This window comes from Saccharopolyspora flava, from assembly GCF_900116135.1.
Classification (GTDB): Bacteria; Actinomycetota; Actinomycetes; order Mycobacteriales; family Pseudonocardiaceae; genus Saccharopolyspora; species Saccharopolyspora flava.
The window spans coordinates 171,846-287,188 of record NZ_FOZX01000008.1 but is presented as its reverse complement, the minus strand read 5'-3'; the positions used below and the strand labels follow the sequence as shown (position 1 = coordinate 287,188).

General features: G+C 70.5%; 99 protein-coding genes, 2 tRNA genes and 1 riboswitch (2 of these 102 cut by a window edge). Of the genes, 57 read left to right on the top strand and 44 right to left on the bottom strand.

The features are described 5' to 3' along the window. The 4 genes from BM424_RS22095 to BM424_RS22080 all read left to right on the top strand — a co-directional run. Window positions 1-1,991, top strand: partial view of an ATP-binding protein gene (locus BM424_RS22095; protein WP_139274132.1) — the 3' portion only. The gene continues 631 nt to the left of window position 1, outside the view; only the last 1,991 of its 2,622 coding nucleotides appear in the window; its start codon lies off the left edge, out of view; it ends in the stop codon at window positions 1,989-1,991. A gap of 141 nt (window positions 1,992-2,132) precedes the next feature. Then, complete coding sequence (locus BM424_RS22090; protein ID WP_093421257.1) at window positions 2,133-7,070, top strand: NAD-glutamate dehydrogenase; 4,938 nt, start codon at window positions 2,133-2,135, stop codon at window positions 7,068-7,070. 62 nt (window positions 7,071-7,132) lie between these two features. After that, window positions 7,133-7,555 (top strand): acyl-CoA thioesterase, encoded by a 423-nt coding sequence (locus tag BM424_RS22085; RefSeq protein WP_425442048.1) that lies wholly within the window; start codon window positions 7,133-7,135, stop codon window positions 7,553-7,555. Continuing rightward, window positions 7,548-8,189 (top strand): DUF8185 domain-containing protein, encoded by a 642-nt coding sequence (locus BM424_RS22080; protein WP_093421255.1) that lies wholly within the window; start codon window positions 7,548-7,550, stop codon window positions 8,187-8,189. The genes BM424_RS22085 and BM424_RS22080 overlap by 8 nt, the downstream gene beginning before the upstream one ends. 261 nt (window positions 8,190-8,450) lie before the next feature. Here the strand turns inward: BM424_RS22080 and BM424_RS29765 are convergent, their stop codons facing one another. From BM424_RS29765 to BM424_RS22055, 5 genes are all read right to left on the bottom strand, one after another. Beyond that, window positions 8,451-9,749: a heparan-alpha-glucosaminide N-acetyltransferase domain-containing protein gene (locus BM424_RS29765; protein WP_093421252.1), complete on the bottom strand. Its 1,299-nt coding sequence runs from the start codon at window positions 9,747-9,749 to the stop codon at window positions 8,451-8,453. Window positions 9,750-9,838: 89 nt separating this feature from the next. After that, window positions 9,839-10,900, bottom strand: coding sequence for an alpha-amylase family glycosyl hydrolase (locus tag BM424_RS22070; RefSeq protein WP_093421402.1), 1,062 nt, complete (start codon window positions 10,898-10,900; stop codon window positions 9,839-9,841). A gap of 35 nt (window positions 10,901-10,935) precedes the next feature. Further along, window positions 10,936-11,328: a globin gene (locus BM424_RS22065; protein ID WP_175548209.1), complete on the bottom strand. Its 393-nt coding sequence runs from the start codon at window positions 11,326-11,328 to the stop codon at window positions 10,936-10,938. Between the two features lie 346 nt (window positions 11,329-11,674). Further along, the gene (locus BM424_RS22060; RefSeq protein ID WP_093421250.1) at window positions 11,675-12,658 is read right to left on the bottom strand and encodes a mechanosensitive ion channel family protein; all 984 of its coding nucleotides are present in this window, start codon (window positions 12,656-12,658) and stop codon (window positions 11,675-11,677) included. Window positions 12,659-12,792: 134 nt separating this feature from the next. Further along, window positions 12,793-14,901: a prolyl oligopeptidase family serine peptidase gene (locus BM424_RS22055; protein WP_093421248.1), complete on the bottom strand. Its 2,109-nt coding sequence runs from the start codon at window positions 14,899-14,901 to the stop codon at window positions 12,793-12,795. A gap of 278 nt (window positions 14,902-15,179) precedes the next feature. Between BM424_RS22055 and BM424_RS22050 the strand changes: the two genes are divergently transcribed. After that, window positions 15,180-15,821: an HNH endonuclease gene (locus tag BM424_RS22050; RefSeq protein WP_245776036.1), complete on the top strand. Its 642-nt coding sequence runs from the start codon at window positions 15,180-15,182 to the stop codon at window positions 15,819-15,821. A 33-nt stretch (window positions 15,822-15,854) separates the two neighbouring features. On the opposite strand, the gene BM424_RS22045 is transcribed toward BM424_RS22050, so the two are convergent. Next, the gene (locus BM424_RS22045) at window positions 15,855-16,193 is read right to left on the bottom strand and encodes a hypothetical protein (RefSeq protein WP_175548208.1); all 339 of its coding nucleotides are present in this window, start codon (window positions 16,191-16,193) and stop codon (window positions 15,855-15,857) included. Between the two features lie 410 nt (window positions 16,194-16,603). On the opposite strand from BM424_RS22045, the gene ctaJ reads away from it, so the two are divergent. Further along, the gene (gene ctaJ, locus BM424_RS22040) at window positions 16,604-16,861 is read left to right on the top strand and encodes an aa3-type cytochrome oxidase subunit CtaJ (RefSeq protein WP_093421247.1); all 258 of its coding nucleotides are present in this window, start codon (window positions 16,604-16,606) and stop codon (window positions 16,859-16,861) included. Beyond that, window positions 16,848-17,336: a DUF5130 family protein gene (locus BM424_RS22035; RefSeq protein ID WP_093421245.1), complete on the top strand. Its 489-nt coding sequence runs from the start codon at window positions 16,848-16,850 to the stop codon at window positions 17,334-17,336. The genes ctaJ and BM424_RS22035 overlap by 14 nt, the downstream gene beginning before the upstream one ends. A gap of 256 nt (window positions 17,337-17,592) precedes the next feature. On the opposite strand, the gene pepN is transcribed toward BM424_RS22035, so the two are convergent. Further along, window positions 17,593-20,166, bottom strand: a complete 2,574-nt coding sequence (gene pepN, locus BM424_RS22030; protein WP_093421243.1) for an aminopeptidase N — start codon at window positions 20,164-20,166, stop codon at window positions 17,593-17,595. A 232-nt stretch (window positions 20,167-20,398) separates the two neighbouring features. On the opposite strand from pepN, the gene BM424_RS22025 reads away from it, so the two are divergent. Further along, window positions 20,399-21,016: a mycothiol-dependent nitroreductase Rv2466c family protein gene (locus BM424_RS22025; RefSeq protein ID WP_093421240.1), complete on the top strand. Its 618-nt coding sequence runs from the start codon at window positions 20,399-20,401 to the stop codon at window positions 21,014-21,016. Between the two features lie 296 nt (window positions 21,017-21,312). Here the strand turns inward: BM424_RS22025 and BM424_RS22020 are convergent, their stop codons facing one another. Genes BM424_RS22020 through BM424_RS22000 form a run of 5 tightly spaced genes read right to left on the bottom strand, consistent with a single transcriptional unit; the run spans window position 21,313 to window position 26,402 of the window. After that, entirely contained in the window at window positions 21,313-22,716 is a 1,404-nt protein-coding gene (locus BM424_RS22020) for an MmgE/PrpD family protein (protein ID WP_093421238.1), read from the bottom strand. Further along, entirely contained in the window at window positions 22,713-23,540 is an 828-nt protein-coding gene (locus BM424_RS22015; protein WP_245776035.1) for a cyclase family protein, read from the bottom strand. The genes BM424_RS22020 and BM424_RS22015 overlap by 4 nt, the downstream gene beginning before the upstream one ends. Further along, the gene (locus BM424_RS22010; RefSeq protein WP_245776034.1) at window positions 23,537-24,415 is read right to left on the bottom strand and encodes an HpcH/HpaI aldolase/citrate lyase family protein; all 879 of its coding nucleotides are present in this window, start codon (window positions 24,413-24,415) and stop codon (window positions 23,537-23,539) included. Before BM424_RS22010 ends, BM424_RS22015 begins: the two co-directional genes overlap by 4 nt. Beyond that, the gene (locus tag BM424_RS22005) at window positions 24,412-25,608 is read right to left on the bottom strand and encodes a CaiB/BaiF CoA transferase family protein (RefSeq protein ID WP_093421235.1); all 1,197 of its coding nucleotides are present in this window, start codon (window positions 25,606-25,608) and stop codon (window positions 24,412-24,414) included. The genes BM424_RS22010 and BM424_RS22005 overlap by 4 nt, the downstream gene beginning before the upstream one ends. Then, complete coding sequence (locus tag BM424_RS22000; RefSeq protein ID WP_093421233.1) at window positions 25,605-26,402, bottom strand: IclR family transcriptional regulator; 798 nt, start codon at window positions 26,400-26,402, stop codon at window positions 25,605-25,607. The genes BM424_RS22005 and BM424_RS22000 overlap by 4 nt, the downstream gene beginning before the upstream one ends. A gap of 193 nt (window positions 26,403-26,595) precedes the next feature. On the opposite strand from BM424_RS22000, the gene BM424_RS21995 reads away from it, so the two are divergent. The 6 genes from BM424_RS21995 to BM424_RS21970 all read left to right on the top strand — a co-directional run bounded on the left by BM424_RS21995 (window position 26,596) and on the right by BM424_RS21970 (window position 34,184). Beyond that, a complete protein-coding gene (locus BM424_RS21995) occupies window positions 26,596-27,978 on the top strand; it encodes an FAD-dependent oxidoreductase (RefSeq protein ID WP_175548207.1) in 1,383 nt (460 codons plus the stop codon). Further along, complete coding sequence (locus tag BM424_RS21990; protein WP_093421230.1) at window positions 27,975-29,444, top strand: dihydroorotase; 1,470 nt, start codon at window positions 27,975-27,977, stop codon at window positions 29,442-29,444. Before BM424_RS21995 ends, BM424_RS21990 begins: the two co-directional genes overlap by 4 nt. A 44-nt stretch (window positions 29,445-29,488) precedes the next feature. Continuing rightward, entirely contained in the window at window positions 29,489-30,769 is a 1,281-nt protein-coding gene (locus BM424_RS21985; RefSeq protein ID WP_217649793.1) for an MFS transporter, read from the top strand. Further along, complete coding sequence (locus BM424_RS21980; protein WP_245776033.1) at window positions 30,766-32,118, top strand: MmgE/PrpD family protein; 1,353 nt, start codon at window positions 30,766-30,768, stop codon at window positions 32,116-32,118. The genes BM424_RS21985 and BM424_RS21980 overlap by 4 nt, the downstream gene beginning before the upstream one ends. A gap of 8 nt (window positions 32,119-32,126) precedes the next feature. Continuing rightward, the gene (locus BM424_RS21975) at window positions 32,127-32,762 is read left to right on the top strand and encodes an aspartate/glutamate racemase family protein (RefSeq protein WP_093421225.1); all 636 of its coding nucleotides are present in this window, start codon (window positions 32,127-32,129) and stop codon (window positions 32,760-32,762) included. Between the two features lie 759 nt (window positions 32,763-33,521). After that, window positions 33,522-34,184, top strand: a complete 663-nt coding sequence (locus BM424_RS21970) for an endonuclease V (RefSeq protein ID WP_425442050.1) — start codon at window positions 33,522-33,524, stop codon at window positions 34,182-34,184. Window positions 34,185-34,390: 206 nt separating this feature from the next. Here BM424_RS21970 and BM424_RS28970 read toward each other — a convergent pair whose 3' ends face one another. From BM424_RS28970 to BM424_RS21910, 11 genes are all read right to left on the bottom strand, one after another. Further along, the gene (locus tag BM424_RS28970) at window positions 34,391-34,915 is read right to left on the bottom strand and encodes a hypothetical protein (protein WP_175548206.1); all 525 of its coding nucleotides are present in this window, start codon (window positions 34,913-34,915) and stop codon (window positions 34,391-34,393) included. A gap of 54 nt (window positions 34,916-34,969) precedes the next feature. Next, window positions 34,970-35,224 (bottom strand): toxin-antitoxin system YwqK family antitoxin, encoded by a 255-nt coding sequence (locus tag BM424_RS21960; protein WP_093421217.1) that lies wholly within the window; start codon window positions 35,222-35,224, stop codon window positions 34,970-34,972. A gap of 28 nt (window positions 35,225-35,252) precedes the next feature. After that, window positions 35,253-36,113: an immunity 49 family protein gene (locus BM424_RS21955; RefSeq protein ID WP_093421215.1), complete on the bottom strand. Its 861-nt coding sequence runs from the start codon at window positions 36,111-36,113 to the stop codon at window positions 35,253-35,255. A gap of 92 nt (window positions 36,114-36,205) precedes the next feature. Continuing rightward, a complete protein-coding gene (locus tag BM424_RS21950) occupies window positions 36,206-37,054 on the bottom strand; it encodes an immunity 49 family protein (RefSeq protein WP_093421212.1) in 849 nt (282 codons plus the stop codon). 70 nt (window positions 37,055-37,124) lie between these two features. After that, window positions 37,125-37,985 (bottom strand): immunity 49 family protein, encoded by an 861-nt coding sequence (locus BM424_RS21945; RefSeq protein ID WP_093421210.1) that lies wholly within the window; start codon window positions 37,983-37,985, stop codon window positions 37,125-37,127. A gap of 261 nt (window positions 37,986-38,246) precedes the next feature. After that, window positions 38,247-38,585: a toxin-antitoxin system YwqK family antitoxin gene (locus BM424_RS21935; protein ID WP_093421205.1), complete on the bottom strand. Its 339-nt coding sequence runs from the start codon at window positions 38,583-38,585 to the stop codon at window positions 38,247-38,249. A 309-nt stretch (window positions 38,586-38,894) separates the two neighbouring features. After that, window positions 38,895-39,233 (bottom strand): toxin-antitoxin system YwqK family antitoxin, encoded by a 339-nt coding sequence (locus tag BM424_RS21930; protein WP_245776032.1) that lies wholly within the window; start codon window positions 39,231-39,233, stop codon window positions 38,895-38,897. Window positions 39,234-39,238: 5 nt separating this feature from the next. Then, entirely contained in the window at window positions 39,239-43,399 is a 4,161-nt protein-coding gene (locus tag BM424_RS21925) for a WXG100 family type VII secretion target (protein ID WP_093421199.1), read from the bottom strand. A 14-nt stretch (window positions 43,400-43,413) separates the two neighbouring features. Further along, window positions 43,414-43,743 carry a WXG100 family type VII secretion target gene (locus tag BM424_RS21920; RefSeq protein ID WP_245776031.1) on the bottom strand — a complete coding sequence of 110 codons (330 nt, stop codon included), beginning with the start codon at window positions 43,741-43,743 and terminating at the stop codon, window positions 43,414-43,416. Beyond that, window positions 43,740-44,300, bottom strand: coding sequence for a YbaB/EbfC family nucleoid-associated protein (locus tag BM424_RS21915; protein WP_093421197.1), 561 nt, complete (start codon window positions 44,298-44,300; stop codon window positions 43,740-43,742). Before BM424_RS21915 ends, BM424_RS21920 begins: the two co-directional genes overlap by 4 nt. A gap of 120 nt (window positions 44,301-44,420) precedes the next feature. Then, window positions 44,421-45,197: an MBL fold metallo-hydrolase gene (locus tag BM424_RS21910; protein ID WP_093421194.1), complete on the bottom strand. Its 777-nt coding sequence runs from the start codon at window positions 45,195-45,197 to the stop codon at window positions 44,421-44,423. A 48-nt stretch (window positions 45,198-45,245) separates the two neighbouring features. Here BM424_RS21910 and BM424_RS21905 point away from each other — a divergent pair, with 48 nt between their 5' ends. Then, window positions 45,246-45,551: a hypothetical protein gene (locus tag BM424_RS21905; protein ID WP_093421192.1), complete on the top strand. Its 306-nt coding sequence runs from the start codon at window positions 45,246-45,248 to the stop codon at window positions 45,549-45,551. Between the two features lie 77 nt (window positions 45,552-45,628). Next, window positions 45,629-46,438 carry an Fpg/Nei family DNA glycosylase gene (locus tag BM424_RS21900; protein WP_093421189.1) on the top strand — a complete coding sequence of 270 codons (810 nt, stop codon included), beginning with the start codon at window positions 45,629-45,631 and terminating at the stop codon, window positions 46,436-46,438. A gap of 384 nt (window positions 46,439-46,822) precedes the next feature. Here the strand turns inward: BM424_RS21900 and BM424_RS21895 are convergent, their stop codons facing one another. From BM424_RS21895 to BM424_RS21875, 5 genes are all read right to left on the bottom strand, one after another. Then, the gene (locus tag BM424_RS21895) at window positions 46,823-47,605 is read right to left on the bottom strand and encodes a hypothetical protein (protein WP_093421187.1); all 783 of its coding nucleotides are present in this window, start codon (window positions 47,603-47,605) and stop codon (window positions 46,823-46,825) included. A gap of 43 nt (window positions 47,606-47,648) precedes the next feature. Then, window positions 47,649-48,845 carry a GNAT family N-acetyltransferase gene (locus BM424_RS21890; RefSeq protein WP_093421185.1) on the bottom strand — a complete coding sequence of 399 codons (1,197 nt, stop codon included), beginning with the start codon at window positions 48,843-48,845 and terminating at the stop codon, window positions 47,649-47,651. Window positions 48,846-48,887: 42 nt separating this feature from the next. Beyond that, the gene (locus tag BM424_RS21885) at window positions 48,888-49,508 is read right to left on the bottom strand and encodes a 2'-5' RNA ligase family protein (RefSeq protein WP_093421382.1); all 621 of its coding nucleotides are present in this window, start codon (window positions 49,506-49,508) and stop codon (window positions 48,888-48,890) included. A 60-nt stretch (window positions 49,509-49,568) separates the two neighbouring features. Next, complete coding sequence (locus BM424_RS21880; RefSeq protein WP_093421183.1) at window positions 49,569-51,032, bottom strand: MDR family MFS transporter; 1,464 nt, start codon at window positions 51,030-51,032, stop codon at window positions 49,569-49,571. Between the two features lie 188 nt (window positions 51,033-51,220). After that, a tRNA-Gly gene (locus BM424_RS21875) sits at window positions 51,221-51,291 on the bottom strand. A 127-nt stretch (window positions 51,292-51,418) separates the two neighbouring features. Between BM424_RS21875 and BM424_RS21870 the strand changes: the two genes are divergently transcribed. The 7 genes from BM424_RS21870 to BM424_RS21840 all read left to right on the top strand — a co-directional run bounded on the left by BM424_RS21870 (window position 51,419) and on the right by BM424_RS21840 (window position 57,292). Further along, window positions 51,419-51,492: transfer RNA gene (locus BM424_RS21870), tRNA-Pro, on the top strand. 122 nt (window positions 51,493-51,614) lie between these two features. Further along, window positions 51,615-51,815 carry a hypothetical protein gene (locus tag BM424_RS21865; RefSeq protein ID WP_139274130.1) on the top strand — a complete coding sequence of 67 codons (201 nt, stop codon included), beginning with the start codon at window positions 51,615-51,617 and terminating at the stop codon, window positions 51,813-51,815. A gap of 161 nt (window positions 51,816-51,976) precedes the next feature. Next, window positions 51,977-53,383: a trigger factor gene (tig, locus tag BM424_RS21860; protein ID WP_093421178.1), complete on the top strand. Its 1,407-nt coding sequence runs from the start codon at window positions 51,977-51,979 to the stop codon at window positions 53,381-53,383. A gap of 253 nt (window positions 53,384-53,636) precedes the next feature. Further along, window positions 53,637-54,263: a ClpP family protease gene (locus tag BM424_RS21855; protein WP_093421175.1), complete on the top strand. Its 627-nt coding sequence runs from the start codon at window positions 53,637-53,639 to the stop codon at window positions 54,261-54,263. Window positions 54,264-54,307: 44 nt separating this feature from the next. Continuing rightward, the gene (locus BM424_RS21850; RefSeq protein WP_093421173.1) at window positions 54,308-54,940 is read left to right on the top strand and encodes an ATP-dependent Clp protease proteolytic subunit; all 633 of its coding nucleotides are present in this window, start codon (window positions 54,308-54,310) and stop codon (window positions 54,938-54,940) included. Between the two features lie 260 nt (window positions 54,941-55,200). After that, window positions 55,201-56,481 carry an ATP-dependent Clp protease ATP-binding subunit ClpX gene (gene clpX, locus BM424_RS21845; protein ID WP_093421170.1) on the top strand — a complete coding sequence of 427 codons (1,281 nt, stop codon included), beginning with the start codon at window positions 55,201-55,203 and terminating at the stop codon, window positions 56,479-56,481. Between the two features lie 172 nt (window positions 56,482-56,653). Then, a complete protein-coding gene (locus BM424_RS21840; RefSeq protein WP_093421167.1) occupies window positions 56,654-57,292 on the top strand; it encodes an RBBP9/YdeN family alpha/beta hydrolase in 639 nt (212 codons plus the stop codon). Window positions 57,293-57,414: 122 nt separating this feature from the next. On the opposite strand, the gene BM424_RS21835 is transcribed toward BM424_RS21840, so the two are convergent. Together BM424_RS21835 and fdhD are read right to left on the bottom strand one after the other, a co-directional pair. Further along, the gene (locus tag BM424_RS21835) at window positions 57,415-58,266 is read right to left on the bottom strand and encodes an alpha/beta hydrolase (RefSeq protein WP_217649792.1); all 852 of its coding nucleotides are present in this window, start codon (window positions 58,264-58,266) and stop codon (window positions 57,415-57,417) included. A gap of 55 nt (window positions 58,267-58,321) precedes the next feature. Beyond that, complete coding sequence (gene fdhD / locus BM424_RS21830) at window positions 58,322-59,158, bottom strand: formate dehydrogenase accessory sulfurtransferase FdhD (protein WP_093421165.1); 837 nt, start codon at window positions 59,156-59,158, stop codon at window positions 58,322-58,324. 108 nt (window positions 59,159-59,266) lie between these two features. Between fdhD and BM424_RS21825 the strand changes: the two genes are divergently transcribed. The 5 genes from BM424_RS21825 (at window position 59,267) to BM424_RS21810 (ending at window position 65,609) form a co-directional block, all read left to right on the top strand. Further along, on the top strand, window positions 59,267-60,604 hold the full coding sequence (locus tag BM424_RS21825) for an OFA family MFS transporter (RefSeq protein ID WP_093421162.1): 1,338 nt from the start codon (window positions 59,267-59,269) through the stop codon (window positions 60,602-60,604). After that, entirely contained in the window at window positions 60,601-60,717 is a 117-nt protein-coding gene (locus BM424_RS29900; RefSeq protein ID WP_425442045.1) for an MFS transporter small subunit, read from the top strand. Before BM424_RS21825 ends, BM424_RS29900 begins: the two co-directional genes overlap by 4 nt. Window positions 60,718-60,849: 132 nt before the next feature. After that, window positions 60,850-63,501: a valine--tRNA ligase gene (locus BM424_RS21820; protein WP_093421160.1), complete on the top strand. Its 2,652-nt coding sequence runs from the start codon at window positions 60,850-60,852 to the stop codon at window positions 63,499-63,501. 288 nt (window positions 63,502-63,789) lie between these two features. Beyond that, window positions 63,790-65,148 (top strand): bifunctional tetrahydrofolate synthase/dihydrofolate synthase, encoded by a 1,359-nt coding sequence (folC, locus tag BM424_RS21815; protein ID WP_093421377.1) that lies wholly within the window; start codon window positions 63,790-63,792, stop codon window positions 65,146-65,148. Then, the gene (locus BM424_RS21810) at window positions 65,145-65,609 is read left to right on the top strand and encodes a DUF4233 domain-containing protein (protein ID WP_245776030.1); all 465 of its coding nucleotides are present in this window, start codon (window positions 65,145-65,147) and stop codon (window positions 65,607-65,609) included. Before folC ends, BM424_RS21810 begins: the two co-directional genes overlap by 4 nt. Before the next feature lie 9 nt (window positions 65,610-65,618). Here the strand turns inward: BM424_RS21810 and BM424_RS21805 are convergent, their stop codons facing one another. Beyond that, a complete protein-coding gene (locus tag BM424_RS21805; protein ID WP_093421157.1) occupies window positions 65,619-66,719 on the bottom strand; it encodes a zinc-binding dehydrogenase in 1,101 nt (366 codons plus the stop codon). 165 nt (window positions 66,720-66,884) lie between these two features. On the opposite strand from BM424_RS21805, the gene BM424_RS21800 reads away from it, so the two are divergent. The 6 genes from BM424_RS21800 (at window position 66,885) to BM424_RS21775 (ending at window position 76,147) form a co-directional block, all read left to right on the top strand. Next, window positions 66,885-68,417: an alkaline phosphatase D family protein gene (locus BM424_RS21800; protein ID WP_093421154.1), complete on the top strand. Its 1,533-nt coding sequence runs from the start codon at window positions 66,885-66,887 to the stop codon at window positions 68,415-68,417. Window positions 68,418-68,557: 140 nt separating this feature from the next. Beyond that, complete coding sequence (ndk, locus tag BM424_RS21795) at window positions 68,558-68,974, top strand: nucleoside-diphosphate kinase (protein WP_093421152.1); 417 nt, start codon at window positions 68,558-68,560, stop codon at window positions 68,972-68,974. Window positions 68,975-69,063: 89 nt separating this feature from the next. After that, complete coding sequence (locus BM424_RS21790; RefSeq protein WP_093421149.1) at window positions 69,064-71,028, top strand: TIGR03960 family B12-binding radical SAM protein; 1,965 nt, start codon at window positions 69,064-69,066, stop codon at window positions 71,026-71,028. A gap of 220 nt (window positions 71,029-71,248) precedes the next feature. Beyond that, window positions 71,249-72,043, top strand: coding sequence for a TIGR03936 family radical SAM-associated protein (locus BM424_RS21785; protein WP_093421148.1), 795 nt, complete (start codon window positions 71,249-71,251; stop codon window positions 72,041-72,043). A 167-nt stretch (window positions 72,044-72,210) separates the two neighbouring features. Beyond that, a complete protein-coding gene (locus BM424_RS21780; protein ID WP_093421145.1) occupies window positions 72,211-75,177 on the top strand; it encodes a translation initiation factor IF-2 N-terminal domain-containing protein in 2,967 nt (988 codons plus the stop codon). A 64-nt stretch (window positions 75,178-75,241) separates the two neighbouring features. After that, window positions 75,242-76,147, top strand: a complete 906-nt coding sequence (locus BM424_RS21775) for a hypothetical protein (RefSeq protein WP_093421142.1) — start codon at window positions 75,242-75,244, stop codon at window positions 76,145-76,147. Here BM424_RS21775 and BM424_RS21770 read toward each other — a convergent pair. From BM424_RS21770 to BM424_RS21755, 4 genes are all read right to left on the bottom strand, one after another. Further along, complete coding sequence (locus tag BM424_RS21770) at window positions 76,132-76,824, bottom strand: helix-turn-helix domain-containing protein (protein WP_093421140.1); 693 nt, start codon at window positions 76,822-76,824, stop codon at window positions 76,132-76,134. The genes BM424_RS21775 and BM424_RS21770 overlap by 16 nt on opposite strands. 224 nt (window positions 76,825-77,048) lie before the next feature. Next, window positions 77,049-80,099, bottom strand: coding sequence for an arabinosyltransferase domain-containing protein (locus BM424_RS21765; RefSeq protein ID WP_425442044.1), 3,051 nt, complete (start codon window positions 80,097-80,099; stop codon window positions 77,049-77,051). Window positions 80,100-80,393: 294 nt separating this feature from the next. Next, complete coding sequence (locus BM424_RS21760; protein ID WP_093421137.1) at window positions 80,394-81,356, bottom strand: glycosyltransferase family 2 protein; 963 nt, start codon at window positions 81,354-81,356, stop codon at window positions 80,394-80,396. Beyond that, window positions 81,353-83,053 carry a hypothetical protein gene (locus tag BM424_RS21755; protein WP_093421135.1) on the bottom strand — a complete coding sequence of 567 codons (1,701 nt, stop codon included), beginning with the start codon at window positions 83,051-83,053 and terminating at the stop codon, window positions 81,353-81,355. The genes BM424_RS21760 and BM424_RS21755 overlap by 4 nt, the downstream gene beginning before the upstream one ends. Before the next feature lie 443 nt (window positions 83,054-83,496). Between BM424_RS21755 and rplU the strand changes: the two genes are divergently transcribed. The 4 genes from rplU (at window position 83,497) to proB (ending at window position 86,887) form a co-directional block, all read left to right on the top strand. Continuing rightward, entirely contained in the window at window positions 83,497-83,805 is a 309-nt protein-coding gene (gene rplU / locus BM424_RS21750; protein ID WP_093421132.1) for a 50S ribosomal protein L21, read from the top strand. Between the two features lie 14 nt (window positions 83,806-83,819). After that, window positions 83,820-84,077 carry a 50S ribosomal protein L27 gene (rpmA, locus tag BM424_RS21745; RefSeq protein ID WP_093421130.1) on the top strand — a complete coding sequence of 86 codons (258 nt, stop codon included), beginning with the start codon at window positions 83,820-83,822 and terminating at the stop codon, window positions 84,075-84,077. 198 nt (window positions 84,078-84,275) lie between these two features. After that, complete coding sequence (gene obgE / locus BM424_RS21740; protein WP_093421369.1) at window positions 84,276-85,775, top strand: GTPase ObgE; 1,500 nt, start codon at window positions 84,276-84,278, stop codon at window positions 85,773-85,775. Next, the gene (gene proB / locus BM424_RS21735; protein ID WP_093421127.1) at window positions 85,772-86,887 is read left to right on the top strand and encodes a glutamate 5-kinase; all 1,116 of its coding nucleotides are present in this window, start codon (window positions 85,772-85,774) and stop codon (window positions 86,885-86,887) included. The genes obgE and proB overlap by 4 nt, the downstream gene beginning before the upstream one ends. 36 nt (window positions 86,888-86,923) lie before the next feature. Here proB and BM424_RS21730 read toward each other — a convergent pair whose 3' ends face one another. Beyond that, entirely contained in the window at window positions 86,924-88,195 is a 1,272-nt protein-coding gene (locus BM424_RS21730) for an MFS transporter (protein WP_093421125.1), read from the bottom strand. A 137-nt stretch (window positions 88,196-88,332) separates the two neighbouring features. Between BM424_RS21730 and BM424_RS21725 the strand changes: the two genes are divergently transcribed. Continuing rightward, window positions 88,333-89,922 carry a DUF885 domain-containing protein gene (locus BM424_RS21725; protein ID WP_093421122.1) on the top strand — a complete coding sequence of 530 codons (1,590 nt, stop codon included), beginning with the start codon at window positions 88,333-88,335 and terminating at the stop codon, window positions 89,920-89,922. Here the strand turns inward: BM424_RS21725 and BM424_RS21720 are convergent. Further along, window positions 89,900-92,020, bottom strand: coding sequence for a RecQ family ATP-dependent DNA helicase (locus BM424_RS21720; protein ID WP_093421120.1), 2,121 nt, complete (start codon window positions 92,018-92,020; stop codon window positions 89,900-89,902). The two genes, BM424_RS21725 and BM424_RS21720, sit on opposite strands and share 23 nt — an antisense overlap. A gap of 200 nt (window positions 92,021-92,220) precedes the next feature. Between BM424_RS21720 and BM424_RS21715 the strand changes: the two genes are divergently transcribed. The 7 genes from BM424_RS21715 (at window position 92,221) to BM424_RS21685 (ending at window position 98,200) form a co-directional block, all read left to right on the top strand. After that, on the top strand, window positions 92,221-93,549 hold the full coding sequence (locus BM424_RS21715; RefSeq protein ID WP_093421117.1) for a glutamate-5-semialdehyde dehydrogenase: 1,329 nt from the start codon (window positions 92,221-92,223) through the stop codon (window positions 93,547-93,549). 2 nt (window positions 93,550-93,551) lie between these two features. Then, the gene (locus tag BM424_RS21710) at window positions 93,552-94,133 is read left to right on the top strand and encodes a TetR/AcrR family transcriptional regulator (protein WP_093421115.1); all 582 of its coding nucleotides are present in this window, start codon (window positions 93,552-93,554) and stop codon (window positions 94,131-94,133) included. A gap of 83 nt (window positions 94,134-94,216) precedes the next feature. Continuing rightward, a complete protein-coding gene (locus BM424_RS21705; RefSeq protein WP_093421112.1) occupies window positions 94,217-95,425 on the top strand; it encodes a cytochrome P450 in 1,209 nt (402 codons plus the stop codon). 28 nt (window positions 95,426-95,453) lie between these two features. Further along, window positions 95,454-95,675, top strand: coding sequence for a ferredoxin (locus BM424_RS21700; protein WP_093421110.1), 222 nt, complete (start codon window positions 95,454-95,456; stop codon window positions 95,673-95,675). 305 nt (window positions 95,676-95,980) lie between these two features. Beyond that, the gene (nadD, locus tag BM424_RS21695; protein ID WP_093421107.1) at window positions 95,981-96,589 is read left to right on the top strand and encodes a nicotinate-nucleotide adenylyltransferase; all 609 of its coding nucleotides are present in this window, start codon (window positions 95,981-95,983) and stop codon (window positions 96,587-96,589) included. Window positions 96,590-96,725: 136 nt separating this feature from the next. Next, window positions 96,726-97,268, top strand: a complete 543-nt coding sequence (locus BM424_RS21690) for a type IV toxin-antitoxin system AbiEi family antitoxin domain-containing protein (RefSeq protein WP_093421105.1) — start codon at window positions 96,726-96,728, stop codon at window positions 97,266-97,268. After that, the gene (locus tag BM424_RS21685; RefSeq protein WP_217649790.1) at window positions 97,265-98,200 is read left to right on the top strand and encodes a nucleotidyl transferase AbiEii/AbiGii toxin family protein; all 936 of its coding nucleotides are present in this window, start codon (window positions 97,265-97,267) and stop codon (window positions 98,198-98,200) included. The genes BM424_RS21690 and BM424_RS21685 overlap by 4 nt, the downstream gene beginning before the upstream one ends. Window positions 98,201-98,575: 375 nt before the next feature. Here the strand turns inward: BM424_RS21685 and BM424_RS21680 are convergent, their stop codons facing one another. The 3 genes from BM424_RS21680 to BM424_RS21670 form a co-directional block, all read right to left on the bottom strand. Continuing rightward, entirely contained in the window at window positions 98,576-98,986 is a 411-nt protein-coding gene (locus tag BM424_RS21680; protein WP_093421102.1) for a hypothetical protein, read from the bottom strand. A gap of 347 nt (window positions 98,987-99,333) precedes the next feature. Next, the gene (locus BM424_RS21675) at window positions 99,334-100,053 is read right to left on the bottom strand and encodes a DUF1990 family protein (protein WP_093421100.1); all 720 of its coding nucleotides are present in this window, start codon (window positions 100,051-100,053) and stop codon (window positions 99,334-99,336) included. Beyond that, window positions 100,050-100,259 (bottom strand): hypothetical protein, encoded by a 210-nt coding sequence (locus BM424_RS21670; RefSeq protein ID WP_139274129.1) that lies wholly within the window; start codon window positions 100,257-100,259, stop codon window positions 100,050-100,052. Before BM424_RS21670 ends, BM424_RS21675 begins: the two co-directional genes overlap by 4 nt. Window positions 100,260-100,349: 90 nt before the next feature. Between BM424_RS21670 and BM424_RS21665 the strand changes: the two genes are divergently transcribed. The 6 genes from BM424_RS21665 (at window position 100,350) to BM424_RS21640 (ending at window position 106,616) form a co-directional block, all read left to right on the top strand. Continuing rightward, window positions 100,350-101,042, top strand: coding sequence for a DUF1990 family protein (locus BM424_RS21665; protein WP_093421095.1), 693 nt, complete (start codon window positions 100,350-100,352; stop codon window positions 101,040-101,042). A 393-nt stretch (window positions 101,043-101,435) separates the two neighbouring features. Then, the gene (gene rsfS, locus BM424_RS21660; protein WP_093421092.1) at window positions 101,436-101,819 is read left to right on the top strand and encodes a ribosome silencing factor; all 384 of its coding nucleotides are present in this window, start codon (window positions 101,436-101,438) and stop codon (window positions 101,817-101,819) included. Beyond that, on the top strand, window positions 101,816-102,436 hold the full coding sequence (locus BM424_RS21655) for a histidine phosphatase family protein (protein WP_093421090.1): 621 nt from the start codon (window positions 101,816-101,818) through the stop codon (window positions 102,434-102,436). The genes rsfS and BM424_RS21655 overlap by 4 nt, the downstream gene beginning before the upstream one ends. Window positions 102,437-102,471: 35 nt before the next feature. Continuing rightward, a complete protein-coding gene (locus tag BM424_RS21650; protein ID WP_093421087.1) occupies window positions 102,472-103,332 on the top strand; it encodes a DegV family protein in 861 nt (286 codons plus the stop codon). 123 nt (window positions 103,333-103,455) lie between these two features. Next, the gene (locus BM424_RS21645; protein ID WP_175548205.1) at window positions 103,456-104,268 is read left to right on the top strand and encodes a ComEA family DNA-binding protein; all 813 of its coding nucleotides are present in this window, start codon (window positions 103,456-103,458) and stop codon (window positions 104,266-104,268) included. Continuing rightward, window positions 104,265-106,616 (top strand): DNA internalization-related competence protein ComEC/Rec2, encoded by a 2,352-nt coding sequence (locus BM424_RS21640; RefSeq protein WP_093421085.1) that lies wholly within the window; start codon window positions 104,265-104,267, stop codon window positions 106,614-106,616. The genes BM424_RS21645 and BM424_RS21640 overlap by 4 nt, the downstream gene beginning before the upstream one ends. A gap of 117 nt (window positions 106,617-106,733) precedes the next feature. Here BM424_RS21640 and thrC read toward each other — a convergent pair whose 3' ends face one another. After that, window positions 106,734-108,002 (bottom strand): threonine synthase, encoded by a 1,269-nt coding sequence (gene thrC / locus BM424_RS21635; protein ID WP_093421082.1) that lies wholly within the window; start codon window positions 108,000-108,002, stop codon window positions 106,734-106,736. A 14-nt stretch (window positions 108,003-108,016) separates the two neighbouring features. Then, a riboswitch (SAM riboswitch) is annotated at window positions 108,017-108,154 on the bottom strand. A 97-nt stretch (window positions 108,155-108,251) separates the two neighbouring features. Here thrC and holA point away from each other — a divergent pair. Then, window positions 108,252-109,238: a DNA polymerase III subunit delta gene (gene holA, locus BM424_RS21630; RefSeq protein ID WP_093421079.1), complete on the top strand. Its 987-nt coding sequence runs from the start codon at window positions 108,252-108,254 to the stop codon at window positions 109,236-109,238. On the opposite strand, the gene BM424_RS21625 is transcribed toward holA, so the two are convergent. Both BM424_RS21625 and BM424_RS21620 read right to left on the bottom strand, forming a co-directional pair. Further along, the gene (locus BM424_RS21625) at window positions 109,239-110,129 is read right to left on the bottom strand and encodes an EamA family transporter (RefSeq protein WP_093421077.1); all 891 of its coding nucleotides are present in this window, start codon (window positions 110,127-110,129) and stop codon (window positions 109,239-109,241) included. It lies immediately after the preceding gene. A gap of 23 nt (window positions 110,130-110,152) precedes the next feature. After that, window positions 110,153-110,959, bottom strand: coding sequence for a TSUP family transporter (locus BM424_RS21620; RefSeq protein ID WP_093421074.1), 807 nt, complete (start codon window positions 110,957-110,959; stop codon window positions 110,153-110,155). Window positions 110,960-111,168: 209 nt separating this feature from the next. Between BM424_RS21620 and rpsT the strand changes: the two genes are divergently transcribed. The 3 genes from rpsT to lepA all read left to right on the top strand — a co-directional run bounded on the left by rpsT (window position 111,169) and on the right by lepA (window position 114,055). Continuing rightward, complete coding sequence (rpsT, locus tag BM424_RS21615; protein WP_093421072.1) at window positions 111,169-111,429, top strand: 30S ribosomal protein S20; 261 nt, start codon at window positions 111,169-111,171, stop codon at window positions 111,427-111,429. Between the two features lie 187 nt (window positions 111,430-111,616). Then, window positions 111,617-111,997 (top strand): VOC family protein, encoded by a 381-nt coding sequence (locus tag BM424_RS21610; RefSeq protein ID WP_093421069.1) that lies wholly within the window; start codon window positions 111,617-111,619, stop codon window positions 111,995-111,997. Window positions 111,998-112,201: 204 nt separating this feature from the next. Continuing rightward, window positions 112,202-114,055 carry a translation elongation factor 4 gene (gene lepA / locus BM424_RS21605; protein ID WP_093421067.1) on the top strand — a complete coding sequence of 618 codons (1,854 nt, stop codon included), beginning with the start codon at window positions 112,202-112,204 and terminating at the stop codon, window positions 114,053-114,055. A 29-nt stretch (window positions 114,056-114,084) separates the two neighbouring features. Here the strand turns inward: lepA and BM424_RS21600 are convergent, their stop codons facing one another. Beyond that, window positions 114,085-114,819 carry an SDR family NAD(P)-dependent oxidoreductase gene (locus BM424_RS21600; RefSeq protein WP_093421065.1) on the bottom strand — a complete coding sequence of 245 codons (735 nt, stop codon included), beginning with the start codon at window positions 114,817-114,819 and terminating at the stop codon, window positions 114,085-114,087. Between the two features lie 121 nt (window positions 114,820-114,940). Between BM424_RS21600 and BM424_RS21595 the strand changes: the two genes are divergently transcribed. Beyond that, window positions 114,941-115,343, top strand: partial view of a MerR family transcriptional regulator gene (locus tag BM424_RS21595; RefSeq protein WP_093421062.1) — the 5' portion only. It continues 26 nt past the right edge of the window; the window shows 403 of its 429 coding nt (coding positions 1-403); the start codon lies at window positions 114,941-114,943; the stop codon falls past the right edge of the window.

Here is a 115,343-nt window from a genome sequence, read left to right as displayed (position 1 = left end):
AGATCCAGACCCGCCTGCTGCTGGAGCGCGTGCACGCCCTGCTCGACCAGGGGCAACGCGTCGAAGCCGTGGAGACCAGCCAGGCCGTGCTCGCCGAACCCGTCCGCGCCGCGGCCGCCGGGCCGACCGGGTGGCTCGGGCTGGCGCTGGCCACCCGCGTGCACCTGCCCGCCGGGGACCACGAGTCCGCGCTGCGGGTGCTGGCCGAGACGGCCGCGATCTCCGAGCGGCACGGCCTCGACGGCCTGCTCGCCGAGGCCCTCAACGCGCTCTCCCGCGCGCACGAGCAGGTCGATGAGTTCGCCGAGGCATTGCAGGCCTTGCGCAGCGCCTACTCGGCCGACCGCCGCTGGCGCTCCGTCGTGCACCACGCCCGCCTCAGCCTCCTCAAGGCCTACCCGCCGGAGACCGGGACGTCGCACACCGAGGAACGCCGCGGGCGCCGGGCGGCTCCCGTGGCCGTGGTGTCGGAACCCGAAGTTTTCATGAAAACTTCCCCCACCCACCAACCGGACCCCACCCCGGAACCCGTTCAGACCGAGGCCGCCGGAGTCGACGAGACCTCTGTGACCAGGCACGACGAGGTCGCTGCGGTGGGTCGGGGGGACGCGTCGGCGTCCGAGGTGGACGAGGGTTCCTCTCGGGAGACTTCCGAGGGGGTGGGGGAAGTTTTCATGAAAACTTCCCCGTCTCGGGAGACGGAACCCGAGTCGAAGAGGGGTGGTTACGCGGAGGCGCACGACGCCGCGCGGCTGCTGATGGAGGCCTTGACGAGCCGGGCCGCCAAGGAGTCCGAGGAGCGCGAGGCCGCCGAGGCGCCCGCTCCCGCCGAGAGTCCTGACCCGGTTGAGACGCCTGGTTCCGCTGAGACTCTTGGTTCCGCTGAGGCTTCCGGTTCTGCTGAGATCTCCGGTGCTGCTGAGGCGGGTGGGTTGCCCGAGCCTCGGGTGGCTTTCGACTCGGCTTCGCCGAGCGAGGTGTTCGGTGCCGAGGAGGAGTCGCGGGCCGGGACGAGCCTGCCGGAGTCGCGTCCGGCGGCGAGCTGGTGGCCCGCCGACGAGCCCGAACGCGACGAGCCTGACCACTCCCAGTCCGAGCACGCCCAGTCCGACTACTCCCAGCCCGCGCACGCTCAGCCCGACTACGCCCAGCCGGAGGCGTACGAGGAGTCCGGTGGTCTTGAGGACGGGTACGGCGACGACGATCCCGCGCAGCGGTGGAGCGGCGACCCGCTGGCCGCCGCGGCCGACAGCCTGCGGCGGATCACCCAGGCCCACGACCGCCGCGAGCACCACGCCCCCGATCCCGACCCCGATCCCGAGCCCGTCACGCCGCCGCGCGGATTCCCGCTGCCCGAGCCGGACGAGCCGGTCGCCCGGACCCCGGAACAGTCCGAGGAGCAGCCCCGGGAGGACGAGCAGGAGCAGGGCGGACGCCGGTCGCGGGGCAAGTCGCTGGCCGAGATCCGGGCCGAGCTGCAGCTCCCGGCCGACCACCAGCCCTCCCGCCGCCGGGGGCGGCGGCACGCCGACCCGGACCCGCTCGCGGCGTTCCAGCCCGACCCGCCCGCCGAGCCCGAACCACCGGCCGAGCCGGTGTCCCCGGCCGGTTCCGCCGAGGACACCGACCCGAACCTGCACCGGGTCGAGCCGGAACCGGCTCCTCCGGAGCCCAGCGCGGACGCGAGCCTGGCCGATCTGCTCGCCGACGCGCTCATGGCCTACAACGCCGGCCGCACCGACGACGCCAAGCAGCAGGTGAGCGAGGGAATCGCGGCTCTCGGCTATGGCGGTCGCCACAAATCCGGTTACGGTGAGCGCGGATACGGCGACACCCACAGTGACGGCGACGGGAACCGCACCGATCACGACACCGTCGGCGAAACCGGAAGCAACAGACACGAGTCCACAGAGGATGATCGGCACGACGCCTTCGGCGCCCGGCACCGCGCACCCGGAATCGGTGGCGCGGCAGCGGATCCGTTGCTCTGAGAAACCTCCCGGACATCGATCATTGCGTCTGATTTCACCACCACACCTCGATCAGATCCCGAGCCCGTGAGCGGGAACTGGCAGTCTTAGAGTGGAACCTGTTGGCACAACGAGGTGCCGTTATGCGTGGAGCTGCCTGACATGACCTCGAATCCCGGACAGCTGCAGACCGGAACCACCGGCGAGCAGTCCGAGAACCCCGAACTGGCCAAGCGTCGGTTGTTGGAACGAGCCGTCGAGTTCGCACCCGAGCTCGGCGAACTGCTTCGCACCTACTACCGCCACGTGCCGGCCGAAGAGCTCGTCGACGACGATCCGAACGATCTGGTCGGCGCGCTCAGAACGCACCACCGGCTGGCCGCGTCCCGCGCCGCCGGACGTCCGCTCGTGCAGATCATCAACCCGACGCGCGACGAGCACGGCTGGCAGAGCCAGGCGACCGTGGTGCAGACCGTCACCGACGACATGCCGTACCTGGTGGACTCGCTGATCGCCGAGCTCGGTCGCGACAACGCCGACGTGCTGCGCGTCATCCACCCCATCGTCGTCGTGCGCCGCGACCTCGCCGGTGAGCTGCTGGAGGTCCTGCCCGAGGCGGACCCGGCCGACCCGCCCGCCGGGGCGATCGCCGAGAGCTGGATGTTCATCGAGGTCGGCCAGGTCGTCGACCCCGAGCGCCTCGCCGCGCTCAAGCAGGACCTGACCGACGTCCTCAACGACGTGCGCGAGGTCGTCGAGGACACCGAGCGGATGCACTCCTGCGCCCGCTCGCTGGCCGACGAGCTGGAGAAGGCCCCGCCGCCGCTGCCGGGCGAGCAGGTCACCGACGGCGCCGGGCTGCTGCGCTGGCTCGCCGACGGTCACTTCACCTTCCTCGGCTACCGGCACTACGAGCTGGTCGAGGGCGACGGCGAGCAGCTGCAGGCCGTGCTGGCCTCCGGGCTGGGCGTGCTGCGCAGCGACAGCGTCGCCGCTCGCAGCCTGACCACCGGCCCGGACACCAAGGCGCACGCGCTGTCCCGGGACCTGCTGGTGCTCACCCAGGCCAGCGCACCGTCCACAGTGCACCGTCCGGTTCACCCGTTCTACGTGGGCGTCAAGACCTTCGACGACTCCGGGCGGGTCACCGGCGAGCACCGGTTCCTCGGCCTGTTCACCACCACGGCGCTGCACGAGGACGTCCTGGACATCCCGTTCGTCGAGCGCCGGGTGCGGGAGGTCATCCACCGCGCCGGGTTCCCGCTGGAGTCCTACTCCGGGCAGCGGATGCTGGAGGAGATCCAGAGCTACCCGCGCACCGAGCTGTTCTCGACCGACTTCGAGACGCTGCAGGAGACCATCACCGGCGTGCTGGCGCTGGCCGAGCGCCGCAAGCTCAAGCCGTTCCTGCGCCGGGACGCCTACGGCCGGTTCTTCTCCTGCCTGGTCTACCTGCCGCGCGACCGGTACACGACCAGCTCGCGGCTGGCGATGCAGGAGGTGCTGCTCGACGAGCTCGGCGGCACGAGCCTGGAGTACAGCACGCGCGTCGGCGAATCGACGCTGGCGCGGGTGCACTTCGTCGTCCACACCGACCCGGAGGCGCAGGTCGAACCGGACCTGCAGCGCATCCAGCGGCGGCTCGACGAGGCCATCCACACCTGGGACGACCAGATGGTCGCCGAGGTCGACGCCGAGCGCTCCGGCCGCGCCGAGGGCGGCCCGGCGCGTGCCCTGTCGGAGGCCATCAGCCAGGTCGGGCAGGACTACGCGGCGGTGTTCCCGGAGGCCTACAAGGAGGACTTCAGCGCCGCCGAGGGCCTGCGCGACCTGCGGCGGCTGGAGTCGCTGAGCGGTCCCGACGACCTGCGCATGTCGTTCTACGTGCCGCGCGACGCCAGCGCCGGTCAGCGCCGCTTCAAGCTCTACGTCGGCGGCCGGGTCACGCTGTCCCGGGTGCTGCCGGTGCTGCAGAGCATGGGCGTGGAGGTCGTCGACGAGCGGCCCTACGACGTCACCCTGGAGAGCTCGGGGTCGCAGTACTACATCTACGACTTCGGCCTGCGGCTCGACCCGGGCCTGCTCGACAGCACCGACGCGCAGCTGCTGGACTCGCTGCGGCAGCGGTTCGAGGACGCCTTCCGCGCGGTGTGGCTGGGCGACGCCGAGGTCGACCGGTTCAACGCGCTGGTGCTGCGCGCCGGCCTGAACTGGCGGCAGGCCGCGGTGCTGCGCGCCTACGCCAAGTACCTGCGCCAGGTCGGCATCGCCTACACCCAGGACTACATCGAGGACACGGTCCTGCAGCACCGCACCACCACGACCGCGCTGGTGCGGCTGTTCGAGGCCCGCTTCGACCCGGAGCTCGACGAGACCGAGCGCAAGGCCCGCGAAGCCGAGCTCACCGAGTCGGTCACCACCCTGATCGACGAGGTCACCAGCCTCGACGCGGACCGCATCCTGCGCAACTACCTGAGCCTGATCCGGGCGACGCTGCGCACCAACTACTACGTCGACGCCGCCGAGCGGGAGCGCCCGTTCCTGGCGTTCAAGCTCGAACCCCGCGAGATCCCCGGCCTGCCCGAACCCCGGCCGCAGTTCGAGATCTTCGTGTACTCGCCGTTCGTGGAGGGCGTGCACCTGCGGTTCGGGTCCGTCGCCCGAGGCGGTCTGCGCTGGTCGGACCGGCCGCAGGACTTCCGCACCGAGATCCTGGGCCTGGTCAAGGCGCAGGCGGTGAAGAACGCGGTGATCGTGCCGGTCGGCGCCAAGGGCGGGTTCGTCGTCAAGCGCCCGCCGATCGCCACCGGCGACCCGGCGGTGGACCGCAAGGCCGCGCAGGACGAGGGCGTGGCCTGCTACCGGATGTTCATCTCCGGCCTGCTCGACCTCACCGACAACCTGGTGGGCGGCGAGGTCGCCCCGCCGCCGAACGTGGTGCGCCACGACGGTGATGACACCTACCTGGTCGTCGCCGCCGACAAGGGCACCGCGACGTTCTCCGACATCGCCAACGACGTCGCGAAGTCCTACGGCTTCTGGCTCGGCGACGCCTTCGCCTCCGGCGGCTCGGTCGGCTACGACCACAAGGCCATGGGCATCACCGCCAAGGGCGCGTGGGAGAGCGTCAAGCGGCACTTCCGCGAGCTCGACGTGGACACCCAGAGCGAGGAGTTCACCGTCGTCGGCGTCGGCGACATGGCCGGTGACGTGTTCGGCAACGGGATGCTGCTCTCCGAGCACATCCGGCTGGTGGCCGCGTTCAACCACATGCACATCTTCATCGACCCGGACCCGGACGCGGCGAGTTCCTTCGCCGAGCGGCGCAGGCTGTTCGACCTGCCGCGTTCCACCTGGGACGACTACGACCGCACCAAGATCAGCGAGGGCGGCGGCGTGTGGTCGCGCTCGCTGAAGTCGATCCCGCTGAACCCGCAGATCCGCCGGGCCCTGGGCATCGACGAGTCGGTGCGCGGCCTGGCCCCGGCCGAGCTGATCAAGCGGATCCTGCTGGCCCCGGCCGACCTGCTGTGGAACGGCGGCATCGGCACCTACGTCAAGTCGGCGGGGGAGAGCCACGCCGAGGTCGGCGACAAGGCCAACGACGCGGTCCGGGTCAACGGCGCCGACCTGCGGGTCAAGGTCGTCGGCGAGGGCGGCAACCTGGGTCTCACCTCGCTGGGCCGGATCGAGTTCTCCCGCGCGGGCGGCAAGGTCAACACCGACGCGCTGGACAACTCCGCCGGCGTCGACTGCTCCGACCACGAGGTCAACATCAAGATCCTGCTGGACCACCTGGTGGGCGAGGGCAGGCTCAGCGGGCAGCAGCGCAACGAGCTGCTGGCCGAGATGACCGACGAGGTCGGCGAGCTGGTGCTGGCCGACAACCACCGGCAGAACGCGGTGCTGGGCATCTCCCGCGCCCACTCCGGCCCGATGCTGCCGGTGCACGCCCGGCAGGTCGCGGCGCTGGAGCAGACCGCGGGCCTGGACCGCGAGCTGGAGGCGCTGCCGACCAAGAAGGCCTTCCGGGACCTGGAGAAGAACGGCGACGGGCTGAGCTCACCGGAGCTGGCGACGCTGATGGCGCACGTCAAGCTCCAGCTCAAGCGCGACGTCCTCGACAGCGGGCTGCCGGACACCGAGGCCTTCGCCGAGCGGCTGCCGGAGTACTTCCCGAAGCCGCTGCGGGAGCGCTACGGCGACGCCATCGCCGCGCACCCGCTGCGCCGCGAGATCATCACGACGCTGCTGGTCAACGAGATGGTCGACGGCGCGGGCATCTCCTACGCCTACCGGCTGGCCGAGGAGCTCAGCGCCTCGACCACCGACGCGGTGCGGGCCTTCGCGGTCGTCACCAACGTCTACGACCTGCGGCGCCTGTGGGCCGACATCGACGCCCTGGGCGGGACGGTGCCCAGCGCGGTCGCCGACGAGATGGTGCTGGAGAGCCGGCGCCTGCTCGACCGGGCGGCCCGCTGGATGCTGACCAACCGGCCGCAGCCGCTGGCCATCGGCGCCGAGATCACCCGGTTCCGGCCGGTCGTCGACGAGCTCACCCCGACCGTGCGCGGACTGCTGCGCGGCCGGGCCGCCGAGGGCGTCGCCGCGCAGATCGAGCGCTGGGTCGCCGCCGGGGTGCCGGAGGAGCTGGCCGAGCGGGTCGCGGTGCTGCTCGACGCCTACGCGCTGCTCGACATCCGGGAGGTCGCCGAGCTCGCCGAGCGCGACGCGGGCATCACCGCCGAGCGCAGCCCGCGGGAGAGCGCCGAGCTGTACTACGCGCTCTGGGCCCACCTGGACGTGGAGCGGATGCTCATCGCGGTCAACGAGCTGGAGCGCGGCAACCGGTGGCACGCACTGGCTAGGCTGGCGCTGCGGGACGACTTCTACGCATCGCTGCGGGCGATCACGGTCGACGTCCTGCGCACCTCCGAACCCGAGGACGCCTCGGAGGACAAGATCGCGCGCTGGGAGTCGGCGAACGCCTCCCGACTGGCGCGGGCCAACTCGTCGCTGGAGCAGATCGTGAGCTCCGGGCGGCTGGACCTGGCCACGCTGTCTGTCGCGGCCCGCCAGCTCCGCAGCATGGTCCGGTGAACCCGGGGTGGGGGGCGTCCTCGCGAGGACGCCCCCCACCCCCGACAGCGGAAAGGAAACCCGTGCCCTTCATCTCAGAGGTGGCCCTGCGCTGGTCCGACATGGATGCGTTCGGCCACGTCAACCACGCCAGGACGATCACGTTGCTGGAGGAGGCACGGGCCGACCTGCTGTTCACCGAGGCCGAGAAGCGGGGCGTCGCGGGCATGGCCGAGGGCATGGTGGTGGCGCGCGTCGTCATCGACTACCACTCGCCGCTGATGTACGAGTCCCGCTCGTTGCAGGTCCAGATGTCGGTGCGCGACCTCAAGGCCGCCTCGTTCGTCATCGACTACACCGCGTTCGCCCGGGAAGCCGTGTGCACCGCGGAAACCCTGATGGTGCCCTACGACCTGAGCGCCGGGCGGCCCCGCAGGCTCACCACCGAGGAGCGCGACTTCCTGTCCGAGTGGCGGGCCGAGCACCTGGAGTCGCACCGTGCCTGAGCTCCGCATGCCCGACCGGGTCGAGCGCGACGACCTGGGCGCCTTCGTGGCCCGCGCGGTCCGGCTCGACTCGCAGACGATGGTCCGGATGCGCAACCGGCCCGGCACCGACCGGATGGACGTCTGGGCCGCCACCCCGTTCGACGCGCTGTCCACCCGCGCGGTGGAGGGCTCCGTCGAGCCGTCCGACCTGACGATCTCCGGCAACGAGCTGCTGGCCACGCTCACCGTCGCCGGCGGCGACGTGATGGACCCGGGCGCGCCGAAGGACCTCCTGTGGCGCTCGGAACTGCCCCCGGCGACCGGCTGGAAGCGCGTCGACGACCTCCCGGCCTCGCTGGTCGGGGAGGTCGCCGAGCGCGGCATCGACGTCGCCAAGGAGAACGTCGGTCCCAAGGGCACGCCCCCGGCGTCGCTGCTGGACCAGGAGGTCTTCACCGTCCAGGGCTCCGGCTACGACGTGAAGGTGCCGCTGCGCTGCCTGTTCGTGCTCTCCGGCATGGGCTTCCTGGTGAAGTCCCCGGCCGACGAGGAGATCGTCCGGGTCAGCGCCACCGACTCCTGGCTCCGCCTCGACTCCCGCTACGGCGCAGTGGTCCGCCGCCGCCACGCCCTCCTACCCCTCCTCCTCTGACCCCACCCCCAAACCCCCGGATTCCGGCGGTTTTCGGTGTACGGATTACGGCGGTATTCCGTGTGGTAGACGGATTCCGGCGGTATTCGGGGACCCGATTACGGCAGTAATCCGTGTGGTAGACGGATTCCGGCGGTATTCGGGAACCCGATTACGGCGGTAATCCGTGTCGTGGACGGATTCCGGCGGTAATCGGGGTCCGGATTACTGCGGTAATCCGTGTTGTGGATGGGTTGGGCCGTGAACGGGGGAGGGGTCCGGTTAGGGGGTGGGTTTTGGGTGTCGGTTGGTGACCGTTCGGACGATGTCGCTGACCAGGGCCTCCAGTGGGCCGCGGCGGAAGAAGCGGCGCCAGGTGTAGGTGAACGCGAAGGTGAAGATCAGGAACACCTCCGGCATGAAGGTGTTCACGAACGCCGTCAGCCCCGTCGGCTCGTGACCGTCGCGCGGGAACCACGGCAGGTTCGGGTCGTCCGGCAGCGCCGGGCCCAAGCTCGCCAGGTGCGCCAGGTCCTCCGGCACCCCGCTCAGCGGCCAGCCGCCCGTGACGATCTGCCAGGTCAGCGCCAGCGCGTGCGCCGCGTACAGCGTCAGCGCCATCGACCCCGCCTTGGCCAGCGGGGTCAGCGCGCGGCCCGTCCGGTCCGCCAGCTCCAAGCACAGCGCCAGGATGACCAGCGCGATCCCGCCGGAGCCCAGCAGCTCGAACGACGTCCCGCTGTGCGCGTTGGCCGCCAGCAGCCACTCCGGGTGCCCGACCGGGATCGTGCCCTCCACCGGCGCAGGCGGGCCGACCGGCACCAGCAGGAACGACACCTGGTAGCCCACCATCGACAGCGCCAGCCCCACCAGGCCCAGCCGCAACCGCAGCCGCCGCGACGTCAGATCCATCCGGCCCACGGCCAGGCCCGCCAGCACCAGCGGCAGGTAGGACGCGGCCGGGTAGAACCCGAGCAGCAGCAGGTCGAACAGGCCCTCGTCGGCCAGCAGGTGCCCCGGGTCGACGCTGTTGACCAGCGACACCAGACCCGCCATCGGGGTGTCCGCCGCGATCCAGCCGCGCAGCACGAACGACAGCTGCGGGCCCACCGCCGCGCTCACCACCGCCGCGACGACCAGCCCCCGCGCCCGCAACCGCAGGAACGGCACCGCCAGCAGGAAGTACAGGCCGTAGAACGGGATGATCACCGTCAGCAGGAACCCGGTCGCCTCGGTGGCCTTCGCCAGCGCCAGACCGAGCACCAGCAGCGCCAGCGCCCGCACCGCCACCCGCAGTCGCGCGTCCCGCAGCGCCCGGCCCGACGGCGGCGTCGCGCGCCCCGTCATCAGCGCCAGCGACACCCCGGCCAGCAGCGTGAACAGCGCCGTCGAACGACCGCTGAAGAACTGCGCCGTCAACGCCTCCGGCAACCCGGTGGTGAACGGCACCCCGAAGTGGATGCAGAACATGCCGAACACGGCCACGAAGCGGGCCACGTCCACGCCCACCAGCCGCGACGCCTTCCCGGAGGTAGGTGCGTGCGCCCGGCGTGAACTCCGTTCGGGCGCAACCGCAGTCATGACATCCAGGTGATCTCGGGGACTCCGACCGGAAATCTACCGACCGCTTGCCGACGCCCCCGCACCTGCCCGGGCCCGCGAGGCCCCGCTCACACCAGCCACGCGGCGTTGCCCGGCGGCAACTCGCCCTCCACCAGCGGCCGCGAGCTCAGCAGCACCTCGCCCGGAGGCAGCGGCACCGGCTCCGCCGAGGTGTTCAACGCGCAGATCAGGCTGCTGCCGACCCGGCGGAACGCGAAGCAGTCCTCCGGCGCCCCGAACCACTCCACCTCGTCACCGGTGAACGCCGGATGCGACGCGCGCATCTCCAGCGCGTGCCGGTACAGCGACAGCGTCGACTCCTCGTCCTCCAGCTGCGCCTCGACCGTGAAGTGCACCCAGTCGTGCGGGATGGACGACCAGTCCGCCCGCGCCGTCGAGAACCCGAAGGGCCGCATCAGGCCCTCCCACGGCATCCGGATCCGCTCCGTGCCCGGCAGCCCCAGCTCCTCGCCGTGCCGCAGGCACACCGCCCCCGGCAGCGCCAGCTGCACCAGCGCCATCGCCCGCACCGGCGTCAACGCCGCGTGATCGCGGATGCGCGTGCTGTCCCGGCTCGCCATCGCCCACGCCGGGCGCGGCCCGGCCGAGTCCAGCACCGTCGTGATCGCCTTGCGCACCGGTTCCGCCGAGAACCCCGCCACCGCCAGGTCCAGGCCGAACAGCAGCTGCCAGCTGCCCGTCCCGCTGCCGATCACGATCCGATCCGGGTACTCCGCCACCACCGAGGCCACCGCGTCCGCCGGATCGTTGCGCGGAGCCAGGTGGAACCCGTCCACGCCCTGATCCAGCCACGGCCGCAGCACCGGACCCGGATCGGCGCGCGCCGGATCCACGTCCATCGCCATCAGCACCCGCAGCCCGTTGTCGTGCGCCTCCGTCAGCAGTCTCGCCAACGACGGAGAAGCCGGATCGGAACCGGCGATGCCGGCCAGCACGATCACGTCGACGCCCAGCAGCTCCAGATAACCGAGCCTGCTGCAAATCCCGTCGAGGTCGCCGACCCCGTCACCGTCGGCGTCGGCGAACGCGCCGACGTCGATCTGGTAGCACACCGCGTCGAACCACCACGGCCTCTCACCGGGGTAGTCCTGAGTGCCCACCTGCCGCATCACCAGGTCCTTCGCTCCTAGATCGGGTCCGCCGGTCAGAACCACGAGTTCATCATGCTGTTGGCGGCCATCTCCAAGTACTGCCAGAGCTGGTCGCGGTGCTGAGGCTTCAAGCCGGCCTCGTCGACGGCCAGCCGCATGCAGCGCAGCCAGGCGTCCCGCTCGGCCGGGCCGACCTTGAACGGCGCGTGCCGCATCCGAAGCCGAGGATGCCCGCGCTGGTCGGAGTAGGTGTGCGGGCCGCCCCAGTACTGCATCAGGAACAGCCGCAGCCGCTCCTCGGCAGGCCCCAGGTCTTCCTCGGGGTAGAGCGGGCGCAGCAGCTCGTCCTTGGCCACCTCTTCGTAGAAGCGGGACACGATGCGGTGGAAGGTGGGTTCGCCGCCGACCTGCTCGTAGAAACTCTCCACGGAAGTCACGTGTTCCATCCTCTCAGGTTCGGTCGGGGCGGCGGTTTCAGTGGTCGGTCAGGTGCTGTGCGTGCCTGCTCGCTTCTACTGACACGACTCCGTGGTCACCCTGCTTGGCGGTGCGGGTAGCGGAACCTCAGACGCCTTCTGGCTCCGGGATCCGAGGCTTATGTATGCCAATACACGACACGTCGGCTGTCCTCCCCAGAAGACGTCTGAGAACCCGCGGCGGTGCCGGTTGCTCAGGTGGTGAAAGAGGAACCGGCTTCGCCGGTTGCCTGACGTGCTGCTGTTGGTGCTCGTGCTGTCGCTACTAATACGGGATCCCCCGGCCTGGTGGTTCGGCTCGGGGGATCCCTGCTGGTCAGCTGGTCGTGGAGACCGTGCTCGGGGGGAGTGGTCGGCCGTGCGGGTACGGGGGTTCGATCGCCGAGTCGTCGTAGGCTCGCTTGATCTCGACCCGCAGCCTGCGCTGCACCGCCCACTGGCGGCCCGGGCGGACCTTGACGGTGAGGCGGAGCGTGACCGTGTCGGCGGTGATCTGGTCGACGCCCAGCATCTGCGGGGGCTCCAGCACGTCCTTGGACAGCGGCTCGCGCTCGGTGGCGTCCGTGGCGACCTTGCCCGCGACCTCGATGGCCTTCTCCACGTCGGAGGAGTGCGAGATCGGGAAGTCCACGACCGCGACCGCGAAGCCCTGCGAGGAGTTGCCGACCCGCAGGATCTCGCCGTTGCGGACGTACCAGACGGTGCCGTTGATGTCGCGCAGCGTGGTGACCCGCAGGCCCACCGCCTCGACGCTGCCCACGGCCTCGCCGAGGTCGACGGAGTCACCGACGCCGTACTGGTCCTCGACCATCATGAACATGCCGGACAGGAAGTCCCGCACCAGGTTCTGGGCGCCGAAGGCGACCGCGACGCCCAGCACACCGGCCGAGGCCAGCACCGGGGCGATCTGCACGCCCAGCACCTGCAGGACGTAGATCGCGGCCAGGCCGTAGATCACGAACGAGACGAGCGACTTCAGCACCGAGCCGATCGTCTTGGCCCGCTGCCTGCGGCGCTCGGTCAGCAGCTCGCTGGTGAGGCTGTCACCGCGCCGCTCGCGCAGCGGGGCCAGCAGCTTCGGGGGCTTGCCGTTGCCCTGCGTCAGGCGGTTGATCATCCGGTGCAGCAGCCACCGCACCACGAAGGCGATCACCAGCACCAGCAGGATCTGCAACGGCTTGGCGATGAGCAGGTCGGCGTAGCCGGCCAGCCACGCGTTCTGTGTCCAGTCGTAAACCGCCTGGCACCAGAGCTCGGATTCACCGCACGTCGGCGGCTGGGATAAAAGCGGCAGGTTCATGGGTTCGGGGGATCTCCACGTGCTGTCGTGCTACGGGTGCGCGGCAACGCGCGACCACCGGCCTGCCCGAACTTCGTGCGCGCCCCGCAGCGCACGACGATCGAAAACCGGTCGGCCGGAACCGAGTTCGGGGCTCAGTCCCAAGCGAGGCCGGTCGCTTCCGCGAGGAAGACGAGCTGGTCGGTCGTCAACCCCACGGTACGGGACACCGAGCGCGCCGCGTGCCCCACCTCGGTCTCGCGGCGGATCAGAATAGGCCGTTTGTCCGGATCGGATCCAGTGGCGTGCTGCAGCGCGGCGCACATCTTGCGCGCGTGATTCGGGTCCACCCGCGAATCCGACTCGAAGACCGTGAACAGCACCGACGGGTAGTCCGTGTTCTCCGTCACGTTGTGGTACGGCGAGTAGGACAGCAGCCAGCCGAGCTCCTCCGGATCGTCGGCCGTGCCGTACTCGTCGTTCCACGTCCGGCCCAGCAGGAACCGCTCGTAGCGCACCATGTCCAGCAGCGGAGCCGAGCACACCACCGCCCGGTACAGCCCCGGCCGCTGCGTCAGCGCCGCGCCCACCAGCAGACCGCCGTTGGAGCCGCCCGAGATCGCCAGCTGTTCCGAGGTCGTCCAGCCCACCTCGATCAAGTGCTCGGCGGCGGCGTGGAAGTCGTCGAAGGTGTGCTGCTTCTGCTCGCGCATCCCGGCGACGTGCCACTCCTCGCCCTCCTCGCCGCCGCCGCGCAGCGACGGCAGCGCCCACACGCCGCCCGCCGCCACCCAGGCCAGCGCCGACGGCATGTAGCCGGGCTCGCGGGACAGCGAGAAGCCGCCGTAGCCGGTGAGGAACACCGGGCGCGGGCGGTCCGGCTCGGCGACCGGCGCCAGCACGAACATCCGCACCTCGGTGCCGTCGGCCGAGCGGTAGGTGACCTGCCGGGTGTGCACCGGCGGCAGCTCGGCGGTGCCCGGCGCGGCCGACTCCAGCGCCACCTCGCCGGTGCCGCGGTCGTAGACGTGCACGCACGGCGGGGTCGCGAAGTCGGTCCAGCCGATCCACAGCTGGTCGCGGTGCCCCTCGGTGGCCGAGTCGACCGTGGTCAGCGCGGTGATCTGGCCCGTTCCGGGCAGCGGGATCTCTGCGACGCGCTCGCCGGTGGCCGGGTCGTGCAGCGCCAGCTCCGACACCGCGTGCCGGGTGCGCAGCACCACCAGCCGCGGGTCGTCGCCGTCGAAGTAGCGGACCGCCTCCAGCACCGAATCCGGTTCCTCGGCGATCAGCTCCGTCCAGTTCTCCGGTTCCGGGTGGGCCGGGTCGGCCACGCACAGCCGCCAGCGCGGCGCGGTGTCGGTGGTCATCACGTACATCCGGCCGTCGCGCTCCACCCACGCGGCCACCCGGTAGCCGTCGGTGGTGTCCACGATCTGCCGCAGCGCCGGTTCCTCGGCGCCGTCGGAGAGGTCGGCGATCCACACCGAGTCGCGGCGGGCGGTGCCCATGCTGCCCTCGATGATCAGCCAGCGGCCGTCCCGCGACACGTGCGTGCCGTAGTAGAAGGTGTGGTCCAGGCCCTCGCCGTGCACCAGCACGTCCTGCTCGGGATCGGTGCCCACCCGGTGGCGCCACACGCGGCGGTGGAACTGCTCCTCGCCGTCGGGCACCAGATCGGGGTGCAGGCGGCGGACGTAGAAGAACTCCCGCCCGCCCGGCAGCCAGGAGATCGTCGAGTAGCGGCAGCGGTCGATCGGGCCCTCGACCAGCTCACCGGTGGCCACGTCGATGACGTGCAGCAGCGACTCCTCGTCGCCGCCCACCGAGATCTGGTAGGCGAGCAGGTCGCCCTCCAGGCTCGGCACCCAGCTGTCGAGCGTGGTCAGCCCGGACGGGTCGAGCTCGGTGACGTCGAGCAGCACCCGCTCGGTGCCGTCGGCCTCCCGGACGTGCAGCACGCTGAACTCCTGGCCGGGTTCGCGGCGGGTGAAGAACGCCCGCCCGCTGCGCCACAGCGGCGCGCCCACCGATCCGGTCGCCAGCAGCGAGCGCAGCCGCTCGGCCACCGCCTCGCGGCCCGGCAGCGCGTCCAGCCAGGTGCGGGCCAGCTCGTCCTGAGCCGCCGACCACGCCTCGGTCGCCGGCGCGGAGGCGTCCTCCAGCCACCGGTACGGATCGGCCACCTCGCGGCCGTGGAGGGTCTCCACGATGTCCTCGCGGGCGGTGGTCGGATAGCTCAGGTGCGCTTGAACGTCGGTCACGAGCGCGACGATACGTGCCGGGACGGGGCGCGGGAGGGGCCCGGCGGACCTCGGAGGGTGATTCACCCGAGCTGATCAACGCGGTTCCGGCTTCGGTGATCGACAATCGGGAACGTGGCGCCGACGAGGCGGACGACGGCGGACGTGATCGCGGGGAAGGCCTCTCACCTGCGAGAACGGCAGGTGGAGTCCTCTCGGCGGCGTGGCGTGGCGAATCACACGTGCGTTCGGACCTGGTTCTGTGCTGAACTTTGGCCGACACCGGTGGAGGTGGTCGCGTGCCAGACCGACAACCGATCCGACAACCGGCGCTGAAGGCCTCCGGCCTCGCGTCGCGAGCCCCGCTGTGCCCGACGAGCCGAGGCTCCGGGCCACCGGATCGGCCTCCCGGCCACGCCACGTCGTGGCGCAAACGCCGGGTGCTGCTGCTCAACACGACCTTCGAACCGCTCACCGCGCTCCCGCTGCGACGCGCCATCGTGATGGTCGTCTGCGGCAAGGCCGAGGTGGTCCACGGCGACTCGGCCGGGATGACCCTGCACTCCGCGAGCGCCGAGGTCGAGATCCCGTCCGTGATCAGGCTGAGCACCTTCGTGCGCGTGCCGTACCGCGGCCGGGTCCCGCTGACCCGGGCCGCGTTGATGCTCCGGGACAACCACCGGTGCGTCTACTGCGGCGCACGAGCGGAAACGATAGATCATGTTCTGCCGCGCAGTCGCGGGGGGCCGCACACGTGGGAGAACTGCGTCGCCTGCTGCACCAAGTGCAACCACCGCAAGGCCGACAAGACCCTCGCTGAGCTGGGCTGGAGGTTGCCGACGGCCCCGCAGGCCCCGCGCGGCAGGCACTGGCGGTTGCTGGCGGGCCTGTCCGAGACCGACCCGCTGTGGTTGCCGTACCTGGGGGAGTCGGCGGCGTGATCTCGCCGGTGGGCGCGTCCGGGACGTGCCGGGTCAGCTGATCCGCACGCCGTCCCGGGCGCGCCCGCTGATGCGCACCCCGTCCCGGCGGCCGCTGATGCGGACCCCGTCGCGCTTGCCGCTGATCCGCACGCCGTCGTCGTGACCGCTGATGCGCACGCCGTCGTGCCGTCCGCTGATCCGGACGCCGTCCCGCCGTCCGCTGATGCGGACCCCGTCGCGCTTGCCGCTGATCCGCACGCCGTCGTCGAGGCCGCTGATGCGGACTCCGTCGCGGCGGCTGCTGATGCGCACTCCGTGATCAACGAGCGGTTGGTCGATCATCGAAAGGGTGAGTTCACTGCGCTGAGTGGCGGTCTCGATGAGCGACATGGGGGCCTCCCGAATACATAGGGTGCTCTGAACGCATGTGATCAAATATGCAAGACCCATACAGGTGAAAAACTATGATCGGGAACCGGCAGGAACAAGCCGCCAACCTGCCGCGAACTGCCCCCGTCCGGCTCGACTCCATTCGGCCGCAGGCGCTGCTCCGAACGAGTTAATGACCATGATTCGCATCACTTGATCGACGCGGCGAAGGGCGGTCGGGGACGTTCCGGCTCGTCCGGAATCGGATGATCATGACCGTCACGCTCGGTGGCGAGATCCGGACGATCGCGGCGACAGCTCGGAGCTTCGGGTGAATTGCCGGATGGGCGCATCGCCCGTCGCAGCAACGAGATCGAGCCACTCACGAGGACGCGCACACGAAAGCGCGTCGATCGGCTACCGTACTGGGCGTGACTGCTCTGGAGAGTGTGCTGGTCCTGGCGGTGATCCCAGCGGCCATCTACGGCGTGATCGTGCTCATCGCGATGTGGCCCAAGCTGTCCCGCGTGCGCTACCGCGCGGGGGAGGACTGGGACTTCGCTCCGGTGTTCTGGTCTGCCCACCCGCAGGGCGTGAACGCCGCGGTGCCGGCGGACGGCGAAGGTGAGGACGTGCCGGACGACGCACGGCCCGTCACGGCTCGGGGAGGCGCAAGTGGCAAGTGGTGAGATGACCGCGGAGACCGGTGAGCTCGGCACCGGCGAAGCGCGGATGGCGACCGGCCGCCTCTCCGTGGCGCGCCGCGTCGAGCCGGAGCGGCCGCGACTGCCGTTCAGCGCGAGCGAGCTCGCCCGCCTCGACGAGGCGATGGCGGTGGCCAGCCGCAGCACCGGCCTGGAGTTCGCCGTCTACCTCGGTGACCTCGGCGAGGACTCCCGCAAGCAGGCCGAGGAGCTGCACGCCAACCTCGGCGACCAGGCGGCCGACGGCGTGCTGATCGCGGTCTCGCCCGGTCAGCGCAAGTTCGAGATCGTCACCGGCGAGGAGGCGCACCGGCGCATCCAGGACCGCAGCTGCCAGCTGGCCGCCATGAGCATGGTCGCCTCCTTCAAGGAGGACGAGATCATCGACGGTCTGGTCAGCGCCGTCCGGATGCTCGCCGACGCGGCGGGCACCTCGTTCAAGTCCCCGGCGCACCACTGATCGCAGACACGAACAAGCCGCCCCGGTTACGACCGAGGCGGCTTTTCAGTGCCCGGAGGTCGGGAAAGTTTTCATGAGAACTTCCCCCACCCCGAGAACGGGAGGTTTTCATGAAAACTTCCCCACCTCCCGAGTCCTCCGAGGTCGGAGGGTTCTCGAGGTGACCTCACCTCTCGTGGGGGAGGGAGGTTTTCATGAAAACTTCGTCGTGGTGGGGGTGGGGAGGTTTTCATGAAAACCTCCCCACCCCGCGGGGTCAGGAGCGGTCGAACTCGCGGGCGGCGAGGGCGCGGACGATGCCCGCGCGGCCCTCGGAGACCAGGCGGCGCAGGGCCGCCGGGCGGTCGCCCGCCAGCCACGCGTCGGCCGCCGCGACGGTCTCGTCGGTGACCGCCCAGGACGGGAACAACCCGATCACCGTCGGCTGAGCCCGCTCGCTGGAACGCCGCGACCAGACCTCGTCGATCGACTCGAAGTACCGCTGCACGTACGGCGCCAGCAGCTCGCGCTGGGCCGGGTGCTGGAACCCGGCGATGATCGCGTCGCTGACCGCGTTCGGCAGCTGGTCGTCGTGCACCGCGCGCTGCCAGGCCTTCTCCTTCGACTCCGCGGTCGGGATGAGGGCGCGGGCCCGCTCGGCGCGACGGCGGCCGGTCGCGGTCTGGTCGGCCTCCAGCTCGGCGTCGATCTCCGCCTCACCGGCCGCGCCGTGCGCGACCAGCGCCTGCAGCAGACCCCAGCGCAGATCGGTGTCGACCGTCAGGCCCGGCAGCGGGGCCGAGCCGTCCAGCCAGCCGCGCAGCTCGGCGACCTGCTCGTCGGCGAGCACCGACCCGGTCAGCGAGTTCACGAACGCCAGCTGGTGGTCCGAACCCGGCTCGGCGGCGCGGGCCAGCTCGAACAGCCGCGAGCTGAACCGGCGCCAGCCCTCGGCCTGCCAGGACGGGTCCGCGTACGAGTTCAGCGCGGTCTGGGTCTGCAGCAGCACCCGCTGCACGACGCCGATCTGGCTCTCCGCGCCGATGCCGGCCTCGGCCGAGGCGCCCAGCACCAGGTTCACGAAGTCGCGGGCCTTGAGCTCGGCCTCGCGGGTCATCTCCCACGCCGTCGACCAGCACAGCGCGCGCGGCAGCGACTCGTCGATGTCGCCGATCCGGTCCACCAGGGTGGCCAGCGACTCGGGGTCGAAGCGCAGCGAGCAGTAGGTCAGGTCGTCGTCGTTGACCAGCACCAGCTTGCCGCGGTGCACGCCGACCAGGTCCGGGACCTCGGTGACCTCGCCGGACACGTCGAGCTCGACGCGGTGCCTGCGCACCAGCTTGCCGTTCTCGTCGTCGTAGATGCCGATCGCCAGGCGGTGCGTGCGCAGCTCACCGGCACCCGGCCGGGCGCCGTTCTGCACCACCGAGAACTGGGTGAACCGGCCCTCGTCATCGGTGCTGAAGCGCGGACGCAGCATGTTCAGACCGGTGGTCTCCAGCCACTGCGCGCTCCACCAGGACAGGTCGCGGCCGGAAGCCTCCTCGAGCGCCTTGAGCAGGTCGTCGAGGGTGGCGTTGCTCCACGCGTGCCGGTCGAAGTAGACCCGCAGCCCGGCCAGGAAGTTCTCCAGACCCACGTAGGCCACCAGCTGCTTGAGCACCGAGGCGCCCTTGGCGTAGGTGATGCCGTCGAAGTTGACCTCCACGGCCTGCAGGTCCGGGATGTCGGCGGCGACCGGGTGCGTCGAGGGCAGCTGGTCCTGGCGGTAGGCCCAGGACTTCTCGACGCTGGCGAAGGTCGTCCACGCCGCGTCGTACTCGGTGGCGCCGACCTGCGCGAGGACGCTGGCCCAGGTCGCGAACGACTCGTTGAGCCACAGGTCGTTCCACCAGCGCATGGTGACCAGGTCGCCGAACCACATGTGCGCCATCTCGTGCAGCACGGTCTCGGCGCGGCGCTCGTAGAGGTAGCCGGTGACCTTCGACCGGAAGACGTAGTCCTCCAGGAACGTCACGCACCCGGCGTTCTCCATGGCGCCCGCGTTGAACTCCGGCACGAAGCACTGGTCGTACTTGCCGAACGGGTAGGGGACGCCGAAGGCCTTGTGGTAGAAGCCGAATCCCTGCTTGGTCTCGGTGAACAGCCGCTCGGCGTCGAGGTGCTCGGCCAGCGAGGCGCGGCAGTAGATGCCCAGCGGGATCGGGTCCTGGCCGTCCTCGCCGGGGAACTCGTCGCGCCACTCGGCGTAGGGACCGGCGACGAGCGCGACCAGGTAGGTCGACATCGGCTTGGTGGTGTCGAAGACGTGGCGCTTGCCCGAGGCCGTCTCGGTGATCTCACCGGCGGCGTTGGAGATGACCTTCCAGTCGGCCGGGGCGTCGACCGTGATCTGGTAGGTGGCCTTCAGGTCGGGCTGGTCGAAGCAGGTGAACATCCGCTTCGCGTCGGCGGTCTCGAACTGGCTGTACAGGTAGACCGCTCCGTCGACGGGGTCGATGAAGCGGTGCAGTCCTTCGCCGGTGTTGGTGTAGGCGCAGTCGGCGTGCACCACGAGTTCGTTCTCGGCGGCCAGGCCGGGCAGGCGGATGCCGGTGGACTCGTCGTAGTCGGAGACGTCGAGCTCGACACCGTTGAGCACCGCGCTGCGCACCTCGTCGGCCACCAGGTCGATCCAGGTGTCGGCGCCGGGCTGGTTGCTGCGGAAGCGAACCGTGGTGGTGGACCCGAAGGTCTCCACTTCCACACCGCCCGCGCCGGCGGAGAGGTCCAGTTCGATCACATAGGACTGGACCTCCAGCAACGCGGCGCGCTGCTCGGCCTGTTCGCGGGTGAGGTTCGGCGGTGCCACGGATCACCTCGTAGTTCGTAGGGACGTTCCTGGCCGGTGTGGATGCCCGGCGCAGGCATCAAATCACGTCCGGCCGGAGTCGCGCTCCCGGGCACGCACCTCCGCGATCATCGGCGTGTCGGCGGGGTCGGGAAGACAATCGGCCGCGGCGGGGTTACTACTCCGGGGCCACTGCCCCGCGACGTGGTGCCGCGCCCAGGCACCTGCCCGACTTCGACTGATGGAGGCACGGATGACCACCGCTGCCCGCCCCAAGGTGGACTTCTACTTCGACCCGCTGTGCCCGTTCGCCTGGGTCTCCTCGCGCTGGATCCTGGAGGTCGAGAAGGTCCGCGACATGGACCTGAGCTTCCGGGTGATGAGCCTGTCGGTCCTCAACGAGGGCCGCGACCTGCCCGAGCAGTACCTGGACCTGATGGAGCGCGGCTGGGGACCGGTGCGGGTGTGCATCGCCGCGGCCAAGCACCACGGCGACGAGGTCCTGTCCCCGCTGTACACGGCGCTGGGCCAGCGCATCCACGACCAGGGGATCAAGGACTTCGACGAGGCGATCGAGGGCGCGCTGGCCGAGGTCGGCCTGCCCGCCGAGCTCGCGCAGGCCGCGCACAGCACCGAGTACGACGAGGAGCTGCGGACCAGCCACCACCAGGGCATGGACCCGGTCGGCGACGAGGTCGGCACGCCGACGCTGCACGTCGACGGCGTCGCCTTCTTCGGCCCGGTGATCACCCGTGTCCCGAAGGGCGAGGAGGCCGGCAAGATCTTCGACGGCGCGGTCGCCATGGCCAGCTACCCGTACTTCTTCGAGCTCAAGCGCAGCCGCACCGAAGCCCCCCAGTTCGACTACTGATCGGCCACCCCGGTCAAATACCGCAGGTTTTGTCGGGTCGAATACCGCAGGTTTTGACCGGTCGAATACCGCAGGATTTGACCCGGTGAACACGGCGGGATCCGGCTCGGGTGGGAAAGTTCCGGTGTTTACCGGATTTTTCCCAGAGGGTGGGGTTGAGCTGCGAGAACGGGTGCGGGCGGGTTTTTCCCGGTCATCACGGTTCTCGGGTGTCCGCGGAGTCCGGCCCCGGTCGGGGGACGGGGCCGGACTCTGGGAACGCGGTCAGCGGGGGTGCGCTGTCCGGGTGGGCGCTGTCAGCGGGTGTGCACTTCGGACATCACTTCGGTGACGGGACGATTCTGGCGGAGGTCCCAGAGCGCGTTGACGATCTCGGCGGCTCGGTCCGGTTCCACCGCGCGTTCGGCGTTGCCGGTGAACTTGGCGGCGAGCTCGTCGGCCGACAGGGGCCGCTGCGGGCCGCCCCGGTTCTCGCGGATCCGCTCGGTCACCGTCGTGCCGTCGGCGAGCTCGGCGGTGAGCACCGCCGGGAACTGGCGCGGGAACCCGGCCGTGGCCTCCTCATCGGCCACGACCCGCACCCGGCCCGCCAGGTCCAGCCGCGCCGGGTCGGCCGCGGCGGCGTCGGTGAAGTCCTCGTGGAACACGCCCAGCCCGCCGCCGCCGATCAGCGCCGCCGCCACGGTGTAGGGCCCGGAGAAGGCCGCGTGGTAGCCGGAGCGGGGCCGTCGCTTCTCCTCGGCGGGCTCGGCGATGGTCCGCAGCACCGGGGCCGGAACCCCGAGCGTCAGCTCCCGGACCCGCTCGGCGGTGATGCCGCGCTCGCGCAGCCGCAGCGCCGCGTCCACGCCCGCGTGCGTGAAGTGGTTGCACGGGTAGGGCTTGAAGAACACGCCGGTGGTCTCCCACCGCTCGCCGAGGTCCTCGGTGACGCGCTCCGGGTGGGTCCGCTCGCCGCAGAAGGCGCGCAGGAACCCGAACCGTCCCTCGACGACCGTGGGCGGCCCGGTCAGGCCGTGCCGGGCGAGGTCGGCGGCGGCCACGCCCGCGTGCGCGGCCCAGCCGCAGTGCACCCGCTTGATCGTGCCGCCGGTGCGGTTGGCCTCGATGACCCCGGCGCCCATGCTCGCGGCGATGCCGATGACCGAGGTCAGCTGCTCGGCGTCGAGGCCCTGCAGCATCCCGGAGGCCACGGCCGCGCCGACCGCGCCGCAGATCGCCGTCGCGTGCTGGCCGTGCTCGAAGAACACCGAGTTGCCGAGGTCCTCGTCGTAGCCGGCCATCCCGAGGCGGCAGGTCACCTCGATGCCCATCGCGGCGGCGGCCAGCAGCGCCCGGCCGCCAGCGCCGGTGCGCTCGGCGGTGGCGAGCGCGGCGGGGACGACGGCGGCCGAGGGGTGCAGCACCGACGGCAGGTGCGTGTCGTCGAAATCCAGGCTGTGCGCGAGGGTTCCGTTGACCAGCGCCGCCGACGGGGCCGGAAGTCGTTGCGCCAGGCCGATCGCGGTGGCCTGCGGGGCGCCGCCCCACTCGGTGGCCACGGCACCGGCGATGCGGGCGGGTTCCTCGCGGGTGGCGGCCAGCGAGTTGCCGACGACGTCGATGATGCGCCGGACCAGGTCGTCGGCCAGGACGTCGTCGACGCCCTCGGTGGCCAGCCGGGCGCCGACCTCGCCGATGCGCTGCGCGGGGGTGGTCATGCCGGGACCACCGCCAGCGGGCGGACCGGGGCGCCGGTGGCGCCGACGATGCGCAGCGGGGCGAACACGGCCAGGAACTCGCCGATCCCGGCCTCGGCCGCGTCCTCGCAGGCCATGTGCTCGACGATGTGGATGCCGTGCTCGACCAGCAGCACCCGGTGCACCGGGAGCACGCGGTGCCCGGCACCGGCCGGGATCTGCTCGTAGGCGGTGGTGTCGGTGCCGGTGGCGACGATCTTGCGCTCGGCCAGCCAGTGCGCGGCGTCGACGGTCATGCCGGGAACCCCGGTCTCCTTGCCGACGTAGGCCTGCGCGTCGCCGAACAGCCGTCCCCAGCCGGTGCGCACCACCGCGACGTCGCCCTCGCCGGGTTCGGCCCCGGCGCGCCCGGCGGCGCGGGCGAGGTCGTCGGCGGTGACGCCGTAGCCGGGTTCGAGCACGTCGACGCCGTGCACCGCGGCGACGTCGAGGAACACGCCCCGGGTCACCATCGGCGGGATGGTCTCGGCGCCGTGCACGGTGTGCTTGCCGCCGCGCTGGGACTCGGCGGCGTCGACCCCGCCGTGCAGCAGCCCGTCGTGGCTGACGTGGGCGAGCGCGTCGACGTGGGTGCCGGTGTGCCCGCCGGTGACGATGACCTCGTTGGAGGCCGAGCCGCCGTCGGGGCGGATCGCGTCGCCGTGGCGGCGCTCCAGCGTCATCCGGAAACCGGGGTGGTTCGGGGATCCGGCCATGCCGGTGTAGAGCGGGTGGCCGAGCTCGATGACCCGGGTCCCGGCCCGGACGGCGCCGAGCAGGTCGGGTCCTGCGGAAGTGGTGGTCACGAGGTGCTCCTTCCCGGCCGGGCACCGGCCGGTTCGTCGTGATCGTGCGGGAAGCCGCCGAGCGCGTCGGCGAGCTCGGTCACCCAGCGGGCGCCGGCGACGACGGCCGGGTCGACGAAGCGCCCCCGGTCGTCGACCCACGCCGCGGAGTCGCCCGCGACGTCGAGCGCGTCGAGCAGCGCGCGGGCTCGCTCGACCTCGTCGCGGTCCGGGGTGAAGGCCTGGTGCACGGGGTCGATCTGCCCCGGGTGGATCACCGAGCGGCCGAAGAACCCGGCGTCGCGCAGCGCGGCGCTGTCCTCGGCGAGCCCGTCCGGGTCGGACAGGTCGGTCCAGACGCTGGCGACGGGGCTGGGCAGCCCGGCGGCGCGGTTGGCGGTCACGATCCGGGCGCGGGCCCAGGCGAGCTCGCGCCGGTCGCGGATCCGCAGGTCGGCGGCCAGGTCGGTCTCGCCGGGGGAGGCGCAGGCGACCAGCGGGTGGCACTCGGCGAGTTCGAACGCCGCGCGCAGCCCGGCGGCGCTCTCGATCAGCAGGTGCAGCGGCAGCCCGGTCCGCTCCGCGAGATCCGCGACAGCGGACGGGGATTCGGCCTTGGGGACTCGAATTCCCGCCGCACCGCTGCCGATCAGCGCCGTCGCGTCCGCCTCCGACCAGGGGGTGCCCGACCCGTTGACGCGGACCCACACCCGGTCCGGCCGGGACCGGCAGGTCCGCACGGCGACGTCGCGGGCCTGGTCCTTGTGCGCGGGCGGCACCGCGTCCTCCAGGTCGAGCACGACCGCGTCGGCCGGGCCGTCGAGGGCCTTGGCGACGAGGTCGGCGCGGTGCGCGGGGACGTAGAGCCAGCTGCGGGCCAGGCCGATGGTGGTCACAGAACCCCCTGCGCGCGAAGGCTTTCCAGCTCCTCGGCGTCGACCCCGAGCTCGCCGAGGACCTCGGCGGTGTGCGCGCCCAGCCGCGGCCCGGTGGTGCGCACCTCGCTGGGCGTGTCCGACAGCCGGAACGGGGTGTTCTGGAACCGGACCGGCCCCAGCTCCTCGTCGTCGAGGGTCAGGATGCTGCCGAGGGCGTTGAAGTGCGGGTCGGCGAGCACGTCGGCGGCGGTGTAGATCGGAGCGACGGCGGCTTCGGCCTTCTCGAAGGCCGCGACGACCTCGTCGCGGTTGCGGGCGGCGATCCAGGAACCGACGGCGGCGTCGAGCTCCTCGACGTGCTCGGCCCGGCTCGCGCCGCTGGCGAACCAGGGCTCGTCGATCAGCTCGGGCGCCCCGACCAGCCGCATCACGCGCTCGGCGATGGAGTGGGCGCTGGTGGACACGGCCACCCACTGGCCGTCGGCGCACTGGTAGGTGTTGCGCGGCGCGTTGTTGGTGGAGCGGTTGCCGGTGCGCGGCTGCAGCACGCCGAGCTGGTCGTAGGCGATGAGGCCGGGGCCGAGCAGGTGCAGCAGCGGTTCGATGATCGCGGTGTCCACGACCTGCCCGCGGCCGGTGGTCTCGCGGGCGCGCAGCGCGGTCATGATGGCGAACGCGGTGGTCAGCGCGGCCACGCCGTCGGCGAGTCCGAACGGCGGCAGGGTGGGCGGGCCGTCGGGTTCGCCGGTCATGGCGGCGAACCCGCTCATCGCCTCGGCCAGCGTCCCGAACCCGGGGCGGCTGGAGTACGGCCCGGTCTGGCCGAAGCCGGTGACCCGCGCCAGCACCAGGCGGGGGTTGCGGGCCGACAGCTCCTCCCAGCCGAGTCCCCAGCGCTCCAGGGTTCCGGGCCGGAAGTTCTCGATGACCACGTCGGCGTCGGCGGCGAGGTCGAGGAACAGCTCCCGTCCGCGCGGGGTGGACAGCACCAGGGTGATGGCGCGCTTGTTGCGGGCCAGCATCTTCCACCAGAGGCCGACGCCGTCCTTCTGGGCGCCGTGGGTGCGGGCGGGGTCGCCGCGCGGGTGCTCGATCTTGATGACGTCGGCGCCGTGGTCGCCGAGCAGCGTGGCGGCCAGCGGGCCGGCGAACAGGGTGGAGGCGTCGAGGACCTTCAGGCCCCCCAGCGCGGCCGGGTGGTCGTGGCTCATGTCGTCCTTCCGGTGGTGGCGGCCCGCGCGGGTGCGGTGCCGCCGAGTCGAGCGGTGATCCGGTCGGCGGTCTCGATCAGCTGCGGGGCGGTGGCGGCGACGAACTCCTCGGTCACGCGGAAGCGCGGGCCGCACACCGACACCGCGCCGACGACGCCGACCGGGCCGAACACGGCCACCGCGACCGAGCCGGCGTCGCCCTGGCGCTCACCGGCGGAGGCCGCGTAGCCGCGCTCGCGGATGCGGGCGAGCTCGGCGCGCAGCTCGTCCGGGTCGGTCGGGGTGTTGGGGGTGAGCGCGAGGAGGTCGCCGGAGAGCAGCCGGTCGATCTCGTCGGGGTCGCAGTGGGCGAGCACGCACTTGCCGGAGGAGCCCGCGTGCAGCGGGAACCGCTTGCCGAGCTCGACCGACATGGTGATCTCGTGGGTGCCGACGACCTGGTCGAGGTAGACGCGGCCGCCGTGCACCTTGGCGCTGATGGTGACGGTCTCGTGCAGCTTGTCGCGCAGCTCGGCCAGGAACGGCAGGGCCGCCGCGCGCAGGTCGGAGTCGCGCAGCGCCCGGCTGCCCAGCGCCGCGGCGGCGGGCCCGAGCCGGTACTCGCGGGTCTCCGGGTCGTAGGCGATGAGGTTCCTGCTGGTCAGCGACTGCAGGATGCGGTGCACGACGGCCTTGGACAGGTCCAGTTCGCGGGCCACCTGGCTGACGCCGAGAGTGGGTGGTCCGTCGGTGAACAACAGCAGGACGTCGGCCACCCGTTCGGTGGCTCCGGTGCCGCCGCTCGACTCCGCCACGCGATTCTCCTCGTCGTCAGATACGTACCGCTGGACGGAACAAGAATGTTGGGGATCGTCGTTCGTGTCAAGGAATTTACATCGCGACTCTTGCACTTATCCAGGCTGCCTGGTGTTATCGACCTCACCGAACGGCCGGGACGCCTGTTTCTCTCAGCGGAACGGCATCCGTCGGTCGGGATGAGGAGGAACGATGACGTTCGACGTGGACCTGGTGGTCGCGGGCGCCGGTGGCGGCCTGACCGCCGCGATCCGCGCAGCCGAGCTGGGGCTCGACGTGCTCGTGGTGGACTCCGATCCGAACTTCCGGCGCGGCAACAACACCTCGATGTCGACCGCGATGATTCCCGGGCCCGGATCGCGTTTTCAGGCTCAGGCGGGGATCGAGGACTCCCCGGAGCGGTTCATCGCCGACATCGCGCGCAAGACCGGCGGCACCGCCGACCCGCGGATCGCCGCCGCGCTGGCCCACGCCGGGGCCGAACTCGTGGAATGGCTCGCCGACCACGTCGGGATGCCGATCGAGCTGCCCACCGACTTCGGCTACCCCGGGCACTCCGCGCCCCGGGTGCACAGCGTGCCCGGCAGGCACGGCTCCTCGCTGCTGCGCCACCTGCTGGAGGCGGTGGAGCGCAGCGAGCGCATCGACCTGATGGTTCCCGCGCGGCTGACCGGCGTGGACGCGCGCGACGGCGGCCGGATCGCCGTGGTCGAGACCCCCGACGGCGGGCGCGAGGAGATCAGCGCCCGCGCGGTCCTGCTGGCCACCAACGGTTACGGCGCCGACCGCGAGCTGGTCGCGCAGCACCTGCCCGAGATCGCGGGCGCGCACTACCACGGCGGCGAGCACTCCCGGGGTGACGCGCTGCGCATCGGTGCCGACCTCGGCGCGGCCACCGGGTTCCTCGACGCCTACCAGGGCCACGCCGCCCTGTCGGCGTCCGCGCAGACCCTGGTGACCTGGACGGCGGTGATGCACGGCGGCGCCGTCGTCGACTCCGGTGGCGAGCGCTTCGGCGACGAGACCACCGGCTACTCCGAGTACGCCGCCACCCTCGCGGCCCGGCCGGGCGGACGCGGCTGGCTGGTGTTCGACGAGCGCATCGACGGCCTGTGCCGCGCCTTCGGCGACTACCAGGACGTCCTCGCCGCGGGCGCGGTGCGCAGCGCGGACTCGCTGCCCGAACTCGCGGCGGCCATCGGCGTGCCCGCCGCGCCGCTGGAAGCCGAGATCGCCGCGTTGGCGCAGGTGGAAGCGGGGGAGGCCGACCGGTTCGGCCGCACGACCGCGACACCGCTGCGCGCGCCGTTCCGCGCCGTGGAGATCATCCCGGCGCTGTTCCACACCCAGGGCGGGCTGCTGGTCGACGAGCACGCCCGCGTCCTCGACACCACCGGCGACCCGATCCCCGGCCTCTACGCCGCCGGTGGCGCCGCCGCCGGCATCTCCGGCCACGGCGCGGCCGGCTACCTGGCAGGCAACGGCCTGCTCCCCGCGCTGGGCCTCTCCTACCTCGCCGCCGGGCACCTCGCCCGGTCGCTGTCCGCCACCCCAACTCCGGAAGGTGCCCGATGAGCAAGCCCGATCTGATCATCCGCGACGTCCGCGTCGTCCGCCCCGGCGGTGCGGAGCCCGTCGCCGCCGACATCGCCGTCACCGGCGGCGTCATCACCGAAGTCGGTGCGGGGCTGGACGTTCCGGAGGGCACGACCGTCCACGAGGGACGCGGCAGGCTCGCCTTCCCCGGCGTCGTCGACGCCCACCAGCACTGGGGCATCTACAACCCGCTGTCCGACGACACCGAGACCGAGAGCCGGGCGTGCGCGCAGGGCGGCGTGACGACCTCGCTGACCTACATGCGCACCGGCCAGTACTACCTCAACCGCGGCGGCCCCTACTCCGAGGTGTTCCCGGAGGTGCTCGGCGCGGCCGAGGGACGGTCCTACGTGGACTACGCCTTCCACCTCGCGCCCATGCAGGCCTCGCACATCGACGAGATCCCCTCGCTGGTGCGCGACCACGGCGTGACCTCGTTCAAGATCTTCATGTTCTACGGCAGCCACGGGCTGCACGGCCGCTCCACCGACCAGAGCGACTTCCTGATGATCCCCGAGGGCGAGCGCTACGACATCGCCCACTTCGAGTTCGTCATGCGCGGCATCCAGGCCGCCCGCGAGGCCAACCCGGACATCGCCGACCAGATCTCGCTGTCGCTGCACTGCGAGACCGCCGAGATCATGACCGCCTACACGCGGCTGGTCGAGGAGGAGGGCGAGCTGTCCGGCCTGGAGGCCTACAGCGCCTCGCGCCCGCCGCACTCCGAGGGCCTGGCGGTCACCATCGCCTCCTACCTCGCGCACGAGACCGGCCTGCCGACCATCAACCTGCTGCACCTGTCGTCGGGCAAGGCGATGGAGGCGGCGATGCTGATGGCCAAGACCTTCCCGCACGTCGACTTCCGGCGCGAGGTCACCATCGGCCACCTGCTCGCCGACGTCACCACCGCCGACGGCGTCGGCGGCAAGGTCAACCCGCCGCTGCGCCCCAGGGCCGACGTCGAGAAGCTGTGGGAGCACCTGCTCGCCGGGGACGTCAGCTGGGTCGTCTCCGACCACGCCTGCTGCCGCGAGGAGCGCAAGTTCGGCGAGGACCACGACGACGTGTTCGCCGCCAAGTCCGGGTTCGGCGGCACTGAGTACCTGCTGCCGGGCCTGGTCGGCGAGGGCCGCAAGCGCGGCCTGTCGATGTCGGCCGTCGCCGAGCTCACCTCCACCAACCCCGCCCGGCGCCTCGGCCTGCCCACCAAGGGCGACATCGCGCCCGGGTTCGACGCCGACATCGCCCTGGTCGACCCGGACCGCTCGTTCGTGGTCGACCCGGCCGACTCCGAATCCACCCAGGAGTACACGCCGTTCCGCGGCATGGAGATCGGCGCGACCGTGGAGACCACGTTCCTGCGCGGGCAGCGGATCTTCGACCAGGGCCAGGTCCTGGGCGAGCCGCGCGGCAGCTACCTGCACCGGCCGACGGGCCGCCGATGAGCGACCTCACCCGTGAAACCAGTCCGGACGCGAGGAAACCCACCATGAGAACACGGTTCCGCTTCGTGACCCTGGGGCTGATCGTCAGCCTCATCGTCATCAACTACATCGACCGCAGCGCGGTGTCCTACGCGGTCGAACCGCTGGAGCAGGCGTTCGGCATCACCACCGCCCAGTACGGGATCATCAGCTCGGTCTTCTCCGTCGGCTACATGGTCGCGGCGTTCCTGTCCGGGCCGCTGGTGGACCGCTTCGGCTGCCAGCGGGTGCTGCTGACCGCCGTCGCGCTGTTCTCGATCACCACGGCGCTGATCCCGGTCGCGGGCTCGTTCGCGGGCCTGCTGGTGATCCGGCTGCTGCTCGGCGTCGGCGAGTCGCCGGCGTTCCCGGCCGCGACCCGGACGGTGAGCCGCTGGCTGCCGATCCGCGAACGCGGGGTGGCGCTGGCGCTGTGCGGCGGCGTCGCGGTCTCGGGCAGCCTGCTGATCTCCGGCCCGCTGCTGACCCGCCTGATGGACCTCGTCGGCTGGCAGGGCATGTTCTGGACGCTGGCGATCCTCGGCGTGGTGTGGGCGGTCCTGGCGATGTGGCTGCTGCGCGACCTGCCGGACGAGTCGCCGCGGCTCGACGACGCCGAGCGCGCGCTCATCGCCGCCGACCAGGAGACCGAGGCCACCGGCGGCCGGGCGAAGGTGCGGTGGCGTCCGCTGCTGACCAACCGGAACCTGTGGGTCGTCGCGGGCGGCTACTTCGCGTGGGGCTTCATGTTCTGGGGCTTCATGTACTGGCTGCCGTCGTTCCTGTCCGGTGCCTACGGGCTCAGCGTGAAGCAGGCGGGCGCGTTCTCGATCGCCCCGTGGGCGTGCGGCATCGTCGGTGCGCTGGTCGGCGGCGTGGTCGTGGACCGCGTCTACCGGCGCAGCCCGAAGATCCGCAGCCGGTTCGCGGTGATGGGCGTGGCGCTGCTGCTGGCGGGCTGTTCGCTGGTGCCGCTGGCGATCGCCCCGACCCTGACGGTCGCGCTGATCTCGATCTCGGCGGGTGTGGGCTTCGGCTTCATCACCGGCGGGATCTGGTGGGTGGCCTCGATCGACGCGGCCCCGGACCAGCCGGGCAGCGCGGCCGGGTTCGCCGACGCGGCCTTCGCCGCCGCCGGGATCGTGGCGCCGTCGGTCATGGGCTTCATCGTGTCCAGCACGGGCAGCTTCACCAGCGGTTTCGTCGTCATGGCCGGTCTGGCCGTGGTCGGTGCGCTGCTGATGCTGCTGGTGCCGCGCGAGCGCACCGCGACCTCCAGCACCGCGCCCGCCGCGGTGGAGGCGTGACGGTGGAGCAGCAGGAGGCGGTCCGGGGCGCGGTCGGCGAGCTGGGCGAGTGGGTGGCCCGGCTGCGCTGGTCCGACGCCCCGGCCGAGGTCCGGGAGCGGCTGCTGACGGTCCTGGTCGACGCGCTGGCGGTGACCGCGCTCGGCTCGCGCGAACCCGCGCAGCGCGCGCTCGCCGAGGCGTGGGACGCGCCGGACGGCCCGGCGCCGCTGTTCGGCACCGGCCGCACCGCGGCGGTGGACGCGGCGGCGTGGCTCAACGCCACCGCAGCGGTCCGGCTGGAGCTCGACGACGGGCACCGGCTGGCCGGGGGACACCCGGCGGCGCACGGGTTCCCGGCCGTGCTGGCCCTGGCCTCGCGCGGGACGCCGGGTGCGGAGCTGTGCGCCGCGCTGCTCGCGGCCTACGAGGTCGCCGCCCGCTTCGGCCGCGCCACCAGCCTGCGCCCGGGCACCCATCCGCACGGCAACTGGGGCGTCGCGGGCGCCGGGGCGGGCTGCGCCCGGGTCCTGGGCCTCGACGCGCCGGGCGCGACGGCCGCGATCGACGCGGCGAGCGGGATGCCGATCGCCGGGCCGTTCTCGGCCGCCCTGGACGGAAACCCGGTGCGCGACACCTGGATCGGCGCCGCCAACCAATCCGGTCTGGTCGCCGCCCGGCTCGCCGCGACCGGCACCGGGCACCCGACGGGCATCGCCGCGCACGCCCTCGGCGACCTGCTCGGCACCCTCGACCCGGCGGCGCTCGTCGACGGGGTGGGGGAGCGCTGGGAAGTGCTCGGCGGCTACTTCAAGCAGCACTCCTCGTGCTCGTTCACCCACGCCGCCATCGACGCGGCCCTGTCCCTGCGCGACCAGGTCGACGAGGCAACGGCGCAGGTCCTGGTGGAGATCCACTCGCTGGGCGCGCAGCTCGACCGCGCGAGCTGGCCGACACCGCTGGCCGCGATGTTCTCGCTGCCGTTCGTGGTGGCCACCGCCCTGCGCCGGGGCCACGTCGTCCCGGCCGACCTGTCCGCCGACGCCCTGGCCGACCCGGCCACGGCGGATCTCGCGCACCGCGTCGTGATCCGCCCGGCGGCCGACCTCGACGCCCGGCTGCCGGACGAACGCCCGGTCCGCGTCACGGTCACCTCGAACCGGGGCAGGCACGTCGCCGAACGCCCGAACCCGGTGGGAGACGCCGCGTTCCAGCCCTTCACCGCCGACGACCGCATCCGGGTCCTGGGCGATCTGCTGGGCGACCCGGCGGCCGTCGCGGCCATCCGCGACCACGTCGCGGAGCTGCCGGACGCCCCGGACGCGGGGAAGACCCTGCGCGCCCTCGGTTCCGCGCTGGGCGCTCGATGAGGAGGAACATGCTGGTCCACGCCGTCACCCCGATCACCGTCGGTCCGGCCGAAGTGGCCCGCCGCCAGGCCCGCTACGACTCGCTGTCCCCGGCGGGCGTCGAGATCGTCCTGACCGACCTGCCCGACGGGCCCCGCGCGCTCAACACCGCCGACGACGTCCGCCGCTCCGAGAAGCTGGTCGCCGCAGCGCTTTCCGCGGCACCGGAGTGCGACGCGGTCCTCCCGGACTGCGTCCTGGACCCCGCGGTCCCCGCCGACGGCGGCGCGCTCGGCGGGAAACCGGCCCTCGGCCTGCTGCGCCTGACCGTGGGCGCCGCCGTCGCCGCCGGGCACCGGGTCGGCGCGATCACCCGCAACGCGGCGATCGCGGCCGAACTCCGCGACCGCATCACCGCCTACGGCTGGGACTCGGCGTTCCACGAGGTCCACGTCCTGGACCTGGAGGTGGAGGACATCACCGACCCGGACCGCTGGGCCACCGCGATGCGCCCAGCCCTGCTCACCGCCCGCGACGCCGGCGTGACAGCGGTGGTCAACGGCTGCTCAGCAGTAGACACGACCACCCAAGACCCGAACCTCCCCCTAGTTCTCGACCCCATCCGCACCGCCCTCGCCGTCCTCGCGGCGTTGCAACCCCGCTGACCACGACCCGCCGGGGGACAGTTCCAGAACGCGTTCCGAAAGGAACGCGACCAAGACGACCCAAGCCTTGGTAGACGCGACCCACTACGGATACGTTTCGAAAGGAACGCGACCAAGACGACCCAAGCTTTGGTAGAAGCGACCCACTACGGATACGTTTCGCAAGGCAGTGGCAATTTCTTCTGAAATTGGCAGACCGCACCACGCAAGAAAACCACGAAACGCAGCCAATTTCAGGAGAAATTGTCACTCCGCACGCAAGCAACCCGACCCCGCGAAGCGCTCCCGAAGAACCCCGTGGGGGTGGTGACAGTTTTCATGAAAACTGTCCGACCCCTCGGGGTCTCTCTGTGGAGGGGGCTCCAGGGTCTCGACGTGGTTGAGCTGGGATTTTGGGGTTCCGTCGTGTGGGTGGAGTGACAGTTTTCATGAAAATTGTCCCGACCCCCACGGGGTCGTCTTGGGAGCGCTCCGCGGGGTACTCTGCGTGGGTGCGGAGGGGCAATTTCGTCCGAAATTGGCTACGTTTCGTAGCCCCCTCACGTTGTGCGGTCCGCCAATTTCAAACGAAATTTCCCCTGCCTTTCGAAACGTACCCGTAGTGGGTCGCCTTTACCAAAGCTTGGGTCGTCTTGGTCGCGTCCGTTGCGAAACGTACCCGTAGTGGGTCGCGTCTACTGAAGTTTTGGTTGCGTTCCTTTTGAGGCGTATCCCTAGTTGAAACTGCGCAAATCGTCGTCCGGATAGAATCGTCGAGTGATCACCGTCCGCGACCCGCACCCGTGGCCCGCCACGGAGACCGAGGCCGAAGCCCTCCAGCGCCGGCTCCGGCCTCGCGTGCGCTTCGACGGCGTCCCGGAGGAGGTCCGCTACGCGGCGGGCCTCGACGTCGACTACCGCGAGGACTCCGATGAGCTGGTCGCCGCGGTCACGGTCCTCGACCTGGCGGACCTGTCGGTGGTGGACAGCGCCGTCGTCCGGGATCGGCCTCGTTTCCCCTACGTCCCAGGCCTGTTCGCCTTCCGCGAGGCCCCACCGCTGCTCGACGCCCTGCAACGCCTCACGATCGACCCCGACGTGCTGGTCTGCGACGGCCAGGGCCTGGCCCACCCGCGACGCTTCGGCCTCGCCTGCCACCTCGGCGTCCTCACCGACCTCCCGTCCATCGGAGTCGGCAAAACCCCGATGGGCCACTACGACCCACCGGGCCAAAACCGAGGTGACTGGACCCCTCTCCACATGGACGACGACGAGGTGGGCAGAGCCCTCCGCACCCGAACCGGCGTGAAACCCGTCTTCGTCTCAGTGGGCCACCGCTACACCCTCCAAGCCGCCTGCGACCTCGTCCTCACCCTGACCCCCACCTACCGCCTCCCGGAAACCACCAGAACAGCAGACCACCTGGGCCGCCAAGCCGAGTGATCGAGTTCTGCCCAAGCTCGACCAGTAGGTTGGCCGCATGCCCAGGACAGTGACGGTGCAGGAAGCGAAGTGACGGAGCGCGAACTGGGATTCGTCCGCTACGACGTTCCAGATTCGTTCCTCGACCCGCTTCCAGAGGATGAGCTGGCGCAGAGCGCGATGCGATGGGATCGCGAAGCGCCGGTTTGTTCGTCTCTGCTGCTTCGTCAACTTTCCTTGTCGAGTTCATCCAGCACGGTGTCGTCGATCAAGACGGCGGGAACTGGCTCGAGGCGGTCGCGCCAGGTTCGGACTGGCATGGAAAGCCCATCGAAGTCGATGAAACCCTTGCCGGAAGTGAAGCCACCGCCGCGTTCGTACATCACGATCAGTGGTTCGAACGGGTCGTCGAGGGCGGGAAGAACTGCGTGACCTGAGTCCTTCAAGGCGGACCAGTGCAACATCGACTCACAAGTCTCGAACACCACGGTGCCCGTTGTCTTCGACTCGAGGTTCGACTTGAGCGCATCCAGTGCTTGCGGATTCGCCCTGATGCTCGTGTCAACGTGCGCGGCAAGGTCGAAGAACGGCCACTCCCTGGTCGCGTCCAGCTCCTGCGCCCAGACAGCAGAACGACGAAGGTACTCCTGCATCAGCTTCGCTCGCGAGCGAGTGCGATCAAGTGAGGCCGGAGGGTTCCAGTCGATCGCAAGAAGGCGGCGCAAGGTGCTTCCTTGATTACTGCTCACCATGGCCGCGCCCTCCCCGATCGGTCTCGGTCTGGTTCATCCTTGCCAGGGATTGTTTCAGCGCCCGGGTGGCGTGCTGGTCTGATCTTCCGTGAGATTGCCGGCCGGGTCCCAGCGCCGGCGCTTGAGCAAGTCGCCGAACTCGTTGAGCGCGTCGTAGCGCGCGAGTTGACCGTTGGGGTTCCATTCGCGCCACTCGCCGACCGCCTTGCCGTGGTCGCACCGCCCTTGGAGCTGCTGGGTTCCGTCGGGGAACCACTCGTACTGGGGCCCGTGCTCGATCCCGTTCTCAAACCCCGTCAGCTCGATCATGGTGCCATCGTCGGCGAAATCGACCAGGTCAGAACTGGAACTCTGTGATCCAACTTCCTCTGATGAGGTTGGTCGGCATGTAGTCGGACTCGACCGAGATCGTCAGTCCGAGGTCGCGCGCTACGCAGGTGAAGGCCAGCGGTGCCAGTGCGAGATAGCCGACCGGATTCGTTCTGGCCTTCGCGTCGGCAGTCCAGAACGTGCGGTGAGCTTCTAGTGCTTCTTGCAGCTGACCGTTAAACTTCGTCTCGTCGTTGCCGACCAGTTGCAAGAAGAGCAGGAGCTGGGGGCGAACGATGTTGTCGAGCAGCGCGGGGTGCGTTCGCGTCGCAGAGTTCGGCGAGAGCCGGCGAGTGGTCTCCTGGAGCAAATCGGATACCTCGCCGAGCTCTCCGCGGAAGTACGCTTGCAGGCTCGCGATCCAGGTGTAGACGTAGTCGTCGAAGGTGTCCGATCCGGTGCGAAGCGTGGACTCTTCCACGTCGCACAAGGCCCTGATCCTCTCGTGATCGCGGCCGATGACGGACAACCACAGCGCGGTCTGCCATCGGGCGGGATCACTCGCCGTTCCAGGTCCCGTGGCAGGGATCGAGATGAACCGTTGGTCGATCAAACATTCAACCTGATCGCTTCCCGCTGTCGCTGCAGCGAAGATGGCGGACGCGACCTGGGTCGCGTGCGTGAAGTTGACCCAGGTGTCGAGCTTGTCCGCCGACGGATCGACAGCGCACTGGTTCCCCAGGCGCATCTGCGCGATGTCGAGCAGGCTCGTGAGCCGCGAAGCGTTCCGCTCCACCTTGGGCAGGTTCCGTTCAAAACTCGCTGCGAGGGCAGGTGCGTTCGTCGCGGCGAACCCCGTGTCGATCTGGTGTCGCTCAACGCCTGTCATGACCCGTTCCTACCTCGGCCGCAGATCGAAGTTGCGCGCACGAGCTACGTGCCTCTGACCTCGCGAGTCGTGTCCCCCTTCGCCGCGTTATGCTATCGCGAGAGCCAGGTCGGTTCGATGAAGTTTCGGGGCAAGTAGTCCGAGTGGACCTCGACCGGGAATCCGCGATCGTGTGCCAACGCTGCGAGCGCGGTTGGAGCCAAGGCGAAGAAACCGGCCGGGTCGGATGCCCGTTCGGGCGTGGCTGTCCAGAACTGGTGGTGCAGGTCCACTGCCTCTTGCAGATCGGAATTGAATTGATCCGGGCGGTTTCCCGCGATGTTGAAAAGCAGCTTCATCGTGGGGTAATGCCGTTGAAGAGCTACCTCGGGCGTGGCGTTCCGCAGCGCATCGGGATGGGTGAGTTCGATGCTTCTGTTGATGTGCTCGACCACATCATCGTCGCGGTAGAAGAAGGCGCGCAGAGTATCTGCCCAGGCGTACATGTATTCATCGAAACCCGCACCACCGGCGCGGATCGTCTCGTTGGGCACGTGTATGAGGTCGCTGACCAGTGTCTGCCCACGGCAGATCACTGAAGCCCACAAGGAATCCAGCCAGTCGGCGATCTTGACCCCAGCCGCTTGAGGATCGAACTTCGCCATGCTGATCGGCGTGCCCACCGTGACGTCGATCGTTTCGGCGTCGGTGTCGGCTGCTTTGAAGTAGGCCGCTCCGGCCTGCGCGGCGATGAGAACGTTGCGGAACGTGGATTCCTGCTCAGCTGCTGGGTCGATGAGCAACAGGTGCCCAGTGCGGGAGAGTGATTCCCTGGTGATGTCGATGGCGAGGGTGGAGAGTTGCCCGACGTTCGACCGGTACTCGTCGATCATCGTGCCGAACGTGTCGGCCATCAACTGCGTCTGCGCGTCCGCAGTGGCATGCCTACCTGTCGAGCTCATGACTGATCCGCCCTCAAATCCGCGTCGTCGGTTCAGAAGTCATCGTCGGTGGCGAAATCCGCCTGCTGTGTCACTGCTGGTCGGTCTCGGTCTGGTTCACCCAGTAGCCGGTCACGAAGTTGCGGGGGAGGTACTCCGACTCGATGTCCGCGGTGATTCCGCGGTCGTGCGCGACCGCCGCCAGTGCGGTCGGTGCCAAGGCGAGGAAGCCGTCCGGGTGAGCGGCTCGGTTCGTGTTGGCGGTCCAGAAACGTCGGTGCAACTCGATCGCTTCGCGGAGATCTTCGTTGAACTGACCTGCTTCGCCGCTCGCGAGGCTGAAGAGGAGCTTCATCGAAGGGAAGTATCGCAACAACGCGATCTCTGCTGCGTCGTTTCCCAGTTGTGCCGGATCGGTCAGCTCGATGCTTCGATTAATCTTGGCGTGCAGGTCGTCGCCGCTGGTGAAGAAGGTCTTGAGCGCGTCGATCCACGCGTAGACGTATTCGTCGTACTGCCCTGCAGCGCGGAGGGTTTCCTCTGGCGTTTGGCAGAGATCGTCAACGAGGTTGCGTGCGCGGCAGATCGTGGCTGACCACAGAGCGTCCAACCACGCTGCAGGACTGTGCTTGTGAGTCGGGCCGGTCGCGTTGAGGGAAACCCGGTCCCGGATGATGCAGTCGAAGTGCTCGTCGCTGGTGTTCGCGCTCTTGAAGAGCGCTGCGCCGGATCGAGCGGCCACGAGCAGGCTCGAGTAGGTGTCGAACCGATCCGCCGCCGGATCCAACAGCAGTTGACGCTGCGTGACTTGCAGCGAGTACTGCGCAACGTTGAGAGCGAGAGCCGGGGCTTCGCCGAGGTTGTCGTAGAAGCGATCGATGTTCTTCGACAGGGCAGCGATCCTCTTCTCGGTGCCCTCGATGCTCTGCGAGTGCCTGTTGATGACCGTCATGACCCGTCCCTACCTCGGCCGCAGATCGAAGTTGCGCGCACGAGCCACGTACCTCTGACCTCGCGAGTCGTGTCCCCCTTCGCCGCGTGATGCTATCGCGAGAGCCAGGTCGGTTCGTCGAGGTTTCGGGGCAAGTAGTCCGAGCGGACCTCGACCGTGAATCCGCGATCGTGTGCCAATGCTGCGAGCGCGGTTGGAGTCCGCATCGTGACGTCGTCCTCATGACCGAGCTCGCGAAGAACCGCTGCAGGCAACTGGATCTCAGTCGGGGGTGCCGTCTTCGGTCCAGGAGTTCTTCCTGATCAAAGACCCGTGGTCGTCGAACTCCGTCTCGGTCGCAAGCTGGCCGTGCGGGTGCCATTCGCGGAGAATTCCGACAGGGCGACCGTCGCGCATGGTTCCTTCCTCGCGCGGTTGGTCGTTGCTTCGCCATTCCTTGAACGGGCCGTCCGGGTATCCGGCGAAGTACGAGTAGGTCGAAACGACGCTCCCATCGCGTGCTTTTTCCACGGTGACGCCGGTGAACGGTTCGTCTTGGTAGAAGACTCGTCCTGTCTCGTCCATCTCGGTGTCGTCTTCGTCGACTCGGATCTCGTTCACTCTGGGATCGGCTCCTTGGAATTGACGTGACCAGCCGGATACGCGAGCCTACCGATGCTCAGGTTTTCTAACGGCTCGTTCATCTTGTGCGAGCCGGTCTAGGCTGCGCCTAGGGGCTAACTCGAGCACTACTGAGATTCGGTGTTCGTGTGCGACACCTACCGGCAAGCGCTCGGTACCCTGACCACGACGGCCATGTCCTGAAGAATCCGCTGATCTCATGAGCGGGTGACGACACCATAAGGCTCCCGGACCGCTGCTCGTTCGGAGCCGTTGTTTAGTCCGACGAAGAGCTGAGCGTTCGATGCATCATCCGGCGTCTTCCCAGGTCACGTTTCCAGTTGCATCGAATCCTCGGCGGCGGATGATGCGCCCGCCTTCGCTGAACTCGATCTCGCGGATGAGATTGCCTTCGGGAGCCCAGGTGCGATGGGTGCCAACCGGCAGACCTTCGTGGAATTCACCTTCAGAACGGGGGGTTCCGTCGTTGTACCACTCTCGGTCGGGGCCGTCCTGGAGTCCGTTGGTGTAGGTGGTCAAAGAGACCATCGTTCCGTCAGGCAGCAGATCGACTGCTTCGCCGGTGAACCGTTCCCCGTCGTAGAGCACGGGGCCGTACGGCTCGCTGTCGAGCTCGTCCTCGTTCACGCGGATCAACTGGACCCCTCCGCTTCCCGGCTCCGGCGCGCTTCTTCCTTCGCCGCTCGTATTTCTTGCTGCTCGGTGAACTTCTGATTGTAGTCCGAGTTGTAGATCGACTCGTGACGCCGGTTCGTGTTCTCGGAGTCGGGGTCGAGGTTGTTCTTGTCAGTGTGGACTCCGGCCGTGTATCCACCTGTGTTCATCTGTGCGCCATGTGAGAGATCGGCTGCGTCACGCACGTTCTTCGGCAGGGAATCCGGTCCGGCGACAATGCGTGCGCAGTTCGCGCAGCACGCCGCGACATCGTCGGGATCCTTTTTGAAGGTGAAGCGCGCGTCGACGCTCAGCTCGTTGACGACGCCTTGAAGCTCCTCGGGCTTGATTCGAATGATCTCAACTTCCCGTCCGCCCCGTGTGACCTTCTCGATCTGGTCGACGCCTTCGCCGGACCTGCGTGCCTCCGCGGCGGCGATCTCCTCACGCTGTTTGAGGATCCCGTCCAGGGCTTTGACCTCGCCGTGACGATGCGGCAGATCGCGGTGCGGGAACTCGCCTTGCTCGATCTGATTGACGGGTCGGCCCGGGTTCTCGGCCATGTTGGATATGTGGTCGCGCAGGGCAGGATGCAGCAGATCCTCGTCGGTGAGGTTGAACTTGTTGCCGTGAGCGTCCATTCCGGTCGCCGGTGTGCCATCAGTGGTAGTCGTGGTGGTCGGAACCGTATTGCCTTGAACTCCGTTGATGCCCTCGTAGACCAAGCCGTTGCTTCGGTCGATGACGATCGCGTTCACCGCGCCAGGCTTTCCACCGAGCGACTTGTAACTGTAGGGCATGCGTCCTTCGCCGACTTCTGCGAACGGTGCCTTCTTCGGGTTCTTGATTTTGCGGTTCTCGTCGATCGCGTTCTGAATGCTCTGTTGTCGCTGCTCGATGGACTGGCGTGTGTACTGGTGGATCGGTTTGCCATCCACGGTGTCGATGAGCCCGTCCGAGCCGCGGGTGACTCGGTCTTCTGCGATGTCCTCGACTTTGAAGCCGTGCTGTGGATCCTTGGGGATGTAAGGCTCGTCGTAGGGCGAGCGTGCACCGATCTGCTCGGCTTCACTGACGTCCCAGCCAGAGGGCTTGGTGTTCTCGCCGCCACGGGACTCGGCATTATCTGGTCGCTGGCCGGGGTCTTCGCTGTTCTTAGTCGGGTGGAAGCCGTCGTTGCTGGCTGGGGTGGTGGTGCCGTCGGGGTGGTGGGTGTTCCAGGTGCCGTTCGGGGGCCAGCCGGGCTTGCCGTCGGGGCCCATGTCGGTGGCGAAGACTCGGCCGTTGCCGTCGGTCCAGGCGAGGCCGGTGGGGGCGGTGACGGGGACTCCGAGCTCGTTCGAGAGGTCTCGGGCCAGGCCGCTGGTTCCTGCGTCGCAGGAGAGGAGGCGGACCGGTTTCGAGCCGTCGAAGTTCGGGTCTCGGCGGAGCATGTCGGCGAATTCCTTCGCCGAGAACGTGTGGTCGCCGATGCGGACCCGGCCGTCCGGTAAGGCGTGGGCGTCGACCGTGTGGTGGACGCCGTCGTCCGGAACCCGATCGGCCAGGTCGCGCATCCTCGGGTCGTCGTGGAACGACGAGCCGGCCTGGGTCTCCTGGCGGGTGGACTCGGCCTGGTCGATCTGCTCCTGGCGCTCCGGGGTGCCCGGTTCGGCGTCGTGGGGCTGGTCGGTGTCGTGGTCCGGGCCGTCGTGCTCGTCCTCGCCCGGGCGGGTGCCGTCCGGGTCCTCGTGCTGCTGGGGGCCCTCGTGGTGCTGGGGATCGGAGTCGCTCGCGTCCGGGCGCTGGTCCGGCGAATCCGCGCCGTCCGGGCGTTGGGTGGGCGAGTCGGCGCCGTCCGGGTGCTGACCAGGGGTTTCCGCGCTGGAACCGCCGGGGTGTTGTCCGGGGCCGTCGGGGCGGGTGGTCGTGGGGGAGTCCGGGCGCGAGGTGCGCTGCTGGGGGACGCCGGTGTCGGGACGCGACGGGGTGTCCGCGCCTCGGGACGGGGTGCGGGGCGAGTCCGGGCGCGGGCCCAGGTCGCCGCCCATCGGGCGGGCCGCTGCGCCGGGGGAACCCGCGGTGCCCGTCCAGCCGCCACCGCCGCCGGTGCGGGAACCTCCTGCGGACGGCGTCGCGCCGGCTCCACCGGGCGCGCTCGGGGCGCCACCGGCCATGCCGCCGCCGATCGGGCCGCCCGCTGCGGGCTGGTCGGCGCGCGGAGCCGCCGGAGCCGGACCGGCCGGGCCGGGAGCGGGAGTCGTCGGGGCTGCGGGGGCGTCCACGTTCGCCGCCGCCGTGCTCGCCGGGGAGCTCGGCGCGCGGTCTCCGTCGACCGGCAGCGTGCCGCTGAACGAACCGCTGCCGGAACCACCGGAGTGCGAGCTCGACGAACCTCCGCCGCCCGCGTGCGGCATCCCGGCGCCACCGGAAGAGCCTCCGCTGCTGGAGGAATCGTTCGACGAGGCGCCCGAGGACTCCGAAGAGGACGGTGCGTCCGAGCGGCCCGGATCGGGCACGCTGCTCCCCGACGAGGACGACGAGCCGGTGTCCGCGGAGCGCGTGTCGGGGGAGGAACCGCCGTCGGAGCTCGACCCGGCGTCCGAACCTGAGGAGGTGTCGGCGCTGGACGGGGCGTCCGAAGCGTGCGAGCCCGAGGAGCTGCTGGAGGAATCCGAGGTGCTCGCGGTCGAGACGCCGGAATCCGACGACGACCCGCCGGAATCCGCGGCGCGGCTCGAACCCGAGTCGGAGGATGATCCGGAATCCGCCGAGGAACGGGTCTCGGGCGCGGAGTCGGACGAGGAATCCGAGGACGACTGGGAACCGGAATCCGAGGTCGACGGGCTCGACGAGTCCGAAGCGGACGATCCCGAATCGGCCGTCGAAGACCCGCTGTCCGAAGTCCCGCTGTCCGGGGACGAGGAACGGCTTTCGGCTGACCCCGAATCGGAGGACGAGCTCTCGGACGACCCCGAGTCGCTGGACGAACTCTCGGACGACCCGGAGCCGGATGACGAGTCCGAGGACCCACCGTCAGACGACGACCCCGAGTCCGAGGACCCTCCGTCGGACGACCCCGAATCCGAGGACCCGCCATCGGACGACGAACCGGAATCCGACGACGAGCCGTCCGAGGACGACCCACCCGAGTCCGACGAGGAACCCCCGGAGTCGCCCGACGAGCCGCCGTCGGCGTCGGGCACGTCCACGTCGCCGCCGAAGTGCTCCTTCGCGCCGCCGATACCGCCCATGAGCGAGCCGGTCGCGCCGCCGGACATGGCGCCGGTGCCGATCTCGCTCCAGTCGAGCTTGCCCTCGGTGATGAGCTGCTCGGCCGCGCTGCCCACCGCGCCTTCGGCGGCGCCGAGCGCGCCTTCCTTCACGGCTTCCTTGCCGATGGACTTCACCGCGCTCTCGGCGGCTTCGCCGGTCACGTCACCCGCCGCGTTCCCGGCCGCGCCGCCGAGGGCGCTGCCCGCGCCCTTGCCGAACGCCTTGCCCGCGCCCTCGAAGACGCCGCCCACGGCGCCGCCGATGGCACCGCTGATCGCGGCCTCCTTGAACTTGCCGCCGTCGAGGCCGTCGCGGGTGCCCATCGCGACCTGAGTTCCCTGCACCGCGAACTCGATCGCCACCGACGACGCGACCTCGATGGCCACGTTCTTGAGGATGCTGAACACGAGCTGCTTGAAGATCTGCAGCACCACGGCCCGGGTGATGCCCTGAGCTGCGGCGATACCAGCGGTGGAGGCGCCGAAGGTGGCGGGCGCGGCGGCGATCATCGCGGCGATCTGGATGGCCAGCGCGATCAGCGACGCGATGATGGTCAGCTTGGTGTGCTCGACGTCGAGGGCCGCGTCGTCGCAGGACTTCGCGAGCTTCTCGCACGCCTCCTTGAGCTTCGGCAGCGCCGAGTCGCCACCGTCGCCGATGTCCTTCCACAGCTTGCTGAACGCATCCGCGGTCTGGCCCTCCATCGCGGACTTGACCTGCTGCGCTCCGGCGTTGGCGGAGTGCTGGACGGCGTCGATGCCGTCGGCGGCCGTCCGCCAGGCGTCGGCCATCCGGCGCATGGCGTCCTCGTCACCCTCCGGCCAGGACTGCCCGACGACGATCGGCAGCAGCCACTTGACCTCGTCCGGCATCTCGATGCTCACGTGACGTCAACTCCCTACCGAGGCATGTCCGAGCCGGCCCGGCCGATCCCGCCGGCGCCGCGCTCGTCGCCGGACTCGGTGTCGTCGGCGGTGGCTTTGAGGTTGTCGTTGATGTCGCCGAGCGCCGTGACGACCTTCTTCAGGCTCTCCAGGACGCTGTCGCGGCCCTTGGTGTAGTCGCCGCCGAACTGCTGCCCGGCCTCGTCGTCGCCCCAGCACTCGCCCTCGCCGTCCAAAGAGGACTTGAGGGTGCTCAGGACCCGGTCGAGGTCGTCGCCCGCGTTGCCGATCTTCTTGCCGCCCGAGCGGATCTCCTCGGGCTGCATCCGCATCTTGCCGCTCATCGACGGCCCCCGCGGCGGTTGCTCTCCCAGTCGTCGTCCCAGTCGTCGGGCCCGGCCTGCACCTGCGGCGCGGACGCGGACCGCCCGGACTGCGACTCCTCGTTGCGGCGCTGCGCGCGCTCGGCGTCGGGATCGGGAGGGGTGATGAAGGGGCCGCTGTTGAGCAGGCCCTGCAGCGACGGCATCCCGGGAACCTCGGGGACGGTGGAGGTGTCGGCCATCGGCGCGAACTCGGACTGCAGCTGTCGCTGCGCGGTCCCGGACGCCTCGCGGATCACGCTGGTGATCGATCGCGCCAGCTTCTCCGGGGTGGTGCGCTCGAAGGCCTTGTCCGACAGCCGGACCTCCTGCACGGTGCCGGTCGCGTCGACCCGCACGTTGACCACGCCGTCGTCGGAGGTGACCTCGAAGGTCTGCTGCGCGGCGGATTCCCGCTTCTCCTGGATGTCGGCGGTGCGCTTGCGCAGGTCGTCGAGCATGCCGTCGATCTGGTTGCGCAGCGCGGCGTTCCGCGCCGCCTTCTCCTCGCTCGACGCGTCGAAGTCCTGTCCAGACATGTCCAGCCTTCCCCCGGCTCAAACAGCACGTGCAGTGCGGCTTCGTGGCTTCGATCAGTGTGACGCGTGCTCGGTCCGGTCGGTGCCATCGACCAGCACAATGCGGCCGAACGGTCTCATTCACTGAGCTGAACGGGCTAGCGCTGACCGGGTGGTTTCCGGCGGGAAGGGCGATTCGCGGGGAGATGTCCGCCCTCGGCAGACGTCGGCGAGGCGTGCCAGGTCCGCCGATTGGCCGCGCGCGAACTCCGCCGTGACGGGGAGTCCGTGGCCGGGGACGACGGTGGTGGGGTTCAGGGCCAGGAGCGAGTCCACTGTGGAGGGCCAGTGCAGCGGGTGGGCGTCCTCGAAGTCCGGGGGAGCGCCCTGCTCGACGAGGTCCCCGGCGAACACCACGGCGGCGTCGGGGACGTGCGCGACGAGGTCGTGGTCGGTGTGGCCGGGGCCGAAGTGGTGCAGGTGCACCTCCCGGCCGCCGAGGTCGAGCGCGGCGGTGTCGGTGACCAGGTGGTCGGGCGGGGCCGGGGTGCTGGCGGCGAGCGCGTCGGCGGTGTCGGCGTCGCCCTGCTCGCGGTAGTGGGAGACCCAGCGTTCCCGCTGGTCATCAGCGGTGTCGGCGAGGAATTCCGGGAGCCGGGCGTGGGCCCACACCGGGGCCGGGAGGAACGCCGAGGTGCCGAAGCAGTGGTCGAAGTGGCCGTGGGTGAGGGCGATCCGCAGCGGCAGCCGGGTGATCGCGCGGACCGCCTCGGCCAGCTCGGCGCCCTGGCGGTGGTCGCCCCGGGTGTCGATCACCAACGCGGCCTCGTCGCCGACGACCAGGCCGGTGGTCAGGTCCAGCTCGGCGTGGCGCCGGGCGAACACGCCCGACGCGAGCTCGATCCACGCGTTGTCCACGGCAGGAGCCTAGTGCGACCCCCAGGAGATCTCTGCCAGACTTCTCGGATGCGTCTCCACGTCGCCCTCACCGCGCTGATCGCGACCGCCGTCGGCGTCGGCGTGCTGTTCTTCGCCAACAGCGCTCTGTCCCCGGTGCTGCTCGGCGGACCCGGTTCGACCTGCAGCGAGCCCGACTGCGCGCTGGGCGCCGGGTTGTGGCTGATCGCTGGTGCCGTGGCGGTGGTGCTGGTCGCGTTCCTCGCCGGGTTCCTGCGGTCCGTCGAGCGACCGGTCCGGCGGGGGTTGTGGATCGCGCTGTGGTGCACGGTGCTCTACCTCGTCGAATCCGCTGTGGTCTGGATCCTCATCTGAGCCTCCCCGAGCGGGTGGTTCCGGGTCCGTGTGCTTGACTTTTCTCCCGCGCGCACAACGACTTCGGGAGGGCGGTTTTGCCGGAGGGCCACACGCTGCACCGGCTCGCCGGGGTGCACCAGGAGCTGTTCGCGGGCACCCGGGTGCGGGTCAGCAGCCCGCAGGGGCGCTTCGCCTCCAGCGCCGCGGAGCTGGACGGGGCCGTGTTCGAGCGGGCCGAAGCGCACGGCAAGCACCTGTTCCACCGCTACGGCGCCGACCGCGTCGTGCACGTCCACCTCGGCCTCTACGGCACGTTCACCGAGAACGAGCTGCCGGTCACCGAACCGCGCGGCCAGGTCCGGATGCGCGTCGTGGGCCCCACGCACTTCACCGACCTGCGCGGCCCCACCCGGTGCGAGCTGATCACGCCGGAGGAGGTGGCGGCCGTGCGCGACCGGCTCGGCCCGGACCCGCTGCGCGCCGACGCCGACCCGGAGCGCGCGTGGGCGCGGATCTCGAAGTCGCGCACCAGCATCGCCGCGCTGCTGATGGATCAGAAGGTCCTCGCCGGCGTCGGCAACGTCTACCGCGCCGAAGTGCTGTTCCGGCACGGCATCCCGCCCATGACGCCCGGCCGCGACCTGGGGCGCGAGCGCTGGGAGCTCATCTGGGCCGACCTGGTCGAGCTCATGGCCGACGGCGTCAAGGTCGGCCGCATCGACACGGTCCGCCCCGAACACCTCCCCGAGGTCACCGGCCGGGCACCGCGCCAGGACCGCCACGGCGGCGAGGTCTACACCTACCGCCGAGCCGGAATGCCCTGCCTGATCTGCGGAGACGAGATCGCCACCTCCTCCCTCGCAGCCCGCAACCTCTACTGGTGCCCCACCTGCCAGGCCTCGTGAGTCCCGGTGTCGGGTGCTCGGCAGGGGACAGTTTTAGTGAAAACTGTCCAGACAAAACGGACATTGATCATGGGTGATTCTGGCAAAAACTGTCCCCTGGTGACGCACGAACCCCTCCGCACAGCCCCGCTAACCTGGGATCACACGCCCGCTGCGGGCTCCGGCAGGAGGTGGCTCATCCGTGACGGCGGAGTCGTTCGGTCGCGTCCTGCGACGGCACCGCGCGGCGTCGGGACTCACCCAACCGCAGCTCGTCGAGCGCGCTGAGAGCTGAGGTGCGGGCGTCGTTGGGTTCGGCAGTGGGACAGTTTTAGCCATAATTGTCCGGGCATTTCGGACATTGATCATGGGTGATTATGGCTAAAACTGTCCGCTGCCGAGCGCTCAGAAGCCGAAGCCTCCGAGGTCGAAGCCGTCGAGGCCTCCGTCGTTGAAGGTGTCCGGGTTCATGCCGTCCGCTCCCGGGTCCATCCCGTCGGGATCCATCCCGTCTGGGCCCGAGCCGTCGGCACCCATGCCGTCCGCGTAGCCGTCGGCGTAGGCGGCTTCCGCGGGGACCGTGGCCATGCCGACGAACATGGCTGACATCAGGGCGTAGGAGCCGGCGGTCCACATGCCTGCGGCCAGGGCGGGCTTCCACCACGGGTCGCTGTACCAGCCCTGGGGGACCGGCTTCCCGGCCACCGTGCCGCCCGGGTAGTAGTGCGGGGTGCGTTCGCTCGGGTGCGGCGAGGCGACCTGCGTGCGGCCGTCGATCTCGACCTCGCGGTCCTCGTCGACGTGGCCCGCGTGGCGCTGACCGGTCAGCGCGGGCAGCTCCGGGCCGGGGTCCAGGTCCATCGCCAGCCGCGCGGCGCGCACGTAGTACAGGCCCTCCATCGCCGTCTCCGAGGTCAGCCGGGCCTGCTTGGCGGTGGTGGCCGCCTCCAGCTGGGTGAGCGCGGCGGCGTGCCGCTCGGAGGCGTCGGCCAAGGCCTGCTTGGCGGCCTCGTTGGTGCCGACGAGGTTGAGGACCTGCCCGCCGAGCCGCTCCACCCAGCGGCGGGCCTCGGCCTTGTCGTCCTCCAGCTGCTCGCGCTGGTGCGCGAGGACCTTCTGCCGGGACCACCACACGGCGGCGCCCAGCACTGCGAGCGCGATCAGCAGAACCACGAGCGCACTGGTCATCCCTGCCTCCCCGGGGACGCCGCTGCCCTCGACGGTACGCGCGTCAGAAGGCGTCGGGACAGCTCGGAGCGCGATCGCCCGCCAGGGCGCGCGAGGCCGCGGTCAGCGCACCGGGCTCCAGCTCGCGCACCCGCCCGGCCGCGGCGAGCTCGTGCAGCGTGCTCCCGCCCAGGTAGGCCGCGGCCAGGTCGGCCGCGTCCAGCGCCAGCTGCGCCGGATCGGAGGTGCGCTCGGCCGTGCCGTCGCGGGTGCGCAGCCGCCAGCGCCCGTCGTTCCACGGGCAGAACGCGTCGCGCACCTCCAGCACCACGTCCGCGTGCGCGAGGTACTCGCGGGCGGCCAGCGCGGCCGGGACGTCGACCAGCCGCAGCCACAGGCCGTCGACGACGCGCTGCGCGGCCGCGCGCGGATCGGCCAGCATCCGCACCACCGGCTCGTCGATCGCCGCCTTGCGCCAGGTGACCTCGCTGACCAGGTCGAAGTCCAGCAGGTGGCGGCACAGCGCCGCGTAGCAGGCGGGGTCGTCGGCGACCAGCGAGACGACCTCCATCCGGTAGTCCGGGCCGCGCTCGGTCCAGTCCGGCGTCACCCGGTAGATCGCGTGACCGCCGTCGTGCACCGCGCAGCGGTAGGGCGGGCGGCCCGTCCGGGCCTGCCGCATCCGCTCCCGCGCGCGCCACGCGCTGTCGCGCCCGATCCAGCCCGGCCGGCTCGCCGCCGCCCGCGCGTGCTGCGCGAAGATCGCGGGCAGCGCCTCGTCCAGGTCGACCTCGCGCACCGGCCGCTCGTCGACCTCCACGTCGCCGCGGAACGCGACGCGCCCGGGCAGCGAGAGGTGGTTTTCGAAGCTCGCCATCCCGTAGCCGAACCGGCCGTAGATGGCGCCCTCGGACGCGTACAGCGCGGCCAGCGGGACGTCGGATTCGCGCAGGTCGTCGAGCTGCGCGCGCATCAGGCTCGTCAGCACGCCGCGGCGGCGGTGACCCGGCTTGACTCCGACGAGCGTGACTCCCGCGACCGGGCAGCTCCGCCGGCCCGGCACGCTCATGTAGGTCGGGTAGTGCCCGCCGCAGCCCACCATCTCGGCACCGTCGAACACCCCGAGCGCCACCACGTGGGACACGATCGGCCGCAGCCGCGCCAGGTCGGCCTCGGAGTCCTCCAGGAACGCCGCCGCGAACACCGACGTGAACTCGTCGTGCTCGGAGTCGTCGAGCCGCCTCGCCTCAAGATTCCCCATCCGGCATTGGTACCGCTCCGGGGAGCGCGAAGCGACCGCTTTTCAGCCGCCCAGCGGCACCTCGGCGATCGTCTCCCACTCCGTGCTGGAGTGGTCGCGGCTCATCTTGACCAGCGACAGCGACGAGACCTTCGCGGTGGCCGATTCGACGATGGTGGCCTGCAGGGTGGCGATGGCGAAGATCGCCGGACCGTCGGTGGTGGAGTGGGCGAGGCTGACGTGCTTGTCGATGTCCTCGGGCTCCGACGGGACCGAGTCCAGCACCTCGGAGGTGGCCTCGCGCACGGCCGCGCGCAGGTCGAGCACGCTCGACTGCGGCTCGGCGGGCAGCGCCAGCGACTCGGGCAGCACGACCGCGTGGTGGAACGCCAGCGTCAGCGGCATGACCTCGGCCAGCTTCGGCCGGGCCGCCTCCAGCAGCGGCTCGATGCGGGACTCGTCCACCTCGTCGGTGAACCCGATCTCCTGCACCAGGATGTGCATCCATTCCAGCGGGACCAGGTCGAAACCGGGCAGATCGCGCAGCGCGTACTGGTAGTCGTTGACCAGTTTGCGCAGCCCGGGCTGGTCGGCCAGCGGCAGCACCCAGGCGTAGCCGGTGCGGCCGCGGTGCCAGTCGGTGCGCCAGCGGGTGTGGTTGCGAACCTGATCGGCATGTGGCATGTCGGTCACCCCTCACATAGTGCCCGGACGAGTCCGGAAGTGGGGCGCGCTTGACCTATCTCACGGCTTCGACGGCTCGGGTTCACCCTGCCGTGCTGCGGCTTTCGGGCGGTCGAGAGTGGCCGCGGCATCGGCGTCGCGCACCCGCAATGCCAGCACAATACCCAGCACCGCGAAGGCCACCGAGACCAGGAACGCGCCGTGGAACGCGGCCAGCTGAGCCTCGGCCGCCGCCGCAGGCATGGACGGGTCCACAGTGGATTGGTTGTGCTGCATGAGGACCGTGAGCACCGTCGCCACCACCGCCGTGCCCAGCGCGGTGGCGACCTGGCGGGTGACGTTGAACATCGAGCTGGCCATGCCCATCGCCGGACCGGAGATCTGCGCGAACGTCGCGGTCTGCACCGGCGTCATCAGCAGACCCATCGCCAGGCCCTGGGTGGCCAGCATCAGGCCCAGCGCCCACAGCGGCGTCGACAGGTTCTGCAGCTGCAGCATCCCGCCGATGATCAGCTGGACGACGAACCCGGCGATCACCAGGCGCTTCGGGCCGATCCGCCCGTAGACGCGGCTGACGACCTGGGTGGTGGCCAGCATCGCCAGCGCCTGCGGCATCAGCGTCAGCCCCGCGAACATCGGCGAGACACCCCGCAGCGTCTGCAGGTACAGCGGGATGAGGAACAGCACGCCGAACATCGCCCCGGTCATGCACAGCAGCAGCAGGTTGCCGGTGCCGAACAGCCGGTTGCCCAGCAGGCGCAGGTCCAGCATCGGCGCGCGCACCGCCAGCTCCCGCCACACCAGGCCGCCGATGAGCAGCGCGGCCGCGATCAGGCTCAGCCACACCGCGGGCCGGGCCCAGCCGAGCTGCGCGCCCTGGTCCAGGCCGACCAGCAGCGTCGCCAGGCCCGCCCCGGCGAGCACGAAGCCCGGCAGGTCGAAGCGGCCCGGGTCGCGGGTGCTCTCCTCCTTGAGGAACAGGAACGTGAACAGCAGCGCGAGCGCGCCGACCGGCAGGTTGATGAAGAAGATCCACCGCCAGCTCGCGTACTCGACCAGCACGCCGCCGAGCAGCGGTCCCAGCATCGGCGCGACGGTGATCGGGATGGACAGCACCGCCCCGGCCTTGGCGCGCTCGTGGGCGGGGAAGGCGCGGAACATCATCGCCTGGCCGACCGGCACGAGCATGCCGCCGCCCACGCCCTGCAGGATGCGCGAGCCGACCAGCATCTCCATCGACACGGCCATCCCGCACAGCATCGAGGCCAGCGTGAAGATGACGACCGCGGCCTGGAAGGTCTTCTTGCTGCCGAAGCGGTCGGCGATCCAGCCGGACGACGGGATGAACACCGCCAGGCTGATCATGTAGCCGGTCAGCACCCACTGCAGCTGAGCGGGCTCGGCCCGGAACTCACGACCCAGCGTGGCCAGGGCCACGTTGAGGATCGTGACGTCCAGGATCTGCATGATCAGCGCCAGCACGAACGTGATGCCGACCAGCCACTTGTACTCGAGCCGCCGCACGAAATCCCCCCGCCGACACATCTGGAAACACCTTCAGCATCCCGCACTCGGCCGACATTCCCCAAGGCGATGTTGTCGCCGGTCACAGGCGTCTCGCTGGTCGAAATCCGTCTCGCGCGAGTCGGGTGCGGGCATGAAGAAGGGCGGAGATCCCGGCCTCATCACCGGGGTCTCCGCCCTGCTGTCGGAGCGGGCGACGGGAATCGAACCCGCGTAGCCAGTTTGGAAGACTGGGGCTCTACCATTGAGCTACGCCCGCGTGCCGGTTTCACCTGGTCGCCGCGGGGTTGCCGCGGTCCGTTGGTGACCTTGCGTGCCCCAGCTTAACCGGTCGCGATAAGCTCTTCGCAACGCACCCGGTGATTCCGGGTGCGCCGCACGTCGGACGGGGTGTGGCGCAGGTTGGTAGCGCACTCGCTTTGGGTGCGAGGGGTCGTGGGTTCAAATCCCGCCACCCCGACGTGTCGGCCGGCCGCTCGCAGTGCTCGCGAGTGGCCGGTTCCGCTTCTTCCCGGGTGATCCCCACCGCACCGGCCGGTGGTCGCCGGTAACGACTCGGTGAACCACTCCGATTTCCCCGGCGTGCGTGATGCGATTCCGGCCGGAACCGGCGTTCAGCGGTCCGCCGCCGTGGTGTGCGCGGTCCTGTGCGCCGCCGTGGTGGCGCTGATCGCCGTGTCGCTGTGGGTGCCCGGTCCGCAGGTCGTCCCCACGACGGTCCCGGCGGCGGGCATCGTCACCGCTGTGACGCCGACCGAGCTGGGGGTTCCGCCCGCTCGCTGAGCCGCTGCGGGGGCCGGTACGAGGCCCTTGTCCGAACCCCGGACCCCGTGCCCGGTCGGGAAGCAATAGACTCGGTGGTCAGCCCGGCATTGGACGTGGTGTTTGGCCGCGCCCTCAAAGCCAGCGCCGGGGAATCAAGCACGTTCGCACTAGGAGACCACGTGAAGAGCACCGTCGAGCACCTGAGCCCGACGCGCGTCCGGATCAACGTCGAGGTGCCGTTCGACGAGCTCAAGCCGAACTTCGACCGCGCGTACAAGGCACTCGCCCAGCAGGTCCGCATCCCCGGCTTCCGGCCGGGCAAGGTCCCGGCGCGGGTGCTGGAGAGCCGCATCGGTCGTGGGCCCGTGCTCGACGAGGTCGTCAACGAGGCGGTTCCGGCCAAGTACCTGGAGGCTGTCAACAGCGACGAGCTGCGCACCCTCGGTCGCCCGGACATCGAGGTGACCAAGATCGAGGACGGCGCGGAGATCGCGTTCAGCGCCGAGGTCGACGTCCGCCCGGAGATCACCGTGCCCGCCTTCGGCGAGCTGTCGGTGAGCGTCGACGACGTCGAGGTCGCGGAAGAGGACGTCAACGAGCAGCTCGACTCGCTGCGCGCTCGTTTCGGCACCCTGACCGGCGTCGACCGCCCCGCGCAGGAGGGCGACTTCCTCAGCATCGACCTGTCGGCCACGGTCGACGGCGAAGAAGTCGAGGACGCCAAGACCTCGGGCCTGTCCTACGAGATCGGCTCGGGCCAGCTCGTCGAGGGCATCGACGACGCGGTGATCGGCGCGACCGAGGGCGAGACCAAGACCTTCACCACCAAGCTGGTGGCCGGTGAGTACGCCGGCAAGGACGCCGAGGTCGCGGTCACGGTGAACTCCGTCAAGGAGCGCCAGCTGCCGGAGGCCGACGACGAGTTCGCCCAGATGGCCAGCGAGTTCGACACCGCTGAGGAGCTCATCGCCGACCTGCGCGAGCGCCTGGGCCGGGTCAAGAAGATGGAGCAGGGCATGCAGGCCCGGGACAAGGTCCTGGACGCGCTGCTGGAGACCGTCGAGGTCCCGCTCCCGGAGAAGGTCGTCGAGCAGGAGATCGAGGTGCGCCAGCACGACGCGGTGCACCCGTTCGACCACGACGAGAAGGCCTTCGAGGCTTGGCTGGAGACCCAGGACAAGACTCGCGAGCAGTTCGACGCCGAGACCCGCGAAGAGGCCGAGAAGGCCGTTCGCACCCAGCTGGTGCTGGACACCATCGCCGATGAAGAGGGCGTGTCGGTCTCGGACGAGGAGCTGACGCAGCGGATCATCTACCAGGCGCAGCGCTTCGGCATGAGCCCCGACCAGTTCGTGCAGCAGGCCCAGGAGTCGGGCCAGATCGGCGCGCTGTTCGCCGACGTCCGCCGCAGCAAGGCGCTGTTCTCGGTGGTCCGCCAGGCCACCGTGACCGACGCGTCGGGCAACGAGCTGGACATGGACGAGCTGTTCGGGCCGCAGGAGGACGAGCAGGCGCCGGAGACCGTCGAGGGCGAGACCGCCGAGGTCGAGGCCGACGACGAGAAGGCCGAGTCCGCCAAGCAGTGACCCGGCTCTCGCCGGACAACTTGATACGCAAGCTCTAAGCGAACGTGGGCGGTACTGGGAAGCTGGTGCCGTCCACGTTCGTTAGGGTCGGTTGTAGCGGATCACCCGAGTAGGGAAGCAGGACATCACCTGCGGTCGCCGAGGACTCCCGGTGGTTCGTCCGGTCCATTTTGGAAGGACCGCCGACGAGCTCCGGGACGACCCGACCGACCAGGGTGGACAAGGGCCCAATGTGGGAGAAGGCAGGGGAGACGTGACGCAGCACCTGACTGTTCCGGCGTCCGACGCGCAGGCGCCGTCCATGCGGACGGGCACGAACGGACTCTCGCTCAACGACTCGGTGTACGAGCGACTGCTGCGCGAGCGGATCATCGTCCTCGGCTCCCAGGTCGAGGAGAACATCTCGAACCAGATCTGCTCGCAGCTGCTGCTGCTGGCGGCCGAGGACCCGGACCGCGACATTTCGCTGTACATCAACTCGCCGGGCGGTTCGGTCACGGCGGGCATGGCGATCTACGACACCATGGAGCTGATCAAGCCGGACGTGGCCACGGTCGCGATGGGCATGGCGGCCTCGATGGGGCAGTTCCTGCTCTCCGCGGGTGCCAAGGGCAAGCGCTTCGCGCTGCCGCACGCGCGGATCATGATGCACCAGCCCTCGGCCGGACTGGGCGGTACCGCGGCCGACATCGCGATCCAGGCCAAGATGTTCTCCAAGCACAAGGAGGAGATGGCCACCCTGATCGCGGGGCAGACGGGCAAGTCCGTCGAGACGATCATGACCGACTTCGACCGGGACCGGTGGTTCACCGCCGAGGAAGCCCGCGACTACGGGCTCGTGGACTACGTGGCGAGCGCGGCGAACCTGCCGACCAGCTGATCACCCCTCCCGCACCCGGACCTAGTTACGAGGAGTCACCCGTCGTGAACCCTTACCAGTCGTTGCAGTCCCGGTACGTGCTGCCGTCGTTCGTCGAGCGCACCGCGTACGGGGTCAAGGAGTCCAACCCGTACAACAAGCTGTTCGAGGAGCGCATCGTGTTCCTCGGCGTCCAGGTCGACGACGCCTCGGCCAACGACGTCATGGCGCAGCTGCTGTTCCTGGAGTCCGACGACCCGGACCGCGAGATCCAGATGTACATCAACTCCCCCGGTGGTTCCTTCACCGCGATGATGGCCATCTACGACACCATCCAGTACGTGCGTCCCGACGTGCGCACCATCTGCCTGGGCCAGGCGGCCTCGGCGGCGGCGGTGCTGCTGGCCGCGGGCACCGAGGGCAAGCGCCAGGCGCTGCCGAACTCCCGCGTGCTGATCCACCAGCCGTCCGTGGAGGGCATCTACGGTCAGGTCTCCGACCTGGAGATCCAGGCCGACGAGGTGCAGCGGATGCGCGACCTGATGGAGTCCTCCCTGGCCAAGCACACCAAGCGCTCCCAGGAGCAGGTGCACGAGGACGTCGACCGCGACAAGATCCTCACTGCCGAGCAGGCCAAGGAGTACGGCATCATCGACGAGGTCGTGCCGTACCGCAAGCTCTCGTCGCAGCAGTCCTGACGTGGCGTTTCCCGGGGGCTCGCGGGTCCCCGGGAAACGTTCCGGCAGCGTGAGTTCCGGTCGCGGGCACGCGGCTCGACGGGCGCCACGCCCGGCCGCCGGGGCCGCGACACGCCGAGCGCGACGCTGGTCACAGCACGCTCGGCGATGGCGGACACTGTGAGTCTCCCCGAACGCGGGGAACGACAGGTACCGTCGGAGGCACATACGGTCAGGCACGCCGTTCGGAGGGCGTGCCGGAGGGGACGGGGTCAGCGGTCATGGCACGTATCGGTGACGGCGGCGACCTGCTGAAGTGCTCCTTCTGCGGGAAGAGCCAGAAGCAGGTGAAGAAACTCATCGCCGGCCCCGGCGTGTACATCTGCGATGAGTGCATCGATCTCTGCAACGAGATCATCGAGGAGGAGCTGGCCGAGGCCGGCGAGGTCAAGCTCGACGAGCTGCCCAAGCCCGCGGAGATCCACGAGTTCCTCGACCAGTACGTCATCGGGCAGGACCCGGCCAAGCGCAACCTCTCGGTCGCGGTCTACAACCACTACAAGCGCATCCAGGCCGGTGAGCGGCGCGAGGCGCGGGGTGAAGAGGCCGTCGAGCTGGCCAAGTCCAACATCCTGATGCTCGGCCCGACCGGCTGCGGCAAGACCTACCTGGCGCAGACGCTGGCCAAGATGCTCAACGTGCCCTTCGCGATCGCCGACGCCACGGCGCTGACCGAGGCCGGCTACGTCGGCGAGGACGTCGAGAACATCCTGCTCAAGCTGATCCAGGCCGCCGACTACGACGTCAAGCGCGCCGAGACCGGCATCATCTACATCGACGAGGTCGACAAGATCGCCCGCAAGAGCGAGAACCCGTCGATCACCCGCGACGTCTCCGGCGAGGGCGTGCAGCAGGCGCTGCTGAAGATCCTGGAGGGCACCACCGCGAGCGTGCCGCCGCAGGGCGGGCGCAAGCACCCGCACCAGGAGTTCATCCAGATCGACACCACCAACGTGCTGTTCGTGGTGGCCGGCGCGTTCGCCGGGCTGGAGAAGATCGTCGAGGAGCGGGTCGGCAAGCACAGCGTCGGCTTCGGCGCGGAGCTGCGGTCCAAGACCGAGGTCGACACCGCCGACTACTTCTCCGACGTGATGCCCGAGGACCTGATCAAGTACGGCTTGATCCCCGAGTTCATCGGTCGTCTTCCCACGATGGCCAGCGTCACCAACCTCGACAAGCCGTCGCTGGTGCGCATCCTCACCGAGCCGCGCAACGCGCTGGTGAAGCAGTACAAGCGGTTGTTCGAGATGGACAACGTGGAGCTGGAGTTCACCAAGACGGCGCTGGAGGCCATCGCCGACCAGGCGATCCTGCGGGGCACCGGGGCGCGCGGTCTGCGCGCGATCCTGGAGGAGGTGCTGCTGCCGGTCATGTACGACATCCCGAGCCGCTCGGACGTGGCGAAGGTCGTGATCACCGAGCAGACCGTCCGGGAGAACGTCAACCCGACGATCGTGGCCCGCCAGGCGTCCCGCCGGGAGCGGCGCGAGAAGTCCGCCTGAGCTGTCACTTCGCGAGCGCCCCGTGCCGGATCCGGTGCGGGGCGCTTCGCTGTTCGGTCACTCGACACGGTCATTTCGGTCACCGCCGGGACACCCGGTGCCACGTCCTGCGCGGCCGCCGGGAATAGTTGATATTGGATGGGTGGCGACGACGAGTCCGGGAGTGCCTGCCATGAGCGAGATGCGTGTTGTGCTGGTGCACGGGATGACCGGTGCGGGCCCCTGGCACTGGCAGCAGTGGCTGGCGACGCGGCTCCGGGACCAGGGCGTCCACGTCGACGCCCCCGTGCTCCCCGATCCCGACCGTCCTGACCTGCGGCGGTGGCTGCCGGTGCTGCGCGAGCACCTGGCCGCGGTGCCGCCGGAAGCGGAGCTGGTGGTCGCCGCGCACTCCTGCGGCGTCGCCCTGTGGCTGCACCACGCGGCCACCGTCGGGCCCGAGGACCGCCGCGCGGACCGGGTCCTGCTGGTCGCCCCGCCGGACAGCGAGTGGGACCACCCGGACGCCCGCGACATCACCCCGTACCCGGTCGACGCCACCTCGCTGCGCCGCGCCGCGGGCGTGACCCGCCTGGTCGTGGGCACCGGCGACGCCTACCTCCCGATGCACCGCGCCCACGCCCTGGCCGAGGACCTGCAGGTCGAGATGGACGTCATCCTCGACGGCGGTCACCTCAACACCGACGCCGGCTACGGCCCCTGGCCGTCGGTCCTGCGCTGGGCCCTCTACGGCACGGCCCCGCTCCACGACCGCTTCGACACCGACGCCTACACCGCAGGCCGTTCCCAAGAACAACTCCGCCTCGTCTGACCTCCCCGAACAACCCCACGTCAAAAACCGCAACATTCATCGCGTCGAAAACCCCTGCATTCGTCGCGCGAAAACCGGGGTTTTTGACGCGACGAATGCTGGGGTTTTCGATCGGGGGACCGTCAGGGGTGGATGTGGCCGCCGATGAAGTCGACGAGTTCGGGGAGGGCTTTGCGGAAGTAGGTCTTGTTGTGGCGGCCCGGGCTGGTCGAGGCGTAGGTGGGGTGGGTGAGGCGGATGAAGCGGCGGGTGCCTTCGATGAAGCGGTCGGCGTTGCCGCACCAGACGCCGACCGGCAGGTCGCCGAGGGCGTGCAGGTGCTGCAGCGGATCGATGGAGCGCCACTCCGCCTCGTTGGTGAACGCGCGTCGCTTGCGCATCTCCCGCCAGCTGGTGTGCAGCGCGGGCGCGATGACGCCCGCGGTCCGCAACGGGTCGCCGAGCTCGCGTCGTCGCCTGGCGTAGACCAGGGCGCCGAAGCCGCCCATCGAGATGCCCGCCGCCGCGACGGGTTTGCCGAGCTCGCGCTCGGACAGCCACTGCGGGACCTCGTCGAGCAGCATGCTCATCGCGTCGTCACCGGGACGGCGATGCCAGTAGTTGTTCGGACCACCGTCCACCGACAGCAGCGTGAACGGCGGAATCCGCCCGGCCGCAACGGAGTTCGACAACCACATCGGCAGGCCGGCGACCGAGTCCAGCGCGTCGCCGAAGCGCCCGTGCAGCATCAGGCACACCGGCAGCCCGCGCGGGTCGATGCCCTTGGGGTGGATGACCACCATGTCCACGGCCTGCTTGCGGGCCTCCGAGTAGATCCGCTCCACGGAGACGTTCTTGGCCAGCGAGACGCGCTGCTCGACCGGAGCGCTGGTGCTGTCGGTGGTGAGGCCGAGTCCGGCCGCCGTGAGCCCGGCGGCCCCGGCCAGCAGCGCGCGGCGCGACAGGGCCCCGCCGATCGATCTCCGGTTCGGCAATCCAGTCCTCTCGTCGAACACCTAGCGCAATCATCCCAACTCGGGAACGCGCGCGTCACGCGGATTCGGCGATCGTCACCCGCTCCGCTCCGGTGTAGACGTTCATCGAGGACCCGCGCAGGAAACCGATCAGCGTCATGCCCTGCTCCTCGGCCAGCTCCACCGCCAGCGACGAGGGCGCCGAGACCGCCGCGAGCACCGGCGCACCGGCCATCGCGGCCTTCTGGACCAGCTCGAACGAGGCGCGACCGGACACCACGAGCACGCAGCCGGCCAGCGGCACCCGGCGCTGCATGAGCGCCCAGCCCATCACCTTGTCCACCGCGTTGTGCCTGCCGACGTCCTCGCGCACCACGAGCGGCCGTCCGTCCGAGGTGAACAGCCCGGCCGCGTGCAGCCCGCCGGTGGAGTCGAACACGCGCTGGGCCGAGCGCAGGGCGTCCGGCAGTCCGATCAGGGTGGTCGAGTCGACGCGCGCCGGGTCGGTGGCGGGGGAGTGGCGGGTGCGCAGCTTCACCGAGTCCAGCGCGGCCTTGCCGCACACGCCGCAGGACGAGGTGGTGTAGAAGTTGCGCTCCACCGAGGCGTCCGGCATCGCAACGCCCGGGGCGAGCGCGACGTCGAGGACGTTGTAGGTGTTGCGCCCGTCGGGGCCGGGGCTGTCGCAGTAGCGGGCGGTGGCCAGCTCCCCGGCGTCGCCGATGACGCTCTCGGTGAGCAGGAAGCCGTGCGCCAGCTCGACGTCGTGGCCGGGTGTGCGCATCGTCACCGACAGCGGCTTCCCGTTGACCCGGATCTCCAGCGGTTCTTCGGCGGCGAGGGCGTCCGGCCTGCTGCGATGTCCGTTCGAGGCGATCCGCAGAACCGGGCGTCGCACCGTGACACGTCCCATCACGCCTCCTCGGAACTTTGTTTCAAATCGAATGAGATGCCTCGTTCCGGGCCGTCCTCATCAGTATGCTCGGCGAGCTTTATCAACGTCGCGAAGCCGGGAGGCCCCATGGTTTCAGGCCTGCTTTCACCCAGTCGAATCGTCGCTCCACCCGACTGGAGCAGGTGGCTGATCCCGCCGGCAGCGCTCGCGGTGCACCTCGCGATCGGGCAGGTCTACGCGTGGAGCGTGTTCAAGCCGCCGCTGGAGGAGTCCCTGGGCCTGTCCGGCACGTTGAGCGCGCTGCCGTTCCAGCTGGGCATCGTGATGCTCGGCCTGTCGGCCGCGGTCGGCGGCACGACGGTCGAGCGACGCGGCCCGCGCTGGGCCATGGCGGTGTCGGCGACCTGCTTCTCGCTGGGCTTCCTGATCTCCGCGCTGGGCGTGGCGCTGGGCCAGTACTGGCTGGTCGTGCTGGGCTACGGCTTCGTCGGCGGCATCGGCCTGGGCATCGGCTACATCTCGCCGGTGTCGACGCTGATGAAGTGGTTCCCGGACCGCCCGGGCATGGCCACCGGCATCGCGATCATGGGCTTCGGCGGCGGCGCGCTGATCGCCTCGCCGTGGTCGACGTCGATGCTGTCGGCCTTCGGCGAGGACCGCTCCGGCATCGCGCAGACGTTCCTGGTGCACGGCGTGGTCTACGCGGTGTTCATGTCGCTGGGCGCGCTGCTGGTCCGCACCCCGGCCCCGGGCTGGAAGCCGAAGTCGATGCCCGAGCAGGTCGCCAAGCCGATGATCACCACGGCGAACGTGACCGCGAAGAACGCCCTGCGCACCCCGCAGTTCTGGCTGCTGTGGATCATCCTGTGCTGCAACGTGACCGCGGGCATCGGCATCCTGGAGAAGGCCTCGCCGATGATCGTGGGCTTCTTCGCCCACAGCGCGACCCCGGTGGCCACCGGCGCGGCGGCCGGTTTCGTGGCGCTGCTGTCGCTGACCAACATGGCCGGGCGGTTCGTGTGGTCGTCCACTTCGGACATCGTGGGGCGGAAGAACATCTACCGCCTCTACCTCGGCGGCGGAATGCTGCTGTACCTGGGCATCCTGCTGTTCGGTGCGACCGGCGTCCCGGTGTTCGTGCTGTGCGCGATCCTGATCCTGTCGTTCTACGGCGGCGGTTTCGCCACCGCTCCGGCGTACCTGAAGGACCTGTTCGGCAGCCTGCAGGTCGGCGCGATCCACGGCCGGCTGCTCACCGCCTGGTCGGCGGCGGGCGTGCTCGGGCCGCTGATCGTCAACGCGGTCGCCGACTCGCAGGAGGCGGCGGGCGCCCAGGGCCCCGACCTGTACGCGGTCTCCCTCTACATCATGATCGGCCTGCTCGTCATCGGCTTCATCGCCAACGAGCTGATCCGGCCGGTCAACCCGAAGTTCCACGAACCGGCGAAGGGAGCCGAGCAGTGAGCAGCGTGAACCGCCAGATCCTCCTGGTCGTCGCCTGGCTGTGGGTGGGCGTCCCGTTCCTCTACGGCCTCTACGAGCTCATCACCAAGGTCACCAAGCTGTTCACCGGCTGACCTGCGAACACCGGAGGGGCCCGGCTCGTCGCGAGCCGGGCCCCTCCGCGTGCCGCGCGTCACGTACCCGCTGGTCGCGACGGGTGGTATGCCCGGGCGAGCCGCCGTTCGGGCACTCGTAGAATCCGACGTGTGACACAGACCCATGCAGCCGCAGCCAACCGTGAACTCCCGTCGACCTGGAACCCGGCCGACGTAGAGGCCGAGCTGTACGAGCGCTGGGTAGCCGCCGAGTACTTCACCGCCGATCCGAACAGCGACAAGCCGCCGTTCTCGATCGTCATCCCGCCGCCGAACGTCACCGGCAGCCTGCACATCGGCCACGCCTTCGAGCACACCCTCATGGACATCCTCACCCGGCGCCGCCGGATGCAGGGCTACGAGGCGCTGTGGCTGCCGGGCATGGACCACGCCAGCATCGCGGTGCAGGCGCTGGTCGAGAAGCAGCTGCGCGAGGAGGGCGTCGACCACCGCGAGCTGGGCCGCGAGAAGTTCCTGGAGCGCGTCTGGCAGTGGAAGGAGAAGCACGGCGGGGCGATCCTGTCGCAGATGCGTCGCCTCGGCGACAGCGTCGACTGGTCCCGCCAGCGCTTCACCATGGACGACGGGCTGTCCCGCGCCGTGCAGACGATCTTCAAGAACCTCTACGACGACGGCCTGATCTACCGCGCCGAGCGGCTGGTCAACTGGTCGCCGGAGATGCGCACCGCGATCTCCGACATCGAGGTGGAGCACAAGGAGGTCGAGGGCGAGCTCGTCTCCATGCGCTACGGCGACGGCGAGAACTCGATCGTGGTGGCCACCACGCGCGTCGAGACGATGCTGGGCGACACCGCCATCGCGGTGCACCCCGACGACGAGCGCTACAAGCACGTCGTGGGCACCGAGGTGGAGCTGCCGCTGACCGGCCGCTCGATCCCGATCGTGCCCGACGAGCACGTCGACCCCGAGTTCGGTACCGGCGCGGTCAAGGTGACCCCGGCGCACGACCCGAACGACTTCGAGATCGGCAAGCGGCACGACCTGCCGATGCTGACGATCATGGACGAGCAGGGCCGCATCGCCCACACCGGCACCCGCTTCGACGGCATGGACCGCTTCGAGGCCCGGGTGGCGGTGCGCGAGGCGCTGCGCGAGCAGGGCCGGATCGTCGCCGAGAAGCGCCCCTACCTGCACAGCGTCGGCCACAGCTCGCGCTCCAAGGAGCCGATCGAGCCGCGGCTGTCGTTGCAGTGGTTCGTCAAGGTCGGCCCGCTGGCGCAGGCCGCCGGTGACGCCGTCCGCGACGGCCGGGTGGCCGTGCACCCGCCGGAGATGGCCAAGCGCTACTTCGACTGGGTCGACAACCTGCACGACTGGGCCATCTCGCGGCAGCTGTGGTGGGGTCACCGGATCCCGATCTGGTACGGCCCGAACGGCGAGGTCGTGTGCGTCGGGCCGGACGAGGAGCCGCCGTCGGGCGACGGCTGGCACCAGGACGAGGACGTCCTCGACACCTGGTTCTCCTCGGGCCTGTGGCCGTTCTCCACGATGGGCTGGCCCGAGCAGACCCCGGAGCTGGAGAAGTTCTACCCGACGTCGGTGCTGGTCACCGGCTACGACATCCTTTTCTTCTGGGTCGTCCGGATGATGATGATGGGCCTGTACGCGATGAAGGACCGCGACCCGGCCCAGGCCATCCCGTTCCAGACCATCGCGCTGCACGGCATGGTCCGCGACGCGCACGGCAAGAAGATGTCGAAGTCCGCGGGCAACACCGTCGACCCGCTGGAGTGGATGGACACCTACGGCACCGACGCGCTGCGGTTCACCCTGGCGCGCGGGGCCAACCCGGGCACCGACTCGCCGATCAGCGAGGAGTGGGTCTCGGCGTCGCGCAGCTTCGGCACGAAGCTGTTCAACGCCACCAAGTTCGCGCTGATGAACGGCGCCCGGCTGCCCGAGTCCACTCTGGACCGCGCGGCGCTGACCGACGCCGACCGCTGGATCCTCGACCGCGCGGACGCCCTGGTGTCCTACGTGGACGAGATGATGGAGGACTTCCAGTTCGCCAAGGCCACGGAGGCGCTCTACCACTTCACGTGGGACGAGTTCTGCGACTGGTACCTGGAGCTGTCGAAGGTCCAGTTCGACGGCACCGAGCAGCGCGCCGAGCTGACCCGGCAGGTGCTGGGCCAGGTGCTCGACACGCTGCTGCGGCTGCTGCACCCGACGATCCCGTTCCTCACCGAGACCCTGTGGACGGCGCTGACCGGCCGCGAGTCCGTGGTCATCGCCGACTGGCCGCAGGCCTCCGGCGCGGGCGTCGACACCGGTGCGGCCGACCGGATCGCGGCGACGCAGAAGCTCATCACCGAGATCCGCCGGTTCCGCTCCGACCAGGGCCTCAAGCCGGGCCAGAAGGTGGCGGCGCGGCTCAGCGGCGTCTCCGAGCTGGGGCTGGACGAGCACGTGCCCGCGGTGCGCTCGCTGGCGAAGGTGACCGAGCCGGAGGACGGCTTCACCTCGTCGGCCTCCATCGAGGTGGGGCTGGCCGAGGGCACCGTGACCGTGGAGCTGGACCTGTCCGGGGCGATCGACGTCGAGGCCGAGCGCAAGCGCCTGGCCAAGGACCTCGCCGCCGCGGAGAAGGAGCTCAGTGGGGCCGACAAGAAGCTCGGCAACGAGTCGTTCCTGGCCAAGGCTCCGGCCGAGGTGGTCGACAAGATCAAGGCGCGCCGCGAGACCGCGGAGGCCGACATCGCCCGCATCACCGCCCGCCTCGAAGCCCTCCCGCAGAGCTGACCCGCGTCCGGGGCCCTTCCAGGCGGAGAACCGCGGTTTTCGGGAGGGCCCCGCGGTGGCGGCGATCCTCACCAGGGGACAGTTTTAGCCATAATCACCCATGATCAATGTCCGTTATGTCCGGACAATTATGGCTAAAACTGTCCCGCTCCAGCGAGGTCACCACCGGGGCCGCGCTGCTCCGGGGATCTTCGGGTCGTGCGGGTGCGGGGTGGCGGCGACCTGGGGAGACGTAGACTTCGACTTCGGCATTTCCGTCGTCGCTAGGGGAGTGGCTACTTGACCGGCATGGATCCCGCCGCGCTGCACGAACTGCGCGTGGTGGAGGCCGAGCTCAACGAACGCTGGCCGGAGACCAAGATCGAGCCGTCGCTCGACCGCATCCGCGCGCTCACCGACCTGCTCGCCGAGCCGCAGCGCGGCTACCCGGTCGTGCAGATCGCGGGCACCAACGGCAAGTCGTCGACGACGCGCATCATCGACGCCCTGTTCACCGGGCTCGAACTGCGCACCGGCCGCTACACCAGCCCGCACCTGCAGCTGGCCACCGAGCGCATCGGCGTCGACGGCGCCCCGATCAGCCCGGAGGGCTACGTCGAGGCCTACCGCGACGTGGCGCCCTACGTGTCCATCGTGGACTCCCGCAGCGACGTGAAGATGAGCAAGTTCGAGGTGCTCACCGGCATGGCGTTCGCCGCCTTCGCCGAGGCACCGGTGGACGTCGGCGTCGTGGAGGTCGGGCTCGGCGGCAGCTGGGACGCCACCAACGTCGCCGACGCCAACGTCGCGGTGATCTGCCCGGTCGCGCTCGACCACGCCGAGTACCTCGGCACCGACCTCGCCGGGATCGCCCGCGAGAAGGCCGGGATCATCAAGCCCGACTCCGTGGTGATCATGGCCTCCCAGCCCGCCGAGGCGCAGCCGGAGATCATGAACCGGATCGCCGAGGTCGAGGCGACCGTGGCCCGCGAGGGCCAGGAGTTCGGCGTCCTGGAGCGCACCGTGGCCGTCGGCGGCCAGCTGCTCAAGCTGCAGGGCCTCGGCGGCGTCTACGACGAGATCTTCCTGCCGCTGCACGGCGAGCACCAGGCCCGCAACGCCGCCCTGGCGCTGGCCGCCGTCGAGGCGTTCTTCGGCGCCGGCGCGGACCGGCAGCTCGACGTCGACCGGGTGCGGGCCGGGTTCGCCTCGGTGATCGTGCCCGGCAGGCTGGAGCGCGTGCGCGCGGCACCGGCGGTGCTGGTCGACGCCGCCCACAACCCGCACGGCGCCCGCGCCCTCGCCGACGCGCTGAGCTCCGAGTTCTCCTTCCGCAAGCTGGTCGCGGTGATCGGGGTGCTCGGCGACAAGGACGCGCGCGGCATCCTGGCCGAGCTGGAGCCGGTGGTGGAGGAGCTGGTGCTGACCCGCAACTCCTCGCCGCGCTCGATGGACCCGGACGAGCTGGCCGGGATCGCGCTGGAGATCTTCGGGCAGGACCGGATCATGGTCGAGCCGCGGCTGGACAACGCCGTCGAGCAGGCGATCCAGCTGGCCGAGGAGACCGACGACCCCGGTGAGTCGGTGTCCGGCGGCGGTGTGGTGATCACCGGATCCGTGGTGACCGCGGGCGAGGCCCGCGCCCTGTTCGGCAAGGAGCCCGCGTGAACGAGACGGGAGCGGTCGTGGCCGAGGAATCGCAGCCCGAGAAGGGCTTGCCGGAGGCGCCGGAGGGCGTGCGCGACCCGTGGAAGGGCCTGCGCGGCATCATGGCGGCCACGCTGGCGCTGGAGTTCATCACGTTCCTGCTGGCGCTGCCGGTGGTGTGGAAGTTCGGCGGCGGGGTCTCCAGCGCGGGCTTCGCGATCGTCATCGCGCTGTCGGTGCTGATGCTGGTGGCGGCGTTCGTGCAGCGCCGCTCGTGGGGCCTGGGCTTCGCGCTGGGCCTGCAGGGCGCGATGATCCTGTGCGTCTTCATCCACCCGTCGATCGGCATCATGGGCGCGATCTTCGCCCTGATCTGGGCGTACATCCTGCACCTGCGCAAGGACATCGCCAAGCGGATGCGCGAGGGACGGCTCTACGACCAGCTCGGCCACCCTCCGGGATTCCCGGAGGGCAGCGACTGATCTCCCGGGTCAGCCGAGGTCGACGACGGCCCGGCCGAGGACCTCGCCGCGGTTGAGGGCGTCGAAGGCGTCCTGGACCTTCTCGAACGGGTAGCGGCGGCTGATGGCGTCCTGCGGGCGGAGGTGACCGCGCGCGACGAGGTCGAGCAGGACCGGCATGTCGCGGCGCGGCTTGGCGCCGTAGGAGCCCTTGATCTGCAGCTTGCGCCGGGCGATCGTGGCGAGGTCGAACTCGCCTGTCGTGCCCTTGGCGGCGATGCCCACGACCACGACCTGACCGCCCTCGACGACCGAGTCGCGGGCGACGTTGAACGTCGGCACCGCGCCCAGCGCCTCGAACGCGACGTCCACGCCGCGGCCACCGGTCAGCTCGCGGATCACCGCCGGGGCGTCCACCTCGGACGAGTTCACCACGTGCGTGGCGCCGAGCTCGCGGGCCGCGGTGAGCTTGTCGTCGCTGATGTCCACCGCGATGATCATCGACGCGCCGAACACCGCCGCCAGCTGGATCAGCGCCGAACCGACCCCGCCCGCCGCGACCACCGCCACGGTGTCGCCGACCTGCACGTTCGCCGCGTGCCGCAGCGCGCCGTAGGCCGTCATCGTCGAGCAGCCGACCGAGGCGACGTCGGAGAGCTCCACGCCGTCGGGCACCCGGTACACCGAGGTCACCGGGGTCACGCAGCGCTCGGCCATGCCGCCCTGGGAGTACATCCACACCGGCTCGCCGCCCGGGCGGTGCAGCCGGGTGTCGTCGTCGTAGAGCTTGCCCTGGGCGCGGTTGAACCGGAAGAACCGCTCGCAGATCTCCTCGTTGCCGCGCGAGCACTGCCCGCACTGGCCGCAGGGCATGATGAAGCTGGTCACGACCGGGTCGCCCACCGACAGCCCGCTGACGCCGGGTCCGAGCTCGGAGACCACCCCGGCCACCTCGTGGCCGAGCACCGCGGGCGTCGGGAACGGCAGCTCGCCCTTGATCACGTGCAGGTCGCTGTGGCAGGCGCCGCAGGAGCGCACGTCGATGGCGACCTCGCCCGCCTGCGGCGTCGGATCGTCCAGCTGCTCGATCCGCAGCGGTTCGTGGGCGGCGGTGTGCACGGCGGCGCGCATCGTGACCTCCTCGTCAGACCGGCCAGTCGGTTCGGCCGTGAAGTTATCGGTCCGGGCGGGCACGCACCAGGGCGCGCGCCGGAACGGCAAGTCGGCACCGAAGTTTCACCTAACCGTCGATCAGCCGTGAGCCGCGCGCGGCCTGGGCGGATTACAACCGGGCCCATGACCCCCGAGAACCTGTCCCGCCGCGCCCTGCTGCGCGGCGGCGTCGCCGGTGCCGGCCTGCTCGCCGCCGGCGCGCTGCTGCCCGCGCCCGCGTTCGCGCGCTCCGGCCGTCCCGTGCTGACCCACGGCGTGCAGCTGGGCGACCCGCGCCCGGACGGAGCCGTGGTGTGGACCCGCGCCGACCGCCCGTCCCGGATGTTCGTGGAGATCTCCGGCCGCCCGGACTTCCGGGACGCGCTGCGCGTCCCCGGCCCGACCCTGACCCCCGACACCGACGGCACCGGTGAGCTGCGGCTCTCCGGCCTGCCCGCCGGGGCCGAGGTGCACTACCGGGTCACCGCCGAGGACCTCGACGGCCGGGTGGCGAGCGAGGGCCTCACCGGCAGCTTCCGCACGGTCCCGCAGGACCGCGAGGACGTGCGGTTCCTGTGGTCGGGCGACGTGGTGGGCCAGGGCTGGGGCATCAACCCCGACCTCGGCGGCATGACGATCTACCGCGCGATGGCCGAGCGCCGCCCGGACTTCTTCCTGCACAGCGGCGACACCGTCTACGCCGACGGGCCGCTGGAGGAGTCGGTGACGCTGCCCGACGGCCGGGTGTGGCGCAACGTCGTCACCCCGGAGAAGAGCAAGGTCGCCGAGACGCTCGCCGAGTACCGGGGCCAGTTCGCCTACAACCTGCTCGACGAGAACATGCGCGCCTTCGTCGCGAACGTGCCGCAGCTGATCCAGTGGGACGACCACGAGGTCACCAACAACTGGTACCCGGGCGAGATCCTCGACGACGACGAGTACACCGAGAAGCGGGTGGACGTGCTGGCCGAGCGCGCGTTCCGGGCGTTCCACGAGTGGCAGCCGGTCCGCAGGCAGGACGCCGTCGACGGCCGCGTCTACCGCAAGGTCTCGCACGGTCCGCTGCTGGACGTCTTCGTGCTCGACATGCGCAGCTACCGCGACGCGAACTCGCCGGGCACGACGCCGGAGCGGATCCTCGGCGAGAAGCAGGCCCGCTGGCTGGTCGACGAGCTGGCGAAGTCCCGCGCGACCTGGAAGGTCATCGCCTCGGACATGCCGCTCGGCATCGTCGTCCCCGACGGCGACAACATCGAGGCCGTCGCCAACGGCCTGCCCGGCGTCCCCAACGGCCGCGAGGCCGAGCTGGCCCGGGTGCTGCAGGAGATCAGCCGCCGCCGGGTCCGCAACGTCGTCTGGCTGACCGCTGACGTGCACTACTCGGCGGCGATCCACTACTCGCCGGAGCGCGCCGCGTTCACCGGCTTCGACGACTTCTGGGAGTTCGTCTCCGGCCCGCTGCACGCCGGTGCCTTCGGCCCCAACGACATGGACCCGACCTTCGGCCCGGAGGTCGCCTTCGTCAGCGCCCCCACCCGCCAGGGCGCGTCCCCGCTGGAGGGCTTCCAGCACTTCGGCGAGGTCACCATCGACGGCGACACCGAGCAGCTCACCGTCGACCTCCGCAACCAGCAGGGCATCTACCTCTGGACCAAGACCCTCGACCCGCAGCGCTGACGTCCCGGGTTCCCACCTCGCCCGAGGCGTGATCGATTCGGGCCCCGGGAGGGGTGGGTTCACCTGCGTCGATACGCTTGCGGTCAATTCGGGCGCAGGGTCGTCTCGCCCGGCGCAACCGTGACGTGAGGAGAGAGAACGTGAGCGAGCGCACTCTGGTGCTGGTCAAGCCCGACGGCGTCGAGCGGGGCCTCGTCGGCGAGGTCATCAGCCGCATCGAGCGCAAGGGCCTGAAGCTGGTCGCGCTGGAGCTCAAGAACGTCGACCGCCAGCTCGCCGAGCAGCACTACGCCGAGCACGACGGCAAGCCGTTCTTCGAGAGCCTGATCGAGTTCATCACCGGCGGCCCGGTCGTGGCGGCCTGCGTCGAGGGCCCGAAGGCCATCGCGGCGTTCCGCCAGCTGGCCGGCGGCACCGACCCGGTCGAGAAGGCCGCCCCGGGCTCCATCCGCGGCGACTTCGGCCTCGAGGTCCAGTACAACCTGGTCCACGGCTCGGACTCCCCGGAATCCGCGGCCCGCGAGCTCAAGCTCTGGTTCCCGGAACTGGGCGCCTGAGCACTGACGCAGGGTGGTTTCAGCCGGGCGCGTCCCGGCTGGAATCGCCCCCGGTCGGCTTCGCGTCAGGAGACCTCTACCCTGGTCGCGTGGCTGTGGAGTCCGTTTTCGACAGGTTGGAGCCCTTGCTGCCGCGGGTTTCCAAGCCCGTGCAGTACGTGGGCGGCGAGCTCAACTCGACCGTGAAGGCGTGGGAGGACACCACCGTGCGGTGGTGCCTGATGTATCCCGACGCCTACGAGGTCGGGCTGCCCAACCAGGGCGTTCAGATCCTCTACGAGGTCCTCAACGAGCAGGAGGACGTGCTCGCCGAGCGCACCTACGCGGTGTGGCCGGACCTCGAGGAGCTGATGCGCGAGCACGACATCCCGCAGTTCACCGTGGACGCCCACCGCCCGGTCGGCGCCTTCGACGTCTTCGGCATCAGCTTCGCCACCGAGCTCGGTTACACCAACCTGCTCAGCGCGCTGAACCTGGCGGGCATCCCGCTGCACGCCACCGACCGCACCGATGATCATCCGATCGTGCTGGCCGGTGGGCACGCCGCGTTCAACCCGGAGCCGATCGCCGACTTCCTCGACGCGGCCGTGCTGGGCGACGGCGAGGAAGCCGTTCTGGAGATCACCGAGGCCGTCCGGCGCTGGAAGAACGAGGGCTGCCCGGGTGGCCGCGACGAGCTGCTGCTGCGGCTGGCCGAGTCCGGCGGCGTCTACGTCCCCAAGTTCTACGACGTCTCCTACGGCGACGACGGCGCCATCGCCGAGGTCGTGCCCAACCAGGAGCGCGCCCCGTACCGGGTGTTCAAGCGCACCACGATGGAGCTCGACGACTGGCCGTACCCGAAGCAGCCGCTGGTCCCGCTCGCCGAGAGCGTGCACGAGCGGATGAGCGTGGAGATCTTCCGCGGCTGCACCCGCGGCTGCCGCTTCTGCCAGGCCGGGATGATCACCCGCCCGGTGCGGGAGCGCTCCATCGAGGGCATCGGCGAGATGGTCCAGAAGGGCCTGGAGAACACCGGCTTCGAGGAGGTCGGCCTGCTGTCGCTGTCCTCGGCCGACCACTCCGAGATCGGCGAGATCACCAAGGGCCTGGCCGACCGCTACGAGGGCACCAACACCGGTCTGTCGCTGCCCTCGACCCGGGTCGACGCGTTCAACATCGACCTGGCCAACGAGCTGTCCCGCAACGGCCGCCGCTCCGGGCTGACCTTCGCGCCCGAGGGCGGCAGCGAGCGGATCCGCCGGGTGATCAACAAGATGGTCTCCGAGGAGGACCTGATCCGCACCGTCTCGGCGGCCTTCGCCAACGGCTGGCGGCAGGTCAAGCTGTACTTCATGTGCGGTCTGCCGACCGAGGAGGACGAAGACGTCCTGCAGATCGCCGAGATGGCCAAGGAGGTCATCCGCGCAGGTCGCGAGGCATCGGGCCGCAAGGACATCCGGTGCACGATCTCCATCGGCGGGTTCGTCCCGAAGCCGCACACGCCGTTCCAGTGGGCCTCGCAGACCGACCCGGAGACCATCGACGACCGGCTGCGCAAGCTCCGCGAGGCGATCAACACCGACCGCTCGCTGGGCCGCAACATCGGCATGCGCTACCACGACGGCAAGCCCTCGCTGATCGAAGGCCTGCTCTCGCGCGGTGACCGCCGGCTGGGCCGGGTCATCGAGCGGGTGTGGCGCGAGGGCGGTCGCTTCGACGGCTGGAACGAGCACTTCTCCTACGAGCGCTGGGTCGAGTGCGCCGAGGCCGAGCTCGCCGAGCTGGGCGTGGACCTGGCCTGGTTCACCACCCGCGAGCGCACCGAGAACGAGATCCTGCCCTGGGACCACCTGGACTCCGGGCTGGACAAGGAGTGGCTGTGGGCGGACTGGCAGGACGCCCTCGACGCCCGCGAGCAGGACGACTGCCGCTGGACGCCGTGCTTCGACTGCGGCGTGTGCCCGACGATGGGCACCGACATCGAGGTCGGCCCGACCGGGCGAAAACTGCTGCCGATCTCGCCGGTCGGACAGGGTTCGCCGGTCCGGAATCCTGCGTTCAGCAACAGCTGACCTGCACGTTCGCGCACGGCGGAAGCGTCGCGCGCGAACGTGCGCGACACCGGCGGCCAGGTACGGTCTGGATCGAAAACTTCCCGCGAGGTGCTTGTCACCGCGCGGTTGAGCAGGCAAGCATCGGCATCGTGAGCGGTCCTGGGGGACCGACGATGACGATCATGGTCGGGGAGGTATTCTGAGTCGGCGAGATCACCCCAATCCCTCGGCGCCGCCGGTGCAGAAGCTGCGCCTGCGCTACGCCAAACGGGGCAGGCTGCGGTTCACCTCGCACCGCGACGTGGCGCGCACGTTCGAGCGCGCGCTGCGCCGGGCCGGCGTGCCGATGGCCTACTCCCAGGGCTTCAGCCCGCACCCGAAGGTGTCCTGGGCCGGAGCCGTGCCCACCGGTGTGTCCAGCGAAGCCGAGTACGTCGAGCTGCAGTTAGTGGAGCGCGTCGATCCCGAGGCGCTGCGCGTCGAGCTGGACGCCGCTCTGCCGGACGGGATCGACCTGCTCACGGCGGTGGAGGCGCGTCCGGGCCCGCTCGCGGACCGGCTCGAGGTCAGCAAGTGGCGCATCGACGTGCCCGGCGTCGAGGTGGACGACCTGCGCCGGGCGGCCGAGCAGCTGATGGCCGCCGACAGCGCGCTGGTCGAGCGCATGACCAAGGACGGCAGGCGCACCATCGACGCCCGCGCCGCGCTGCTCAGCGCGGAGGTCCTGGAAGGTCCTCGGCCGATCGCGGAGCGTGATCAAAAACGCGGCGCGACCCCCCGGGTGGACGATTGGCCCGAGGCGTCCGCACCGTATGGGATACTCGTTACGGTCGTGCGGCAGACAACACCCGTCGTACGACCCGACGACGTACTGAGCGCCCTGCGTGTCGTCGCCGGTCTGGCACCGTCGGCCGCCGCGAGCGCGACCCGGCTGGAACAGGGTCGGCTCGATGACGGGGGAGGCATTGCCGACCCGTTGGCCCAGGACTCAGTCGGCGACCGGACTCCGGCGGGAGAGCCCGCGGCCGGGTGACGGACGGCGTGACGTCGTCGACCCGCCGTACGGCTTCCCGGCCTGCAGGTCCGGGGCGGAGGGACCACGAAGAATTGCCGTCGCTCGAGGGCGACGGAAACGAGAAGATCGCACATGCCTCTGTGCGGCCGCGTCCACCCGGACGCGCCCGGGGGCGGAGGAGCTGGATGTTGAACATGGACACGCCCGCTGGGAACAACGCCAGCGGGCAATCGCCCACACCCACCCAGGAGGAGCAGGGCACGATCGAGCTGCCCGCCAAGCTCCGGGTGCACGCACTCGCCAAGCTGCTGGGAGCCAGCAGCCGGGAGGTCATCAAGGCGCTCGACGAGATCGGTGAGCCGGTCCGCAGCGCCCAGTCGAACATCAACCGGGACCTGGCCCTGCGCGTCGTGCAGGTGCTGAACCCGGAGATGGTCGCCGACGACAGCGGCGAGGACACGGCCGAGACGCCTGCGCCCGCCGAGACCACCGGGGCCGCTGCGACCGCTGAGCCCGCTGGGACGGCCGAGCCGGAGCAGGCCTCCGTGCCCGCCGCCGACTTCGCCCCGGCACCCGCCGGTGGTCAGGACTCCTCGGCCGTCGGCCTGACGCCGCTGTTCGCGGCTCCGGAGGCCATGTTCCTGGCGCCGCAGGCGCCGGTGGAGGCACCGGCCGCCGCGCCGGAACCCGCCGCCGCACCCGAGGCCGCCGAGGCGCCCGCCGCCGAGGAGTCGACCTCGGAGGAAACGCAGACCGAGTCCGCCGACGGCGACGACGACTCCGGCGAGTCCGGCAACCGCCGCCGTCGCCGCCGCGGTCGCCGCGGTCGCGGCCGGGGCCGGGGTGCCGACTCCGAGTCCGACAACGGCGGCGAGGAGACCTCCGAGTCCACCCAGTCCGAGGGCGCGCAGGCCGACAGCGCCGGCGAGTCCGCGGAGGAGTCGTCCGAGGAGCAGCCCGCCGAGTCCGAGGGACAGGGCGAGGGCTCGCGCCGCCGTCGTCGCCGTCGTCGCCGCAAGGGCACCTCCGACGACGAGAGCGGCACCCGCGAGGACGACCCGCCGAACACCGTCGTGCACGTCCGCGAGCCCTCCGAGTCCTCCTCGCGCCAGGACTCCAGCGACGACGAGGTCCGCGCCGTCAAGGGCTCGACCCGCCTGGAGGCCAAGCGCCAGCGCCGCCGGGACGGCCGCGAGGCCGGTCGTCGCCGCGCACCGGTGCTGTCGGAGTCGGAGTTCCTGGCCCGCCGCGAGTCGGTGGACCGCAAGATGGTGGTCCGCCAGAACGGCGAGCAGACCCAGATCGCGGTGCTCGAGGACAACGTCCTCGTCGAGAACTTCGTGACCTCCTCGGGCTCCGGCTCGCTGGTCGGCAACGTCTACCTGGGCCGCGTGCAGAACGTGCTGCCCAGCATGGAGGCCGCCTTCGTCGACATCGGCCGGGGCCGCAACGCGGTCCTCTACGCCGGTGAGGTCGACTGGGACGCCGCCGGGCTCGCGGGCAAGGCCCGCCGCATCGAGCAGGCGCTGCAGACCGGCGACAGCGTCCTGGTGCAGGTCACCAAGGACCCGGTCGGCCACAAGGGCGCCCGCCTGACCACCCAGATCAGCCTGCCGGGCCGGTTCCTGGTCTACGTGCCGGGCGGCGGCGCCACCGGCATCAGCCGCAAGCTGCCCGACAACGAGCGCAAGCGCCTCAAGGAGATCCTCAAGCGGATCGTCCCGGAGAACGCCGGCGTGATCATCCGGACCGCGTCCGAGGGCACCAGCGAGGAGGCCCTCGACCGCGACGTGCGGCGGCTGCAGGCGCAGTGGGAGGTCATCAAGGAGAAGGCCGAGACCCCCGGTGCCAACGCCCCGCAGCTGCTCTACGAGGAGCCCGACCTGCTGATCAAGGTCGTCCGCGACCTGTTCACCGAGGACTTCTCGTCGATGACCGTCCAGGGCACCGACGCGTGGGAGACCATCGAGGCCTACGTCGGCCACGTCGCGCCCGACCTGGCGTCGCGGCTGGAGAAGCACGTCGGCAAGAACGACGTGTTCCACGAGAAGCGGATCAACGAGCAGATCGCCAAGGCGCTGGACCGCAAGGTCTGGCTGCCCTCCGGCGGTTACCTCGTCATCGACCGCACCGAGGCCATGACGGTCATCGACGTCAACACCGGCAAGTTCACCGGCTCCGGGGGCAACCTGGAGGAGACGGTCACCCGCAACAACCTGGAGGCCGCGGAGGAGATCGTCCGCCAGCTCCGGCTGCGCGACATCGGCGGCATCATCGTCATCGACTTCATCGACATGGTGCTGGAGTCCAACCGCGACCTGGTGCTGCGCCGCCTCACCGAGTGCCTGGGCCGGGACCGCACCCGCCACCAGGTCGCCGAGGTGACCTCGCTGGGTCTGGTGCAGATGACCCGCAAGCGGGTCGGCACCGGTCTGCTGGAGGCCTACAGCAGCACCTGCGAGCACTGCCGCGGGCGCGGGCTGATGGTCTCCACCGAGCCGATCAACCACCAGCACGGCAACGGCGGTGGCGGCAACGGCGGCGGCAACAACCAGAACGGCAACGGCGGTGGCCGCCGCAACCGCAACCGCGGCAAGCAGCAGGACACCGAGCAGCAGGCGCCCGAGGCGAAGGCCACCGAGAAGTCCTCGGAGAAGGCCGCCGAGAAGGCTCCCGAGCCGAAGGCGGAGCCGAAGCAGGAGTCCAAGCCGAAGGGCGAGGACAAGGCGCCGGAGCCCAAGGCCGAGCCGAAGGCGGAGGAGCGCAAGCCCGAGCCGAAGGCCGAGCCCAAGCCCGCTGAGGCGAAGCCGGTCGAGACGAAGCCTGCGGAGGCCGCTGCGCCGGTCGCCGAGAAGCCCGTCGCGGAGAAGCCGGTCGCGGAGAAGCCGCAGGCCGGCGAGGCTCCTTCGGCTCCGGTCGAGCCGAAGAAGGAGTCCGCCAACGGTGCCCCGGCGCGTCGCAAGGCCGTCCGGTCCGCCGGCAGCGCGGGTGCTCCGGTGCAGCCGCTGGTGGTCGCCAAGCCGGCCGCGCAGCAGTCCACGACCGACGCCCTGGCCAACGTCGAACCGGCCGCCCCGGTTCGCCGGACCCGGCGCCGCGCGGTCTCGCGCCCGTCCGGTCCGTCGGCGAGCGACCAGCCCGCCGAGAGCTGATCTGATCCGCGAGATGGCCGATCCGTTCAAGAACGGGTCGGCCATCTCGCTTTAGCGTCGGGGCATGACTCGTCTCACCCCGCAGCGCCTGGCGGCCGCCGAGCGCTTCATCTGGTTGACGGCGCGCGTGCTGGAGCAGCGCCGCTTCGAACACCTCCACGCCGGGGGACCGGCCGAGCCGGTGCGCACCGCGCTGGAGGCCTACCGCTGCGCCGACGGCGGCTTCGGCTACGGGCTGGAGCCGGACGCGCGCGGTCCCATCAGCCAGCCGCTGCAGACCTGGACGGCGCTGACGATCCTCGACGAGATCGGCCAGTGCGCCGAGGCCGCGCCGGCGATCTGCGACCACCTCACCACCATCACCCGGCCCGACGGCGGCGTGCCCGGCGGTGACCTGCGGCTGGGGGACTACCCGCACGCGCCGTGGATCCCGATCGCCGAGGAGCCCGAGGGCGCGCTGCTGACCACGGCGCTGCTGGCCGGGGTGCTGCACCGCAACGGGGTCGCGCACCCGTGGCTGGCCGGGGCCACGGAGTTCTGCTGGACGCGCGTCGACGCGCTCACCGAGACCCACCCGTACGAGGCGATCGCCGCGCTCGCCTTCCTCGACCACGTTCCGGACCGAGACCGCGCCCGCGCCGCCGCCGAGCGCCTCGGCGGGCTCATCCGCGAGGCCGGGTACGTGCTGCTCGATCCCGACCACCCCGAGCGGGCGCGGACCGCACCCGGCTACGCCTCCGGAGAGGTGCCGCTGACCTGCGACTACGCGGCGAACCCGGGGAGCCTGGCGCGGGACTGGTTCGACGACGCCGAGATCGAGCGGGGCCTGGACCACCTGGCGGCGCAGCAGGGCGAGGACGGTGGCTGGCCGATCCACTGGCTGGAGTGGTCGCCGGGCACCGCCCTGGAGGGCAGGCCCCGGGTCACGCTCGACGCGATGCGGGTGCTGCGGGCCTACGACGAGGCCTGACCGGGGAAGCGCTTCGGCGTCGTGCCGGAGAGCCTGCGGAACTCCCTGGTCAGGTGGGCTTGATCGGCGTAGCCGCAGTCCTGGGCGAGGTCGGCGAGCGGGCGCGTCCCGGCGCCGCGCACGGCCCGCTGGAAGCGCAGCACGCTCACCAGGGTCCGGGGGCCGTAGCCGACGGCGTCGCCGATCCGGCGGCGCAGCTGCCGCTCGGAGACCCCGACGCGGTCGGCGAGCCCGGCCACCGACGGCGGGCGCGGGTCGTCCAGCGCGGCCACGGCGGCGGTCACGACCGGGTCGGGCGCCCACTCGGCGAGTCGTCGCCGAGCGAAGTCCGCCAGCAGCACCGGCGCCATCTCGGGCCGCTCGTCGATCGCTTCGGCGAGCACCCGGGCCCGAGCGCCCCACAGATCCGCGGCATCGACCCGCTGATCCCGCACCTCCCCGGCGGGAACCCCGAGCAGCAACCCGGCCATCCCGGGCCGAGCCCGAATCCCGAACAACGAACTCCCGGCCGCGATCCCCGAGACCCACGCCCCGGTGTCCGGTCCCACGACCTCGATCCCGCCGGGCCGCCAGATCACATCCACGCACCCATCGGGCACGACGAGCTGCGAACCTCCGACGGGCTCACCGCCGTGCCCCCACGCGCACGACACGAATCCCCGGAGCTCCGCGTCCACCCCCGACTCCCAGTACCCCACCCGCGAAGTATGTGTCACCACCACGACGCGGTTTCCCGGTCGCGGAGGGCGCGGTCGTCACCAGGTGACAGTTTTAGCCATAATCACCCATGATCAATGTCCGTTTTGCCCGGACAACTATGGCTAAAACTGTCCAGTGCTGAGCGCGGACACACGTGAGGCCCCGGTCCGGGCGGGACCGGGGCCTCAGCGAAGGGGACGGGTCAGTTCTGGTCGCTGCTGAAGTTGGGGATGTCCGTGCGGTCGTCGGAGCTGGGCATGTCTCCCGGCAGCTGCAAGCCCTGGGTGAGGGGGCCGGGGGACCAGAGGCCCGAGTGGGTCTCCGTGTGCAGCTCCAGCGCCGCCGAGGCCGGCAGGGCCTCCGGCGTGTAGGGGTGCACCTGGTACAGCGAGCCCCAGTCCTTCTGCGGGTCGTTGTTCAGGTACGTCGGCAGGTTGCGGACGCTCGCGGCGACCGTCATCCAGCCGAACGACCCACCGGCGTCCGGCGACGACCAGCCGGCACCGACGTCGCGGACCAGCTCACCGGCGCTCACCCGGAACTTCGGCATCTCGGCGATGCCGTTGTACAGCCCCGAGATCTTCAGGCACGGGTGCACCAGACCGGCCGGCCACTCCACGAACGTCGGGTCGTTGCCGACGAACTGCGTCAGCTGCGTCAGCTTCGGCACGCGCGGCGCCGACACCGCCAGCCAGCCGGACTGGCCCAGCGACTGGTCGACCAGCACCATCCGCAGCTTCGTGGCGTCCTTGCCCTCCGGTCCGAGCACGTAGCGGTGGTCGCGCCACCCCGGCGGCGGACCCTGCTGGACCGGGTAGCGGTGGGTGATCTCGAAGCCCCGCGGGGTGTCCTTGCCCAGCTCGAAGTAGACCTGGTTGGCGCCGGTCTCCGCACCGGCGATGCTGATCGCCACCGGGAGCTTGCCCGCCTTGGCCTCCTCCGGGATGTCGTACCAGGGAGTGCGCAGCTCACCGGTGGACTGCCCGGCCTCGTCGTAGCTGCCCCACACCGGAGCCTCCGGCCCGCCGAACTGGTTCGGCGGACGCCAGTTCGGCGCCTCCGGCGAGGACTCGTCGGTCGGCGGCACGCCCGGGTCGCTGAAGCCGACCTGCTTGGGCTGCAGGTACTGCTCGGCGTTCTCCTGGTTGGCCAGCCGCTGCGGCGCCTTCACGTCGGGAGCCGCCACCGTCGGCTGCTGCGCGGAGGCCTTGAGCACGCCCTCGCGCGGGTTGGTCTCCACGCCGACCGAGTCGGACAGGCCGCAGCTGTGCTGGGTGAGCTGCTTGATGTTGTCGGTGCCCAGCGTGTAGCTCGACCCCTGCTCGACGATGCCCTTGCCGAACGCGGCGAGCTCGCCGAGCACCAGCAGGGCGCACAGCACCGACAGCGGCGCGGTGCCCCAGCGCAGCGCCAGGTTGCGCTTCTCCTTGCTCTCCCAGCTCTCGTCGACGATCTTCGGGTTGTTCTCGTCGATGCGCAGGTGCTCGATCACCGCGATGACGGCGGTGACGAACGCCAGGCCGAGGATCATCGTGCTGGCCTTGTAGCCCTTGATCGACGGCGGCTTGTCGAACCACGGGATGCCCCAGCCGGACACGTACCACCAGGCGTTCGGGCCGGTGGCCGCGAAGGCCAGGATCACCAGCAGGCCGGTCACGAACGCCATCCGGTTGCGCCGCGAGCGCAGCACCGTGGAGCTGGTGGCCAGCGCCGTCAGCGCGGCCAGCGCCCCGCCGACCGCGGCGAAGATGCCGAAGTGGTGGGTGTGCTTGGTCGGCGTCAGCGCCAGCACCGCGAACGACAGCGCGGCCACCGCCAGCAGGCGCCGGCTCGGGCCGAGCGCCGCACCGCGGATCCGTCCGCGCCGCAGCAGCACCACTGCGCAGGTCGCCACGCACAGGATCACCAGCAGCACCGGGAAGCGGCGGCTCAGCGACCCGTCGGGGCTCTCGCTGAACAGCAGCAGGTAGCGGCTGAGCTCCTCGTACCAGTGGCCGTTGGGGCCGAAGGTCGTCTTGAGCTCCATCGCGTCCATCACCGACTGCCACGTCTGGTCGTAGAAGACCAGCGTCAGCATCACGAACCCGGACGCCGAGATCGGCGCCAGCACGGGCAGCCAGCCGAACTCCCCGGCGCGCTTGCGCACCATCCGGTACAGCGGCTTGAACCCGGCGACGTAGGGGAGCACGGCGATCAGGCCGTGCGGGTTGACGCCCACCGACAGCGCGGCGGCGACCAGGCCCAGCGCGGCGGGCGTGAGCCGCTCGGTGGCCACGGCCCGCTCGACGGCGCACAGCGCCAGCAGCGAGAACAGCACCACGACCGGCTCGGCGCGCAGACCGTTGTTGTAGGGCAGCCAGAAGGCCAGGAACACCGCGGCGGCGGCCCAGCCGGCGGCGTTGGAGCGCCGCACCTGCTGACCGAGTCGCGGCAGCACCTCGCGGGAGATCAGCAGCCAGCTGATGATGCCCATCAGCAGCGCGGGCAGCCGCACCCACGGCGTCGCCGTCGACACCCGCACCCACAGCGAGTAGACCTCGTAGAACCAGCCGAACGGCGATTCCGGGTTGGCGAACCAGCGGTAGTAGTTGGTGACGTACCCGGCGCTCTGCTCGGAGCGCACCATGCTCAGCACGTAGCCGTCGTCGGAGGTCATCGCCCCGATCAGCCACCAGATGCCCAGCGCGGCGAACACCGAGACGTCCCGCAGCGTGGGCCGCCACCAGCGTCGCGGGGCCAGCCGCGGCGCGCGCCTGCCCGCCAGCGCGTCCAGCCGTCGCAGGCACAGCACCGAGCCGATGAACGAGGCCAGGGTGAGCACGATGACCGTGGTCTTGAGCGGGGTCGCCCAGGAGCTGAACCGGTTGTCCACGCGCGCCTGGAAGTCCAGCCCGCGCACGTCGTCGCGCTTGTCGTCGAGCGCCGAGTAGATCCCGGTCAGCTGCGGGCGCTGGTCGCCGGTCTGGTTGACCCACCGCTCCTCGCCGACCGTGGCGGTGGTGGCGCCGCCGTCGGAGCGCACCTTCAGGGTGCAGTCACCGGCGGGCAGCGGGGTGGTGCCGATCTGCTGGCCCTTGTTGTAGAGCAGGGCCTGGCCGTTGTCGACCTGCATGACCAGGCCGGTGAGCTGACCGGAGTCCGAGTCGGGCGAGTTGGTGCTCAGCAGCAACCCCGGCCCTTCGGTCCGCGCGTCCAGGCTTCGCGCCGAGGCGCACGGGACCTTCGCGTCCAGCCACACGGGCTCGTAGGTCACCAGCGGGGCGGAAACCGCTCTGGTTCCTTCTGCTGTCGGCCACCGCAACGTCCCCACCTTGTGGTTGACGGGGAGGAACGGAACCAGGAGCGCCAAGACGGTTCCGACCAGTCCCAGGAGCGTGGCGAGCAGCCGCAATTTCTTCGCCGACTCTTGCTGCACGGGGGAGACCCTACGGGCGATGACGGGGTGTGTTCTGCCGCCCCCCGCACTATTTCGCAAATGCGTCAGGTAATGGGCAAAGGCCTTGTCGGTTTCTCGTTACCGCGCTGTGTTCCCATTTGAAATATTTGGTCACGAAGCGTGGTGTTCGGAAATTCCGGTTTGCTCGGTGACCAGCACCGTCACGTCGTGTTCGCGCCCCGTCCGGTGCAGCACGAGTTCGGCCAGAAGACCCAGCGAGATCATCTGGACACCGAAGATCTCGAGCAGAATCCCCAAGGTGAGAAGTGGACGGGTTCCGATCGATTCCGGGGTGAACAACCAGACCCCGGTGAGGTAGAGCAGCACAGCGGTCCCGAGGGTGCCCGCGATCATCCCGAGTCCGCCGAACAGGTGCGCCGGACGACGCCCGTAGCGGGTCAGCGCCATCACCGTCAGCAGGTCCAGCGCGCCGCGCGCGTAGCGCTCCAGCCCGTACTTCGACACCCCGTGCCGCCGGGGCCGGTGGTTCACGGTCCGCTCCACGACCCGGTAGCCGAGCTGGTGCGCCAGCGCCGGGATGTAGCGGTGCAGCTCGCCGTAGAGCGGAACCCGCCGGTAGACCTCGGTGCGCGCGGCCTTGAGCCCGCAGTTGTGGTCCGACAGCCGCAGCCCGGTGATCAGGCCGGTGACCCAGTTGAACACCTTCGACGGCAGCCGCTTGCCCAGCGGGTCCTTGCGCTCGGCCTTGTGCCCGCTGACCAGGTCGGCGCCGTCGTCGAGCTCGGCCAGCAGCCGGGGGATCTCGGCGGGGTCGTCCTGCAGGTCGGCGTCGAGGGTGACCATCAGCTCGCCGCGCAGCTCGGCGACCCCGGCGGCCAGCGCCGCGGCCTTGCCGAAGTTGCGGCGCAGCCGGATCCCGCGGATGCGGGGGTCCTGCGCGGCCTGCTCGGTGATGATCCGCCAGCTGTCGTCGGTGCTGCCGTCGTCGACGATCACCAGTTCCCACTCGCGGTGCTGGGCGGCCATCGCCTCCCGCACCTCGGCGAACAGCTGCGGGAGGCTGTCGCGCTCGTTCTTGGCCGGGGCCAGCAGCGAGACTTCCGGGACACTCATCGCGCCACCTGCGGTTTCTCGGTGAGCGGCCGGATCCACCAGCCGTCGGGGAACTGGAAGGCCACCCGCAGCGGGCCCGGCCGGGCGGGTGCGACGGCCTGGAAGCCGAGCCCGCTCTCGATGCCCGGCGTGACGGCCTCGGCGTCGGAGCGCGGGATGTCGACGACACCGCCGCCGACGACGGTGCCGGACTGGTCGAGCACGGCCGCGCAGCGCGCGCGTTCGATGCCGGAGATCGCCCAGCCCTTGAGCATCCGCGCCCCGCCCTGGACCTGGTCGGTCTCGACGTTGAGCACCACGTCGCGCCCGTCCGGCCGGGGTTCGCGCAGCGAGTCGACGCTGGGCGTGCGCCAGTCGGCGGTGCTGACCCGGTCCCCGACGGTGAGCCCGTCCGGGCAGCCCAGCGAGAACTCGGGGGAGAACGGGTAGTGCCCGAGCGCCCGCAGCCGCGGCAGCAGCTGCTCGGGCGAGGGGAAGCGGTCGGTGAAGGCGTCGGGGTGCCCGATCCGCGCGGCCACCGCCAGCAGCTGCTGGTTGGGCGCGTCGGCCCGCACGCTCTGCGCCATCGGCGCCCCGAGCGCGACCGTGGCCAGCACCGTGCCGCCGACCGCGACCGCCCGGAACCGCGGCCACCGGGCCCAGGCCACGACGATCACCAGCACCGCGATCCACAGCGCCGCTGTCATGCTGTTGTAGCGGCTCTGCAGCCCGGCGGTCTCGCCGAAGGCCGCGCGCGAGCCGGAGATCATCACCGCGCAGCCCAGCGCGTACAGCGCCAGCCCCCACCAGGGCGCGGCGACCCGGCGCTCGGCCTCGCTCTGCTGGGCGTGCAGCACCAGCACGCCGATCCCGGCGACCCCGGCCAGCAGCGCGATCGCGGGCTCGGTGCCGGTCCACACCATGCCGAGCATGCTCAGCCCGGCCAGCATCGCCTGCGCCGGATCGTCGGTCGGCGAGCTCCCGCCGCCGCCCTGCGGGCCGCGCAGCACCAGCCAGGCCGCCACCACGACGACCCCGACCACCAGCGGCGTCGCGATCCACTTGCGCCGGTCGCCGCGCAGCCGGGCCACCAGCGCCAGCGCCGGCCACACCGCGAACGAGGTGCCGTAGCTGATCGAGGCCAGCAGGCCCAGCACCACCGCGATCACCCGGTGCTCGCGGTGCATCGCCAGCAGCGCGCCCAGCACCAGCAGCATCGCCAGGATCCAGGAGGCACCGCTCATCGAGCGCACGTAGTTGTGGATGCCGTGCGGGTTGAACACCAGCGTCGAGGACGCCGCGACCAGACCGGCGCGCTGCCAGGCGCCGAGGTGCTCCGGCAGCATTGCCCGCACCAGCAGCACGCAGCCCACGCCCATCGCGAGCACCACGAGCCCGAGCGGCTGGTTGAGGCCGTGGCCGAACCGGGCGCTGAGCCAGAACAGCAGGCTCGGCAGCACGAACGGGTGCTCGTTGCGGAAGCCCAGCAGCGCCTCGGGCCGCAGCGAGCCGTCCGGGCCGGTGATGTCGAGCAGCACCCACCAGTAGTCGTAGAAGTGCATCTGCGGGTAGCGCAGGACCTCGCGCAGCATCATCAGCGGCGGGACGACCGCCGACAGCATCAGCAGCGGCGGGCCGAAGCGCCGCAGCGGCCCCGGGGCGACCGGTGCCGGGGGTGCGGTGGCCGGACGGCCGGTCTCCGTAGCGGTGTCAGTCACAGAGCGTTTCCCTAGATCATCACGAGCGGCCACCGACGGTAGCAAGAGCAGGTCATGGCGGTGGCGGAACGGGCGGATCCGGCCGGAACCCGCCAACCGGCGGCCCCTCGGCGGGGGCGGTTCGCCGGGCCCGGGTGAGCTCGCTTATGCTGTTCCGGCTCGCCCGTCAGCGCGGGATCCGCACTGGTGGTACACGGCCCCGGTCGATCGGGGACGGAAACCTGGTCTGTATGATGGGTGAGAACTTCTCGCCGCCGGACGGGCGGAGAGATTAAACGCCTGTTTCGAGTGCGGTCGCTCGCGCGGTCCTCGCTGCTGAGACAGGAACCCACCGAGACGCTGCACCGGCGGCGTGGTAGGAAGCCCCGGCCTTCGCGGCAGGGGCGGACGTCCGCCGCACACTGGTGAATTAGCGAAACCGAGCAGCAGGAGACTTCCGACTCATGTACGCGATCGTCAAGACCGGCGGCAAGCAGTACAAGGTGGCTGTCGGGGACGTCGTCCAGGTCGAGAAGCTCGAGGGCGAGCTGGGCTCCGAGGTCGCGCTCCCGGCGGTTCTGGTCGTCGATGGCTCCGACGTCACGACCGACGCCGACGCGCTGGCCAAGGTGTCGGTGACCGGCGAGCTGGTCGAGCAGACCAAGGGCCCCAAGATCCGCATCCACAAGTTCAAGAACAAGACCGGCTACCAGAAGCGCCAGGGTCACCGGCAGAAGCTGACCCGCGTGAAGGTCACCGGCATCAACAAGTGAGGACCTGAGTAGTCATGGCACACAAGAAGGGCGCATCCAGCTCTCGGAACGGCCGCGACTCGAACCCCAAGTACCTCGGGGTGAAGCGCTACGGCGGCCAGGTCGTCAAGGCCGGCGAGATCCTGATCCGTCAGCGTGGGACCAAGTTCCACCCGGGTCTGAACGTCGGTCGCGGCAACGACGACACCCTCTTCGCGCTGTCCGCCGGTACCGTCGAGTTCGGGCGTTACCGCGGCCGCAAGGCCGTCAGCGTGCAGCCGGTCGAGGCCTGATCCGGCTCTCGACGCAGGCCAGCAACTTCCCGGCGAGGGGCGGAACCGGCATGTCCGGGCCGCCCCTCGCTTTGTGTTGTCCGGGGTGACCCGCGTTGCGGTCGGGAAGCGCGAGCGCCCTTCGGCTGTTGCACTCAGCGTCATCGCACTCGTGAACCCAGAGCTACACCCGCCGGGCACCCGTTCGGCTTGATCTTCCTGGAGGCATTCGTGTCGCGGTTCGTCGACCGCGTGACCATCAACGTCGCCGCAGGCGACGGGGGAAATGGCTGCGCCTCGGTGCACAGGGAGAAGTTCAAGCCGCTGGGCGGTCCTGACGGGGGCAACGGCGGCAAGGGCGGCGACGTCCGGCTGGTCGTCGACTCCGGCGTGCACACCCTGCTCGACTTCCACTACCGCCCCAACGCGCAGGCGGTGAAGGGCCAGCCCGGCAAGGGCGGTCACCGCAACGGCGCGCAGGGCGACGACCTGGTGCTGCCGGTCCCGGACGGCACGGTCGTGCTGTCCCCGGACGGCGAGGTGCTGGCCGACCTGGTCGGGCCGGGCACCACGTTCATCGCGGCGGCCGGTGGTCGCGGCGGCCTGGGCAACGCCGCGCTGGCGTCCAAGGCCCGCAAGGCTCCCGGGTTCGCGCTGCTGGGCGAGCCCGGTGACGAGCTGGAGCTGGTGCTGGAGCTGAAGTCGGTCGCCGACGTCGGCCTGCTCGGCTTCCCCTCGGCCGGCAAGTCCTCGCTGATCTCGGTGCTCTCGGCCGCCAAGCCGAAGATCGCCGACTACCCGTTCACGACCCTGGTGCCGAACCTGGGTGTGGTCACCGCGGGCGAGACCGTGTTCACCGTCGCCGACGTGCCCGGCCTGATCCCGGGCGCCAGCCAGGGCCGCGGTCTGGGCCTGGACTTCCTGCGCCACATCGAGCGCTGCGCGGTGCTGGTCCACGTCGTGGACTGCGCGACGCTGGAGCCGGGCCGCGACCCGATCTCCGACATCGACGCGCTGGAGAACGAGCTCGCCGAGTACACCCCGGCGCTGGCCGCCGAGCACGGCGGGGCCGACCTGGCCGACCGCCCGCGCATGGTCGTGCTCAACAAGATCGACGTGCCGGAGGCCCGCGAGCTCGCCGACTTCGTGCGCGCGGAGGTCGAGGAGCGCGGCTGGCCGGTCTTCGAGATCTCCACGGCCTCCCGCGAGGGCCTGCGCGAGCTGAGCTTCGCGATGGGCGCCGAGGTCGAGCGCTACCGCGAGACGCTGCCCGAGCCGGAACCGGCGCGCGTGGTCGTGCGGCCGACCGCGGTCGACGACGGCGGTTTCACCGTCGAGCCCGACCCGGAGGACGAGGACGCCTTCGTCGTGCGCGGCGAGAAGCCGGAGCGGTGGATCCGGCAGACCGACTTCAACAACAGCGAGGCCGTGGGCTTCCTCGCCGACCGGCTGGCCAAGCTGGGCGTGGAGGACGCGCTGGCCAAGCAGGGCGCCGAGCCGGGCAGCCAGGTCACCATCGGCACCATGACCTTCGACTGGGAGCCCACCACCCCGGCCGGGATGGCCAGCGTGCTCGGCCGACGCGGCCACGACCTGCGGCTGGAGACCGACGACCGGGTCTCGGCGCACGATCGCAAGATCGCCAAGAAGCTGCGCCGCGGCACCGGGCTCGACGAGTTCGGCCGCTACGTCGGCGGCGAGGACGAGGACGACGAGTGAGCCCCTCGGCGACTCGGCAGGCCGTCGCGGCCGCGCAGCGGATCGTGGTGAAGATCGGTTCGTCGTCGCTGACCACCACCGAGGGCGGTCTGGACGCCGAGCGGCTGTCGGTCCTGGTGGACACGGTCGCCAAGCGGGTCGCCGCCGGCGGGCAGGTCGTGCTGGTGTCCTCGGGCGCCATCGCCGCGGGCATCGCCCCGATGGGGTTGCGCCGCAGGCCCAAGGACCTGGCCACGCAGCAGGCCGCCGCGTCGGTCGGGCAGCTCGCGCTCGCGCACGCCTACGCGGAGTCGTTCGCCCGCTTCGACCTCACCGTCGGGCAGGTGCTGCTCACCGCCGATGACGTGGTGCGCCGCAGCAACTACCGCAACGCCCAGCGCACCCTGAACCGGCTGCTCGGGCTGGGCGTGGTGCCGGTGGTCAACGAGAACGACACGGTGGCCACCACCGAGATCCGCTTCGGCGACAACGACCGGCTCGCCGCTCTGGTCTCGCACCTGGTCGGGGCCGACGCGCTGATCCTGCTGTCCGATGTGGACGCGCTCTACGACGGCGATCCCCGCAAGGGCGGGGCGAAGGTGATCCGCGAGGTCACCGGCGCCGCCGACATGGAGGGCGTGGACGCGGGCAGCACCGGTGCCTCCGGCCTGGGCACCGGGGGCATGGCCTCGAAGGTCGCGGCGGCGAAGGTCGCCTGCACCTCGGGGATCCCGGTGCTGCTGACCTCCTCGGCCAACGCCGCGAGCGCGCTGGGCCCGGCCGACGTCGGCACCGCCTTCGCCGCCACCGGGAACCGCTTGTCGGCCCGTCGGTTCTGGCTGGCCCACGCCGCGGGCGCCAACGGCAGGCTGTGGCTCGACGACGGCGCCGTGGCGGCGGTGGTCAAGCGCCGTCGCTCGTTGCTGGCGGCCGGGATCACCGCCGTGGAGGGCGCTTTCGACAGCGGCGATGTCGTGGAACTGCTCAACCCCACCGGCACGGTGGTGGCGCGCGGCGTCGTCGCCTACGACGCCGAGGAGTTGCCGACGCTCATCGGTCGCTCCACCCACGAGCTGCCCGCGGAGCAGCGCCGTGAGGTGGTTCATGCCGATGATCTCGTCGCGTTGCGGTGATGGGGAAGTTTTCATGAAAACTTCCCCACCCCACGATCACCGGAGTTCGGTGTTGCGGGTCTCGGGAAGGGTGCGGATGACGAAGAACGCGATCACCGCCCCGATCGCGATGTAGTAGAAGAACCCGGTCGCCAGGTCGAACTTCGCGAAGGCCTGGATGACCAGCGGCGCCGTGCCGCCGAAGACGGCGACGGTCAGGTTGTACCAGGCGCCGATGCCCAGGCCGCGCAGCTCGGTGGGGAACAGCTCGGACATGATCGCCGGTGCGATCGAGGTCATCGCGCTGTAGAGGCCGACGCCGACGCAGAACACCACCAGCAGCCCGCCCAGACCCGGCCCGACCAGCGATGACAGCGGCACGATGAGGATCGCGGTGGCCGCCGACCAGATCAGCAGCTGCGGTTTGCGGCCGTAGCGGTCGGAGACCGCACCCATCGGGTACTGCAGGGCGATGAACAGGGCGGTGGCGATCGACAGCGCCAGGAACACGTCGGTGGCGTCGGCGCCGCGGTTCTTCACCGCGAACGGCGTCAGGGCGCTGAAGAACGTGTAGTAGCACAGCGTCGAGAGCATCGAGAACCCGACGAGCTGGCCGACGGCCTTCGGGTGCTGCCGCAGCGTCAGCAGCAGCGGGTTCTTCAGCGCCTCGGCCTTGGCCTTGTTCTCCTCGTACTGCTCGGTCTCGCTCAGGGTGCGCCGCAACCACATCCCGATGAGCCCGAGGACACCGCCGATGATGAACGGGATCCGCCAGCCGTAGGCGCTCAGCTGCTCCTCGCTGAGCACCGAGGTCAGCGCGTACCCCAGCAGCGAGGCGATGAGCAGCGCGGCACCGGTGGAGATGTAGAAGAACGACGAGTACCGGCCGCGACGCGACGGCGGCGCGATCTCGGCGAGGTAGGCCGAGGCGTTGGAGACCTCACCGCCGAGCGAGAGTCCCTGGCCGATGCGGGCGAGCACGAGCAGCACGGCCGCGAGCCAGCCGATGCTCTCGAAGGTCGGCAGGACGCCGATGATCAGCGATCCGCCGGCCATCAGCGAGATCGTCAGCAGCATGGCGGTCTTGCGCCCTCGCAGGTCGGCGAAGCGCCCGAGCAGCCAGCCGCCGAGCGGGCGGAAGAAGAACGCGAGCGCGAACGTGGCCAGCGTGTTGATCAGCGCCCACTCGCCGGGGAAGAACGCGGAGGCGAAGTACACGCTGAACGCGGTGTAGATCGTCCAGTCGTACCACTCGATGGCGTTGCCGATGCTGGCCGCGACCAGCGTCCGGACCGGCAGCTCGTGCGCCACCGCTTCGTCCTGGGACATCGCACCCTCCACATCGCACCCGGGAATCGAGGTGCCGACACGGTAAGCGCTCGACCGGGAGGGCGAAAGATCCGAATACGATGTGGAACGGCAGAAATTCGGATGAGATGCCCCCGGTTCTGCGCCACACTGCCCGGATGACGCGCGACGTGGCCGACGACATCCTCGACGTGCTGATCGAGGAGAACCCGCTCGACGAGCTGCTGCAGGGCCTGCCCGGCACGGCAGGCAGGCTCCCCGATCCCCGGGAGGACGCCGAGTCCGACCTGCGCGCCCGAGCCTCGCGCATCGCGGCGGAGGCGCGCGACGGTGACGACCTCACCAGCGAGGTGGTGATCGCCGTGGCCGAGGGCGTGGCCACCCGCGTCGAGTCCCGGCTGGTCGAGCACACGATGCACGACTCGGCGGTCTCCCCGCTGAGCAGGGTCCTGGAGATGGTGCCGGAGCAGCGCCCCCAAACCCCAGAGCAGGAGCGGGATTTCCTGCGCCTGCTGGCGGCGATCCCCGATTTCCTCGCCCGCAGCGGGCAGCGGCACCTCGACGGGGCGCGGGCGGGACGGCTCCCGGTCGCCCGCCGGGTCCGGGTGGCGATCGAGCACGTCGACGCGCACCTGTCGGCGCCGCAGCGCGATCCGCTGCGCAAGCCACCGCTGACCTCGGAGGACGAGCGGAATCGCCTGCTGGAGGAGCGGATCCGGCCCGCGTTCGCGGCCTACCGCGAGGTCCTGCGGGACCTGCCCGGACGTTCCGACGACGAGCCGGGCCTCTGCTTCCTGCCGGACGGGGAGCGGACCTACGCGTCGCTGGTCAGGATGCACACCACGACCGAGCGCACCCCCGAGGAACTGCACCGGACCGGTCTGGAGCTGCTGGCGGAGCTCGACGAGGAGTACGCCGAGATCGGCTCCCGCGTCTTCGGCCTGCGCGACGTCGCCGACATCCGGCACCGGATGCGCACCGACCCGGCGCTGTACTGGTCCAGCGGGCAGGAACTCCTCGACGCCGCGAGAACCGCTGTGAGCAGGGCGGAAGAGGTCGCGCCGCAGTGGTTCGGCCGGACCCCGGCGCAGCGCTGCCGCGTCTCGCCCTTCCCGGAGGACCAGGCCCCCGACGCCGTGGGCGGCGCCTACCTGCCGGGCCCGATCGACGGTTCGCGGCCGGGCACGTACTTCGCCAACACCCACGCCGCCGAGCAGCGGCCCCGGTTCCTCGCCGAGCCGCTGGCGTTCCACGAGGCCGTTCCCGGGCACCACTTCCAGATCAGCCTCGCCCAGCAGCTCACCGACGTCCCGATGATCCGCAAGGTCGCCGGTTTCAACGCCTACATCGAGGGCTGGGGCCTCTACGCCGAGCGGCTCGCCGACGAGATCGGGCTCTACAGCGACGATCTCAGCAGGTTGGGGATGCTCGCGATGGACTCCGCGCGGGCCGCCCGGCTCGTCGTCGACACCGGGCTGCACGCGTTCGGCTGGACCCGGCAGCAGGTCGTGGACTTCCTGCGCGCCCGCACTCCCACCGCCGAGGTGGAGGTCCAGAGCGAAACCGACCGCTACATCGAGAGTCCCGGCCAGGCCCTCTCGTACATGGTGGGGCGCCTGGAGTTCCAGCGGTTGCGCGCGCAGGCCGGGGTCGACCTGCGCGCGTTCCACGACGGGGTGCTGGCCACCGGCCCGCTGCCGCTGTCGGCGCTGGCCCGCGAGGTGGCTAGCTGGTCGAGGCGAGGGTGAACGGCAGCACCTCCGGCGCACCGGCCTGGCGGAGCATGCGGCCGACGACCGTTGCGGTCCAACCGGTGTCGGCGTAGTCGTCCATCAGCAGCACCGGTCCGTCCAGGCCGGACAGCGCGCCCGCCAGCTCGTCGTCGAGCTTGAACTGCCGCCACAGCGACGCCACCCGCTGCGCGCTGTTGGTCGCGCGGTTCGGCGTCGTGTTCGGGTTCGTCAGGACCTCGCCGAGCAGCGGCAACCGCCCGATCCCGGCGATGCGTTCGGCCAGGCTGCGCACCAGCTTCGGCCGCGTCCGCGAACCGAGCGCCACGACGCCGACCGGGCGCCGCTCCCACTCCCACGCGGCCAGCACCTTGATCGCGGCCTGGAACAGGTCGTCCGGCAGCTCCTGGTCGGGTGCTCCGGTGGCCAGCAGTTCGCGCAGCCGGTTGCCCCAGCCGATGTCGGTGAGCCTGCCGACCGCGCGGCCGGTCGTGGTCTGCTCGTCGGCCGGGAGCTTGCCGGAGACCTCCACGCCCAGCGCGGACATGCCGCTCGGCCACATCTTGCGCGGCGCGATGTCCACGCCCGGCCGCTGCAACCGCTCCTGCGCCTGCTGCACGGCCTGCTCGTCGACCTCGGCGGAGTAGCCGGAGCCTGTGCAGTTGTCGCAGCGCCCGCACGGCTCGGCGTGCGGGTCGTCGAGCTGGCGGCGCAGGAACTCCATCCGGCAGGACGTGGTCGCCTGGTAGTCGAGCATCGCCTGCTGCTCGGCCTGCCGCTCGACCTCGATGCGCCGGTAGCGCTCGGCGTCGTAGTGCCACGGCTCGCCGGTGGCCTCCCAGCCGCCCTTGACCCGCTGCACCGCGCCGTCGACGTCGAGGACCTTGAGCACCATCTCCAGCCGGTTGCGGCCCAGCTCCACGTGCGGTTCCAGGGCGGCGGTGGAGAGCTTGCCGTGCTCGGTGAGCGCGTCGAGCACCGCGCGCACCGTCGGCTCCGGCGGGAACGCCAGCGACGCGAAGTAGCTCCAGATCTCGCGGTCCTCCGGTCCGGGCAGCAGCAGCACCTCGGCACGCTGCACACCGCGACCGGCGCGGCCGATCTGCTGGTAGTAGGCGATCGGCGAGGACGGCGCCCCCACGTGCACCACGAAACCCAGGTCGGGCTTGTCGAAACCCATGCCCAGCGCGGAGGTCGCCACCAGCGCCTTGACCCGGTTGTTGAGCAGGTCGGCCTCGGCCTGCTCGCGCTCGGCCGGGTCGGTACGGCCCGAGTACGCGGCCACCTCGTAGCCCTGCTCCCGCAGGTAGGAGGTGATCTCGTGGGCGGCGGCGACGGTGAGCGTGTAGATGATCCCGGAACCCGGCAGTTCCTTGAGCTGTCCGGCGAGCCAGCCCAGCCGGGCTTGCGCGGTGGGCAGCCGGAGCACGCCGAGCCGCAGGCTCTCGCGATCGAGGGTGCCGCGCAGCACCAGCGTCTCCTGCGGATCGGTGAACTCGCCGCCGACGCCGAGCTGCTCGGAGACGTCGGCGACGACCCGGTCGTTGGCGGTGGCCGTGGTGGCCAGCACCGGCACGCCCTCGGGCAGCTCGGTGAGCAGGGTGCGCAGCCGCCGGTAGTCGGGGCGGAAGTCGTGGCCCCAGTCGGAGATGCAGTGCGCCTCGTCGACCACCAGCAGTCCGGCGCTCTGGGTGAGCTCGGGCAGGATCGTGTCGCGGAAGTCGGGGTTGTTCAGCCGTTCCGGGCTGACCAGCAGCACGTCCACCTCGCCGGAGGCCATGCGCTCCTCGACGTCGTTCCACTCCTCGGGGTTGGCCGAGTTGATGGTGGCGGCGTGCACGTCGGCGTTGGCCGCGGCGGCGACCTGGTTGCGCATCAGCGCCAGCAGCGGCGAGACGATCACGGTCGGCCCCTCGCCGAGCTCGCGCAGCAGCGCGGTCGCGATGAAGTACACGGCCGACTTGCCCCAGCCGGTGCGCTGCACGACCAGCGCGCGGCGGCGTTCGAGCACCAGCGCGCGGATCGCCGCCCACTGGTCCTCGCGCAGCGCGGCGTCGGGGCCGGCCAGTGCGCGGAGTCGTTCCTCGGCGAGTTCCCGCAGCGCTTCTTCGTCCACGACCCGAATTCCTACCGGACGTCCCCGACCAGCCACGCCCGGGGCCGCGCGGGCGTGTCGGGACCGCCTTCGCCCACCACTCCGCGACCGCTTCGCCGGGAGCGGCTGACCGACTTCCGGATCAGGGGGTTGGCGGAGCAGCCGGTCACGTTGCCGCGAGGATCGGGAAATGCGTTGCCGGGACGGATTAGGCTGGTGGAGTGACCGTCATCGAGTTCCCCACCTCTGACAGGGCCACCGGCGACGAGCTGCGCGAACAGGTGCGCGAGGCCGCGCGCCGGGCGCGCGGGGCCGCCGCCGAGCTGGCGCAGGCCACGCGCGGCACCAAGGACGCGCTGCTGCACGCGATGGCCGACGAGCTGGTCGAACGCGCCCCGGAGGTGCTGGAGGCCAACGAGCGCGACGTGACCGCCGCCCGCGAGTCGGGCACCGCCGAGGCCATGATCGACCGGCTGAGCCTGAGCACCGGACGCATCGAGGCGATGGCCGACGGCCTGCGCACCGTCGCCGGCCTGCCGGACCCGGTGGGGGAGGTGCTGCGCGGTCAGGTGCTGCCCAACGGCGTCCAGCTGCGCCAGGTGCGGGTGCCGCTCGGCGTGGTCGGCATCGTCTACGAGGGGCGTCCGAACGTGACGGTCGACGCCGCCGGGCTGACCCTGAAGTCGGGCAACGCGGTGCTGCTGCGCGGCTCGTCGTCGGCGGAGGCCTCCAACACGGCGCTGGTGGCGGTGCTGCGCGACGTCGTCGCCGAGCACGGCCTGCCCGCCGACTCGGTCCAGCTGCTGCCCTGCCACGACCGCGCCTCGGTGCACCACCTGATCACCGCGCGCGGCCTGGTCGACGTGGTCATCCCGCGCGGCGGTGCCGGGCTGATCTCGGCGGTCGTCGAGCAGTCCACGGTCCCGGCGATCGAGACCGGTGTGGGCAACTGCCACGTCTACGTCGACTCCAGCGCCGAGATCGACGTGGCGCTGCGCATCCTGCTCAACTCCAAGGCCCGCCGCCCCAGCGTGTGCAACGCTGCCGAGACGTTCCTGGTGCACGCCGACATCGCCGAGGAGTTCCTGCCGCGCGCGATCGCCGAGCTGGGCGAGGCGGGGGTCACGGTGCACGGCGATGAGCGAGTGGTGGCCGTGGGCGGTGCGAACGTCGTGCCGGTCACCGACGAGGACTGGGACACCGAGTACCTGTCGCTGGACATCGCCGCCGCCGTCGTGGACTCGATGCCCGCCGCGATCGAGCACATCCGCGAGCACGGCTCCGGGCACACCGAGGCCATCGTGACCAGCGACGTCCGCTCCGCTCAGCAGTTCACCGCGCAGGTCGACGCGGCCGCGGTCATGGTCAACGCCAGCACCGCGTTCACGGACGGCGGGGAGTTCGGGATGGGCGCCGAGATCGGCATCTCCACCCAGAAGCTGCACGCGCGCGGCCCGATGGGCCTGCCCGAGCTGACCTCCACCAAGTGGATCGCCCACGGCGACGGCCACGTGCGGCCGGGCTCGGCTCCGGCCAAGCCGGGGAGCTGAACTTGACGCAGGCGCCGCGACGCAAGCGCGACTCCGCGGCCACGAAGGAAGCACTGCTGAACGCCGCCTCGGAGCTGTTCACCGAGCGCGGCTTCAGCGCGACGACGGTGCGCGACGTCGCGGCCCGAGCCGGCGCGAACCAGGCGCTGCTGTTCCGCTACTTCGGGTCCAAGCAGGAGCTGTTCGCGGCGGTGCTGACCCGCAACAGCGAGCAGGTGGTCGCGGAGCTCTCCGCCGAGGAGCTGCCGCGGCAGCTGCTGCTGAACCTGATCGACAGCGCTCAGCCCAACGGCGAGCACCCGCTGGTGGCGATGCTGCGCTCGTGGAGCGACGAGCGGGCGGCCGAGATGCTGCGCGGCGAGCTCGGTGCCCGCTACACCGAGCGGCTCGCCGAGCTCACCGACGCCGACGACGCGATGTTGCGGGCGGACCTCGTGCTGGCGTGGGTGTTCGGCATCGGCATGGTCCGCTCGGTGCTGGGCAAGAGCCCTCTGGTGGAGGCCGACCCGGACGACATCGTCCGCTACGTCTCCCGCGCCGCATCCGCGATCCTGGAGCGAACGGACCTTTCGGGCGATCGCTGATCAGGGCGTGCGCAGCGGTTTTCCCGGGCGTAGCGTGATGTTGTAAGCGAGTGCTTACAACCGCTGTCTGCCGGGAGCTGCGCATGACCACCACGGAGCCGAGGACCTACCCGTTCAACGTCGCCGAGGCGCTCGACCTCGACCCGATCTACGCCCGGTTGCGCGAGCAGGAGCCGCTGAGCCGGGTCAAGCTGCCCTACGGCGAGGAGGCCTGGCTGGCCACCCGCTACGAGGACGTCAAACTCGTCCTGGGCGACCCGCGCTTCAGCCGCGCCGAGGTCCTCCGCCGCGACGAGCCGCGCATGCGGCCGGCCAAGCCGACCGGCGGGATCCTGAGCATGGACCCGCCGGATCACACCCGGCTGCGCCGCCTGGTCGCCAAGGCCTTCACCCAGCGCCGGGTAGAGAAGCTGCGCCCGCGCACCCAGGACATCGCCGACGAGCTGGTCAGCGGCATGATCGAGCGGGGCGGCCCGGCCGACCTCGTCGAGGAGTTCGCGCTGCCGCTGCCCATCACGGTGATCTGCGAGCTGCTCGGCGTGCCCTTCGCCGATCGCGCGGACTTCCGGGTGTGGTCGGACGCGTTCCTGTCCACCAACAAGCTCACCGCCGAGCAGACCAGCGACTACATGGACCGGATGATGGACTACATCGCCGGTCTGATCGCCCAGCGTCGCGCCGAGCCCGCTGACGACCTGATCACCGGCCTCATCGCCGCCCGCGACGAGCAGGACAAGCTCACCGAGGACGAGATGGTCCGGCTGGCCGCCGGAATCCTGGTCGCGGGCCACGAGACGACCGCGTCGCAGATCCCCAACTTCCTCCACGTGCTGCTGACCCACCCCGAGCAGCTGGAGGCGCTGCGGGCCGATCTGGACCTGGTCCCGTCGGCCGTGGAGGAGCTGCTGCGCTTCGTGCCGCTGGGCGTGGGCGCGGGGTTCGCGCGGTACGCGATCGAGGACGTCGAGGTCGGCGGCGTGCTGGTCCGCGCCGGTGAGCCGGTGCTGTCCAGCGTCGGGTCCGCCAACCGCGACGAGTCCGTCTTCGACGGCCCGGAGTCCCTCGACCTGGCTCGCGCGGAGGCCTCGCACGTCGGGTTCGGGCACGGCCCGCACCACTGCCTGGGCGCTCAGCTGGCCCGGCTGGAGCTGCAGGTCGCGTTGCGCACCCTGCTCACCCGGCTGCCCGGTCTGGACTTCGCGCACTCGCCGGAGGAGGACGTGGACTGGAAGACCGGTCTGCTGGTGCGGGGGCCTCAGCGGATGGTGCTGTCGTGGCAAGGTGGCGAGTGATCTCGCTCATAGGGAAGAAGGTGGACTGATGAGCTGGTCGATCGAGATCGACGCGAACACCTGCATCGGGTCGGGCATGTGCGCTGGGGTCGCCCCGGACCACTTCGAGCTGGTCGAGGGCTACTCGACCGCGCTGCAGGACCGGACCGAGCCGTCCGACGACGTCGTGGACGCGGCGGAGTCGTGCCCGGTGGAGGCGATCCTGGTCAAGGACGTCGAGACCGGGAAGGTCGTCGCCCCCGAGGAATGACCGCAACGAGTGATGTGGATGTGACTCAGGTCACTTCAGAATTCACGTCATGAATCCCGAAGCGCGCGGGTCTCACCCGTGCGCGCCCGAGAGGCAGCGCCCGCGAACCGAGGTGGCCCCCAGCCGCCGAGGTTCGTGCAGGGCTGCGGGGCCCGGTCGAGGGGGGAGCCTGGACCGGGCCTCGTGGTCAGCCGCGGGGCCCGGCGTGGGGTTTGAGGGGAGTCCACGCCGGGACCGTGTCCTCCGACACCCCCGAGCGCCCCGCTGACGTGCCTGGTCGTGATGCTTATCTAGGGTTGTCAGCTATGTCTCGACGCCGGATCGGGGTCATGGGTGGCACCTTCGATCCCATTCATCACGGCCACCTCGTGGCCGCCAGCGAAGTGCAGGCGCAGTTCGGCCTCGAACAGGTGATCTTCGTGCCCACCGGGCAACCGTGGCAGAAGAGCCACGAGGTCGTCTCGCCGGCCGAGGACCGCTACCTGATGACCGTGATCGCGACCGCGTCCAACCCGCGGTTCCTGGTCAGCCGGGTGGACGTCGACCGCAAGGGCCCGACCTACACGGCCGACACGCTCAAGGACCTCCACGAGGAGTTCCCGGACGCGGACCTGTACTTCATCACCGGTGCCGACGCCCTGGAGCAGATCCTGTCCTGGCACCGCGTCGAGGAGATGTTCGAGCTCGCCCACTTCATCGGCGTGACGCGCCCCGGCTACTCGCTCAACAGCGCGCACCTGCCGGACGGCTCGGTGTCCCTGGTGGAGATCCCGGCGATGGCGATCTCCTCCACCGGCTGCCGGGACCGCGTCCGAGCGGGCCTCCCGGTCTGGTACCTGGTCCCCGACGGAATCGTCCAGTACATCACCAAACGCGGCCTCTACCGCGAAACCCCACCCGAGTGGGGTCCTTAGCGGGGAGAACGCCCGAAGACGCACCCAAAGCATCACCTGGCGTGGAGGGGGTTGGGCTCACTCGCGGTCCGTCGCCCTGCGAAATGTCGATACCGTACCGTAAGTGGTACGCTTTTGACGGCGTTAGGGGTGAGTCATGGGTTATCGGCGTGACCTGTGGGAGATCGCTGCGGAGAACCACGGCGTGGTAACCGTCCTTGAGGCCGAAGACGTCGGCGTGCCTGCCGTGGAGGTGCGCAAGCTCGCGCATCGCGGTGCTCTGAGGCCGTATGGCAAGGGTGTATATGTACATCGGGATATCCCACCCGATGAGCTGACTCAGTCGGCAGTAGCGGCAGCGCTAGCCGGCGACGGGGCATTTCTGCATCGCGAAGCAGTCCTGGACGTACTGAGACTTGGGCAGTTCAATCCACGCCGTATCAGGGTAGCCAGCCGTCGCCGGGTGCGTAGGACTCTCCCGGATTGGGTTGACCTCGAAGTCCGTGCGGATATCGCAGATGAGGAACTGACGCAGCACGAGGGCATCCCCGCCACCACCGTGCGGCGTGCTTTGAAGGATGTGTTCGACAGGATGCCGGTGGAACGCTGGAGGGTGCTCGTCGATCAAGCGCACCGACGTGAATTGATCGACGATCGCGAAGTCGCAGAGCTGAGGAGCTGGAAGGAGCACGTTAGGTGAGCTCCGCCTTCGCGCCACTGACAATCGCGCAGCTGAACGCCCGGGTCGAGGAGGTATCCCGCGATCTCGGGGTGCCCAGCGCGCGCGTGCGCCGCATGCTCTGCACCCTCATCGTGTCCCAGATGCTTCCCGATGCCGTCGCGATCAAGGGCGGGATGGGCGTCAAGCTACGAATGGGCGAGACGGGCACCCGTGCGACGGCGGATCTGGACGTGTCCACCCGGCAGCGAGGTGAACCCTTCGAGCAGGAGTTCCGCGCGCGCCTGGAGCAGGGATGGGGCACGGTTCCTGCGTCCAAGGGCGCACTGCGTCAGAACCCAGACGCGCCGGATCGTGTGGCGTTCTCTGCGACCCTGAAGCCTCAATCGCTCCACGATCCGGGTCTCCAGCAGCCCCAATATGTGATACACCCCTACAAGGTCACGCTGTCTTTCCTGGGCAAGGTCTGGGCGGCTCTTGATGTGGAGGTGTCTGATCCTGAGATCGAACCGCATGCGCACACACGCCGCGCCGTCGACGCGGACCTCGCCGAATTGAGTGCGCGTTTCGGTTTCGGTGAGGTCCACCCAGTGGAATTGATCGACTTGGAGTACCAGATCGCCCAGAAGATCCACGCCATCACGGATCGCTATTACGAACGTGCCCACGACCTGGTGGATCTGCAGCTCCTGTGGCAGGCCGGCCCTGAACTCCCAGTCGTGAGGGAGTTCTGCCTCCGAACGTTCGCGTTCCGTCGCGCCCAAGAATGGCCGCCATTGCCTCTGCGGGCTATGGACGGATGGGAACTCGCTTACCTCGAATCCCGGGAAGAAACAGAGATCGACGGTACCTCGCCAGTGCTGGAAAGCATCGACTTGGCTCGCGAATGGTTCGAACGCGCGATCGCATCGATCGATGCGGCTGCCCACCCAGGCGCGTCGCAGCAGGCATGAACAAAACACTGACTTTTGGACTGACCATCGGGGCGACGGCCGGCGCGACTGCCCGCCGCTGAACCATGCGGGACTGAGCAGATTCCGCACCATCCGGAGTTCCGGCCTCACCTCCCGCTCATTTTTTGTAGCTGGTCATGCTCCTGGTCCTTTACCTCGTTCTTGTCGGGATCGTCAGCCATGCGGCAATCTTCATAGACGCCGATGGTCAACGCCTAGTACAAGATTGGCCGCGGATGACGGCAAAAGATGGGTCACGTCGGACTCGCTGAACGGCGCCGCTATCGCAGCGTGTGAGGCATGCACGCAAGCGTAAGGATCCGGGTTCGAGCCTCCGGAGATGAGCGGTCCCGTCCTCTCGGCCTTGGAAGTCTCTCACGCTGAGAACAGGGCGGGGATGTTGTTGACGCGAAGCAGGTCTTGGAGCTCGGCACACCGCTTTGCCTGGGCCGGGATCACGAACCCGGTCAACATCTCCAGGCGCAACACCAAGGACCGTCCGTCGTCGTCCGTGAACGCGATGTGGATGTTGTTGCGCTGGTTGAGCTGCCGTGAGTCCAGCCCTCCGGCAATCGCCTCGAAGGTGCTCACCTGGCGGCCCGCGATCGTGACGTCACTGACCGACGTGTACGGGATGACCAAGTCGGACCAGAACCTGCTCCCGCTCTTGCCCGTCAACGCGAAACGATCAGCCCAGACAGCCAGGTTGACGCCGCCGGACTTGGCTTTCGGAAGACCGGGCAGGCCTCCCCGGTACGTGACCGTGTACGACGCCAACGGTTTCATGAGCTGGTCCTTGCAAGCGCGGTTCCTGCCGAGGAGGGCACAGGCTTCACGAGGGTCACGCGAACTTGACGCCGCGACACAGAGCCAAACGACCCTGTTCGCTTGCATCGAGAGCTGGGAGCTATATCCGTCAGAACATGAGCAATTGGGTACAAATCCGGCACAAGTCGGTGTGGCAGCCGTCAGAGGACGACGACAAACTCGCACCGGTGTTTTCCTGTTCAAGGCCCTCATGAAGGGTGTGTTCGCTGGTCGCGGCGCCTCGTGGTGCGCTACATCACCAAACGCGGCCTCTACCGCGAAACCCCAGCCGAGTGGGGTCCTTAGCGGGGAGATTCGCACGCGGGTCAGCCCGGGTGTTCAAGGCGGACGTGGACGACGTCGAACCGGTGCGGGGTCGCGTCGGAGGGCGCCAGGACCACGCCGTCCGCGACGTGCGCCGGGCCCGGTGCACGCCCGGCCAGGGCCTGCTGCACCAGCCGGTTCAGCCGCTCGCCGCAGTGGCGGTAGAACCGGAGTTGCGTGCTCCTGCCGAACACCGCCCAGCCCAGCTTCACCACGGGGCCCAGATCGGGTGAGCGCTGCGAATACCCCGAGACGAGGAACTCCACGCGGCCCGAGGTGGGGTGCTTGGTCACCAGGTAGCTCATCTTTCCGCGTTCGAGGTGCCCGTCGAGGGTTTCGTACGACCAGCCCCAGATCCGCTCGGGACCGGTCTCGTCGACGATCTCCGTCACGCGCACGCCCATGTGGAAGCGCAGACCGGCGAAGTGGCCCTCCAACAGCAGATCCCGGCCCAGCAGCGCTGATCCGCGCCGGTAGATCGCGCGGATCCGGCCCGGGGTGGCGAACTCGTAGTCGCGCACCAGCCGGCACGCGGTCTCCCAGATCCCACCCGGTTCGGGCGGACCGGGCCGTTCGATGCCGAGGGACCGGCGGTGGGAGTCGACGTTCCAGAACGGCGCGCGCACTTCCTCCGCCGCGTAGTTGACCTGCCGCCACGCCAGGTCGTCCAGCGCCGCGACGTGATCGACGCCGGTGAGCAGGCCGCCGCGGGAGCCGCTCACTCCAGCTCGCGGAGGGTGTCGCCGATCAGCCACAGGGTGGGCGGCCACAATCCGACGAACAGGGCCCTGCGCTCGGCGTTGCCCCGCTCCTCCTGGTCGACGGTCTTCGCCCGGATCCACAGGCCGATGCACAGGGCCACCGATCCCATGGACGCCGCCTGCAGGTACGCGCTGCGCACGCCGATTCGGTGTAGTTGCGCGATCACCGATGTCACCTCGCTGACGTGTGATCCTGCTCGACTGGAGGGACCATGCCAGCATCCCTGCTCCCAGCCGGTTCCGCGAAAGGGAACGAGATGGCCGAGATCACCGGGCGCGTCACCCTGCTGACGGGGTGGTTGCTGGGCATGGCGCTGGTCTCCTGGCGCTACCTGTGGCAGACGACTCCGCTGCACCGCAGCGAGGTGCGGGTGCGGACCGATGAGCGGCCGTCGCCGGAGATCCCCCGCGAGCTGCGCGACGAGCGCTGCCAGCCGGAGGCGGCCGGGGTGGGCGAGCTGTACCACCGGCTCTTCAGCGTGCGCATCGAGGACGGGGTGCGCGGCCCCGCCGAGCTGATGGAGCAGGTGAAGGAGAACCTCAACTGCGCCGCCCCCACCGAAGTGGCGAGGTTCTACAAGACCAGCGGCGAGACCGACGCGATGCGCCTCGGCGACGAGTTCGTGGTGCGCATGCCAGGACCGTGGGACGGTCCCGTGCGGGTCGTCGCGTGCGAACCCGACCGCTTCCGCTTCGTGACGCTGCAGGGGCACCTCGAAGCGGGGCAGATCGAGTTCCGCGCGGTTCCGGGGGACGACCACCTGCGCTTCGAGATCGAGACGTGGGCCCGCCCGAGCAGCGGGCTGGTGAACCTCCTCTACGCCCAGCTCCGGCTGGCCAAGGAGATGCAGCTGAACATGTGGGTGCGCTACTGCTTGAGCATCGCGGGCGTGTGCGGCGGCCGAGCCAGCGGGGGAGTGACCATCGAGACCCGGCGCGTACTCGCTTGAGCCGCCGACGGGGAGCCTCGCGCCCAGCGGTCCGCGCGTCGCATGACCATCACCACAGCCGGACGTGCACCGGCCGGTTGGTTCCGCGCCCGTCACCCGAGCGGTTCGCCTCGGTGCGGTGCGAGTGCAGCAGACCGATGACCGGTTGGGAGGTCAGCTGTTCCTCCTGGTCAGGGCCCGAGCCGGGGCGTCGTCGCTGGTAGCCGGTCTCGTGGTGCGCTTCGACGACGAACGCGGCCGCACCGCCAGAGCGATCCGCGGGCCCGCGTGGACCCGGGCGCAGCGCTCGGGCATAAAGGACTCGTACGCGAAGGCCGGGCGGATCCCAGCCGGGACCGGCGGCCTATCCTGCTACCCGGCGTGGGCACACCGAGCCCGGCCGAGAGGAGTGACGTGGCAGCCACCGAGAACGCCCGCGAGCTGGCCCTGATCGCCGCCCAGGCGGCGGCCGACAAGAAGGCCACCGACGTGGTCCTGCTGGATGTCTCCGAGCAGCTGGTCATCACCGACTGCTTCATGATCGCCTCCGCGCCCAACGAGAGGCAGGTCGAAGCGATCGTCGACTCGGTCGAGGAGAAGCTGCGCGCGGCGGGCGTCAAGCCGGTCCGGCGCGAGGGCGCCCGCGAGGGGCGCTGGGTCCTGCTGGACTTCGTCGACCTCGTGGTGCACGTCCAGCACGACGACGAGCGCGCCTTCTACCAGCTGGAGAAGCTGTGGAAGGACTGCCCGCGGATCGAGTTCGTCGACCAGGGCGCGCCCGCGGAGGACGCCGAGTGAGCCTCGACCGGCTCGTGCTGTGGCGGCACGGCGAGACCGACTACAACCTCGCCGGCCGCATCCAGGGGCACCTGGACAGCTCGCTGACCGCCAACGGCGTCGAGCAGGCCGAGCGGGCCGCCCCCGACATCGCGGCCTTCGAGCCGTCGGTGGCCATCAGCTCCGACCTCAACCGCGCGCGGACCACCGCCGCCGCCTACGCCAAGGTCAGCGGTGAGCCGGTGAAGCTGGACAAGCGGTTGCGGGAGACCCACGTCGGCGAGTGGCAGGGGCTCAGCGGCGCCGAGGTCGAGCACGGCTGGCCGGGCGCGCTCAACACCTGGCGGGCGAACCCGACGTGGGCGCCGCCCGGCGGGGAGTCCCGGGTGGAGGTCGCCGCGCGGGCCGTCGAGGTCGTCGCCGAGCTGGACGACCAGTTCACCGACACCGCGCTGCTGGTCGCCCACGGCGGGCTGATCACCGCGCTCACCGCGAAGCTGCTCGCCCTGCCCGTGGAGCTGTGGCCGGGCCTGGGCGGTGTGCGCAACTGCCACTGGGTGGTGCTCAAGCGCCGCAGCCCCAGCGATCACCGCTGGCGCCTGATGGCCTACAACGCCGGCGCCCAGAGCCACGCGTGATCGCATCCGCCGTCTGACGTCGTAGGGTTGCGCTCGTGTCCATTGCCGTCGTCACCGATTCCACGGCCTACCTGCCTCCCGGGTACGCCTCGCGGTACGGGATCCGGGTCGTTCCGCTGCACGTCAGCGTGGACGGCGGGAAGCACGTCGACGAGACCGGGTTCTCGCCCTGCGACCTCGCCGACGCCCTGGAGCGCAAGCAGCGGGTGACCACCGCCAGCGCGACCTCCGGAGAGCTGGCCCGCGCCTACCGTCGGGCTCTCGACGACGGGGCCGAGGGCGTGGTCGCGGTGCACCTGTCCCGGCAGCTGTCGGGGACGTGGGACGCGGCGCGGCTGGCCGCGCGGGAGACCGATCCCGACCGGATCCGGGTCGTGGACTCCCGGTCCGCGGCGATGGGCCTGGGCTTCTCCGTGCTGGCCGCCGCCGACGCGGCGACCGCCGGGGCGGATCTGGCCGAGGTGGAGCACACGGCCGCGGTCACCGCCGCGCGCACGACCACCACCTTCTCCGTGCAGACCCTTGAGTACCTGCGGCGCGGCGGCCGGATCGGCACCGCTGCGGCGGTGCTGGGGACCGCGCTGTCGATCAAACCGCTGCTGCACGTCCACGACGGGCGCATCGACGCCTTGGAGAAGGTGCGCACCACGACCCGGGCGATGGCGCGGCTGCGCGATCTGTCGCTGGAGGCGGCGGGTTCCGGATCGGCGGCGATCGCGGTGCACCACCTCGCCGCGACCGAGCACGCCGAGGAGCTCGCGGCGCGCTTCTCCGCCGAGCTGGGGGAGTCGGTCGAGTGCGTCGTCTCGGAGGTCGGCGCGGTCATCGGGGCGCACATCGGGCCCGGATCGGTGGGTGTCGTGGTTCTCCCGAACGGGTGGCGTTTCGGCGGTTGAAAACCCTTCGGGGCGCGGATTCCACACCATCGAGCTGAATCTCGGCGGGTATCCATCCACAGTAGTCAGATGCACCAAAAATGAACGTGCACAACGTCTTTCGCTCGCGCTAACGTCGTCGACATGTTCGACTCCAAGCTCTTCCGCGCCACCGATGACGACTCCTACGAGCAGCTCGGCACCCGGTCCCGGCTGCAGACGCTGCGCCGCGAGGCCGAGCACGACGAACCGACCGACCGGATCGAGCGCAACTACTCGGTTAAAAAGCCCGAGGGCGGCCGAAGTTCGCCGCTGTCGCTGCTCGCCGAGCGATGGCTCCCGGAACCCCTGCTGCGGTCCAGAGTGGACCCCGGCCGAGCCGGGCTGCTCGCGGTCGCGCTCGTAGCCGCCGTCGTGCTGGCCGGGGTCCTCGTGCTCGCCTGGTCGGACCGGCCCGAGGCCGAGTCCGCGCCGCCACCGCTGCCGCCTCCGCCCGCACCCGTGTCGACCGGTCCCACCGCTCCCGCCGAGCTGGTGGTCAGCGTCGTGGGCCGGGTGGAGCGGCCAGGTCTGGTCACCGTGCCCGCGGGCGCGCGGGTCGCCGACGCCGTGTCGGCGGCCGGTGGCGCGCTGCCCGAGACCGACCTGACCGGGCTCAACCTCGCCCGCCGCCTCGCCGACGGCGAGCAGCTCTACGTCGCCATCCCCGTGTCACCTGAAGCCCAGCAGGCCCAGTCCGGACAGCCGGGTTCCGGTGGTGGTGACGGCAGGCTCGACCTCAACGCGGCGACGAAGGAGCAGCTCGATGGACTGCCAGGGGTCGGCGAGGTCACCGCCGAGCGAATCCTGCAGTGGCGCACCGAACACGGCCGCTTCGACTCCGTGGACCAGCTCGGCGAGGTCGGCGGGATCGGCGACGCGCGGCTGTCCAAGCTGCGCGACCTGGTGCGGGTGTGATCCGGCGGCCGGACCTGCGGCTGGTCCCGGCCGCCGCGGCGGTCTGGCTGGTGACTCTGCTGGGCCTGCGGGCCGGGTGGGTCTGCGCTGCAGGGGTGGCCTCGGCGGCCGCGATCGCGGCCCCGCTGGTCCTGGGGTTCTCGCGGCGCCGGGCGGGAGCCAGGGCCGTGCTGGTGGTCCTGCTGCTGGCAGGGGTCGCGGGCAGCGCGATCGCGGTCCGGGTCCACGACGTCGCCGAGCACCCGCTGCGGCGGGCGGCGACCGGGGGCGAGGCGGTGACGGTTCGGGTCGAGCTGACCTCCGCCCCGACCCCGCTGCGCGGCGCGGCTTTCGGCGGCAGCCGGGCGCAGGACCGCTCGCTGGCACGCGCCGAAGTGGTGACCACCGAGGTCGCCGGTCGGCGCGTCCAGTCCGGCGGTTCGGTGGTGCTGCTGGTGCCGACCGACCGGTGGCACGGGCTGATCGCCGGGCAGCGGCTCACCGTCCGGGGCAAGGCGGCACCGCCCCGGGACGGCCGGCTGGTCGTCGCGATGCTGCCGATCCACCAGGCGCCGAGCGAGGTGAGCCCGCCGCCGCGATGGCAGCGGGTCGCCGCCGAGCTGCGGTCGGGACTGCGCGAGGTCTCCGCCGAGCACCTGTCCCCGGAAGCCTCGGGCCTGCTGCCCGGGCTGGTGGTCGGAGACACCGCGGGGCTGCCACCGGAGGTGGAGCAGGACTTCGAGACGGCCGGGCTCAGCCATCTCACAGCAGTGTCGGGCGCCAACCTGGCGATCGTGTGCGGCGCGGTCCTGGTGCTGCTGCACCTGCTGGGACTCGGCCCGGTGGTCTGCGCGGTGGGCGCCGCACTGGTCCTGGTCGGGTTCGTGGGGTTGACCGGACCGGAGCCGAGCGTCCTGCGCGCGGCCGCGATGGGGGCGATCACGCTGCTGGCGCTGGTGCTGGGGCGGCGACGCTCGGCGCTGCCCGCCCTGGCGGCGAGCGTCGTCGGGCTGTTGCTCCTGCTCCCGGAACTGGCGACCAGCGCCGGGTTCGCCCTGTCGGTCGCTGCGACGGCGGGACTGGTGCTGCTCGCCCCGGCCTGGGCGGCCGCGCTGCGCGCCCGCGGTGTCCCGGTCGGGCTGGCGGAGGCGATCGCGGTGCCGGTGGCCGCCCACGTGGTCACCGCGCCGTTGATCGCCGCGATCTCCGGTGGGGTGAGCCTGGTCGCGGTGCCGGCGAACCTGCTGGCGGCACCGGTGATCGCACCGGCGACGGTTCTCGGCGTGCTGGCCACCGTCACCGCACCGGCGTCGACGTGGCTCGCGGGGCTCCTCGTCGAGCTGGCGGGCCCGGAACTGGCGTGGGTGCTGCTGATCGCCGATCGCGCCGCCGCGGTGCCGGGGGCGGTGTTCGACTGGCCGACCGGGACCGGTGGGGGACTGCTGCTCGCGGTGTTGCTGCTGGTGGGGCTGATCGCGTTGCGAGGAAGGAGGGTTCGGCTGCTGGCGGTGGTCGCGGTGCTGCTCAGCGCCCTGGTCGTGCTGCCGGTGCGCACGATGCTGCCGGGCTGGCCGGTGCCGGGCTGGAGCGTGGTGGCCTGCGACGTCGGGCAGGGGGACGGGCTGGTGCTGGCCACCGGCACGCCGGGGGAGGCCGTGGTGGTCGACACCGGGCCGGACCCCCGACGGTCCGCGAACTGCCTGCGGCGCTTGGGGATCCAGCGCGTGTCGATGGCGGTGCTGACACACCTGCACGCCGACCACGTCAGCGGTCTGCGCACGGTGCTCGGCGAGATGCCGGTCGGTGCGGTGGGGATCGGACCGCTGCGGGAACCGGAGTGGGCGTTCGACGATCTGGTGCGCGACACCCGCGCGCACCGCGCACCGATCGTCGCGCTGCAGGCCGGGCAACGGCTGACCTGGCCTTCCCTGGTGCTCGACGTGCTGGCCCCGGATCCGAGCGTGACCCGGACCCAGACAGCAGACGACGCCAACGACGCCTCGCTGGTGATCCGCGCGACCACCCCGGCGGGCCGGGTGCTGCTCACCGGAGACGTGGAGCTGCCGGGGCAGGGGCGGCTGGTGTCGTCGCGGGAGGACTTGCGAGCCGACGTGCTCAAGGTGCCGCACCACGGATCCCGGTACAGCGCACCGCGTTTCCTCACCGCGGTGCGGCCCGGACTCGCGCTGATCAGCGTCGGCGCGGGCAACGACTACGGCCACCCCAACGCCTTCGTGATCGACACGCTCACCCGCGCCGGTGCCCGGGTGCTGCGCACCGACCAGGAAGGGGACATCGCGGTCCTGCCGGGGCCGCGGGGACCGCGCTTCGTCTCTCGCGGAGATCCCTTGCGCGCCGAGGAGAACTGACCGTCCGTTGTGGACGACGAAGCGGGTGGCCGCCCGTGGGGGCGACCACCCGCTCGCGAGAGAGGAGGTTCGACCTACAACTGGATCAGAGGCCGGCTGGATCGGAGCCCGGCTGGATCAGAGGCCCAGCGCCTGGTTCACCGACTCGGTCGTCGGCGCCACGGTGGCCTTCGGGCCCAGCTCGCCCTCGACGGCGTCCAGGGTCTTGAGACCGTCACCGGTGATCAGCAGGACCGTCTCGGCGTCCGGGTCGATCTTGCCGGCCTCGATGAGCTTCTTGGCGGTCGCGACGGTCACGCCACCGGCGGTCTCGGCGAAGATGCCCTCGGTGCGGGCCAGCAGGCGGATGCCGGCGCGGACCTCGTCGTCGGTGACGTCCTCGATGGCGCCGCCGGTCTTGCGGACGACGTCGAGCACGTACGGACCGTCGGCGGGGGCCCCGATGGCCAGCGAGCGGGCGATGGTGTCCGGCTTGACCGGCTGCACCACGTCGTGGCCGTTGCGGTAGGCGGTGGAGACCGGGGAGCAGCCGGTGGCCTGCGCGCCGAAGATCTTCACCGGGGAGTCCTCGACCAGGCCGACCTGGCTGAGCTCGTTGAAGCCCTTGTAGACCTTGGTCAACTGCGAGCCGGAGGCGATCGGCACCACGATCTGCTCGGGACGACGCCAGCCCAGCTGCTCGGCGACCTCGAAGGCCAGGGTCTTGGAACCCTCGGAGTAGTAGGGCCGGACGTTGACGTTGACGAACGCCCAGTCCTCGTGCTCACCGGCGAGCTCGGTGGCCAGCCGGTTGACGTCGTCGTAGTTGCCGTCGACCGCGAGCAGCGAGCCGTCGTAGACCGCGCTCATCAGGATCTTGGCGCGCTCGAGGGTCTTGGGCACCAGCACGACCGAGTCCCAGCCGGCGCGGGCCGCGGCGGCGGCCACGGCGTTGGCGAGGTTGCCGGTGGACGGGCAGGCCAGCACCTTGAACCCGAACTCGCGGGCGGCGGCCAGCGCCACGGCCACGACGCGGTCCTTGAAGGAGTGCGTGGGGTTGCCGGTGTCGTCCTTGATCCAGATCTTCTTGACACCCAGCGCCTTGGCCAGGTTGTCCGCCTGGATCAAGCGGGTACAGCCGGGCTCGGTGTTGGGGATCTGGTCGACGGTGCTCGGCACCGGCAGCAGCTGCTTGTAGCGCCAGATGGAACGCGGACCGGCCTCGATGTCCTCGCGGCGGAGCTTCGGGAAGTCGTAGGCCACCTCGAGCGGCGAGAAGTCCTCGAGGGAGACGAACTCAGGGGCCAGCGGCTGCCGGTGTCCCTCTTCCTTGGACACCAGTTCGACGGCGTTGCCGAGATCGAGCTTCGTGCCGGCGGTCGTGGCGGCGTGGGCAGCAGCAGTCATCGCGCGAGGTCCTCTCCTCATCTGTCCCGCGGACGGGTCGGAATTGGCACCTGTTTGCGTCCGTGACCTCGCGCCGGTTTTTCGCACGATGCATCGGACGAACGGTTGCCGGGGCTTCAACGGGCCGTTCCCTCTGCCCCTCTGGATGAGCTATTCGGTTGTGGCGGCAACGTTAGTGGAACGCACGTCTTCCTGGCCAGTGCGCATCCAGATGGCGGGACTGTCGCCGCTCCGTGGGACCATGCCCGCATGAGCTCACCGACCGTTGTCGCCGACCCCCTGCACCTGGTGCTCGGGGACGAAGAGCTGCTGGTCGAGCGCGCGATGTGGGCGGCGGTCGGTGCCGCGCGCGCCGCCGATCCGGAGGCCGATTTCAGCCGGGTGAAGGTGAGTGAGCTCACCCCTCCTGAGCTCGCTGAAATGCTGAGTCCCTCGCTGTTCGCAGAGGCGCGGGTGCTCGCGATCGAGTCGGCTCAGGACGCGGGCAAGGAGATCGCCGAAGCCCTGCTGACCCACGCCAAGCAGCCCGCCGAGGGCATCACGCTGATCGTGGTGCACAGCGGCGGTGGCCGGGCCAAGCACGCCAAGGAGTTGCCCAACGCGCTGAAGAAGGCGGGCGCGCGCGTCACCGAGTGCAAGAAGCTCACCAAGCCCGCGGACCGCGAGGCGTTCGTCCGGGACGAGATCCGCCGCGCGGGAGGCAAGTCCGACTCGGGCGGGGTCAACGCCCTCATCGAGGCGGTCGGTTCGGACCTGCGGGAACTGGCGGCGGCGGCCTCGCAGCTGGTGGCCGACACCGGCGGCAAGATCGACGCGGACGCGGTCGGCCGGTACTACCGGGGCCGCGCCGAGGTGACCGGGTTCGCGGTCGCGGAGAAGGCCGTGGTGGGCGACCGCGCCGGGGCGTTGGAGGCGCTGCGCTGGGCGATCCAGCTCGGGGTGCCGCACGTGCTCATCGCCGACGCCCTGGCCGATTCGGTGCGCACCATCGGCCGCGTCGCGGCAGCGGGCGGCCGCAACGATCCCTACCGGCTGGCGGGGGATCTCGGCATGCCCGCGTGGAAGGTGAAGAAGGCGCTGTCCCAGTCGCGGGGCTGGACGCCGACGAGCCTGTCCGCCGCGCTGCAGGTCGTCGCCGAGGTCAACGCGGGCGTGAAGGGCATGGCCGCCGACGCCGACTACGCCCTGGAGAAGACCGTCCTGCGCCTGGTGTCGCTGCGCAACCAGCGCGGCTGATCACGCCACCCCGATCAGCACCACCCCGGCCAGCACGACCACCGCGCCGGTCATCCGCCGCACCGGCTGCGCCTCGCCGAGCACCCGCCAGGCCAGCAGCCCGGCGACGACGATGCTCAGCTCCCGCGCCGGGGCCACCAGGCTCACCGGCGCGAGCTGCATCGCGAACAGCACGAGGATGTAGGCCAGGGGCGAGAGCACGCCGACGGCGATGATCTCCCGCCGGTGCTCCGACCAGATCCGCGCGAGCGCTTCGCGGCGGCGGAGCGCGTAGGGGCCGAGCAGGACGCTGCGGCTGAGGTTGTTGGCCCAGTCGAACAGCAGCGGGGACAGCGCCAGGCCGGTCACGGCGTGCGCGTCCCAGACCGTGTAGGTGGCGATGAGGGCCCCGGTGAGCAGGCCGAACCCGACACCGGCGAGGTTCGTCCCGGCGCGCGGAACGCCGTCGGACAGGCCGATCACGAACACCCCGCACACCACCAGCAGCCCGCCGCACGCGCCGAGCCAGCCGGGCCGTTCCTGCAGCACCAGCACGGCCACCAGCATCGACAGCAGCGGCCCGGTGCCCCTGGCCAGCGGGTACACCACCGACATGTCGCCGACGGCGTAGCCGCGCTGCAGCAGCAGGAAGTACCCGAGGTGGATGATCGCGCTGACGAGAACGCCCAGCAGGAACGTCGTGGGGGAGGGGACGCCGTCGTGGAGGCTTCCCCACACCAGGGTGCCGAGGGCGACGGGCAGGTAGAGCACCGCCGAGCAGCTCGCGGTCAGCCACACGAAACCGGCCCCGGATGAACCGGCACCGGATGAACCGGCCCGCTTGGCGAAGAAGTTCCAGCCCGCGTGCGCGAACGCGGCGAGCACGACGAGAACGACGGCGACAGCCCCCATGATCCTCAGGAGCCTAGTCCCGATCAGGCGCTGAGCGCGATCTTCCAGCCGAGGCTGACGACGAGACCGACCACGACGGTCAGGAAGACCCGGCGCACGAACGCCGATCCGCGACCGGCGGCCAGCGTCGCACCCAGCACGCTGCCCGCGATGTTGCTGGCGGCCATCACCAGACCGAGCCCCCACAGCACCTTGCCCGCGGGGATGAAGAAGACCAGCGCCCCCAGGTTGGTGGCCACGTTGACCACCTTCGCGGTGGCCGAGGCGGTGACGAAGGCGAACCCGACCAGGCTGACCAGCCAGAACACCAGGAACGATCCGGTCCCCGGCCCGGCGATGCCGTCCCAGAAGCCGATCACCGCACCGCCCAGCAGCATCAGCAGCAGCTGGAGCCGCCGCGCGAACCGGGGCGCGTGCACCGACCCCAGGTCCGGCTTGCGCCAGGTGTAGATGCCGACGACGACCAGGGCGATCAGCACGATCACGTTGAGCACCGAGGACGGCAGCGCGTCGGCCAGCGCCGCCCCGCCCAGCGAGCCGAGCAGCGCCACCAGCGCCATCGGCAGCGCCGCCCGCCAGTCCATCGGCGTGCGCTTGGCGTAGGTGCGGGCCGCCGCGGAGGTGCCGGCGATCGCGGCGATCTTGCTGGTGGCCAGCGAGTAGATGACCTCGCCGCCCGGCAGCAGCATGAGCATCGCGGGCAGCTGGATGAGCCCACCGCCGCCGACGATCGCGTCCACGGCCCCGGCCAGGAACGCCGCCGCGCAGAGGAACAGCAGCCCGGCGAGGGTGAGATCGGCGAATCCGGGCCAGTTCAACGCGGTGAGCACGAGGTGTCACCGTATGGCCTGCGCACACCGGATTCCGAGCGGTTGTGAGCGCTCTCGCGGCGCCTGGACCACCCGGCGAAGCCGCAGGTGAGCCTTGTTAGCATGGACGACCGTGTCGTACGGCATTCCGCCGTGGAGGAAGACCGGTCTTCGGGCCGGGCCGATCGAGTGCGGCACGCGATTCGACTGACGAGAGAAGAGGCGTACCAGTGGCCAACATCAAGTCCCAGATGAAGCGGATCAAGACCAACGAGGCGAACCGCCAGCGCAACAAGATGGTGAAGACCTCGCTGAAGTCCGCCATCCGCAAGTTCCGCGAGGCCGCTGACGCCGGCGAGAAGGACAAGGCCGTCGAGCTGCAGCAGGCCGCCAGCCGTCTGCTGGACAAGGCCGCCAGCAAGGGCGTCATCCACAAGAACCAGGCCGCCAACAAGAAGTCGGCCATGGCCGCTCGCGTGAACAAGATCTGAGTCTTCTCGGTCGTCGGAACGGCCCCTTCCCCACGACGGGGGAGGGGCCGTTCCGCTGCAGCGGGTCCTGGAGCTGTTGCAGCGCGCCGAGCGGATCGTGGACCCCGGCCACCGGCGCTCGGCACATCGGCAGGCGTGCTGAGCTCCGTTTCGGTGCTTCGGGGCGTTTCCCGGTAGAACTACCGGTATGGAGGTCTTGAACAGCCGGATGATCCTGCGGCCCGCCGATCACGAGCGGTCGGTGCGGTTCTACCGCGACGTGCTGGGGTTGGCGATCTGCCGCGAGTTCCCCGGCGGCACCGTCTTCTTCCTCGGGCAGGGGTACCTGGAGGTCTCCGGCCGGGGTGGTCAGGGTCCGAGCCCGGATCAGGTGCTGTGGTTGCAGGTGCGGGACCTGCGCGCCAGCTTCGACGAGCTGCGCGAGCAGGGCGTCACCGTCCTCGCCGAACCCGAGCACAAGCCGTGGGGCCTGCACGAGGGCTGGATCGCCGACCCCGACGGGATGAACATCGTCCTCGTCGAGGTCCCCGCGGACCACCCCATCCGGCGCGACACACGCGGCGACTAGGGACTCCGCCGCCTCGGGGCGGATCGGTCCGCCGGCCTGGCGACGCGGCGCGCGAGGGGCGACCGGGAGTTGGGCGTCGGGCACCGCGCGTGGCGTGGGACTATGGGGTGAACCCTGCGCGTCATCCGCCGGGGGAGCCCGGGCCGACGTCTGCCGACGAACGCCGACAGCCGTAGGAACGCCGCCGACATCCGAGGAACCCGAGTGAGCAGTTTCGCCGACACCACCTTCACGCCGCCGGAGCGGATCCGGAACTTCTGCATCATCGCGCACATCGACCACGGCAAGTCGACGCTGGCCGACCGGATGCTGCAGCTGACCGGTGTGCTGGGCGAACGCGCCTACCGGGCTCAGTACCTCGACCGGATGGACATCGAGCGCGAGCGCGGCATCACGATCAAGGCGCAGAACGTGCGCCTGCCGTGGGCCGTCGACGGCGAGGACCACGTCCTGCACATGATCGACACCCCCGGGCACGTCGACTTCACCTACGAGGTCAGCCGGTCGCTGGCCGCCTGCGAGGGCGCGATCCTGCTGGTCGACGCCGCGCAGGGCATCGAGGCGCAGACCCTGGCGAACCTCTACCTCGCCATGGAGCACGACCTGCAGATCATCCCGGTGCTCAACAAGATCGACCTGCCCGCCGCCGAGCCGGACAAGTACGCCTCCGAGCTCGCGCACATCATCGGCTGCGAGCCCGAGGACGTGCTGCGCGTGTCGGCCAAGACCGGTGAGGGCGTGGACGCGGTCCTCGACGAGGTCGTCAAGCAGGTCCCGGCTCCGGAGGGCGTCGACGACACCGCCCCGCGCGCGATGATCTTCGACTCGGTCTACGACACCTACCGCGGCGTGGTCACCTACATCCGCGTCGTCGACGGCAAGATCACCCCGCGCCAGAAGATCAAGATGATGTCCACCGGCGCCACCCACGAGCTGCTGGAAGTCGGCATCATCTCGCCCGAGCCCAAGCCGTCGAAGGGCCTGGGAGTCGGCGAGGTCGGCTACCTGATCACCGGCGTGAAGGACGTCCGCCAGTCCAAGGTCGGTGACACCGTCACCGCCGAGCGCAAGGGCGCGACCGATCCGCTGCCCGGCTACCGCGAGCCCAAGCCGATGGTCTACTCCGGGCTGTACCCGATCGACGGCTCCGACTACCCGATCCTGCGCGAAGCGCTGGAGAAGCTGCAGCTCAACGACGCCGCGCTGACCTACGAGCCGGAGACCTCGGGAGCGCTGGGCTTCGGTTTCCGCTGCGGCTTCCTCGGCCTGCTGCACCTGGAGATCACCCGGGACCGGCTGGAGCGCGAGTTCAACCTGAACCTGATCTCCACCGCCCCGAACGTGGTCTACGAGGTCGTGATGGAGGACGGCACCGAGCTCGTGGTGACCAACCCGTCCGACTGGCCCGAGGGCAAGATCTCCGACGTCTCCGAGCCGGTCGCCAAGTGCACCGTGATCGCCCCGTCGGAGTTCGTCGGCACGATCATGGAGCTGTGCCAGAGCCGCCGCGGCCAGCTCGACGGCATGGACTACCTCTCGGAGAGCCGCGTCGAGCTGCGCTACACGCTGCCGCTGGGCGAGATCGTCTTCGACTTCTTCGACCAGCTCAAGTCCCGCACCCGCGGCTACGCCTCGATGGACTACGAGGAGTCGGGGATGCAGTCGTCGAACCTGGTCAAGGTCGACATCCTGCTGCAGGGCGAGCCGGTCGATGCCTTCAGCGCGATCGTGCACCGCGACGGCGCCTACGCCTACGGCACGAAGATGGCCACCAAGCTGCGCGAACTCATCCCGCGCCAGCAGTTCGAGGTGCCGATCCAGGCGGCCATCGGGTCGCGCATCATCGCCCGCGAAACCATTCGCGCCATCCGCAAGGACGTGCTCGCCAAGTGCTACGGCGGTGACATCAGCCGGAAGCGCAAGCTGCTCGAGAAGCAGAAGGAGGGCAAGAAGCGGATGAAGACCATCGGCCGGGTCGAGGTCCCGCAGGAAGCCTTCGTCGCCGCCCTCTCCACCGACGAGGGCAAGGAGGACAAGGCCAAGGGCGGCAAGAAGTAACCCTCGGTGCTCGTTGACTCCAGCGCCCGCTAGCGCCGGGTGAGGCCGCCGTCGACCGCGTACTGGGCGGCCGTGACGTAGGCGGCGTCGTCGGAGAGCAGGAACAGCGCGACGGCGGCGGCTTCCTCTGGCGTGCCGATGCGGCGCAGCGGCACGCGGCCGAGGACGTCGTGCTCGAAGTTCTCCCGCGTCCGGTCGGGCATGAACGCGCGGAAGTCCGTGTCGATCGCTCCCGGGACGAGGGTGTTGACGCGGATGCCGCGGTCGGCGAGGGCGGACGCCCAGCCGCGCGCCATCGCGACGAGTGCGCCCTTCGTCGCGGCGTAGGCCGTGGCCATCGGGGAACCTTCGTAGGTCGCGGTCGACGAGGTGACCACGACCGACGCGCCCTCGTTGAGGTGCGCGGACAGCCGCGCCAGCTGCAGGGCCGGGCCGCGCGCGTTGACCCGCATCATGCGGTCGAAGAACTCGGCGTCGAGCTCGGAGGCGGCGCCGATGTCGGCGTAACCGGCGTTGAGCCACAGCCCGTCGAGCCCGCCCTCGGCCACGGCGTCGGCCGGCGCTCGCCCGGTGTCCGGATCGGCGGCGTCGTCGGCGATCACCTGCGCCTCCGGGAGGGCCTGGCGGAGGGCGGCGAGGCGTCGCGGGTTCGTGCCGGTCAGGACGAGCTCCCCGCCTTCGTCCGCGATCCGCCGAGCGCCGGCCCACCCGATCCCCGCAGTGGCACCGGTGATCAGCACCCGCTTGCCCGCGAACCTCGTCATCGTTCCTCCTGCTGTAGCCGGACGTTCGACGACGACGCTAGGAGCTGGAGCGCGCTCTAGCTCAAGCTCGCGATGCCCGAAGGCCCGCTGAAGTGCGCGGGGAGCTCGTAGTCTCGGCGGCATGCCGAACGAGCTGAGCATCGGCGAGGTCGCCGAACGCACCGGGCTGAGCGTGCACGCGCTGCGCTTCTACGAGCGCGAGAACCTGCTGCTCGCGCCGGTCCGGCGGACCGCAGGCGGCCGTCGCGCCTACACCGAGCAGGACGTGGACTGGCTGGCGATCTGCACGCGGCTGCGCGACTCCGGCATGCCGCTGGCGGACCTGCGGGCGTTCGCCGCCCTGGTGCGCGAGGGTCCCGGCAACGAGGAGCAGCGCCTCGCGCTGCTTCGCGGGCACCGGAACCGGGTGCAGGCCCAGCTCGCCGAGCTGCGGTCCTGCCTCGACCTGATCACGTGGAAGGTCGGGGTCTACGAGCAGCGCGTCGCCGAGGGGACCGCGACCGGGGTGTGGGACCCCACAGCGG

Bases quoted from the DNA above. Each gene is read 5' to 3' on its own strand.
- BM424_RS22090 (WP_093421257.1), top strand. From the start codon at position 2,133: ATGACCTCGAATCCCGGACAGCTGCAGACCGGAACCACCGGCGAGCAG.
- BM424_RS29765 (WP_093421252.1), bottom strand. From the start codon at position 9,749: ATGACTGCGGTTGCGCCCGAACGGAGTTCACGCCGGGCGCACGCACCT.
- BM424_RS22070 (WP_093421402.1), bottom strand. From the start codon at position 10,900: ATGCGGCAGGTGGGCACTCAGGACTACCCCGGTGAGAGGCCGTGGTGG.
- BM424_RS22065 (WP_175548209.1), bottom strand. From the start codon at position 11,328: ATGGAACACGTGACTTCCGTGGAGAGTTTCTACGAGCAGGTCGGCGGC.
- BM424_RS22060 (WP_093421250.1), bottom strand. From the start codon at position 12,658: ATGAACCTGCCGCTTTTATCCCAGCCGCCGACGTGCGGTGAATCCGAG.
- BM424_RS22045 (WP_175548208.1), bottom strand. From the start codon at position 16,193: ATGTCGCTCATCGAGACCGCCACTCAGCGCAGTGAACTCACCCTTTCG.
- BM424_RS22025 (WP_093421240.1), top strand. From the start codon at position 20,399: ATGACCACCGCTGCCCGCCCCAAGGTGGACTTCTACTTCGACCCGCTG.
- BM424_RS22020 (WP_093421238.1), bottom strand. From the start codon at position 22,716: ATGACCACCCCCGCGCAGCGCATCGGCGAGGTCGGCGCCCGGCTGGCC.
- BM424_RS22005 (WP_093421235.1), bottom strand. From the start codon at position 25,608: ATGAGCCACGACCACCCGGCCGCGCTGGGGGGCCTGAAGGTCCTCGAC.
- BM424_RS21995 (WP_175548207.1), top strand. From the start codon at position 26,596: ATGACGTTCGACGTGGACCTGGTGGTCGCGGGCGCCGGTGGCGGCCTG.
- BM424_RS21990 (WP_093421230.1), top strand. From the start codon at position 27,975: ATGAGCAAGCCCGATCTGATCATCCGCGACGTCCGCGTCGTCCGCCCC.
- BM424_RS21985 (WP_217649793.1), top strand. From the start codon at position 29,489: ATGAGAACACGGTTCCGCTTCGTGACCCTGGGGCTGATCGTCAGCCTC.
- BM424_RS21975 (WP_093421225.1), top strand. From the start codon at position 32,127: ATGCTGGTCCACGCCGTCACCCCGATCACCGTCGGTCCGGCCGAAGTG.
- BM424_RS28970 (WP_175548206.1), bottom strand. From the start codon at position 34,915: ATGGTGAGCAGTAATCAAGGAAGCACCTTGCGCCGCCTTCTTGCGATC.
- BM424_RS21960 (WP_093421217.1), bottom strand. From the start codon at position 35,224: ATGATCGAGCTGACGGGGTTTGAGAACGGGATCGAGCACGGGCCCCAG.
- BM424_RS21955 (WP_093421215.1), bottom strand. From the start codon at position 36,113: ATGACAGGCGTTGAGCGACACCAGATCGACACGGGGTTCGCCGCGACG.
- BM424_RS21950 (WP_093421212.1), bottom strand. From the start codon at position 37,054: ATGAGCTCGACAGGTAGGCATGCCACTGCGGACGCGCAGACGCAGTTG.
- BM424_RS21945 (WP_093421210.1), bottom strand. From the start codon at position 37,985: ATGACGGTCATCAACAGGCACTCGCAGAGCATCGAGGGCACCGAGAAG.
- BM424_RS21920 (WP_245776031.1), bottom strand. From the start codon at position 43,743: ATGAGCGGCAAGATGCGGATGCAGCCCGAGGAGATCCGCTCGGGCGGC.
- BM424_RS21915 (WP_093421197.1), bottom strand. From the start codon at position 44,300: ATGTCTGGACAGGACTTCGACGCGTCGAGCGAGGAGAAGGCGGCGCGG.
- BM424_RS21905 (WP_093421192.1), top strand. From the start codon at position 45,246: ATGCGTCTCCACGTCGCCCTCACCGCGCTGATCGCGACCGCCGTCGGC.
- BM424_RS21895 (WP_093421187.1), bottom strand. From the start codon at position 47,605: ATGACCAGTGCGCTCGTGGTTCTGCTGATCGCGCTCGCAGTGCTGGGC.
- BM424_RS21890 (WP_093421185.1), bottom strand. From the start codon at position 48,845: ATGGGGAATCTTGAGGCGAGGCGGCTCGACGACTCCGAGCACGACGAG.
- BM424_RS21885 (WP_093421382.1), bottom strand. From the start codon at position 49,508: ATGCCACATGCCGATCAGGTTCGCAACCACACCCGCTGGCGCACCGAC.
- clpX (WP_093421170.1), top strand. From the start codon at position 55,201: ATGGCACGTATCGGTGACGGCGGCGACCTGCTGAAGTGCTCCTTCTGC.
- BM424_RS21840 (WP_093421167.1), top strand. From the start codon at position 56,654: ATGAGCGAGATGCGTGTTGTGCTGGTGCACGGGATGACCGGTGCGGGC.
- fdhD (WP_093421165.1), bottom strand. From the start codon at position 59,158: ATGGGACGTGTCACGGTGCGACGCCCGGTTCTGCGGATCGCCTCGAAC.
- BM424_RS21825 (WP_093421162.1), top strand. From the start codon at position 59,267: ATGGTTTCAGGCCTGCTTTCACCCAGTCGAATCGTCGCTCCACCCGAC.
- folC (WP_093421377.1), top strand. From the start codon at position 63,790: ATGGATCCCGCCGCGCTGCACGAACTGCGCGTGGTGGAGGCCGAGCTC.
- BM424_RS21805 (WP_093421157.1), bottom strand. From the start codon at position 66,719: ATGCGCGCCGCCGTGCACACCGCCGCCCACGAACCGCTGCGGATCGAG.
- BM424_RS21800 (WP_093421154.1), top strand. From the start codon at position 66,885: ATGACCCCCGAGAACCTGTCCCGCCGCGCCCTGCTGCGCGGCGGCGTC.
- BM424_RS21780 (WP_093421145.1), top strand. From the start codon at position 72,211: ATGTTGAACATGGACACGCCCGCTGGGAACAACGCCAGCGGGCAATCG.
- BM424_RS21775 (WP_093421142.1), top strand. From the start codon at position 75,242: ATGACTCGTCTCACCCCGCAGCGCCTGGCGGCCGCCGAGCGCTTCATC.
- BM424_RS21760 (WP_093421137.1), bottom strand. From the start codon at position 81,356: ATGAGTGTCCCGGAAGTCTCGCTGCTGGCCCCGGCCAAGAACGAGCGC.
- rplU (WP_093421132.1), top strand. From the start codon at position 83,497: ATGTACGCGATCGTCAAGACCGGCGGCAAGCAGTACAAGGTGGCTGTC.
- rpmA (WP_093421130.1), top strand. From the start codon at position 83,820: ATGGCACACAAGAAGGGCGCATCCAGCTCTCGGAACGGCCGCGACTCG.
- BM424_RS21730 (WP_093421125.1), bottom strand. From the start codon at position 88,195: ATGTCCCAGGACGAAGCGGTGGCGCACGAGCTGCCGGTCCGGACGCTG.
- BM424_RS21725 (WP_093421122.1), top strand. From the start codon at position 88,333: ATGACGCGCGACGTGGCCGACGACATCCTCGACGTGCTGATCGAGGAG.
- BM424_RS21705 (WP_093421112.1), top strand. From the start codon at position 94,217: ATGACCACCACGGAGCCGAGGACCTACCCGTTCAACGTCGCCGAGGCG.
- BM424_RS21700 (WP_093421110.1), top strand. From the start codon at position 95,454: ATGAGCTGGTCGATCGAGATCGACGCGAACACCTGCATCGGGTCGGGC.
- nadD (WP_093421107.1), top strand. From the start codon at position 95,981: ATGTCTCGACGCCGGATCGGGGTCATGGGTGGCACCTTCGATCCCATT.
- BM424_RS21690 (WP_093421105.1), top strand. From the start codon at position 96,726: ATGGGTTATCGGCGTGACCTGTGGGAGATCGCTGCGGAGAACCACGGC.
- BM424_RS21680 (WP_093421102.1), bottom strand. From the start codon at position 98,986: ATGAAACCGTTGGCGTCGTACACGGTCACGTACCGGGGAGGCCTGCCC.
- BM424_RS21665 (WP_093421095.1), top strand. From the start codon at position 100,350: ATGGCCGAGATCACCGGGCGCGTCACCCTGCTGACGGGGTGGTTGCTG.
- BM424_RS21645 (WP_175548205.1), top strand. From the start codon at position 103,456: ATGTTCGACTCCAAGCTCTTCCGCGCCACCGATGACGACTCCTACGAG.
- thrC (WP_093421082.1), bottom strand. From the start codon at position 108,002: ATGACTGCTGCTGCCCACGCCGCCACGACCGCCGGCACGAAGCTCGAT.
- holA (WP_093421079.1), top strand. From the start codon at position 108,252: ATGAGCTCACCGACCGTTGTCGCCGACCCCCTGCACCTGGTGCTCGGG.
- BM424_RS21625 (WP_093421077.1), bottom strand. From the start codon at position 110,129: ATGGGGGCTGTCGCCGTCGTTCTCGTCGTGCTCGCCGCGTTCGCGCAC.
- BM424_RS21610 (WP_093421069.1), top strand. From the start codon at position 111,617: ATGGAGGTCTTGAACAGCCGGATGATCCTGCGGCCCGCCGATCACGAG.
- BM424_RS21600 (WP_093421065.1), bottom strand. From the start codon at position 114,819: ATGACGAGGTTCGCGGGCAAGCGGGTGCTGATCACCGGTGCCACTGCG.